96 protein-coding genes (2 of these 96 cut by a window edge) are annotated in these 115343 nt (G+C 70.2%); 62 read left to right on the top strand and 34 right to left on the bottom strand.

Annotation, left to right across the window (positions count from 1 at the left end; genetic code table 11):
* The 3 genes in view from OG456_RS10475 to OG456_RS10465 are tightly spaced (at most 10 nt apart) and all read left to right on the top strand, a layout consistent with a single transcriptional unit that may run on beyond the window.
* Window positions 1-50, top strand: partial view of an iron ABC transporter permease gene (locus tag OG456_RS10475; protein ID WP_266559512.1) — the 3' portion only. 1561 nt of this gene lie to the left of the window's left edge; only the last 50 of its 1611 coding nucleotides appear in the window; its start codon lies off the left edge, out of view; its stop codon occupies window positions 48-50.
* Window positions 50-1108 (top strand): ABC transporter ATP-binding protein, encoded by a 1059-nt coding sequence (locus OG456_RS10470; protein ID WP_266559510.1) that lies wholly within the window; start codon window positions 50-52, stop codon window positions 1106-1108. Before OG456_RS10475 ends, OG456_RS10470 begins: the two co-directional genes overlap by 1 nt.
* Before the next feature lie 10 nt (window positions 1109-1118).
* Window positions 1119-1940 carry a maleylpyruvate isomerase family mycothiol-dependent enzyme gene (locus OG456_RS10465; RefSeq protein WP_266559508.1) on the top strand — a complete coding sequence of 274 codons (822 nt, stop codon included), beginning with the start codon at window positions 1119-1121 and terminating at the stop codon, window positions 1938-1940.
* Between the two features lie 63 nt (window positions 1941-2003).
* Here the strand turns inward: OG456_RS10465 and OG456_RS10460 are convergent, their stop codons facing one another.
* The 6 genes from OG456_RS10460 to OG456_RS10435 all read right to left on the bottom strand — a co-directional run bounded on the left by OG456_RS10460 (window position 2004) and on the right by OG456_RS10435 (window position 7687).
* On the bottom strand, window positions 2004-3143 hold the full coding sequence (locus OG456_RS10460; protein WP_266559506.1) for an LOG family protein: 1140 nt from the start codon (window positions 3141-3143) through the stop codon (window positions 2004-2006).
* Between the two features lie 32 nt (window positions 3144-3175).
* Window positions 3176-3583, bottom strand: a complete 408-nt coding sequence (locus OG456_RS10455; protein ID WP_266559504.1) for a VOC family protein — start codon at window positions 3581-3583, stop codon at window positions 3176-3178.
* A gap of 153 nt (window positions 3584-3736) precedes the next feature.
* On the bottom strand, window positions 3737-4903 hold the full coding sequence (locus tag OG456_RS10450; protein WP_266559502.1) for a hypothetical protein: 1167 nt from the start codon (window positions 4901-4903) through the stop codon (window positions 3737-3739).
* A complete protein-coding gene (locus OG456_RS10445; RefSeq protein WP_266559501.1) occupies window positions 4885-5631 on the bottom strand; it encodes an ABC transporter ATP-binding protein in 747 nt (248 codons plus the stop codon). Before OG456_RS10445 ends, OG456_RS10450 begins: the two co-directional genes overlap by 19 nt.
* Before the next feature lie 194 nt (window positions 5632-5825).
* The gene (locus tag OG456_RS10440) at window positions 5826-7205 is read right to left on the bottom strand and encodes an aspartate aminotransferase family protein (protein ID WP_266559499.1); all 1380 of its coding nucleotides are present in this window, start codon (window positions 7203-7205) and stop codon (window positions 5826-5828) included.
* Complete coding sequence (locus OG456_RS10435; RefSeq protein WP_266559497.1) at window positions 7190-7687, bottom strand: Lrp/AsnC family transcriptional regulator; 498 nt, start codon at window positions 7685-7687, stop codon at window positions 7190-7192. Before OG456_RS10435 ends, OG456_RS10440 begins: the two co-directional genes overlap by 16 nt.
* 181 nt (window positions 7688-7868) lie before the next feature.
* Between OG456_RS10435 and OG456_RS10430 the strand changes: the two genes are divergently transcribed.
* Both OG456_RS10430 and OG456_RS10425 read left to right on the top strand, forming a co-directional pair.
* Complete coding sequence (locus OG456_RS10430; protein WP_100595095.1) at window positions 7869-9308, top strand: gamma-aminobutyraldehyde dehydrogenase; 1440 nt, start codon at window positions 7869-7871, stop codon at window positions 9306-9308.
* Between the two features lie 204 nt (window positions 9309-9512).
* On the top strand, window positions 9513-10706 hold the full coding sequence (locus OG456_RS10425; protein ID WP_266569139.1) for a spermidine/putrescine ABC transporter substrate-binding protein: 1194 nt from the start codon (window positions 9513-9515) through the stop codon (window positions 10704-10706).
* A 33-nt stretch (window positions 10707-10739) separates the two neighbouring features.
* On the opposite strand, the gene OG456_RS10420 is transcribed toward OG456_RS10425, so the two are convergent.
* From OG456_RS10420 to OG456_RS10410, 3 genes are all read right to left on the bottom strand, one after another.
* Entirely contained in the window at window positions 10740-11123 is a 384-nt protein-coding gene (locus tag OG456_RS10420; protein WP_266559494.1) for a hypothetical protein, read from the bottom strand.
* A gap of 246 nt (window positions 11124-11369) precedes the next feature.
* Window positions 11370-12050 (bottom strand): glycerophosphodiester phosphodiesterase, encoded by a 681-nt coding sequence (locus tag OG456_RS10415; RefSeq protein ID WP_266559492.1) that lies wholly within the window; start codon window positions 12048-12050, stop codon window positions 11370-11372.
* A 21-nt stretch (window positions 12051-12071) separates the two neighbouring features.
* Entirely contained in the window at window positions 12072-13106 is a 1035-nt protein-coding gene (locus OG456_RS10410; protein WP_266559490.1) for an adenosine deaminase, read from the bottom strand.
* Between the two features lie 135 nt (window positions 13107-13241).
* On the opposite strand from OG456_RS10410, the gene OG456_RS10405 reads away from it, so the two are divergent.
* Complete coding sequence (locus OG456_RS10405) at window positions 13242-14249, top strand: DUF4190 domain-containing protein (RefSeq protein WP_266559488.1); 1008 nt, start codon at window positions 13242-13244, stop codon at window positions 14247-14249.
* A gap of 115 nt (window positions 14250-14364) precedes the next feature.
* Here the strand turns inward: OG456_RS10405 and OG456_RS10400 are convergent, their stop codons facing one another.
* On the bottom strand, window positions 14365-14952 hold the full coding sequence (locus OG456_RS10400; protein ID WP_266559486.1) for an NADAR family protein: 588 nt from the start codon (window positions 14950-14952) through the stop codon (window positions 14365-14367).
* Between the two features lie 206 nt (window positions 14953-15158).
* Here OG456_RS10400 and OG456_RS10395 point away from each other — a divergent pair, with 206 nt between their 5' ends.
* From OG456_RS10395 to OG456_RS10365, 7 genes are all read left to right on the top strand, one after another.
* Entirely contained in the window at window positions 15159-16688 is a 1530-nt protein-coding gene (locus tag OG456_RS10395; protein ID WP_266559484.1) for a gamma-aminobutyraldehyde dehydrogenase, read from the top strand.
* 70 nt (window positions 16689-16758) lie between these two features.
* Entirely contained in the window at window positions 16759-18006 is a 1248-nt protein-coding gene (locus OG456_RS10390) for a spermidine/putrescine ABC transporter substrate-binding protein (RefSeq protein ID WP_266559482.1), read from the top strand.
* Window positions 18007-18054: 48 nt separating this feature from the next.
* A complete protein-coding gene (locus tag OG456_RS10385; RefSeq protein ID WP_266559480.1) occupies window positions 18055-19209 on the top strand; it encodes an ABC transporter ATP-binding protein in 1155 nt (384 codons plus the stop codon).
* The gene (locus OG456_RS10380; protein WP_266559478.1) at window positions 19206-20129 is read left to right on the top strand and encodes an ABC transporter permease; all 924 of its coding nucleotides are present in this window, start codon (window positions 19206-19208) and stop codon (window positions 20127-20129) included. The genes OG456_RS10385 and OG456_RS10380 overlap by 4 nt, the downstream gene beginning before the upstream one ends.
* Window positions 20129-20926, top strand: a complete 798-nt coding sequence (locus OG456_RS10375; RefSeq protein WP_266559476.1) for an ABC transporter permease — start codon at window positions 20129-20131, stop codon at window positions 20924-20926. The genes OG456_RS10380 and OG456_RS10375 overlap by 1 nt, the downstream gene beginning before the upstream one ends.
* Window positions 20927-20939: 13 nt before the next feature.
* A complete protein-coding gene (locus OG456_RS10370; protein WP_266559475.1) occupies window positions 20940-22367 on the top strand; it encodes an FAD-binding oxidoreductase in 1428 nt (475 codons plus the stop codon).
* A gap of 116 nt (window positions 22368-22483) precedes the next feature.
* Window positions 22484-22951 carry a hypothetical protein gene (locus OG456_RS10365; RefSeq protein WP_266559473.1) on the top strand — a complete coding sequence of 156 codons (468 nt, stop codon included), beginning with the start codon at window positions 22484-22486 and terminating at the stop codon, window positions 22949-22951.
* Between the two features lie 18 nt (window positions 22952-22969).
* Here the strand turns inward: OG456_RS10365 and OG456_RS10360 are convergent, their stop codons facing one another.
* The gene (locus OG456_RS10360) at window positions 22970-23650 is read right to left on the bottom strand and encodes a phosphatase PAP2 family protein (RefSeq protein WP_323136312.1); all 681 of its coding nucleotides are present in this window, start codon (window positions 23648-23650) and stop codon (window positions 22970-22972) included.
* A gap of 271 nt (window positions 23651-23921) precedes the next feature.
* On the bottom strand, window positions 23922-25256 hold the full coding sequence (gene gabT, locus OG456_RS10355; RefSeq protein WP_116509281.1) for a 4-aminobutyrate--2-oxoglutarate transaminase: 1335 nt from the start codon (window positions 25254-25256) through the stop codon (window positions 23922-23924).
* Between the two features lie 229 nt (window positions 25257-25485).
* Between gabT and OG456_RS10350 the strand changes: the two genes are divergently transcribed.
* The 18 genes from OG456_RS10350 to OG456_RS10265 all read left to right on the top strand — a co-directional run bounded on the left by OG456_RS10350 (window position 25486) and on the right by OG456_RS10265 (window position 49866).
* Window positions 25486-27702, top strand: coding sequence for an ATP-binding protein (locus tag OG456_RS10350; RefSeq protein WP_266559468.1), 2217 nt, complete (start codon window positions 25486-25488; stop codon window positions 27700-27702).
* Between the two features lie 136 nt (window positions 27703-27838).
* Window positions 27839-29536 (top strand): PucR family transcriptional regulator, encoded by a 1698-nt coding sequence (locus tag OG456_RS10345; protein ID WP_266559466.1) that lies wholly within the window; start codon window positions 27839-27841, stop codon window positions 29534-29536.
* Between the two features lie 170 nt (window positions 29537-29706).
* On the top strand, window positions 29707-31152 hold the full coding sequence (locus OG456_RS10340; protein WP_266559464.1) for an aldehyde dehydrogenase family protein: 1446 nt from the start codon (window positions 29707-29709) through the stop codon (window positions 31150-31152).
* Between the two features lie 266 nt (window positions 31153-31418).
* The gene (locus OG456_RS10335; protein ID WP_266559462.1) at window positions 31419-33359 is read left to right on the top strand and encodes an acyl-CoA dehydrogenase family protein; all 1941 of its coding nucleotides are present in this window, start codon (window positions 31419-31421) and stop codon (window positions 33357-33359) included.
* 66 nt (window positions 33360-33425) lie between these two features.
* Window positions 33426-33812: a hypothetical protein gene (locus OG456_RS10330; protein WP_266559460.1), complete on the top strand. Its 387-nt coding sequence runs from the start codon at window positions 33426-33428 to the stop codon at window positions 33810-33812.
* A gap of 103 nt (window positions 33813-33915) precedes the next feature.
* Entirely contained in the window at window positions 33916-36645 is a 2730-nt protein-coding gene (secA, locus tag OG456_RS10325) for a preprotein translocase subunit SecA (protein ID WP_266569138.1), read from the top strand.
* Window positions 36646-36703: 58 nt separating this feature from the next.
* Window positions 36704-37978 carry a 1-deoxy-D-xylulose-5-phosphate reductoisomerase gene (dxr, locus tag OG456_RS10320; protein ID WP_266559459.1) on the top strand — a complete coding sequence of 425 codons (1275 nt, stop codon included), beginning with the start codon at window positions 36704-36706 and terminating at the stop codon, window positions 37976-37978.
* Between the two features lie 8 nt (window positions 37979-37986).
* A complete protein-coding gene (locus OG456_RS10315; protein ID WP_266569137.1) occupies window positions 37987-39279 on the top strand; it encodes an RIP metalloprotease in 1293 nt (430 codons plus the stop codon).
* 189 nt (window positions 39280-39468) lie between these two features.
* Window positions 39469-40623, top strand: a complete 1155-nt coding sequence (gene ispG, locus OG456_RS10310; RefSeq protein ID WP_266559457.1) for a flavodoxin-dependent (E)-4-hydroxy-3-methylbut-2-enyl-diphosphate synthase — start codon at window positions 39469-39471, stop codon at window positions 40621-40623.
* 250 nt (window positions 40624-40873) lie between these two features.
* Window positions 40874-41722, top strand: a complete 849-nt coding sequence (locus OG456_RS10305; RefSeq protein WP_266559455.1) for a GNAT family N-acetyltransferase — start codon at window positions 40874-40876, stop codon at window positions 41720-41722.
* Window positions 41723-41883: 161 nt separating this feature from the next.
* Window positions 41884-42606 (top strand): DUF1684 domain-containing protein, encoded by a 723-nt coding sequence (locus OG456_RS10300; RefSeq protein WP_266559453.1) that lies wholly within the window; start codon window positions 41884-41886, stop codon window positions 42604-42606.
* A gap of 44 nt (window positions 42607-42650) precedes the next feature.
* Window positions 42651-44171, top strand: a complete 1521-nt coding sequence (locus OG456_RS10295) for an ABC transporter substrate-binding protein (protein WP_266559451.1) — start codon at window positions 42651-42653, stop codon at window positions 44169-44171.
* On the top strand, window positions 44171-45136 hold the full coding sequence (locus tag OG456_RS10290) for an ABC transporter permease (protein ID WP_266559449.1): 966 nt from the start codon (window positions 44171-44173) through the stop codon (window positions 45134-45136). The genes OG456_RS10295 and OG456_RS10290 overlap by 1 nt, the downstream gene beginning before the upstream one ends.
* A complete protein-coding gene (locus OG456_RS10285; RefSeq protein WP_266559447.1) occupies window positions 45133-45951 on the top strand; it encodes an ABC transporter permease in 819 nt (272 codons plus the stop codon). The genes OG456_RS10290 and OG456_RS10285 overlap by 4 nt, the downstream gene beginning before the upstream one ends.
* Window positions 45948-46748 (top strand): ABC transporter ATP-binding protein, encoded by an 801-nt coding sequence (locus OG456_RS10280; RefSeq protein WP_266559445.1) that lies wholly within the window; start codon window positions 45948-45950, stop codon window positions 46746-46748. The genes OG456_RS10285 and OG456_RS10280 overlap by 4 nt, the downstream gene beginning before the upstream one ends.
* The gene (locus OG456_RS10275) at window positions 46745-47509 is read left to right on the top strand and encodes an ABC transporter ATP-binding protein (protein ID WP_266559443.1); all 765 of its coding nucleotides are present in this window, start codon (window positions 46745-46747) and stop codon (window positions 47507-47509) included. Before OG456_RS10280 ends, OG456_RS10275 begins: the two co-directional genes overlap by 4 nt.
* 40 nt (window positions 47510-47549) lie before the next feature.
* Window positions 47550-48092: a GNAT family N-acetyltransferase gene (locus OG456_RS10270; protein WP_266559441.1), complete on the top strand. Its 543-nt coding sequence runs from the start codon at window positions 47550-47552 to the stop codon at window positions 48090-48092.
* A gap of 79 nt (window positions 48093-48171) precedes the next feature.
* On the top strand, window positions 48172-49866 hold the full coding sequence (locus tag OG456_RS10265; protein ID WP_266559439.1) for a proline--tRNA ligase: 1695 nt from the start codon (window positions 48172-48174) through the stop codon (window positions 49864-49866).
* An 86-nt stretch (window positions 49867-49952) separates the two neighbouring features.
* Here the strand turns inward: OG456_RS10265 and OG456_RS10260 are convergent, their stop codons facing one another.
* From OG456_RS10260 to OG456_RS10250, 3 genes are all read right to left on the bottom strand, one after another.
* Window positions 49953-50846, bottom strand: coding sequence for an aminoglycoside phosphotransferase family protein (locus OG456_RS10260; RefSeq protein WP_266559437.1), 894 nt, complete (start codon window positions 50844-50846; stop codon window positions 49953-49955).
* Between the two features lie 65 nt (window positions 50847-50911).
* A complete protein-coding gene (locus OG456_RS10255) occupies window positions 50912-51394 on the bottom strand; it encodes a ferritin-like domain-containing protein (protein ID WP_266559435.1) in 483 nt (160 codons plus the stop codon).
* Window position 51395: 1 nt separating this feature from the next.
* Window positions 51396-51896 (bottom strand): hypothetical protein, encoded by a 501-nt coding sequence (locus tag OG456_RS10250; protein WP_266559433.1) that lies wholly within the window; start codon window positions 51894-51896, stop codon window positions 51396-51398.
* 183 nt (window positions 51897-52079) lie between these two features.
* Between OG456_RS10250 and rimP the strand changes: the two genes are divergently transcribed.
* The 9 genes from rimP to OG456_RS10205 all read left to right on the top strand — a co-directional run bounded on the left by rimP (window position 52080) and on the right by OG456_RS10205 (window position 63812).
* Window positions 52080-52592, top strand: a complete 513-nt coding sequence (gene rimP / locus OG456_RS10245) for a ribosome maturation factor RimP (RefSeq protein ID WP_266559431.1) — start codon at window positions 52080-52082, stop codon at window positions 52590-52592.
* Window positions 52593-52594: 2 nt separating this feature from the next.
* A complete protein-coding gene (gene nusA / locus OG456_RS10240) occupies window positions 52595-53584 on the top strand; it encodes a transcription termination factor NusA (protein WP_266559429.1) in 990 nt (329 codons plus the stop codon).
* Window positions 53585-53663: 79 nt separating this feature from the next.
* Window positions 53664-53942, top strand: a complete 279-nt coding sequence (locus OG456_RS10235; RefSeq protein WP_266559427.1) for a YlxR family protein — start codon at window positions 53664-53666, stop codon at window positions 53940-53942.
* 146 nt (window positions 53943-54088) lie between these two features.
* Entirely contained in the window at window positions 54089-57211 is a 3123-nt protein-coding gene (gene infB / locus OG456_RS10230) for a translation initiation factor IF-2 (RefSeq protein WP_266559425.1), read from the top strand.
* 141 nt (window positions 57212-57352) lie between these two features.
* Complete coding sequence (locus tag OG456_RS10225; RefSeq protein ID WP_266559423.1) at window positions 57353-57646, top strand: DUF503 domain-containing protein; 294 nt, start codon at window positions 57353-57355, stop codon at window positions 57644-57646.
* A gap of 33 nt (window positions 57647-57679) precedes the next feature.
* Window positions 57680-58141, top strand: coding sequence for a 30S ribosome-binding factor RbfA (rbfA, locus tag OG456_RS10220; RefSeq protein ID WP_266559421.1), 462 nt, complete (start codon window positions 57680-57682; stop codon window positions 58139-58141).
* Window positions 58138-59046 (top strand): tRNA pseudouridine(55) synthase TruB, encoded by a 909-nt coding sequence (truB, locus tag OG456_RS10215; protein ID WP_227297573.1) that lies wholly within the window; start codon window positions 58138-58140, stop codon window positions 59044-59046. Before rbfA ends, truB begins: the two co-directional genes overlap by 4 nt.
* Window positions 59047-59273: 227 nt before the next feature.
* Window positions 59274-62735: a serine protease gene (locus OG456_RS10210; protein ID WP_266559418.1), complete on the top strand. Its 3462-nt coding sequence runs from the start codon at window positions 59274-59276 to the stop codon at window positions 62733-62735.
* 123 nt (window positions 62736-62858) lie between these two features.
* Window positions 62859-63812 (top strand): bifunctional riboflavin kinase/FAD synthetase, encoded by a 954-nt coding sequence (locus OG456_RS10205; RefSeq protein WP_266559416.1) that lies wholly within the window; start codon window positions 62859-62861, stop codon window positions 63810-63812.
* Window positions 63813-63861: 49 nt separating this feature from the next.
* On the opposite strand, the gene OG456_RS10200 is transcribed toward OG456_RS10205, so the two are convergent.
* From OG456_RS10200 to eccE, 8 genes are all read right to left on the bottom strand, one after another.
* Entirely contained in the window at window positions 63862-64860 is a 999-nt protein-coding gene (locus OG456_RS10200; protein ID WP_266559414.1) for an ABC transporter ATP-binding protein, read from the bottom strand.
* Window positions 64857-65858, bottom strand: coding sequence for an ABC transporter ATP-binding protein (locus tag OG456_RS10195; RefSeq protein WP_266559412.1), 1002 nt, complete (start codon window positions 65856-65858; stop codon window positions 64857-64859). Before OG456_RS10195 ends, OG456_RS10200 begins: the two co-directional genes overlap by 4 nt.
* Window positions 65855-66802: an ABC transporter permease gene (locus tag OG456_RS10190; protein ID WP_266559410.1), complete on the bottom strand. Its 948-nt coding sequence runs from the start codon at window positions 66800-66802 to the stop codon at window positions 65855-65857. Before OG456_RS10190 ends, OG456_RS10195 begins: the two co-directional genes overlap by 4 nt.
* Window positions 66799-67875: an ABC transporter permease gene (locus OG456_RS10185; protein WP_266559408.1), complete on the bottom strand. Its 1077-nt coding sequence runs from the start codon at window positions 67873-67875 to the stop codon at window positions 66799-66801. Before OG456_RS10185 ends, OG456_RS10190 begins: the two co-directional genes overlap by 4 nt.
* A 77-nt stretch (window positions 67876-67952) precedes the next feature.
* The gene (locus tag OG456_RS10180; RefSeq protein WP_266559406.1) at window positions 67953-69857 is read right to left on the bottom strand and encodes an ABC transporter substrate-binding protein; all 1905 of its coding nucleotides are present in this window, start codon (window positions 69855-69857) and stop codon (window positions 67953-67955) included.
* Window positions 69858-70188: 331 nt separating this feature from the next.
* A complete protein-coding gene (locus OG456_RS10175) occupies window positions 70189-73164 on the bottom strand; it encodes an SCO5717 family growth-regulating ATPase (RefSeq protein ID WP_266559404.1) in 2976 nt (991 codons plus the stop codon).
* Window positions 73165-73501: 337 nt separating this feature from the next.
* Window positions 73502-74320, bottom strand: coding sequence for a hypothetical protein (locus tag OG456_RS10170; protein WP_266559402.1), 819 nt, complete (start codon window positions 74318-74320; stop codon window positions 73502-73504).
* Entirely contained in the window at window positions 74320-75684 is a 1365-nt protein-coding gene (gene eccE, locus OG456_RS10165) for a type VII secretion protein EccE (RefSeq protein ID WP_266559400.1), read from the bottom strand. The genes OG456_RS10170 and eccE overlap by 1 nt, the downstream gene beginning before the upstream one ends.
* Before the next feature lie 179 nt (window positions 75685-75863).
* Between eccE and eccB the strand changes: the two genes are divergently transcribed.
* From eccB to OG456_RS10150, 3 genes are read left to right on the top strand one after another with little or no spacing between them, the layout of a single operon-like run.
* Window positions 75864-77399 (top strand): type VII secretion protein EccB, encoded by a 1536-nt coding sequence (gene eccB, locus OG456_RS10160; RefSeq protein WP_266559398.1) that lies wholly within the window; start codon window positions 75864-75866, stop codon window positions 77397-77399.
* A gap of 33 nt (window positions 77400-77432) precedes the next feature.
* Window positions 77433-78689 (top strand): type VII secretion-associated serine protease mycosin, encoded by a 1257-nt coding sequence (gene mycP, locus OG456_RS10155; protein WP_266559396.1) that lies wholly within the window; start codon window positions 77433-77435, stop codon window positions 78687-78689.
* Window positions 78686-79288: a hypothetical protein gene (locus tag OG456_RS10150; protein WP_266559394.1), complete on the top strand. Its 603-nt coding sequence runs from the start codon at window positions 78686-78688 to the stop codon at window positions 79286-79288. The genes mycP and OG456_RS10150 overlap by 4 nt, the downstream gene beginning before the upstream one ends.
* A gap of 3 nt (window positions 79289-79291) precedes the next feature.
* On the opposite strand, the gene OG456_RS10145 is transcribed toward OG456_RS10150, so the two are convergent.
* The 4 genes from OG456_RS10145 to OG456_RS10130 all read right to left on the bottom strand — a co-directional run bounded on the left by OG456_RS10145 (window position 79292) and on the right by OG456_RS10130 (window position 83527).
* A complete protein-coding gene (locus tag OG456_RS10145; protein WP_266559392.1) occupies window positions 79292-79690 on the bottom strand; it encodes a hypothetical protein in 399 nt (132 codons plus the stop codon).
* 182 nt (window positions 79691-79872) lie between these two features.
* The gene (locus tag OG456_RS10140; protein WP_266559390.1) at window positions 79873-82134 is read right to left on the bottom strand and encodes a hypothetical protein; all 2262 of its coding nucleotides are present in this window, start codon (window positions 82132-82134) and stop codon (window positions 79873-79875) included.
* Window positions 82134-82643, bottom strand: coding sequence for a hypothetical protein (locus OG456_RS10135; RefSeq protein WP_266559388.1), 510 nt, complete (start codon window positions 82641-82643; stop codon window positions 82134-82136). Before OG456_RS10135 ends, OG456_RS10140 begins: the two co-directional genes overlap by 1 nt.
* Window positions 82644-82810: 167 nt before the next feature.
* On the bottom strand, window positions 82811-83527 hold the full coding sequence (locus tag OG456_RS10130) for a hypothetical protein (RefSeq protein ID WP_266559386.1): 717 nt from the start codon (window positions 83525-83527) through the stop codon (window positions 82811-82813).
* Window positions 83528-83787: 260 nt separating this feature from the next.
* Between OG456_RS10130 and OG456_RS10125 the strand changes: the two genes are divergently transcribed.
* From OG456_RS10125 to OG456_RS10080, 10 genes are all read left to right on the top strand, one after another.
* Window positions 83788-84138, top strand: a complete 351-nt coding sequence (locus OG456_RS10125; RefSeq protein ID WP_266559384.1) for a DUF4333 domain-containing protein — start codon at window positions 83788-83790, stop codon at window positions 84136-84138.
* Between the two features lie 259 nt (window positions 84139-84397).
* The gene (locus OG456_RS10120) at window positions 84398-84868 is read left to right on the top strand and encodes a hypothetical protein (protein ID WP_266559382.1); all 471 of its coding nucleotides are present in this window, start codon (window positions 84398-84400) and stop codon (window positions 84866-84868) included.
* Window positions 84868-86607, top strand: coding sequence for a hypothetical protein (locus tag OG456_RS10115; RefSeq protein ID WP_266559380.1), 1740 nt, complete (start codon window positions 84868-84870; stop codon window positions 86605-86607). Before OG456_RS10120 ends, OG456_RS10115 begins: the two co-directional genes overlap by 1 nt.
* A gap of 17 nt (window positions 86608-86624) precedes the next feature.
* Window positions 86625-87899 (top strand): S8 family serine peptidase, encoded by a 1275-nt coding sequence (locus OG456_RS10110; protein ID WP_266559378.1) that lies wholly within the window; start codon window positions 86625-86627, stop codon window positions 87897-87899.
* A gap of 113 nt (window positions 87900-88012) precedes the next feature.
* On the top strand, window positions 88013-88351 hold the full coding sequence (locus OG456_RS10105; RefSeq protein WP_266559376.1) for a WXG100 family type VII secretion target: 339 nt from the start codon (window positions 88013-88015) through the stop codon (window positions 88349-88351).
* Between the two features lie 52 nt (window positions 88352-88403).
* Window positions 88404-88703, top strand: a complete 300-nt coding sequence (locus OG456_RS10100; RefSeq protein WP_266559374.1) for a WXG100 family type VII secretion target — start codon at window positions 88404-88406, stop codon at window positions 88701-88703.
* A gap of 195 nt (window positions 88704-88898) precedes the next feature.
* On the top strand, window positions 88899-90350 hold the full coding sequence (locus OG456_RS10095) for a PQQ-binding-like beta-propeller repeat protein (protein ID WP_266559372.1): 1452 nt from the start codon (window positions 88899-88901) through the stop codon (window positions 90348-90350).
* A gap of 220 nt (window positions 90351-90570) precedes the next feature.
* Window positions 90571-91545: a serine/threonine protein kinase gene (locus OG456_RS10090; RefSeq protein WP_266559371.1), complete on the top strand. Its 975-nt coding sequence runs from the start codon at window positions 90571-90573 to the stop codon at window positions 91543-91545.
* A 6-nt stretch (window positions 91546-91551) separates the two neighbouring features.
* A complete protein-coding gene (locus OG456_RS10085) occupies window positions 91552-93744 on the top strand; it encodes a protein kinase (RefSeq protein ID WP_266559369.1) in 2193 nt (730 codons plus the stop codon).
* 28 nt (window positions 93745-93772) lie between these two features.
* Window positions 93773-95881, top strand: coding sequence for a serine/threonine-protein kinase (locus tag OG456_RS10080; RefSeq protein WP_266559367.1), 2109 nt, complete (start codon window positions 93773-93775; stop codon window positions 95879-95881).
* A gap of 69 nt (window positions 95882-95950) precedes the next feature.
* On the opposite strand, the gene OG456_RS10075 is transcribed toward OG456_RS10080, so the two are convergent.
* The 5 genes from OG456_RS10075 to eccCa all read right to left on the bottom strand — a co-directional run bounded on the left by OG456_RS10075 (window position 95951) and on the right by eccCa (window position 103597).
* Window positions 95951-96289, bottom strand: coding sequence for a DUF397 domain-containing protein (locus OG456_RS10075; protein WP_266559365.1), 339 nt, complete (start codon window positions 96287-96289; stop codon window positions 95951-95953).
* 134 nt (window positions 96290-96423) lie between these two features.
* Complete coding sequence (locus OG456_RS10070) at window positions 96424-96963, bottom strand: hypothetical protein (RefSeq protein ID WP_266559363.1); 540 nt, start codon at window positions 96961-96963, stop codon at window positions 96424-96426.
* On the bottom strand, window positions 96960-99029 hold the full coding sequence (locus OG456_RS10065; protein WP_266559361.1) for a hypothetical protein: 2070 nt from the start codon (window positions 99027-99029) through the stop codon (window positions 96960-96962). Before OG456_RS10065 ends, OG456_RS10070 begins: the two co-directional genes overlap by 4 nt.
* The gene (locus OG456_RS50460; RefSeq protein WP_323136311.1) at window positions 99029-99202 is read right to left on the bottom strand and encodes a hypothetical protein; all 174 of its coding nucleotides are present in this window, start codon (window positions 99200-99202) and stop codon (window positions 99029-99031) included. The genes OG456_RS10065 and OG456_RS50460 overlap by 1 nt, the downstream gene beginning before the upstream one ends.
* Window positions 99203-99628: 426 nt before the next feature.
* Window positions 99629-103597, bottom strand: a complete 3969-nt coding sequence (eccCa, locus tag OG456_RS10055) for a type VII secretion protein EccCa (protein WP_266559359.1) — start codon at window positions 103595-103597, stop codon at window positions 99629-99631.
* A 315-nt stretch (window positions 103598-103912) separates the two neighbouring features.
* Here eccCa and eccD point away from each other — a divergent pair, with 315 nt between their 5' ends.
* The 6 genes from eccD (at window position 103913) to OG456_RS10025 (ending at window position 111149) form a co-directional block, all read left to right on the top strand.
* The gene (gene eccD / locus OG456_RS10050) at window positions 103913-105427 is read left to right on the top strand and encodes a type VII secretion integral membrane protein EccD (protein WP_266559357.1); all 1515 of its coding nucleotides are present in this window, start codon (window positions 103913-103915) and stop codon (window positions 105425-105427) included.
* Between the two features lie 224 nt (window positions 105428-105651).
* A complete protein-coding gene (gene rpsO / locus OG456_RS10045) occupies window positions 105652-105939 on the top strand; it encodes a 30S ribosomal protein S15 (RefSeq protein WP_116509164.1) in 288 nt (95 codons plus the stop codon).
* Between the two features lie 364 nt (window positions 105940-106303).
* Window positions 106304-108520 (top strand): polyribonucleotide nucleotidyltransferase, encoded by a 2217-nt coding sequence (locus OG456_RS10040; protein ID WP_266559354.1) that lies wholly within the window; start codon window positions 106304-106306, stop codon window positions 108518-108520.
* The gene (locus OG456_RS10035; RefSeq protein ID WP_266559352.1) at window positions 108517-109896 is read left to right on the top strand and encodes a pitrilysin family protein; all 1380 of its coding nucleotides are present in this window, start codon (window positions 108517-108519) and stop codon (window positions 109894-109896) included. Before OG456_RS10040 ends, OG456_RS10035 begins: the two co-directional genes overlap by 4 nt.
* Window positions 109897-109932: 36 nt before the next feature.
* A complete protein-coding gene (gene dapB / locus OG456_RS10030) occupies window positions 109933-110688 on the top strand; it encodes a 4-hydroxy-tetrahydrodipicolinate reductase (RefSeq protein WP_266559350.1) in 756 nt (251 codons plus the stop codon).
* An 8-nt stretch (window positions 110689-110696) separates the two neighbouring features.
* On the top strand, window positions 110697-111149 hold the full coding sequence (locus OG456_RS10025; RefSeq protein WP_266559348.1) for a hypothetical protein: 453 nt from the start codon (window positions 110697-110699) through the stop codon (window positions 111147-111149).
* Window positions 111150-111221: 72 nt separating this feature from the next.
* On the opposite strand, the gene OG456_RS10020 is transcribed toward OG456_RS10025, so the two are convergent.
* Both OG456_RS10020 and OG456_RS10015 read right to left on the bottom strand, forming a co-directional pair.
* A complete protein-coding gene (locus OG456_RS10020; protein ID WP_266559346.1) occupies window positions 111222-111782 on the bottom strand; it encodes a PH domain-containing protein in 561 nt (186 codons plus the stop codon).
* A 104-nt stretch (window positions 111783-111886) separates the two neighbouring features.
* Window positions 111887-112126: a hypothetical protein gene (locus tag OG456_RS10015; protein ID WP_266559344.1), complete on the bottom strand. Its 240-nt coding sequence runs from the start codon at window positions 112124-112126 to the stop codon at window positions 111887-111889.
* A 256-nt stretch (window positions 112127-112382) separates the two neighbouring features.
* On the opposite strand from OG456_RS10015, the gene thyX reads away from it, so the two are divergent.
* The 3 genes from thyX to OG456_RS10000 form a co-directional block, all read left to right on the top strand.
* Entirely contained in the window at window positions 112383-113123 is a 741-nt protein-coding gene (gene thyX, locus OG456_RS10010; RefSeq protein WP_266559342.1) for an FAD-dependent thymidylate synthase, read from the top strand.
* 208 nt (window positions 113124-113331) lie between these two features.
* Window positions 113332-114231: a 4-hydroxy-tetrahydrodipicolinate synthase gene (gene dapA / locus OG456_RS10005; protein WP_266559340.1), complete on the top strand. Its 900-nt coding sequence runs from the start codon at window positions 113332-113334 to the stop codon at window positions 114229-114231.
* A gap of 135 nt (window positions 114232-114366) precedes the next feature.
* A protein-coding gene (locus tag OG456_RS10000) for a ribonuclease J (RefSeq protein WP_266559338.1) crosses the window boundary here: on the top strand, window positions 114367-115343 show its 5' portion. Its footprint extends 709 nt past the window's final position; only the first 977 of its 1686 coding nucleotides appear in the window; its start codon is at window positions 114367-114369; its stop codon lies beyond the right edge, outside the window.

Here is a 115343-nt window from a genome sequence, read left to right as displayed (position 1 = left end):
TGCTGCTGCTCGAACGCATCCGCACGGACCGTACGACGGGGGAGTTCTGATGGCCCTGCTGACCCTGGACGACGCGACCGTGCGGTTCGGCGGTCCGTCCAGAACGGCGCATGCTGCGCTCGACCGGGTCGATCTGGAGGTCGCCGAGCACGAGATCGTGTGCGTGCTCGGCCCCAGCGGCAGCGGCAAGTCGACGCTGCTGCGGGTCGTGGCCGGGCTCCAGGGGCTCGACGGGGGCCGCGTGTTCCTCGACGGCCGTGACCAGTCGGGCGTACCCGCGCACCGGCGGGGCGTCGGCCTCATGTTCCAGGACCACCAGCTGTTCCCGCAGCGCGACGTGGGCGGCAATGTCGCCTTCGGGCTGCGGATGCACGGCGCCGTACGCTCCGAACAGCAGGACCGCGTACGGGAGTTGCTGGCACTCGTCGGGCTGCCCGGAGCTGATGGGCGCGCCGTGGCCTCGCTGTCCGGCGGCGAGCAGCAGCGCGTCGCCCTCGCCAGGGCGCTCGCCCCGCGACCCCGTCTGCTCATGCTCGACGAGCCGCTCGGCCAGCTCGACCGCTCGCTGCGGGAGCGTCTGGTCGTCGAACTCAGGGAACTCTTCGGCGCGTTGGGTACGACCGTGCTTGCCGTGACGCACGACCAGGGCGAGGCCTTCGCGCTCGCCGACCGCGTCGTGGTGATGCGCGACGGACGGATCGCCCAGTCCGGTACGCCACTTGAGGTCTGGCAGCACCCGGCCGACGAGTTCGTGGCGCGCTTCCTCGGCTTCGACAACGTGGCCGACGCCACGATCGTCGGGGAGGCGGCCGACACGCCTTGGGGAAAGGTGCCCGTGCCCGCGGGGTCCCCGCAGGGCCGCGGCGCCAAGATCCTGGTGAGGCCCGCGGGCGTACGCCTCGTGCCCGCCGCCGAGGCCCGGTCGACGTGCACGGTCACCGCGCGCACCTTCCGTGGCACGCATGTCGCCGTGCACCTCCAGGCCACGGGAGCGCCCCGCCTCGAAGCGGCCTGCGCGCTGCGGGACGCGCCGGAGCCGGGGGACGAGGTCGGGGTGGCGTTCGACGCGGGCGAAATCGTGGTGCTGGACGGTGCTGCTCCCGCATAGGGTCCGGCACATGACCGACACCGCTGCACTCGCGCCCTCACCTGCCCCAGGACTCCTGACGCATGACCGCTACTGCGACGAAATCATCGCCCAGACCGCCCTGTTGACGGACCATCTGGCGGGCGCCGACCTTTCGGTGACGGTGCCGACGTGTCCTGACTGGACCCTGCGCGACCTCGCCCTCCATGTGGGCCGAGCCCACCGCTGGGTCGAGACGATCGTTCGGACCAGGACCACCGGTCCGGTCTCGGAGGAGCAGGTGCCGCACTTCACCGGCGGCGACGACCCGGCCGCCCTCGCCGACTGGCTCACGGAGGGGGCCGCGCTGACCGCCGGCGCGCTGCGCGCCGCGGGTCCGGACACAGCCGTATGGACCTGGGCCTGGGAGCACTCCACCGGATTCTGGGCCCGCCGCATGACCCATGAGACCGTCATCCACCGCGCGGACGCGGCGCTCGCGGCGAAGACCGACTACGACGTGGTGCCCGAGATCGCGGCCGACGCGGTCGACGAATGGCTGCAGATCGTCCAGTACACCCAGGGGGCGGACCCGTCGGACAACGCGGCGGAGCTGCGCGGCGGCGGGCGCAGTCTGCACCTCCACGCCACCGACGCACCGGCGGAGCTGAACGCCGAATGGCTGGTCGAGCTGGGCGAGGACGGGTTCACCTGGCGCCGCGGCCACGAGAAGGCGACCGTCGCCCTGCGGGGGCCGCTGACGGATGTGCTGCTCGCGTTCTATCGGCGCGCGCCCCTCGACGGCGGACGCGTGGAGGTCCTGGGGGAGCGGGAGCTGCTGGACTTCTGGCTGGAACGGGCGACGTTCGGGTAGCCCGGGCCCGGCTTCCGGACCGTCCGCCAAAGAGTCCGGCCCGAGTTCAGCCCGCCGAAGAGCTCAGCCCAGCTTCGCGAGCGCGCCCGCCGCTTCCTCCACCGTGTCCACCAGCGCGATCCGCGCGTCCATCGAGCGTTCGCGGGCCAGGGCGGTGAGCAGCGGCCAGGCCGGCAGGCGCTCCGTCCAGTGGGCGCGGCCGACGAGGACCATAGGGGTGGGCGCGCCCCGGGACTCGTAGTAGTTCGGCGTCGCGTTGTCGAATATCTCCTGGACGGTGCCGGCCGCGCCCGGCAGGAAGACCACGCCCGCGTTCGAGCGGGCCAGGAGGCCGTCCTCGCGGGTGGCGTTCGCGAAGTACTTCGCGATGTGCCCGGCGAAGGCGTTCGGCGGCTCGTGCCCGTAGAACCAGGTGGGGATGCCGACCGAGTCGCCGCCGTCCGGCCACCGGGAGCGCACCTCGAAGGCGGCCGAGGCCCACGCCGTGACGGACGGGGTGAACGAGGGGGCGGCGGACAGGAGCCGGAGCGCCTCGGTCAGCATCCCGTCGTCGAACCGTGCCGCGTACGCGCCCAGGTTCGCCGCCTCCATCGCGCCCGGACCGCCGCCCGTGGCGACGGTGACCCCGGACCGCGCGAGCGTCCTGCCGAGCCGCGCCGCGCCCGCGTACCCGTCCGTGCCACGCGCCATCGCGTGACCGCCCATGACCCCCACCACCCTTGTGCCGACGAGGAGTTCGTCGAGGGCGTCGGAGACGGAGTCGTCGTGCACGGCCCGCAGCATCGACGCGAAGACGTCGTGGTCGGCCTTGGTCTGCTGGAACCAGTCGTACGCGCGGGCGTCCGGCGTCGACTCGTATCCGCCCTCCGCGAGACCCGCGAACAACTCGTCGGAGGAGTAGAGACGGCCCCGGTACGGGTCGAAGGGGAGGCCGGGGACCGGCGGGAAGACCAGGGCGCCGGTGGCCCGGATCCGGGCCGCGGCGTCGGGCCCCATCGGACAGCCGAGGAAGACGGCGCCCTCGGCGTCCAGGGTGAGCAGCTCGTCCGTACGCTCCGTCAGGTCGACGGCCTGCACGCGGCGTCCGGCGAGTGAGCCGTGCGCGGCCACGACCTCGTCGAACTCGTCGAGCGTCTCGATCTCACGGCCGGCGTCCGTGTGCGGGATCGCGGGCCTGCGCGGGGCGGGTTCAGGGGTCTGCACCCGCCCATGCTAGGGCGCGGCACTCCTGAAGATCAGCCCTGGACGGCCGCCGGGTCCATCCACATGATCTCCCAGGTGTGGCCGTCCGGGTCGTCGAAGGCGCGGCCGTACATGAAGCCGTGGTCCTGCTTCTCGCCGGTCTCGGTGCCGCCCGCGGCGATCGCCTTGTCGACGAGCTCGTCGACCTTCTCGCGGCTCTCGGCGCTCAGACACAGGAGCACCTCGGTGTTCTTGGTCGAGTCGACGATCGTCTTCTTCGTGAAGGCGGCGTACTTCTCCTTGGTGAGCAGCATGACCACGATGTGCTCGCTGACCACGATGGAGGCGCAGGTCTCGTCGGAGAACTGCGGGTTGATCGAGTACCCGAGCTCGGTGAAGAACTTCTTCGACGCGTCGAGGTCGTTCACGGCGAGGTTCGGGAAGATCATCTGCTGGTACATGGTGGGGCCGTCTCTTTCGCTCGCTGGTCTCGGTGTTGCGTCGCTGTGCCGTACGCAGGGTTAGACGTGCCGCTCGCCCGTAACTCATCGCTCGCCGCGAACTTTCTTCCGACCCTTTTTTCGGGGGCCCGCGACGAGGGGGTGCGGGCCCGCTCAGGCCGCGAGTGGGAGCGCCGCCAGTTCCGCGACCGTCCACGTCAGCAGGCCGAACACGGCGAGCAGTGCCGCCGCGCGCAGCCCGGCCGCGCCCCGGAGGAGACTCGTGGGGGCGCCGAGACGGAGCAGGGCGGCCGTGGTGTCGGAGCGGGCGTGCTTGGCCTCGATCGCGGCCGTCAGGAGCGTGGCGACCGTGCAGCCCATGACGAGGACGGCGCCGAGCGCGGACAGCGGGCCGAGGTCGGGCTGACGTCCCGACCAGAGGGTGAGCCCCGCGTACGCGCCGGAGGCCACCGCGCAGACCACGCCCAGGGGGCGGCCGATACGACGGGCCTCCTCCTGGAGTACCCGGCCCGCCAGGAGCCGCGCCGCCCCGGGCCGCACCGACTGAAGGGCCCGGCCGCACTGGTAGGTGAGTCCGGGACCCGCGAGCGCGAGGCCGAGGGCCGTCAGCGTCCAGCCGGCCAACACACCCGCCGGGCTGCCGCCGAGACCGCCCGGCATGGGGAACCCCGCAGTGCCTTGCGCGCGGGAGGCGTATGTCTCCACGGCGAGGCCCATGGCCAGCAACGCCACGCCCCAGGGCAGGCCGGTCGGCGCGGGCACCGGGGCGGCGGGATCGCGTGGGTCCGGCTGGGGCTCGCCGGCCTTGGCGGCGCGCGGGCGCAGCACGAGGGCGGAGGCGCCGGACGCGGTGAGCGGGACCAGGGCGAGCAGGGTCAGGGTGGCGGCCAGGGGCAGGGGCCGGTCGGCGGCCAGGAGACCGCGTGCCGCCCCGTCGAAGGGCAGCCCGGAGAGGTCTCCGCGCAGGTGCAGGAAGACCAGCAGCGCCAGCATCGAGCCGAGCGTGCAGGCGACCGCGGTGGAGATCGCCGAGATGAGCGTGAGGCGTGCCGGGCCGAGGCCGACCGCGGACAGGCCGGGACGTGGCCTGGTGCCCGGATCGGTGCGGGCGACGGCGACGGCGAGGTGGACGGTCGCTGCGATCGGCACCACGCACCAGGCCAGGCGCAGTACGGATCCGGTGGAGGCGTCGGGGTGGCCCATCGCGTAGCCGAGCGTGCACAGCAGGAGGAATCCGGTGCCGGCGGAGGCGGCCGCGACCAGGAGCCTGCGCAGCTGGACGGCGGGATGGCCCCCGCGGGCTAGACGGAGAGCGAGCACGCGGCCCGGCCTTCCGCGTCGGTGGCGCCGGGTACCCCGGGCAGATGGACGGTGTTCACGCGGCGCCCGTCGAGGAGCGACATCGTGCGGTCGGCCAGGGCGGCCACCTCGGTGTCGTGCGTGGCGAGGACGACGGTGATGCCGTGCGAGCGGGACGCGGCCATCAGGGTGCGCAGGACGTGGGCACGGTCGGCGCGGTGCAGGGGCGCGGTGGGCTCGTCGGCGAAGAGCACCGAGGGCGCGGTGACCAGGGCGCGGGCGATGGCGACGCGCTGGCGTTCCGACTGGATCAGGGCGTGCGGGCGCTTGCGGGCGCACATGCCGATGTCGAGGCGCTCCAGCCATTCCAGGGCACTGGCCTTGGCGGCGCGGCGGCTGCCGCCGCGCATCATCAGGGCGAGTGCCGTGTTCTCCCAGGCGTTCAGCTCGGGCACGAGGTGGGGCTCGGGGTCGATCCAGGCGAAGCGGTCGCGGCGCAGGCGTTCCCTGACGAGCGGGCGCATGGTGTGCACGGGGGTGCTGTTGAACCAGACCTCGCCCTGCTGTGGCAGAAGCTGGCCGGAGAGGCACTGCAGGAGCGTCGTCTTGCCGCTGCCACGCGGCCCTGTGACGGCGAGGATCTCGCCCTCGCGGACACCGAGCGAGACGCCGGTGAGCGCGGGCGAGCCGTTGTGGGAGAAGTGCAGGGCGCGTGCCCAGAGCACGTCGTTGTCCGGTGGGGCCACCATGGCGAACACCTCGTTCAGAGACTGCAGATCAGAAATGCCGTAAGACGAGCGGTCCCCCTTACGGGGGAACGAAGGCAGGGCCGATCGGTCACTGGGCACGCTAGGTATTCGCCGGCGCGGGTCGGGAAATGACGCGGCCCGGCCGCCCCCATCTCACTCGGATGGGCGCAGCCGGGCCGCGGGAGCCGTCAGGCTCAGATCTTGCTCCAGGCCTCCGTGAGGACCTGGCGGATGATGCCCTCGATCTCGTCGAAGGTGGACTGGTCCGAGATCAGCGGCGGCGACAGCTGGATGACCGGGTCACCACGGTCGTCGGCGCGGCAGTACAGGCCGTACTCGTAGAGCTTCTTGGACACGAAGCCGTAGAGCACGCGCTCCGACTCCTCGTCCGTGAAGGACTCCTTGGTGTCCTTGTCCTTGACGAGCTCGATGCCGTAGAAGAAGCCGTTGCCGCGGACGTCGCCGACGATCGGCAGGTCGTGCAGCTTCTGCAGCGTCTTGAGGAAGCTGGCCTCGTTGTCGAGCACGTGCTGGTTGAGACCCTCGCGCTCGAACAGGTCGAGGTTGGCGAGCGCCACGGCCGAGGAGACCGGGTGGCCACCGAAGGTGTAGCCGTGCAGGAAGGTGTTGTCACCCTTGTAGAACGGCGCCGCGATCCGGTCGGAGACGATGGTCGCACCGATCGGGGAGTAGCCCGATGTCATGCCCTTGGCGCAGGTGATGATGTCCGGGATGTAGCCGAACTTGTCACAGGCGAACATCGTGCCGAGGCGGCCGAAGGCGCAGATGACCTCGTCCGAGACGAGCAGTACGTCGTACTTGTCGCAGATCTCGCGCACACGCTCGAAGTAGCCGGGCGGCGGCGGGAAGCAGCCACCGGCGTTCTGCACCGGCTCGAGGAAGACCGCGGCGACGGTCTCGGGACCCTCGAAGAGGATCTCCTGCTCGATCTGGTCGGCGGCCCAGCGGCCGAAGGCCACCGGGTCGTCGCCGTGGATCGGGGCGCGGTAGATGTTGGTGTTCGGCACCTTGTGCGCGCCGGGGACCAGCGGCTCGAAGGGGGCCTTCAGGGCCGGCAGGCCGGTGATCGACAGGGCGCCCTGCGGGGTGCCGTGGTAGGCGACCGCGCGGGAGATGACCTTGTACTTGGTGTGGTTGCCGTTGAGCTTGTGGTACTGCTTCGCAAGCTTCCAGGCGGTCTCGACGGCCTCGCCACCACCGGTGGAGAAGAAGACCTTGTTGAGGTCACCCGGGGCGTAGTGGGCGAGGCGCTCGGCCAGCTCCACAGCCTTCGGGTGGGCGTACGACCACACGGGGAAGAAGGCCAGCTCGGTCGCCTGCTTGGCGGCGACCTCGGCAAGCTCCCGGCGTCCGTGGCCGGCCTGCACCACGAACAGGCCGGAGAGCCCGTCGAGGTACTTCTTGCCCTGGTCGTCGTAGATGTAGGTGCCCTCGCCACGCACGATGGTGGGAACGGGCGCGTTCTCGTAGGACGACATGCGGGTGAAGTGCATCCACAGGTGGTCGTACGCGGTTCGGCTGAGGTCCTTGCTCACGGCTATCGGGTTCCCCACATATAGGTCTGCTTCTTGAGCTTGAGGTAGACGAAGCTCTCGGTGGAGCGCACGCCGGGAAGGGTCCGGATGCGTTTGTTGATGACGTCCAGGAGTTGGTCGTCGTCCTCACACACGACCTCCGCGAGGAGGTCGAACGAGCCCGCGGTCATGACCACGTACTCGACTTCCGGCATGGCCGTCAGCGCTTCGGCGACGGGATCGAGGTCACCCTCCGCGTTGATGCCGACCATCGCCTGGCGTCGGAAGCCCACGGTGAGTGGGTCCGTGACGGCGACGATCTGCATCACGCCCTGGTCGAGCAGCTTCTGGACGCGCTGTCGCACGGCCGCTTCGGAGAGGCCCACGGCCTTGCCGATAGCTGCGTACGGCCTACGGCCGTCTTCCTGGAGCTGTTCGATGATGGCGAGGGAAACGGCGTCGAGCGGCGGGGTGCCGTTGCCGTTCCTCGATCCCTTTGGGTCTGCGCTGCGACTGGCCACGTCCCCCACCATGCACGAGGAGTCGACAGTTCCGCAAGCCCGGATCGATGAAATTCGTTGTTTGAGGGCTCGAAGTTCACGGATTTCGCAGATCTGGCGGGTCGGGGGGTGTTGAAAGCGTGGGACTACCGATTAGGGTGGTATCTCATCCAATGGACATCCGACCAGGAGGGCCGCCTCAGTGACCAGCGAGCTGCGTCGTCTGCGCAATTACATCGACGGTGAGTTCCGGGACGCCGCCGACGGACGGACCACCGAGGTGGTCAACCCGGCCAACGGTGAGGCGTACGCGACCGCCCCCCTGTCCGGCGACGCCGACGTGGACGCCGCCATGGCCGCCGCCGCGGCCGCGTTCCCGGCCTGGCGCGACCTCACCCCCAGTGAGCGCCAGAAGGCCCTCCTCAAGATCGCGGACGCGTTCGAGGAGCGGGCCGAGGAGCTCATCGCCGCCGAGGTCGAGAACACCGGCAAGCCGACCGGCCTGACCCGGTCCGAGGAAATCCCGCCCATGGTCGACCAGATCCGCTTCTTCGCGGGTGCGGCGCGCATGCTCGAGGGCCGCTCGGCCGGCGAGTACATGGAGGGCCTGACCTCGATCATCCGCCGCGAGCCCATCGGCGTCTGCGCCCAGGTCGCGCCGTGGAACTACCCGATGATGATGGCCGTATGGAAGTTCGCCCCGGCGCTCGCCGCGGGCAACACGGTCGTCCTGAAGCCGTCGGACACCACCCCGGCCTCCACGGTTCTGATCGCCGAGATCATCGGCTCCATCGTCCCCAAGGGCGTCTTCAACGTCATCTGCGGTGACCGCGAGACCGGCCGCGCGATGGTCGAGCACAAGACCCCGGCGATGGCCTCCATCACCGGCTCCGTGCGCGCCGGCATCTCGGTGGCCGAGTCCGCCGCCAAGGACGTCAAGCGCGTCCACCTGGAGCTCGGCGGCAAGGCCCCGGTCGTCGTCTTCGAGGACACCGACATCGCCAAGGCCGTCGAGGACATCTCGGTGGCGGGCTTCTTCAACGCGGGCCAGGACTGCACCGCTGCCACGCGCGTCCTCGTCCACGAGTCCATCCACGACGAGTTCGTCCAGGCCCTCGCCAAGGCGGCGGCCGACACGAAGACCGGCCAGCCGGACGACGAGGACGTGCTCTACGGGCCCCTCAACAACCCGAACCAGCTCGCCCAGGTCACCGGCTTCATCGAGCGCCTGCCCGCGCACGCCAAGGTCGAGGCCGGCGGCCACCGTGTCGGCGACAAGGGCTACTTCTACGCCCCGACCGTCGTCTCGGGCGTCAAGCAGGACGACGAGATCATCCAGAACGAGGTCTTCGGCCCGGTCATCACCGTCCAGTCCTTCGCGGACGAGGCACAGGCCGTCGAGTGGGCGAACGGTGTCGAGTACGCGCTGGCCTCCTCGGTCTGGACGAAGGACCACGCGCGCGCGATGCGCATGTCCAAGATCCTCGACTTCGGCTGTGTGTGGATCAACACCCACATCCCGCTGGTCGCCGAGATGCCCCACGGCGGCTTCAAGAAGTCCGGCTACGGCAAGGACCTGTCGGCGTACGGTTTCGACGACTACACGCGCATCAAGCACGTCATGACGTCGATCGAGGGCTGAGCACCAGCACCAGTACCGACCCGCTCCACCCGCCCCCACGTGGCTCCGGCCGCGCGGGGGCGGTCGCGTGTCCGGGGCAGTTGGGTGCGCGGCGGGGTGCCGGGTGATCGACAGTGTGTCGGCTCTCACCCCGTCGGCTTGACGCAGCGTCCATTGTCCGGCCCCGCTGGTCGCGGGCATCCTGCACAGGTGCGAGCGACCCCGATGAACCCCAAGCCGTCCCTGTCCCGCCGTTCCCTGATGCGTGCCCTGGGCGGAGGTGCCACGGCCGCGGCGGTCGGCGCGCTCGCCTCGGGATGCGGTGTGCCCGCCGCCTACGTCGCGCCGGGGGACCGCGCCGCGACCGACCGCTCCGGCAGCGACAAGCGGCTCGTCTTCGCCAACTGGCCGCTCTACATCGATGTCGACGACGACGATCCGTCGAAGCGGCCCACGCTCGACGCCTTCCGGAAGCAGACCGGGATCGACGTCAAGTACATCGAAGAGATCAACGACAACGACGAGTTCTTCGGCAAGATCAGCCCGTCCCTGATGAACCATCAGAAGACCGGCCGGGACCTCATCGTCATCAGCGACTGGATGTGCGCCAAGTTCGTGACGCTCGGCTGGGTCCAGGAGATGGACCGCGCCCGGCAGCCGCACGTCGCCAAGTACCTCGACCCCCTGCTGCGTTCACCGCACTTCGACCCGGGCCGCAAGTACACCGTGCCGTGGCAGTCGGGCATCACCGGCATCGCGTACAACAAGCGCAGGGTCGGGCGCGAGATCAAGCACGTGTCCGACCTGTGGGCGGCCGACCTCAAGGGCAAGGTCACGCTGCTGTCCGGGCTCGACGAGTCGTTCGCGCTGCTCATGCAGGGCAACGGCGTCGACATCACCCGGTGGACCCCGGACGACTTCCACCGTGTGTGCGACCAGGTCGAGAAGCTCGTCAAGAGCCATCACATCCGCCGCTTCACCGGAAACGACTACATCAAGGACCTCTCCAGCGGCGACGTCCTCGCCTGCCAGGCCTACAGCGGTGACGTCATCCAGCTCAAGGCCGACGACCCGGACATCGAGTTCGTCGTGCCCGAGGAGGGCGGCGAGCTGTGGGCCGAGTCGCTGATGATCCCCAATCTCGCCGACCACAAGCGCAACGCCGAGACCCTCATCGACTACTACTACCGGCCGGAGGTCGCCGCAAAGCTGGCCACCTGGGTCAACTACGTGAGCCCCGTGCCGGCCGCCCGCGAGATCCTCGCCGATTCGAAGGACAAGGACACGGCGGCACTCGCCGAGGACCCACTGATCTTCCCCGACGACGCGATGCGCCGACGGCTCGCGATCGCGCGCGACATCACGTCCAAGGAGCGCCCGGAACTCGCCAAGCGGTGGAACACGATCGCCGGGTTGTGAGGTCGCAGGGTGCGGCCGGCTGGTTCCGGCCGGTCAGTTCCACAGTGGAGTGGTCATGACCTGCTGGAACGCGTCCGGGTGGCCGTTCGGGTAGGTGAGCGTGATGCGGGAGTAGTGCTGGGTGTCCTGGTGCTTGGTCCAGGACTGCGGGCGGTCGAGACGGACCGTGACGCGGTACGAGCGGAACTTGCCCGCGGCGCAGTACGGCTTGCAGTCGTTCACCCAGCTCGTGCCCGTGGCCACCGCCTTGCTCGGGCCCCACTGCGACCAGTGGAGCGAGGCGAGGCGGCTGTTGCCGTCCCCGCACGCGAGCAGGAAGTCCGTGGGTCGCACCTGTGGCTGCCAGGTGCAGCTGACGATCACGGGGGCGCCGGTCCGATGCTGCGGCTTCGGCGCCGCGGCGGAGGCCGGTGCCATGGCTGCTGCGAGGGATGCGGCTGCACAGAGTGCGAGCGCTGCCTTCAGTGAGTTGCTCCGCAAAATATGCTCCCGGCCGATCGGGGGGCCCTGGGCCCCGTTGTGCTCGTTCCGACGCTAAGGCCGCGGCGTGAGATGCGCCACTCGAACGGGCTAAGGTCGCGCGGACGGGTGCATGCGGGCTGGTCAGCGCTTGATTGTTGCCTTGTTGATGCCCCCCCGCGACAGGTCGCGGGGGCCGGTTGATCAGCCGTCGCGCAGCCCGCGCAGGACGTCGATGCGGTTCGTCGTGATCGAGTCGACGCCGAGGCCGAGGAGGCGCCGCATCGCCGACTTCGTGTCCGGGGTCCACGCGGCGACCAGCAGGCCCTGGCGGTGCACATGGGCCGTCAGCTCCCGACTGACCAGCGGGAAACGGTAGTTGAGCCAGGTGGGCCTGATCGCTTCGAGCACGCCGGGCCGCGGCGGGGCCAGCGTCGTCCAGGTCAGCGCGATCTCGGCGGCCGGGTCCGCGCGCCGCACCGTCAGCATCGTCTCCGCGCCCGCGCAGTAGTAGGCGCGCTCGCCGGCGCCGCAGTCACGGATGACGCCGATGACGGTACGGACCGTGCGCACGTCCGCGCCCGGCAGGTCCACCATCACCCGCCGCTCGGCCAGTACCTCAAGGGCCTGTTCGAGGGTGGGCACGCCGCCCGCGGTGACGCCGCGCACCTCGTCGTACGAGAGCGCGGCGAGCGGGCGGTCGTGGTCCCACAGCCGCTTGAGCGTGGAGTCGTGCAGCAGTACGGGCACGCCGTCGCGGGTCAGACGGACGTCGACCTCGACCGCGTCCGCGCCCCGCTCCAGCGCGGAGCGCAGGGAGGCGAGGGTGTTCTCACGGACGCGGTAGGGGTCGCCCCGGTGGGCCACGGCAGTCACGGTATGCATGGCCCCATTGTGGTCAGCCGGTCACGCGCGGGCGAGCCACGTGTCCGTGTAGGTGTCGATCTCCGCGGCGATACGGGCCTTGCCCGGCTCGTCGAGGAACGACGCGTCCACCGCGTTCCTGGCGAGCGCGGCCACGCCCCGCTCGTCGAGGTCGAGGAGGCGGGCGGCGACGGCGTACTCGGTGTTGAGGTCCGTGCCGAACATCGGCGGGTCGTCGGAGTTGACGGTGACGACGACCCCGGCGTCGACGAACTGTTTGACGGGGTGCTCCTCGATTGTCTTCACGGCGCGCGTCGCGATGTTCGACGTCGGGCAGACCTCGAGCGGGATGCGGTGCTCGGCGAGGTGGGCGAGGAGCTTCGGGTCCTGGGCGGAAGTAGTGCCGTGGCCGATGCGTTCGGCGCCGAGGTGGACCAGCGCGTCCCAGACCGTCCCGGGGCCCGTCGTCTCGCCGGCGTGCGGTACGGAGTGCAGGCCCGCGGCGATCGCGCGGTCGAAGTACGGCTTGAACTGGGGTCGCGGCACGCCGATTTCGGGACCGCCGAGCCCGAAGGAGACCAGGCCCTCCGGGCGGATCGTGTCGGTGGTCGCAAGCCGCACGGTCTCCTCGGCGGACTCGAGCCCCGCCTCGCCGGGGATGTCGAAGCACCAGCGCAGCACGGTGCCGAACTCGGCCTCGGCCGCCTTGCGGGCGTCCTCGATCGCCTCCATGAAGCCGTACTCGTCGATCCCGCGGCGGACGGAGGAGTACGGGGTGATGGTCAGCTCTGCGTAGCGCACGTTCTGCCGGGCCATGTCCCGCGCGACCTCGAACGTGAGGAGGCGGACGTCCTCAGGAGTGCGCACGAGGTCGACGACCGAGAGGTATACGTCGATGAAGTGCGCGAAGTCCGTGAACGTGAAGTAGTCGGCCAGCGCCTCGGGGTCCGTGGGGACCTTGGAGTCAGGGTGGCGGGCCGCGAGCGTGGAGACGATCCGGGGGGACGCCGAGCCGACGTGGTGCACATGCAGCTCTGCCTTTGGCAGTCCGGCGATAAAGGCATGCAGATCGGTCACGGATTCCTCCCCAGGAACTTGGTTGATCGGCTGATCGGTGGGTCGCAGTCATCGTAGGCGTGCCCCGGCCACGCCCCGGCGGCGGCCGTAGCATGACGGGACGTCTGGGTGGGAGAAGAAGGGGACGAGCGAGCGATGTCCGAGGACACAGAGGGCAGAGAGGGCGCCGAGGGCGCCGACGGTCCGGCCACTTCGCCGGAGCGGGGTACGGGGACAGGGCCGGGGGACCGGGGTGCGGGGGACCCGCCTGAGGGCAGGGTGTCCCTGGGGAAACGGGAACCGGACCCGTGGGCGGCCCCGGCGGACCCGAGCCCGCGGGACGCGGCGCCGCAGAACGCCGCCGGGCCGGCTGCTCCGGCGCCCGCGCATCCGTTCGCCCCGCCGTCGCAGGGGGAGACGCAGGTGGACCCGTTCACTCCGCCGTCCCACGCCGAGACGCAGGTGGACGCCTTCGCCGCGCCTTCGCCCCCGTCCTCGCCCACTCCGCCCGGCGAGCCGTACAACCCGTTCGCCCCGCCGTCCCCGGGCGCCGCGCCGGCCACCGGCCGCTGGTCACAACAGCCGCAGCACCAGCACCAGCACCCGCACGGCCAGCCGCCGGGTGCCCCCTACGCGATGCCTCCCGGTTACCCGGCGACGCAGGCCGGGGCCCCCTGGGCGCCGGGGGCCAACCCCTTCGCGCCGCCCGGAGAGCCCGTGCCCCCGCCGCCCGTCTCGCCCGACGGGCCCGGGCAGATGCACTACGGCTACCCGGCCGCCGCGTACGGCTACGGACACCACGCGGCGACCGGCCCGGCCCCGATGCCCTACGGAGGTCCCGGCTACGGCTGGCCCGGGATGCAGCCGCGCCCCGCGAACGGCATGGGCGTCGCCGCCCTGACGCTCGGGATCATCTCGGCCGTCGGCTTCATCCTGTGGCCGATCGCGATCGTGGTCGGGATCCTCGCCATCATCTTCGGCGCCATCGGCCGCGCGAAGGCGACCCGGGGCGAGGCCACGAACCGGGGCCAGGCGCTGGCCGGACTGATCTGCGGCATCGGCGGACTGGTGCTCGCGCTGGTCCTGATGATCTTCGTCATCGCCGACAGCGGCTCGTCGAGCGGCAGCAGCGACGACGGCGGCGGCTACTCCGCCGCCCGGTAGGACGAAGGCACGTAGGACAAAGACACGTAGGACACCGGCACGTAAGACATCGACACGTAGGACACCGGCAAGCGGAACACCGGCAACGGGGGGCCGGTCCGTCAGGCCCGGTCCGTCAGGCCCGGTCCCTCAGCCGCTCACGCGCCGCCATCAGCGCGAACCCGAGCAGATTGGGCCCACGCCACCGTCTCGGGTCGCCGGCGGCCTCCGCGTCCGCCGCGAGTCCGATGCCCCACACGCGGTCGAGCGGGCTGGCCTCGACCAGGACGCGCTCGCCCGTCCCGAGCAGGAACTCCCGCAGATCCGCGTGCGCCGCGAACTTGTGCACGCTGCCCTCGACGACGATCCCGAACCGCTCCCGCGCCCAGGTGTCCTCGTCGAAGCCGCGCACGAGGCGCCCCGCCTTCTTGGCCTGCGAGGGATGTGCCGCCCCGACGGCTCTGCGCTCGGCCTCCGCGTCCCCGAACAGCCGGGCCTTCGCGGCCATCATCCAGTGCTCGGCCGTCGCGTACTCGACCCCGTCCACCGTGAACGGCGCGACCCACCACTGACTGAGGCAACTCGCCCCGACCGCGCCGTCCGCCCGCGGTGTATGCCCCCAGAAGTGCAGGTACTTGACCCGTACACCCGCTTCCACCGCCCTGACCAGCGAGTCCCGATCGTGGACGGCCGCGTTCCCCTCAAGCCTGTCGGTCTTCCCCATGCACGCGAGTCTGGCACGCACCACGGACAATCCGTCCTTGGTTCTTCAGGGGGACTCGACACCTGGTCGACAGATTCCGTCGCGTAACCAAAAGGCAACAACGGAATCACTTGTTGCAGTACATCGCCTCTGCCAGGATCGGCACTCAAATCGAGCTGGAGCTACGCCGGCCCCGCGGGACGGGGCTTCGGCGGAGGAGAGCGATAATGCACAACCCTGGCAACAGCACCCGCTTCCAGGCCCAGGACCGGTTCGCCGAAGGCGCCCAGTACATCGCGGGCCGTCTCACCAAGGGCACATCCGGCCGCACCCACGCAGTCGTCGACCCGGCCACGGGCCAGGACGTCTACACGTACGAGCTGGCCGGCACCGAGGACGTCGACGCCGCCGTGGCCGCGGCCCGCGAGGCCTTCCCCGGCTGGGCCGGCGCCACGCCGGGCGAGCGTTCCGACGCGATGCACCGCTTCGCGGGCGTCCTGGCCGAGCGCGCCGAGGACCTCGCACAGGCCGAGTCCCTGCAGTGCGGCAAGCCCCTCAAGCTGAGCCGTGAGTTCGATGTCCCCGGGACCGTCGACAACACCGCGTTCTTCGCGGGCGCCGCCCGGCACCTCCAGGGCCAGTCCGCCGGCGAGTACAGCGGCGACCACACCTCGTACGTGCGGCGCGAGCCCATCGGGGTCGTCGGGTCCATCGCTCCCTGGAACTACCCGCTCCAGATGGCCGCCTGGAAGGTCCTTCCGGCGATCGCGGCGGGCAACACCATCGTGCTCAAGCCCGCCGAGCTGACCCCGCTCACCTCCCTCCTGTTCGCGCAGGCCGCGACCGAGGCGGGCATCCCCGACGGTGTCGTCAACATCGTCACGGGCGCGGGCAGGGACGCCGGCGAGCACCTCGTCGGACACCCCGACGTCGCCATGACCTCCTTCACCGGGTCGACGGGCGTCGGCAAGCGCGTCGCCGAGATCGCCACCTCCACCGTGAAGCGGCTGCATCTGGAGCTCGGCGGCAAGGCGCCGTTCGTCGTGTTCGACGACGCCGACCTGGAGGCAGCCGTGCACGGCGCGGTCGCCGGTGCCCTCATCAACACGGGCCAGGACTGCACCGCCGCCACGCGCGCGTACGTGCAGCGCCCCCTCTACGACGCCTTCGTGCAGGGCGTGGCCGACCTCATGGAGGGCATCCGGGTCGGCGACCCGTTCGCCCCGGACACCGACCTCGGCCCGTTGATCTCGCACGCCCAGCGCGACCGCGTCGCCGGATTCGTCGACCGGGCCCGCTCCTACGCGCGCGTGGTCGCCGGCGGCGTCATCCCCCAGGGCGACCTCAAGCAGGGCGCGTACTACCGGCCGACCCTCGTCGCGGACGCCGCCCAGGACAGTGAGATCGTCCAGGCCGAGATCTTCGGCCCGGTGCTCGTCGTACTGCCCTTCGACAGCGACGACGAGGGCATCCGCCTCGCCAACGACACCCCCTACGGCCTGGCCGCCTCGGCCTGGACCAGGGACGTGTTCCGGGCGAACCGTGCCACCCGCGACATCAAGGCCGGCTGCGTCTGGGTCAACGACCACATCCCGATCCTCAGCGAGATGCCGCACGGCGGCTACAAGGCGTCCGGCTTCGGCAAGGACATGTCTGCCTACTCCTTCGAGGAGTACACGCAGATCAAGCACGTCATGTTCGACAACACCGCGGTCGCCCGGAAGGACTGGCACCGCACGATTTTCGGGGACCGATAGTCATCAGGCCGCCCACAGGGCGGCCGCACACCCTCCCGCAAGGGACCCTCCCGAAAGGGCATCCAAGCGCATGGAGCAGTACGAGCCCGACAGCCTGTCCCCGGTACAACTCGCCGCCATGCGGCGCAGTTTCCAGAGCGGCAGGGCGGCCATGACCCGCCGTTCCCTGCTGCGCGCCTCCGCGGGCGGCGCGCTCGCCGTCGGCGGGATCGGGTCGCTGAGCGCCTGCGGCATCCCCGCGGCGAGCAAGAGCCAGGGCGGCGTCTCGTCCGAGGACCACTCGGCCAAGGAGAAGGTGGTCAACTTCTCCAACTGGACCGAGTACATCGACCTGAGCGACGACGAGAAGCACCGGCCCACCCTGGACGCGTTCACCAAGCGCACCGGGATCCAGGTCAAGTACACCGAGGACATCAACGACAACGTCGAGTTCTTCGGCAAGATCAAGCCGCAGCTCGCGGCGGGCCAGGACACCGGCCGGGACCTCATCGTCCTGACCGACTGGCTGGCCGCGCGGCTGATCCGCTTCGGCTGGGTCCAGAAGCTCGACCCCGCCAACCTGCCCCACGCGTACGCGAACCTGTCCCCGCAGTTCCGCAGCCCCGACTGGGACCCGGGCCGCGCCTACTCGTACCCGTGGCAGGGCATTGCCGTGGTGATCGCGTACAACACCAAGGCCACGAACGGCAGGGAGGTCACCTCGGTCTCGCAGCTGCTCGACGACCCCAAGCTGAAGGGCAAGGTCGGCCTGCTCTCCGAGATGCGCGACACCGTCGGGATGACGCTGCTCGACATGGGCAAGGACCCGGGCAGCTTCACGTCCGACGACTTCGACGCGGCGATAGCCCGGATGCAGAAGGCCGTCGACAGCAAGCAGGTCCGCCGCTTCACCGGCAACGACTACATCTCCGACCTGAGCAAGGGCGACCTCGCGGCCTGTCTCGCCTGGTCGGGCGACATCGTGCAGCTCCAGGTGGACAACCCCGACATCAAGTTCCACATCCCCGACAGCGGGTTCATGTACGGGACGGACAACATGCTGATCCCCAACAGGGCCCGTCACAAGACGAACGCCGAAAGGCTCATCGACTACTACTACGAGCCTCCGGTCGCCGCCGAGCTGGCCGCCTGGATCAACTACGTCACCCCCGTCGACGGCGTGAAGCCCGAACTCGCCAAGATCGACAAGAAGATCGCGAACGACCCGCTGATCGTTCCCGACAAGACCATGAGTGCCAGGGCGCACGGCTTCCGCTCGCTCACGTCCAAGGAAGACAAGGCGTTCGAGGAGAAGTTCGCCCAGCTCACCGGCGCGTGAGAACCGCAGCACCGAGCCCCCTGACCCCACGACTCCCTGGACTGCACCATGACGACAGAAAACGGCGGCGACGTCCGCCTTGCCGGGATCAGCAAGACCTACGGCTCCTTCACCGCCGTCAAGCCGCTGGACCTGACCGTGCCGCAGGGCTCCTTCTTCGCCCTCCTCGGCGCCTCGGGCTGCGGCAAGACCACGACCCTGCGGATGATCGCGGGGCTCGAGGAGCCCAGCTCCGGCACGGTCATGCTCGGCGACCAGGACGTCACCGCGCTGCCCCCTTACAAGCGCCCGGTGAACACCGTCTTCCAGTCGTACGCGCTCTTCCCACACCTCGACATCTTCGAGAACGTCGCCTTCGGGCTGCGCCGACGCGGCATCAAGTCCGTGAAGAAGCAGGTCGGGGAGATGCTCGACCTGGTCCAGCTCGGCGAGCAGGCCCGCAAGAAGCCGCACCAGCTCTCCGGCGGCCAGCAGCAGCGCGTCGCCGTGGCGCGCGCCCTGATCAACCACCCCAAGGTGCTGCTCCTCGACGAGCCGCTGGGCGCCCTCGACCTCAAGCTGCGACGCCAGATGCAGCTCGAACTCAAGCGCATCCAGACCGAGGTGGGCATCACGTTCGTCCATGTCACGCACGACCAGGAGGAGGCCATGACCATGGCCGACACCGTCGCCGTGATGAACGCGGGCCGCGTCGAACAGCTGGGCGCCCCGGCCGACCTGTACGAGAACCCGGGTTCCACGTTCGTCGCCAACTTCCTCGGCACGTCGAACTTCATCGAGGCCGAGGTGGCCGGCCGCAGCGGCGAGGACCTCACCCTGAAGGCCGGCGACGGCAAGCTCGTACTGCCCGCCGCCCGCTGTACGGCCGCCACCGCCATCGGCGGGAAGGTCCTCGTCGGTGTGCGCCCCGAGAAGATCTCCCTCACCCACGCCGACGACGCGGGCTCCATACCCGACGGCCGTAACCGCATCACCGGCCGCGTCGTGGACAGCAGCTTCATCGGCGTCTCCACGCAGTACGTCATCGACAGCCCGCTCTGCGACGCCTTCGAGGTCTACTCCCAGAACATCGAGCGCGACAGCCGGCTCGCCCCCGGCGCCGAGGTCGTCCTGCACTGGAACCCCGCGCACACCTTCGGCCTCGACGCCGCCCAGGACATCGAGGCGGGCGCCGCGAAGGTCGAGGAGGACGCCGCCGCATGACGACCGTCACCGACATCCCCGCGGCTCCGGCCGTCAAGACCGCGCGCCCGCCGCGCAAGCGCGGCCGCCTCGTCCCGTACTGGCTGCTGCTGCCCGGCCTCCTGTGGCTGGTCGTCTTCTTCGCCCTGCCGATGGTCTACCAGGCGTCCACGTCGATCCAGACGGGCTCCCTGGAGGACGGCTTCAAGGTCACCTGGCACTTCGCGACCTACTGGGACGCGCTCGGCGACTACTGGCCGCAGTTCCTGCGCTCGGTGCTGTACGCGGGCGCCGCCACGATCCTGTGCCTGGCGCTCGGCTACCCGCTGGCCTACCTCATCGCCTTTCGCGCGGGACGCTGGCGCAACGTCGTCCTCATCCTCGTCATCGCGCCGTTCTTCACCAGCTTCCTGATCCGCACGCTGGCCTGGAAGACGATCCTGTCCGACAGCGGCCCGGTCGTCAGCACGCTGAACACGCTGCACATCCTGGACGTCACGAGCTGGATCGGCATGACCGACGGCGACCGCGTCCTCGCGACCCCGCTCGCCGTGATCTGCGGACTCACGTACAACTTCCTGCCGTTCATGATCCTGCCGCTCTACACCTCGCTGGAGCGCATCGACGGCCGGCTGCACGAGGCCGCGGGCGACCTGTACGCCACGCCCGCCACCACCTTCCGCAAGGTGACGTTCCCGCTCTCCATGCCGGGCGTCGTCTCCGGCACACTGCTCACCTTCATCCCCGCCGCCGGTGACTACGTCAACGCGGACCTGCTCGGCTCCACCGACACCCGCATGGTCGGCAACGTCATCCAGACGCAGTTCCTGCGCATCCTGGACTACCCGACGGCGGCGGCGCTCTCCTTCATCCTGATGGCCGCGATCCTGATCATGGTCACCGTCTATATCCGCCGGTCCGGAACGGAGGACTTGGTCTGATGCCCTTCGTACGCTGGCTGCGCCGCAATCTCGTCGTCATCGCGGGTCTGGTCACCCTCGGCTATCTGCTCCTGCCCAACGTCGTCGTGACGGTGTTCTCCTTCAACAAGCCGAAGGGGCGCTTCAACTACGAGTGGCAGCAGTTCTCGCTCGACGCGTGGACGAACCCCTGCGGTGTCGCCGACATGTGCGGCTCACTGTCGCTGAGCCTCCAGATCGCCCTGTGGGCGACCATCGGCGCCACCGTCCTCGGCACGATGATCGCCTTCGCCCTGGTCCGCTACCGCTTCCGCGCCCGCGGCGCCGTGAACTCGCTGATCTTCCTGCCGATGGCGATGCCCGAGGTCGTCATGGCCGCCTCGCTGCTCACGCTCTTCCTCAACATGGGTGCGCAGCTCGGCTTCTGGACGATCCTCATCGCCCACATCATGTTCTGCCTCAGCTTCGTCGTGACGGCCGTCAAGGCGCGCGTCATGTCGATGGACCCGCGCCTCGAACAGGCGGCCCAGGACCTCTACGCCGGTCCCGTCCAGACCTTCGTACGGGTCACCCTGCCGATCGCCGCGCCGGGCATCGCCGCAGGCGCGCTGCTCGCCTTCGCGCTCTCCTTCGACGACTTCATCATCACCAACTTCAACGCGGGCTCGACCGTGACCTTCCCCATGTTCGTCTGGGGATCGGCGCAGCGCGGTACGCCCGTTCAGATCAATGTCATCGGTACGGCGATGTTCATCGTCGCCGTGCTGCTCGTCCTTGCCGCGATGCTGGTCGGCAAGCGTAAGAACAAGGCAGTTTGAGGGAGTTGAAATCATGGCCGCACGTGCCATGAACCGTGGTACCGACTGGATCAAGTCACTGGCGGACGCCAAGCCGCTGTCCTACTGGCTGGACGAACCCGGCAAGCCCGAGGCCCGGCCGGCGCTCACCGGTGACGAACGCTGCGACCTGCTGGTCGTCGGCGGTGGCTACAGCGGCCTGTGGACCGCGCTCCTCGCCAAGGAGCGCGACCCCGGGCGCGATGTGGTCCTGCTCGAAGGGCAGGAGGTGGGCTGGGCGGCGTCCGGCCGCAACGGAGGCTTCTGTGCCGCCTCCCTCACGCACGGCGCCGCGAACGGACTGGCCCGCTGGCCCGGCGAGATCGGGAAGCTGGAGGAGCTCGGCAACCGCAACCTCGACGCGATCGAGGAGGCGGTCGCCCGCTACTCCATCGACTGCGACTTCGAGCGCACCGGCGAGCTGGACGTGGCCACCGAGCCGCACCAGGTAACCGAACTCCAGGAGTTCCACCAGGAACTGACCGAGGCCGGGCTCGCCGGCGGCACCGAGCTGCTCGACGCCGACGCGACCCGCGAACAGGTCGACTCGCCGACCTTCCTCGGCGCCCTGTACGACCGGCGCGGCGTCGCGATGCTGCACCCCGCCAAGCTCGCCTGGGGCCTCAAGCAGGCCTGCCTCGACCTCGGCGTGCGCATCCACGAGCACACCCCCGCGCTCGAACTCTCCTCGTCCGGCGCCGGTACCGCGGTCCGCACCCCCTACGGGCGCGTCTTCGCCCAGCACGTCGCGCTCGGCACGAACGTGTTCCCGTCCCTGGTCAAGCGCGTGCGCTCGTACACCGTCCCGGTCTACGACTACGCGCTGATGACCGAGCCCCTGACCGACGACCAGCTGGCCTCCATCGGCTGGAAGAACCGCCAGGGCCTCGGTGACTCGGCCAACCAGTTCCACTACTTCCGGCTGTCCGCGGACAACCGGATCCTGTGGGGCGGCTACGACGCGATCTATCCCTACGGCGGCCGGGTGCGCGCCGAGTACGACCACAGGCCCGAGACGTACGCGAAGCTCGCCGGCCAGTTCTTCACCTGCTTCCCGCAGCTGGAAGGGGTGCGCTTCAGTCACGCGTGGGGCGGCGCCATCGACACGTGCTCCCGCTTCTCGGCGTTCTTCGGTACGGCCCACAAGGGCCGCGTCGCGTACGCCGCCGGGTACACGGGCCTCGGCGTGGGCGCGACCCGCTTCGGCGCGGACGTGATGCTCGACCTGCTCTCCGGCGAGCGCACGGAGCGTACGGAACTGGAGATGGTCCGCACGAAGCCGCTGCCCTTCCCGCCCGAGCCGTTCGCCTACACCGGGATCGCGCTCACCAAGTGGTCCCTGGCGCGCGCCGACGACAACGGCGGCCGGCGCAACCTGTGGCTGAAGGCGATGGACAAGGCGGGCCTCGGCTTCGACAGCTGACCCGGGTCCGCGAGAACTCGTGGGCAGAACCCGCGTAATGCTCGCGCCCCGGCCTCCTCTCCCTGGTGACACGCACAGCTTTCGGCAACTGCGTACCAGGAAGAGGAGGTCCCGCCATGACTGGCTCGGGGGCGAAGTCGGCGGTCGAGTGGCTGGCGTCCGTGGCGCCTGACCCGGACGCCTGCCGCTGGGATTGGGAGGGCAACCCCCTCGGGGTCGCGCTCCTTCCCGCGGGCAGGCTCTGGGACGTACTGATCCTCCCCGGCGAGCTGGGGTATCCGACGCTGGACGTGCTCACTCGCGTCATAGACCGGCCGGGCCCCGTGCTCGCCGACTTCGGTGACGCCCGCATGGGCTTCTTCGTGCCCTCCGGCACGGTCACCCGCTGGCTCGGCACGGGGGTGCGGGGCGCCGGCCGCGGCACCTGGATCGTCGTGCCGCATCCCCTTCCGGGCCGCGCCGCCGGCGGGGTCCGCTGGCTGATCCCGCCCGACGGCTCGGGCACGCTCACCGACCCGACCGTCCTGGAACTGGCGATGCACGAGGCGGCGGGGCAGCTCGCGCGGGACGACACGCACGAGTAGCCCGATGGGCCGGCCGGGTCAGCCGCGCGGCGCCCGGCCCGCCCACACCGCGCACATCACGTACAGCAGGACCACCGAGAGGCACCAGCCGCCGACGACGTCCAGCGGCCAGTGGTAGCCGCGCCGCACCAGACCGAGGCCCACGGCCGCGTTCAGGACGGTGTAGCCGATGACGAGTTCGCGGCGTACATAGGCGCCGCGTACGTACGGCAGCAGGAGGAGCAGGCAGGCGCCGTACGCGACCGCCGCCGTCGTCGCGTGTCCCGACGGGTAGAAGCCGGTGCCCGGGCCCATCACGGCCGGGCCCGTCCGGGCGACGGTCTCCTTGATCGGGACGACCAGGAGCGGGACGGCGGTCATCGTGAGCGCGGCGGTGACGGGGCGCGTCCACCAGCGGGGCACGCCGTCGCGGCGGGCGCGCCAGGCGGCGTAGCCGAGGACGGCGGCGAGGACCGGGAGAGCGACGGTGATGTTGCCGAGGTCGGCGAGCAGCTCGGCGGCCCACTGCGGCAGGCGGCTGGTTCCGATCGCGTCACCGAGGCGTTCGTCCCCGCGGCGCAGCGCACCGCCGGCGGCGATCTGCCAGGTGAGGAAGAGGAAGAGCAGGGCGCTCAGAACGGCGGCCCACCGGAAAATGGCCGGCCGCCCCGGAACAGGGGGGGTAGTTCCGAGGCGGCCGATCTGACCGGTTTGCCGCACGCCCCGGGGGGTTTGGGGCGGGCGGCCATCCGATCGGTGAGGAGTTCCGGAGCCGGAAGCTCCGGGTGTGTGCGCGAGGGCACGACCAGGGCGGGGCTGGGGAGGCTCCGTCCCGGTTTCGCCCACAGTCCCCTGTGGGCGGGGTGTTTCTCTCATCTGCAGAAACCGTACGGCAGGGCGTGGGCGTCCGACAGCCGGAACGGCAACCCGTCATCGGCCCCGCACACGTTCTTCACACGCCCTGACCCTTGCCTGAAGTCGCCGGAGCGGCTCAGACGCCCGCGAACGCGGTCTCGATGATGTCCAGTCCCTCGTTGAGCAGGTCGTCACCGATGACGAGCGGGGGAAGGAAGCGCAGCACGTTGCCGTAGGTGCCACAGGTGAGGACCAGCAGACCCTCGGCGTGGCAGGCCTTGGCGAGCGCGGCGGCGGCCGCCGGGTGCGGCTCCTTGGTGCCCTTGTCCTTGACGAGCTCGATGGCGATCATCGCGCCACGGCCACGGATGTCGCCGATGATGTCGAACTTCTCGGCCATGGTGGCGAGGCGGGCCTTCATGATGGCCTCGATGTTCTTCGCCTTGGCGTTGAGGTCGAGCTCCTTCATGGTCTCGATGGCGCCGAGCGCACCGGCGCAGGCCACCGGGTTGCCGCCGTAGGTGCCGCCGAGGCCGCCCGCGTGCGCGGCGTCCATGATCTCGGCGCGGCCCGTCACGGCGGCGAGCGGCAGGCCGCCCGCGATGCCCTTGGCGGTCGTGATCAGGTCGGGGACGATGCCCTCGTCCTCGCACGCGAACCACTGGCCGGTGCGGCAGAAGCCGGACTGGATCTCGTCCGCGACGAAGACGATGCCGTTGTCCGCGGCGAACTGGCGGATCGCGGGCAGGAAGCCCTTCGCCGGCTCGATGAAGCCGCCCTCGCCGAGGACCGGCTCGATGATGATCGCGGCGACGTTGTCGGCGCCGATCTGCTTGGTGATCTGGTCGATCGCCTGGGCGGAGGCCTCGGCGCCCGCGTTCTCCGCGCCGGTCAGCCAGCGGTAGCCGTAGGCCACCGGCACGCGGTAGACCTCGGGCGCGAACGGGCCGAAGCCGTTCTTGTACGGCATGTTCTTGCTGGTCAGCGCCATCGTCAGGTTCGTACGGCCGTGGTAGCCGTGGTCGAAGACGACGACGGCCTGGCGCTTGGTGTACGCACGGGCGATCTTGACGGCGTTCTCGACGGCCTCGGCGCCCGAGTTGAACAGCGCGGACTTCTTGGCGTGGTCACCCGGCGTGAGCTCGGCCAGCGCCTCGGCGACGGCCACGTAGCCCTCGTACGGCGTGACCATGAAACAGGTGTGGGTGAAGTCCTGCAGCTGGGCGGAGGCGCGGCGCACGACGGCCTCGGCGGAGGCGCCGACCGAGGTCACGGCGATGCCGGAACCGAAGTCGATCAGGCGGTTGCCGTCGACGTCCTCGATGATGCCGCCGCCGGCGCGGGCGGTGAAGACCGGCAGCGTGGAGCCCACGCCGGCCGCGACCACGGCGGTACGTCGGGCCTGCAGCTCCTGCGACTTCGGACCGGGGATGGCGGTGACGACGCGGCGCTCCTGCGGGACTGCGCTCATGCGGGGCTCCTGGGGGTGTTTCGGGTGCTTTCTTCGCAGGTTAGGGGCGAGGGGCGGGGTGGGGCATGCTCCATCCGGGCGCGGTTCGCGGATTGCGTTGTCCGCCGTGGACATAGGGCGGCGTCGCCGGGATCGCCCCAGGTCCGGGCGCGTAACCGGTGAACTCCCCATGAGGGGGCACTAGATTGACCCGCGGACACACAGACCGGCAGGTCAGGGGGCAAGGGCAATGGACACCGACGGCACGCAGGGCGCTGGCGGCACGCACGACGCTCGTGGCACACACGCCACACCGGTGCCGCGCCCCGCGGGGCCGCCGACGCCTCCGGCGGTGTCGGCCAATGGGGGAACCGGCGGGGGAGCGGGCATCGGTTCGCCGGCGCGCCCCAGCGCCCCGCCGCCCCGTCCCACGCACGCCCCCGGCGCCGCCGGAGCGTCCGACGGGGCCGTCGGGGCCGCCTTCCTCGGGTGGCTGAGAGCCCCGCGGCCCGCCGCGGAACCGGGCATCTGGCGGTTCGCGCACCGGCCCCGGCCCGCGCAGGAGCCCGAGGTGATCCCGGCCCGGCAGCTCCTCAGCGGAGCGGTGATCGCGTTTCTCGTGGGGTGGCTCGTCTGGTCGCTGCTCTGGAACGGCTACCTCGGCGGCTGGTGGCTGCTCCCGCTGTACGCGATGGTCCCCGACTCCTGGGCCCAGCCGCACTCCGTCGGCTCGGTCGTCGTGGTCTACCTGTACTACGCCGTGTTCGCCGTCGGCATCATGATCGCCGTCGGCCGGCTCGGCCGCTGGGGTGAGGTGTGGCGCCGTTACGGCCTGCCGGCCTGGCGCAAGGCCGTCCCTGTCGCCCAGGAGCGCCCGCCCGCGCCCGAGGAGGACCCGGCACGCTGGCCCCAGCTCCGGGCCGCCGGCGCCGCCGACGCAGCCGACCGGCTCGCCGCCGACGCCCGCGCCGGGTTGATGCGCGACGTCGACCAGGCCCGGATCGCCCGCGCCTGGCAGGGCGTGCGCCGGGGCAGCCACCCCCTCGCCTCGTTCAGCGCGGCCGTCGTGAAGGACGGCGCCGCCGCCTGCCTGCACCCCTCCGGCGCGCGCGATCTGCCCGCCCGCGCCGCTCGCCACGACCTCGCCACCGCCCAGGTCAGGATCGGCACGACCGCCGACGACCCGCGCAACCCCTACGCCTACCGCGGGACGGGCCTCGCGTTCGGGCCCGACCTGCTCGGCACCTCGCTGCTCGCCGTCGGCCCCGCGGGCGCCGGCAAGACCGGCAGCGTCGTCTGGCCGCTCGCCGAGTCCCTGTGCCTGGGCGCCCTGGCCGGCCGCGCCGCCGTCGTGGTCGTCGGCCCTGCGGGGGCCGGCCTCGGCGCCGCCGACGGCTACGACGTCGTCATCCGCATCGGCCACCCCGAGTCCGTCCACGACCTGGACCTGTACGGCGGCACGAGCGACCCCGACGAGGCCGCGGCGGTGCTCGCCGAGGCCCTCGTGGGGGACCTCGCCGACCCGCATCCCGGCGGCGACAGCCGCCGCTCCACCACCGTCATCGCCCAGCTCATCGGGCCGTACCACGCCGTCCACGGCCGCTTCCCCTCCGTGCCCGAGCTGCGCCGCCTCCTCGACGGCGCCCCGGAGCCGCTCGCCGCGCTGCGGCAGGCGCTCACCGACGCGGGTCACGAGGCGATGATCCGCGAACTCGACGCGCGCGAGCGACAGCTGGGGCACCCGGGGGACGTGGGCGCGGTGCTCGCCGACCGGGTGGCGCTCCTGGACCGGCCCGCGTTCGCCTCGTTCTTCGACACGACGGGCCGGGGCAGGCCGTTCTCGCTGCGCGCCCTCGACCACCCCGTACGCGTCCGCATCGACCTGCCCGAACGCGGGCACGCCGACGCGTCGCGGATCCTCGCGCGCCTCGTGCTCGCCCAGTTCGTCGCCAGCGCGTCCGTCCGCGACGACCGCTCGCTCTTCGCCTGCCTGATCCTGGACGACGCGACCGGCGCCGTGACCCCGCAGGCCGTGCGCGGCATCCAGCGGCTGCGGTCCGCGAACGCGGGCGCCGTCCTGACCCTGCGCACCCTCGACGACGTGCCGCGGCCCCTGCGCGGCCCGCTCCTCGGCGCCGTCGGCTGCCGCATGGCGCTGTCCGGCCTCACCCCGTGGGACGGCCAGGACTTCGCCGAGGTGTGGGGCAAGGAGTGGACCGAGACCCGGGACGTCACCGACCGGCAGATCATCGCGGAGACCCCCCTCGGCAAGACGGTCCACATGCTGCGCCGCGTCATCACCGGCAACGCGCCGACCGCACGGGCCGTCACCGTCCGCCAGGTCGAGCGCGAGCGCTGGTCCGCCTCCGAACTGGCGCACGCCGTGCCGCCCGGCCACGCCGTCCTGTCCCTGACGACGGTGCGGGGCGAGCACGCGCCCCCGCTCCTGGTGGACCTGCGCGACTGAGGCGGCCCGCTGAGTGGGGGCCGCAGACGTACGTACGGTGAGGCAGAATCGACACCGGTCGTTCATACGTACCGGCCAAAAGATCCACAGGATCCACCCCCACCCGAGCACCACCTGTCGCACACCTGAAGGCCTCATGCCGCCCACGCTCGCCTCCCTCGTCCACCACTCCGCGCTCAAGCTGACCGTGCGCGCCGGGGAGGAACGGCTGGACACCGCCGTGCGCTGGGCCCACGTCAGTGAGCTCGCCGACCCCGTGCCGTACATGGAGGGCGGCGAGCTGCTCCTGTTCACCGCGCTCAAGTTGGACGCGGAGGACCCGGAGGCGATGCGCCGCTACGTGAAGCGGCTCGCGGGCGCCGGGGTCGTCGGGCTCGGCTTCGCCGTCGGCGTCAACTACGACGCGGTGCCGCAGGCCCTCGTCGACGCGGCGCGCGAGGAGGAGTTCCCGCTCCTCGAAGTGCCGCGCCGCACCCCCTTCATCGCCATCAGCAAGGCCGTCTCCGCCGCCATCGCCGCCGACCAGTACCGCGCCGTCACCGCCGGGTTCGCCGCCCAGCGCGAGCTGACCAAGCAGGCGCTGAGCGGCGGCCCCGAGGGGCTGCTCGGCGCGCTCGCCGGCCAGGTCGACGGCTGGGCCGCGCTGTACGACGCCTCGGGCGCCGTGGTCGCCGCCGCGCCGGAGTGGGCCGGGCGCCGGGCGGCCCGGCTCGTCGCCGACGTCGAGCGGCTGCGCGAGCGGCCCGCCCCCGCCAGCGCCGTGGTGGGCGGCAGCGAACAGCACGGCGGCGGCGACGAGGACCGCGTGGAACTGCACTCGCTCGGCACCGGACGCAGGCCCCGCGCCGCGCTCGCCGTGGGCACCGCCGCGGCCCTAGGCACCGCCGAGCGCTACGCGCTGCACTCCGCCATCGCCCTGCTCACCCTCACCACAGAGCGCTCCCGCTCGCTGCACTCCGCCGAGCAGCGCATCGGCGCCGCGGTCCTGCGGATGCTCCTCGCCGGGGAGCCCGAGCACGCCAGGACCGTCGCGGGGGACCTGTACGGAGGGCTGCTCGACGCGCCCTTCCGGATGATCGTCGCCGAGGTCGCGTCCGCGTCGGCGGGCCGTGCGCACGCCGACGGGCACGCGCGCGTGGCCCTCGACAAGCCGGAGCGGCCCGCGCCGGGCACGGGGGCGGCGGCCGTCGCCGCCCCCGGCGACCCGCTCACCGGACTCGCCGACGTCGTGGAGGCCGCCGCGGCCCGCTCCGGCGAGGCCGTCCTCGTGGTGCCGGACGGGGACCGGCTCGTCCTGCTCGCCGCCGACGGCGGCGCGTCCACGGGCGCCTGCACCCAGTACGCCGAGGCTCTGGAGACCGCCCGCCTGACCCAGCGCGAGCAGGGCGGCGCGGGCGAGGACGACGAACTCGTGGTGGGCCTGTCCGCACCGGCCGGGCCGATCGCCGCCGCGACCGCGTACAAGCAGGCCGAACAGGCCCTGTCGGTCGCCCGGCGGCGCGGGCGCGCCCTCGTCGAGCACGAGGAGGTCGCGGCGGGCTCCGTCGTGCCGCTGCTCGCCGACGACGCGGTACGCGCCTTCGCCGACGGCCTCCTGCGGGCCCTGAAGGACCACGACGCGACCGGCCGCGGCGACCTCGTGGCGTCGCTGCGCGCCTGGCTGTCGCGGCACGGTCAGTGGGACGCGGCCGCCGCCGACCTCGGCGTGCACCGCCACACCCTGCGCTACCGGATGCGGCGCGTCGAGGAGATCCTCGGCCGCTCGCTCGACGACCCGGACGTGCGCATGGAGCTGTGGCTGGCCCTCAAGGTGACGAGCGCGGGCGGCGAATAGACCCACCCGGCCCGCCCTTCAGGACGGAACCCGCACCCGCCTCTGCCAAAGAGGCGCGCCGAACTCGCGGACTCCGACACGTCGGACAAACACGGCTCCGGCCGGGCCCGCCTACCGTTGGTCCGGAAAGACCCCAGTACACACCCACTGCGGAAGGGCCGGGACCGACTATGACCGCCACTCACGCCTTCTGGCTCGCGGGCCGCGAGGCCACCGGTGACGCCACCTTCGACGTCACCAACTCCTACGACGGTCGGCTGGTCGGCAAGGTCAGCGTGCCCACTGACGCGCAGGTCGAGGAAGCCGTCGCCACCGCGTACGCCGTCCGCGACGAGTTCGCCGCCACCCCCGCCCACGTACGGGCCAAGGCCCTCAACCACGTGGCCGACCGGCTGACCGAGCGCACCGAGGAGATCGCCCAGCTGATCTCCGCCGAGAACGGCAAGCCCATCAAGTGGGCGCGCGGTGAGGTCGGCCGTGCCGTCTCCGTCTTCCGCTTCGCCGCCGAAGAGGCCCGCCGCTTCAACGGCGGCGAGGCCCAGCGCCTCGACACCGACGCGGGCGGCACCGGCCGGCTCGCCCTGACCCGTCGCATTCCGCACGGCGTGGTCCTCGGCATCGCCCCGTTCAACTTCCCGCTGAACCTCAGCGCCCACAAGGTCGCCCCGGCCATCGCCGTCGGCGCCCCGATCATCCTCAAGCCGGCCCCGGCCACGCCGATCTCCTCGCTGATCCTCGGCGAGCTGCTCGCCGAGACGGACCTCCCGGCCGGCTCCTGGTCCGTCCTCACGGTCCCGAACGACCGCATGCCCGCCCTGGTCCAGGACGAGCGCCTGCCGGTCATCTCCTTCACCGGCTCGGGCCCGGTCGGCTACGCGATCATGGACAGCGTGCCGCGCAAGCACTGCACGCTGGAGCTCGGCGGCAACGGCGCGGCCGTCGTCCTCGGCGACTGGGCCTCCGAAGAGGACCTGGACTGGGCGGCGACCCGCATCGCCACCTTCTCCAACTACCAGGGCGGCCAGTCCTGCATCTCCGTGCAGCGCGTCATCGCCGACGCCTCCGTGTACGAGCGGCTCCTGCCGAAGATCGTCGCGGCCGTCGAGGCGCAGGTCACCGGTGACCCCGCGGACGACGCCACCGACGTCGGCCCGCTGGTCAGCGAGGACGCCGCCAAGCGTGTGGAGTCCTGGGTCGACGAGGCCGTCTCCGCGGGCGCCTCGCTACTCGCGGGCGGCAAGCGCGAGGGCGCCACGTACGCCCCGACCGTCCTCGCCGACGTGCCGGCCGACGTGACGATCTCCTGCGAGGAGGTCTTCGGACCGGTCCTCACGGTCAAGAAGGTCGACGGCGAGGCCGAGGCCTTCGCCGCGGTCAACGACTCCAAGTACGGCCTCCAGGCGGGCGTATTCACGCACGACCTGCAGACCGCGTTCCGCGCCCACCGCGCCCTCGAGGTCGGCGGTGTGGTCATCGGCGACGTCCCGTCCTACCGCGCGGACCAGATGCCGTACGGCGGCGCCAAGCAGTCCGGCGTGGGCCGCGAGGGCGTGCGCTACGCGATGGACGACTACACGTACGAGCGTGTGCTCGTCCTGACGGGCCTCGCCCTGTAGGACCCGGCAAGACCCCGGCGTACGCCTGATCCGTACGCCGGCCATGGACGGCCGGAGCCCACTGTGCGGGGGCTCCGGCCGTCCGCGTTCCCGGGCCTTCGTTTGACGAAAGGCCCGTCGGACCCATGTCCCCCGGATGCCACTTCCGATGACCCGATCGGTGCGCGAGGGGTGGTCGGGTTGCCGGTTTTCGGGTACATACGACCGAGTAGCACCCGTCGGTAGTCGATGCCGAACGGCCCCTACTCGCGGCGAGGTGAGCCCACATGGCGGCCCCAACTTCCCAGCAGCCCTCCGTGACGGAACGTGAGGCCCGGCAGGTCGCCGAGGCCGCGCGCGAACAGGGCTGGCGCAAGCCGAGCTTCGCCAAGGAGCTCTTCCTCGGGCGTTTCAGGCTGGACCTGATCCATCCCCATCCACAGCCGGCGGGCGAGGACGTCCGGCGCGGCGAGGAGTTCCTCGCCAAGCTGCGCGACTTCTGCGAGACACGCATCGACTCGGCCCGTATCGAGCGCGAGGCGCGGATCCCCGACGAGGTGATCAACGGGCTCAAGGAGCTCGGCGCCCTCGGCATGAAGATCGACATCAAGTACGGCGGCCTCGGCCTCACGCAGGTCTACTACAACAGGGCCCTCGCCCTGGTCGGCTCCGTGAACCCCGCGATCGGCGCCCTCCTGTCGGCCCACCAGTCCATCGGTGTGCCGCAGCCGCTGAAGATCTTCGGGACGCAGGAGCAGAAGGACACCTTCCTGCCGCGCTGCGCCCGCACCGACATCACCGCGTTCCTGCTGACCGAGCCCGACGTCGGCTCGGACCCGGCGCGCCTCGCGACGACCGCGGTGCCCGACGGGGACTCGTACGTCCTCGACGGAGTGAAGCTGTGGACGACGAACGGCGTCGTCGCCGACCTGCTCGTCGTCATGGCGCGGGTGCCGAAGGCGGAAGGGCGCAAGGGCGGCATCACGGCCTTCGTCGTCGAGGCCGACTCCGAAGGGATCACGGTCGAGAACCGCAATGCCTTCATGGGTCTGCGCGGCCTCGAGAACGGCGTGACCCGCTTCCACCGGGTCAGGGTCCCGGCCGCGAACCGCATCGGCCCCGAGGGTGCCGGCCTCAAGATCGCCCTCACCACCCTCAACACGGGCCGCCTCTCGCTGCCCGCGATGTGCGTGGGCGCGGGCAAGTGGTGCCTGAAGATCGCCCGCGAGTGGTCGGCCGCCCGTGAGCAGTGGGGCAAGCCGGTCGCGTTCCACGAGGCGGTCGGCCAGAAGATCTCGTTCATCGCCGCCACGACCTTCGCGCTCGAAGCCGTCGTCGACCTGTCCTCGCAGATGGCCGACGAAAACCGCAACGACATCCGCATCGAGGCCGCCCTCGCCAAGCTCTACGGCTCAGAGATGGGCTGTCTGATGGCCGACGAGCTGGTCCAGATCCGCGGCGGCCGCGGCTTCGAGACCGCCGAGTCCCTCGCCGCGCGCGGCGAACGCGCCGTCCCCGCCGAGCAGCTCCTGCGCGACCTGCGGATCAACCGCATCTTCGAGGGCTCGACGGAGATCATGCACCTCCTCATCGCCCGCGAGGCCGTGGACGCGCACCTGTCGGTCGCAGGTGACCTGATCGACCCCGAGAAGTCCCTGTCCGACAAGGCGAAGGCGGGCGCGAAGGCGGGCGGCTTCTACGCACGCTGGCTGCCGAAGCTCGTCGCGGGTCCCGGCCAACTCCCCAACTCCTACGGCGAGTTCAACCCCGACGGCCACGTCGACCTCTCCGGCCATCTGCGCTACGTGGAGCGCTCGGCGCGCAAGCTGGCCCGCTCCACCTTCTACGCCATGTCCCGCTGGCAGGGAAAGATGGAGACCAAGCAGGGCTTCCTCGGCCGGATCGTCGACATCGGCGCCGAACTCTTCGCGATGAGCGCGGCCTGCGTGCGGGCCGAGCACCTGCGCGCCACCGGCGAACACGGCCGCGAGGCCTACCAGCTCGCCGACGTGTTCTGCAGCCAGTCCCGCGTCCGCGTCGACGAACTCTTCGGGCGCCTGTGGCACAACACCGACGAACTGGACCGCAAGGTCACCAAGGGCGTCCTCGGCGGGTCCTACACCTGGCTGGAGGAGGGCATCGTCGACCCTAGCGGCGACGGCGCGTGGATCGCGGACGCGACCCCCGGCCCCTCGAAGCGGGAGAACGTCCACCGCCCCATCCGCTGAACCGCGCCCCGGGGCCCGCGGGTATCTTGCTCACCGCAAGGCCCACAGGCCCCGGGGGAGATGGCAATGCGTGACGAGCGCACGTACCGCAACGACCTGGAACGACGGTTCCTCGACAACGCGCTGAAGACGCGCACCCGCGGCTTCTGGCTCCTCGTCGTCGCCGCGCTCCTGTGGCTGTACGTCCTGGCCCGGCTCCTGCTGCCGCCGGGCTTCCTCCTCGCGTCCGGCGGTGAACACGGCGCCGGCTGCGACGATCCGCTCCTCTTCGAGGAGATCCGCAGCGGCTACGACGGCAGCATCTCCAACGTCTGTGTCCTCGAACCCTGGCCGATGATCTTCGCCGTCCTCGCGCTCTCCCTCCCCATCGGGATGGCCGGCGCGATCCTGTACGTGCGCGGTGTCCTGGGCGCCAACCTCAGTCACTACGTCCGGTCCATGACCGGGCGGTGAACGGTCCCGCCTCCTTGCCTCAAAGGGCGACGAGGCGGACATTGGGTACAGGGGAGGAGTTCCTGTGCCGGGTACCGGATTCGACCACATCACCTCCAAGATCATGCGCGCGGGCGAAGGCAGGATCCTGCGCAAGCTCCAGCGCGTCGCCGACCAGGTCAACTCGGTCGAGGAGGAATTCCGCGCGCTCACCGACGCCGAGCTCCAGGCCCTCACCGCGGAGTTCAGGCAGCGCCACACCGACGGCGAGAGCCTGGACGACCTCATGCCCGAGGCCTTCGCCGCCATCCGCGAGGCCGCGCGCCGCACGCTCGGCATGCGCCACTTCGACGTACAGCTCATGGGTGGGGCCGCGCTCCACCTGGGCAACATCGCCGAGATGCAGACCGGCGAGGGCAAGACCCTGGCCGCGACCCTGCCCGTCTACCTCAACGCGCTGGCCGGGAATGGCGTCCACCTCGTCACCGTCAACGACTACCTCGCCGAGCGCGACGCCGCCTGGATGGGCCGGGCCTACCGGTTCATGGGCCTCACCGTCGGCGTCGTCAGGAACGACATGGACCCGGCCGACCGGCGCGCCGCGTACGCCTGCGACATCACGTACGGCACCAACACCGAGTTCGGCTTCGACTACCTGCGCGACAACATGGCCTGGTCGAAGGACGAACTGGTGCAGCGCGGCCACCACTTCGCGATCGTCGACGAGGCGGACTCGATCCTCATCGACGAGGCCCGCACGCCGCTGATCATCTCCGGCCCGGCCGACCAGCCCACCCACTGGTACGGCGTCTTCGCGGCACTGGTCCTCGACATGAAGGGCGTCTCGGTCCAGGACGAGCACTTCACCAGCCAGGCCGACAAGGACCGGCTCGCCGAACTGCGGGCCACGCACGACTACGAGTACGACCCGAAGAAGCGGACCGTGGCGATCCTGGACCGCGGGGTCTCCTACCTGGAGGACCAGCTCGGCATCGAGAACTTCTACGAGGCGGCCCACACCCCGCTCATCGGGCACCTGAACAACGCGCTCAAGGCCAAGGAGCACTTCAAGAACGACAAGGACTACGTCGTCATCGACGGCGAGGTCCTCATCGTCGACGAGCACACCGGCCGCCTGCTGTTGGGCCGCCGCTACAACGAGGGCCTGCACCAGGCCATCGAGGCCAAGGAAGGGGTGGACATCAAGGACGAGAACCAGACGCTCGCCACGATCACCCTGCAGAACTTCTTCCGCCTCTACGCCAAGCTCGGCGGCATGACCGGCACCGCCATGACCGAGGCCGCCGAGTTCCACCAGATCTACAAGCTGCACGTCGTGCCCATCCCCACCAACCGGCCGATGGTCCGCCGCGACGACCCCGACCTGATCTACCGCACCGAGCGTGCCAAGCTCGATGCGATCGTGGAGGACATCGCCGAGAGGCACGCCGCCGGCCAGCCCGTCCTCGTCGGCACCACCTCCGTCGAGAAGTCCGAGCTCCTGTCCGAGCAGCTCAGCAGGCACGGCATCCGGCACGAGGTCCTCAACGCCAAGAACCACCGCGGCGAGGCCCAGATCGTCGCGCAGGCCGGCCGTAAGGGCGCCGTCACCGTCGCCACGAACATGGCGGGCCGCGGCACCGACATCATGCTCGGTGGCAACCCGGAGGCGATGGCCGCCGCCGCACTCGACGAACGCGGCGCCACCGAGGACGACGACCCCGAGCGGCGTCGCGCCGTCGAGGAGAGCGTCGCCGCGTCCGCCGCCGCAGAGCACGACGAGGTGAAGGAGCTCGGCGGGCTCTACGTCCTCGGCACCGAACGGCACGAGTCCCGGCGCATCGACAACCAGCTGCGCGGCCGCTCGGGACGCCAGGGCGACCCCGGGGCGTCCCGCTTCTACCTGTCCCTGGAGGACGACCTGATGCGCCTGTTCCGCGCCCAGCTCGTCGACCGGGTCATGGCGATGGCGGACGTCCCCGCGTCCGTGCCCATCGAGAACAAGATGGTCACCCGCGCCATCGCCTCCGCCCAGTCCCAGGTCGAGCAGCAGCACTTCGAGTCCCGTAAGGACGTCCTCAAGTTCGACGAGGTCCTCAACCGGCAGCGCACCCTCATCTACCGCGAGCGGCGCCGCGTCCTGGAGGGCGAGGACCTGCGCGCCCAGATCCTCCTCTTCATGGACGACACCATCGAGGCGTACATCACCCACGAGACCGCCGAGGGCTACCCGGAGGAGTGGGACCTCGACGCGCTCTGGGCCGCCTTCCACGAGCTCTACCCGTGCGGCATCACCCCCGAAGAGCTCGACGACCAGGCGGGCGGGCGTGCCGGTCTGACCGCCGGCCTTCTCGTCGAAGCCGTCACCGGCGACATCCACGCGCGCTTCGAGGAGCGCGAGAACGAGCTCGGCGCCGACGCCCTGCGCGATCTGGAACGCGTCGTGGTCCTCGCCGTCCTGGACCGCAAGTGGCGCGAACACCTCTACGAGATGGACTACCTCCGCGACGGCATCGGCCTGCGCTACACGCTGGGCCGCGAGCCGATCTTCGAGTACGAACGCGAGGGGTTCGACCTGTTCACGGCCATGATGGACGCCATCAAGGAGGAGTCCGTCGGCTACGTCTTCAACCTCGACACCACCGCCGACGCACCCCCCTCCGAGGCCCTCGACGCGGCCCGGCGCCCCGACCGTCTCCACTTCAGCGCGCCCACCCTGGACACCGCCGGAGGCCTGCAGGAAGGCGACCTCAATACCGCCCCCGCCGAGGTCACACCGGGCGACGCGGAGCCGTCCGCAGGCTCCCTTCGGCCGCCCGGCCGGCCGAAGGGCCGCCGACGGCCCAGCCCATGACGAACCGCCGGGGGACGCGCTGTCCAGGAGGACCGGAGGCCACGCCACAATGGGGGGTATGAGCGACAGCGCATCCCCCCTCGCGGACCCGCACCTCGTCTTCGACCCCGCCGGCTCGGACGGCCCGCGGGACGTCGTCATCCTCGGCTCCACGGGCTCGATCGGCACCCAGGCCATCGACCTGGTGCTGCGCAACCCCGACCGGTTCACGGTCACGGCGCTGTCCGCCGCGGGCGGCCGGGTCGGCCTGCTCGCCGAACAGGCCAGGCAACTGCGTGTACGGACCGTCGCGGTCGCCCGCGAGGACGTCGTGCCCGCCCTGCGCGAGGCCCTGAGGGCGCAGTACGCCGACGGCGAGCCGCTCCCCGAGATCCTGGCGGGCCCCGACGCGGCCACCCAGGTCGCCGCCTCTCCCTGCCACACGGTGCTCAACGGCATCACCGGATCCATCGGCCTCGCCCCGACACTCGCCGCCCTGGAGGCCGGACGCACCCTCGCCCTCGCCAACAAGGAGTCGCTCATCGTCGGCGGCCCCCTGGTCAAGGCGCTCGCGAAGCCGGGCCAGATCATCCCGGTCGACTCCGAGCACGCCGCGCTCTTCCAGGGCCTCGCGGCCGGCAAGCGCTCGGACGTCCGCAAGCTCGTCGTCACCGCGTCCGGCGGCCCCTTCCGGGGACGGACCAAGGCGGACCTCGCACACGTCACGCCCGAGGACGCGCTCGCGCACCCGACCTGGGCGATGGGCCCGGTCATCACCGTCAACTCGGCGACTCTCGTCAACAAGGGCCTGGAGGTGATCGAGGCGCACCTCCTCTACGACATCCCGTTCGAGCGGATCGAGGTGGTCGTGCACCCGCAGTCGTACGTGCATTCCATGGTCGAGTTCACGGACGGCTCCACCCTCGCCCAGGCCACGCCGCCCGACATGCGCGGACCCATCGCCATCGGCCTCGGCTGGCCCGAGCGGATCCCCGACGCGGCGCCCGCGTTCGACTGGACGAAGGCGTCGAGCTGGGAGTTCTTCCCTCTCGACACCGAGGCCTTCCCCTCGGTCGGGCTCGCCCGGCACGTCGGCGAGCTCGCGGGCACGGCCCCGGCAGTGTTCAATGCCGCAAACGAGGAGTGCGTGGACGCGTTCCTGAACGGCGCGCTGCCGTTCAACGGCATCATGGACACCGTCACGAAGGTCGTCGAGGAACACGGCGTACCTTCGACCACGACGTCGGGAACTTCCCTGACCGTCGCGGACGTCCTCGAAGCGGAGACCTGGGCACGCGCCCGGGCCCGCGAACTGACGGCACAGGCGACATCGACCGCGGAGGCTCGTGCATGACGACCCTGATGATGATCCTCGGCATAGTCGTCTTCGCGATCGGACTCCTCGTCTCGATCGCCTGGCACGAGCTGGGGCATCTGTCGACCGCGAAGCTCTTCAAGATCCGCGTGCCGCAGTACATGGTCGGCTTCGGCCCGACCATCTGGTCGCGCAAGAAGGGCGACACGGAGTACGGCGTCAAGGCGATCCCGCTGGGCGGCTACATCCGCATGATCGGCATGTTCCCGCCCGGCCCGGACGGGAAGATCCAGGCCCGCTCCACCTCGCCGTTCCGCGGCATGGTCGAGGACGCGCGGGCGGCGGCCTTCGAGGAGCTCCAGCCGGGCGACGAGACGCGGCTCTTCTACACGCGCAAGCCGTGGAAGAGAGTCATCGTGATGTTCGCGGGCCCCTTCATGAACCTGATCCTCGCGGTCGGCCTCTTCTTCACCGTCCTGATGGGCTTCGGCATCACGCAGCAGACCACCACGGTCAGCTCGGTCCAGCAGTGCGTGGTCAAGCAGAGCGAGAACCGCGACACATGCAAGAAGTCCGACCCCGCGTCCCCGGCCGCCGCGGCCGGACTGCGGGCCAAGGACAAGATCGTCTCGTTCAACGGTGTGAAGACCGACCAGTGGAACACCCTGTCCGACGAGATCCGCGCCAACCCCGGCAGGACCGTCGACATCGTCGTCCAGCGCGACGGCCAGGAGAAGGTCCTGCACGCCAAGATCGCCACCAACCAGGTGGCGAAGAAGGACAGCAGCGGCCAGATCGTCCAGGACGAGTACATCAACGCCGGATTCCTCGGCTTCAGCGCCTCGACCGGTGTCGTGCGCCAGAACTTCGGCGACTCCGTGACGTGGATGGGCGACCGGGTCGGCGACGCCGTCAACTCGCTCGCCGCCCTGCCCGGCAAGATCCCGGCCCTGTGGGACGCGGCCTTCGGCGACGGCCCGCGTGAGCCGGACTCGCCGATGGGCGTGGTCGGCGCCGCCCGCGTCGGCGGGGAGATCTTCAACCTGGACATCCCGGCGACCCAGCAGCTCGGCATGGCCCTGATGCTCGTCGCGGGCTTCAACCTGTCGCTGTTCCTCTTCAACATGCTGCCGCTGCTCCCCCTGGACGGCGGGCACATCGCCGGCGCCCTGTGGGAGTCCCTGCGACGGAACCTGGCGAAGGTCTTCAAGCGGCCCGACCCCGGCCCGTTCGATGTGGCGAAGCTGATGCCCGTCGCCTACGTCGTGGCCGGAGTCTTCGTCTGCTTCACCGTCCTGGTACTGATCGCGGACGTCGTCAACCCGGTCAAAATCACGTAGTTACCGACTGTTCATGGTGGCCGGGCATGCTCTGTGCCCGGCCACCTACCTTTGGGTGGACTTCCGGACGTGATGTGCTCGCTGCCAGGCCGGTGCCGTAATCTCGAAGCCTGGAGCCCGCTCACCACGGGACCCCGATCCGTGTCTTCTTCTCGGGTCTCGATTCCACACCTTGGGGTTGCACAGCAGATGACTGCGATTTCTCTCGGCATGCCGTCCGTTCCGACCAAGCTCGCCGAGCGCCGCAGGAGCCGGCAGATCCAGGTCGGCACCGTGGCGGTCGGCGGAGACGCACCGGTGTCGGTGCAGTCCATGACGACGACCCGTACATCCGACATCGGCGCCACGCTCCAGCAGATCGCCGAGCTCACCGCGTCCGGCTGCCAGATCGTCCGTGTGGCCTGCCCCACACAGGACGACGCCGACGCGCTGTCCGTCATCGCGAAGAAGTCGCAGATCCCCGTGATCGCGGACATCCACTTCCAGCCGAAGTACGTCTTCGCCGCCATCGAGGCGGGCTGCGCCGCGGTCCGGGTGAACCCGGGCAACATCAAGCAGTTCGACGACAAGGTCAAGGAGATCGCGCAGGCGGCCAAGGACCACGGCACCCCGATCCGCATCGGCGTGAACGCGGGCTCGCTCGACGCCCGGCTCCTGAAGAAGTACGGCAAGGCCACCCCCGAGGCGCTCGTCGAGTCCGCCCTGTGGGAGGCGTCCCTCTTCGAGGAGCACGGCTTCCGCGACATCAAGATCTCGGTCAAGCACAACGACCCGGTCGTGATGGTGAACGCCTACCGCCAGCTCGCCGCAGCCTGTGACTACCCGCTGCACCTCGGCGTCACCGAGGCGGGCCCGGCCTTCCAGGGCACCATCAAGTCCGCCGTCGCGTTCGGCGCGCTGCTCTCCGAGGGCATCGGAGACACCATCCGCGTCTCCCTGTCGGCCCCGCCGGTCGAGGAGATCAAGGTGGGCAACCAGATCCTGGAGTCGCTCAACCTCAAGCCGCGCCGCCTGGAGATCGTCTCCTGTCCGTCCTGCGGACGCGCCCAGGTCGACGTCTACAAGCTCGCCGAAGAGGTCACCGCGGGCCTCGACGGCATGGAGGTTCCGCTGCGCGTCGCCGTCATGGGCTGCGTCGTGAACGGACCGGGCGAGGCCCGCGAGGCCGACCTCGGCGTCGCCTCCGGCAACGGCAAGGGCCAGATCTTCGTGAAGGGCGAGGTCATCAAGACCGTCCCCGAGTCGAAGATCGTCGAGACCCTCATCGAAGAGGCGCTGAAGATCGCCGAGCAGATGGAACGGGACGGCGTCATGAGCGGTGAGCCCGAGGTCTCCGTCAGCTGACGCACAACGTGGCGCAAGGGACCCGGGTGCCCCTCCTGAGGTGGCGCTCGGGTTCTTTGCGCGCGGTGTGCTGCTCAGTCTCTCCGGCTAAAGTACGGAGATCAGCAGACCGTGTGACTCCGCCCCGAGGGGCTTCTCGCCGCGACGCGACGGTCAAGCCCTGACCGATGCTCGCGAGCAAGCGCACGGCGACGCTAGCAGGGTGTTCGACGGGTTGTCGTTGCCCGCAAGGAGTGATGGAGCCGTCCCGTTGTTGACTCAGACCACCACCCGGGTCCTCGAACCGAGTGACCTCGACGCCGCGCTCGCCGTGCTGGACCGCGAGCCGGTTGCCAATGCCTTCGTGGCGTCCCGCGTCCAGGTGGCGGGCCTCGACCCGTGGCGTCTTGGCGGCGAGATGTGGGGCTGGTACGAGGACGGGATGCTCGAGTCCCTGTGCTACGCGGGCGCGAACCTGGTCCCGATCTGCGCCACCCCGAGGGCCGTGCGCGGGTTCGCCGACCGGGCCCGCAGGGCCGGGCGCCGCTGCTCCTCCATCGTCGGCCCCGCCGAGCCCACCGCCCAGCTGTGGCGCCTGCTCGAACCGAACTGGGGCCCCGCCAGGGACGTACGCGCCCAGCAGCCCCTCATGGTCACCGACCGGCTCCCCGACGACATCGCCCCGGATCCGTACGTCCGTCGCGTCCGGAAGGACGAGATGGAGACGATCATGCCGGCGTGCGTGGCGATGTTCACGGAGGAGGTCGGCGTCTCGCCGCTCGCCGGTGACGGGGGCCTGCTGTACCAGGCGAGGGTGGCCGAGCTGGTCGGCTCGGGGCGTTCGTTCGCCCGGCTCGACGAGCGCGGCAAGGTGATCTTCAAGGCCGAGATCGGTGCCACGACGACGAGCGCCTGCCAGATCCAGGGCGTGTGGATCGCCCCCGAACACCGCGGCCGCGGCCTCGCCGCCCCGGGCATGGCGGCGGTCCTGCGCTATGCGCTCGCGGATTTCGCGCCGCTGGTCAGCCTGTACGTGAACGACTTCAACACCCCGGCGCGGGCCGCGTACCGCCGGGTCGGATTCGAGGAAGTCGGCGCCTTCATGAGCGTCCTGTTCTGACGCGTCGGCGGGCTCCCTGTGGTACCTGTCTCACATTTCTGGCGCCATTTGACATTAGCGCACCTTATGGAAGATAAAGAAGCTCCTTTGGTTCAAGCTTCACCCAGTGTGAACAACCTCCGTGTGCACACCGGCGTGGATGCTGACGAGTTTCTACGCGAATGAGTGCCGCCATGCCCGACCGTGCCAGTGACCCCTCCCGAGCCTGGGAGGAGTGGCGTGCCGAGCGGCACCGCTCCGTCACCGGTCCCACCGGGAACCTCGCCCTCGTCGAGACCCGCTGGCTGCCCGCGGGCGAGCGCCCCGACCTCACGGCGGCCCGCGCCGGGCAGCGCGACAGCGTGACCGTCACCACCGTCGAGCGCACCGACATGGTGACCGGCGAGCCTGAGTACGCGCTGCGGTTCTGGGACGCCGAGTCCCCCGCGATCCAGAACTTCGAGCGCACCGACGCGTTCCCGTTCGACCCGGCCTGGGTCCTGGACGCCACGTACACCCCCGTCGAGGACGGCCGCCGCGTCGCCTTCGAGCACATCCGGGACAACGGCGGCACTCGCGACCTCGCGGTCCCCGGCGACATCGCCCTCACCGTCGACGGCACCGACTACACGCTCAGCGCCTTCGACGACGACGGCACGCTGCTGCTCGTCTTCGGCGACCCGACCAACGGGACGGCCACCTACGGCGCGGGCCGGTTCCTCTTCGTCGAGCACACGGGAGAGGGGCGGGTGCGGCTCGACTTCAACCGCGCGTTCGTCCCGCCGTGCGGCTTCTCCGATCAGTACAACTGTCCGATGCCGCCGCGGCAGAACCGCTTCCAGCTGCCCGTGGAAGCGGGCGAGAAGCTCCCCGTCTTCCGCGACGGCTTCGCCGACCAGCACTGATCCCCGCGCTCCCCCTCCCCGCGCCCCGCACGAAGGCAGCCTCCATGAACCTCCCCAAGAAGCCCCTGTCCGCCGGTGTGCTCACCGTCGCCCTCGCCGTGACCCTCGCCGCGTGCGGCGGCTCCGGCGACAACAACAGCAACGGCGCCAGTGGCTCGTACGACAAGAACGCCACGGTCAACATCGGCTCCCTGTACGAGCCGCAGAACCTGGACAACACCGGAGGCGGCGGCCAGGGTGTCACCGAGGCGCTCAACGGCAATGTCTACGAGGGCCTGTTCAAGCTCACCGACGACGGCAAGGTCGACAACCTCCTCGCCAAGGACTACAAGGTCTCCGGCGACGGGCTCACCTACACCTTCGCCCTGCGCGACGGCGTGAAGTTCCACAGCGGCAAGGCGCTGACCAGCAAGGACGTCAAGTACAGCCTGGAGAAGGTGCTCGCGCCGGACTCGCAGTCCGCGCGCAAGAGCAACCTCGAGGTCATCAAGGCGGTCGACACCCCCGACGCGAAGACCGTGAAGGTCACGCTGAAGCAGAAGTCGATCTCCTTCGTCTACAACCTCTCCTACGTCTGGATCATCAACGACCAGGCGAAGAACCTGAAGACGACCGAGGACGGCACGGGCCCGTACAAGCTGGGCAAGTGGACGCGCGGCTCCGCGCTCAGCCTCGACCGCTTCCCCGCCTACTGGGGCACCGCCGCCACGAACAAGCAGGTCGTCCTCCACTACTACAAGGACGCGACCGCGCTGAACAACGCGCTTCTGACGAACGCCGTGGACGTCGTCACCAGCGAGCAGTCGCCCGACGCCCTCGACCAGTTCAAGTCCAACCAGAGCTACAAGGTCAACGACGGCAACTCGACGACCAAGCTCCTGCTCGCCTTCAACGACAAGGCCAAGCCCTTCACGGACGTCAAGGTCCGCAAGGCCGTCTCGTCCGCGATCGACGACAAGAAGCTCCTCGAGTCCGTCTGGGGCGGATACGGCAAGGAGATCGGGTCGATGGTGCCGCCCACCGACCCCTGGTACGAGGACCTGACCAAGGTCAACGCGTACGACCCGGCCGAGGCCAAGAAGCTGCTCAAGGAAGCCGGTTACGCGAAGGGCTTCAGCTTCACGCTGGACACCCCGAACTACGACCCGCACCCGACGGCCGCCACCTTCATCAAGTCGCAGCTCGCCAAGGTCGGCATCACCGTCAAGATCAACACGATCACGCCCGACGAGTGGTACACGAAGGTCTACAAGAACCACGACTTCTCGGCCACGCTCCAGGAGCACGTCAACGACCGTGACGTCGTCTGGTACGGCAACCCCGACTTCTACTGGGGCTACGACAACAAGCAGGTCGTCAAGTGGGTCGAGGACGCCGAGAAGGCGTCGTCGACCCGGCAGCAGACCGACATCCTCAAGAAGGTCAACCGCAAGACCGCCGAGGACGCCGCCAGCGACTGGCTGTACCTGTACCCGCAGATCGTCGTCGCCAACAGCAAGCTGTCCGGCTACCCGCTCAACGGCCTGAACTCGCAGTTCTTCGCGTACGACATAAAGAAGGGCTGATGACCGGCTATCTCCTGCGCCGCCTCGCCTTCCTCGTCGTCTCCCTGGTCCTCGCGAGCATCGTCCTGTTCGTGCTCCTGAGGATGCTGCCCGGCGACCCGGCGAACGCCCTCACCTCCGTGGGCGCCTCACCGGAGCAGATAGCGGCGGCACGGCACGCCATCGGATCCGACAAACCGCTGCCCGAGCAGTTCACCCACTGGATACGGCAGCTCGCGACCGGCGACCTCGGCACGTCCTTCGTCAGCTCGCTGCCCGTCGGACCCGAGGTCGTCCAGCGCCTGAGCGTGACCGTGCCGCTGACCCTGTCCGCGTTCGTGCTCGCCGTGCTGATCGCGGTCCCGGCCGGCTTCGTCGCCGCGTACAAGCGCCGGACCTGGTACGGCGCCCTGCTCAGCGGGGTGTCCCAACTGGGCATCGCCGTACCGGTGTTCTGGCTCGGCATGATCCTCATCGTCGTGTTCTCGCTGAACGCGGGCTGGTTGCCGTCCGGCGGCTTCCCGCAGGACGGCTGGTCCGACCCCGCGCAGGCGATCCGCTCACTTGTCCTGCCCGTCGTCACCATCGCCCTGGTCATGTCGGCGTCCCTGATCCGCTACGTCAGATCGGCGACGCTCGACGTCCTCGACAGCGACTTCCTGCGCACCTCGCGCGCCCTCGGCTCGTCCTTCGGACAGGCCATGTGGCGCCACGGACTGCGCAACGCCTCCGTGCCGGTCATCTCGATCCTCGGCATCGAACTGGCGTCGACCCTGCTCGGTGCGGTCGTCGTCGAGTCCGTGTTCGCGCTGCCGGGGCTCGGCTCCCTGCTCGCCACCGGCATCGCCCAGCACGACTACCCCGTCATCCAGGGCGTCCTGTTCGTCTCCACCCTCGCCGTGCTGCTCATCGGCTTCGCCGCCGACCTCGTGCAGCGGATCATCGACCCACGGCTGCGCGACCGGCTCTCGGGAGGCGCCCGATGAAGCGTTCCGCAACGCTGTGGACGGGGTGCGTCCTCGCCGGACTCATCGCGCTCATCGCCCTCATCTCCCTCTTCTGGCTGCCGTACGACCCCTCCGACACCTCCGGCGGACGGCTCGCCGGGCCGGGCGACGGACACCTGATCGGCACCGACAAGCTCGGCCGCGACCTGCTGACGCAGCTCATGACCGGGTCCAGGATCGCGATCGCGGCCGGGCTCGGGTCCGTCCTGATCGCGGCCGTCGTCGGCATCACGCTCGGCCTCGTAGCGGCGTTCGCGCAGGGCTGGTTCGACGACACGGTCTCGGCCCTGCTCGACATCCTCATCGCGTTCCCGACACTGCTGCTCGCCATGCTGATCGTCTCCGCCCGCTCGGCGACCCTCACCTCGGCGATCATCGCGATCGGCCTCGCCCAGAGCGCGATCGTCGCGCGCCTCACCCGGATCCTGGCCAAACGCGTCCTCGCGCAGGACTACATCACCGCCTCACGCACCTCCGGCACGTCCTGGCCGCGGATCGTCGGCGAGCACGTGCTGCCCAACGTCTGGCCGACGCTCTCGGTCAACCTGGCGCTCCAGTTCGGACTCGCCGTCCTCGCCGAGGCGAGCCTGTCCTACCTCGGCCTCGGCGCCCCGCCGCCCAACGCCTCGTGGGGGCGCATGCTCCAGGAGGCCCAGGCGACGTTCACGACCGCGCCGGCGGGCGCCCTCGCGCCCGGCATCCTCCTCGTCCTGCTCGTCATCGGCGTCAACCTCGTCGCCGACGGCCTGCGCGACACCTTCGACCCGGCCCGGCGCAGGAGGACAGCGGCATGAGCCTGCTCGACGTACGCGACCTCACCATCCGCACCGGCGACGGCCGCGACCTCGTCTCCGGCCTCAGTTTCTCCGTCGGCCGGGGCGAACGGCTCGGCCTCATCGGCGAGTCCGGGTCCGGCAAGTCACTCACCACCCTCGCCGTGCTCGGCCTGCTCCCCGACGGGATGACCGCCACGGGCAGCGTCGAACTCGACGGCACCCAGATCGTCGGCGCGAGCGAGAAGCGGCTCGTCGACGTACGCGGCCGCGCCGCCGCGATCGTCTTCCAGGAGCCGCTGACCGCGCTCGACCCGCTCATGCGCGTGGGCCGGCAGCTCGCCGAACCGCTGCGCCGCCGCCGCGGCCTCAAGGGCGACGCGCTCCGCAAGGCCGTCGCCGAAGCCCTCGAACAGGTCAGGCTGCCCGAACCCGGGCGCATCGCCCGCGCGTTCCCGCACGAGATCTCCGGCGGCCAGCGCCAGCGCGTGGCCCTCGCCATGGCGCTCGCCTGCGACCCCGGCCTGCTCATCGCCGACGAGCCGACCACCGCGCTCGACGTCACCGTGCAGTCCGAGATGCTCGTCCTGCTCGACACCCTCGTCGGCGAGCGCGGCATGGCCGTCCTCTTCGTCAGCCACGACCTGGCCGTCGTCTCGCGGGTCACCGACCGCGTCCTCGTGATGAAGGACGGGCGCGCCGTCGAGGACGGGACGGTACGCGACCTGGTGCGCGCGCCCCGGCAGGCGTACACGAAGGCGCTTGTCGACAGCGCGCGGAAGCTCGAATCCGCCCTCGACCTGGGAGAGCCCCGATGACCGCGGTACTGGAACTCGACTCGGTCGGACACACCTACCGGGGGAGCGCGGCGCCCGTCGTCGAGGACGTCTCCCTCAAGGTCGACGCGGGCCACAGCCTCGCGCTCGTCGGCGAGTCGGGGGCCGGCAAGACGACCCTGCTCCGGCTGCTGCTCGGCCTCGCGGGCCCCGGCACCGGCACGGTCCGCTTCGACGGGGACCCGCTGCGGCTCGGCGACCGCGAGCAGATGCGTCGCTTCCGGAGCGCCGTGCAGTGCGTCTTCCAGGACCCGTACGCCTCCCTCGACCCGCGCCAGCGCGTCAGCCGCATCGTCGCCGAGCCGCTGCGCTCGCTCGGCGTGGCCACCGGCGCCGCCGCGCACGCGAAGGTCGCCGAGGCCCTCGAACAGGTCGGGCTCCCGGCGGACGCGGCGTCGCGCTACCCGCACGAGTTCTCCGGCGGCCAGCGCCAGCGCATCGCCATCGCCCGGGCCACCGTGTGCGACCCGCGCGTCCTGCTCGCCGACGAACCCGTCAGCGCGCTCGACGTCACCACCCGCGTCAAGGTCGTCGACCTGCTCGGCGAGCTCAAGCGGGAGCGGGGCCTGACCATCGTCATGGTCTCCCACGACCTGTCCGTGGTGGCCGCCCTGTGCGAACGGACCGCCGTACTCGAACGCGGACGCGTCGTCGAGCAGGGCGAGACCCGTGACGTGCTCGGATCGCCCGAACACCCCTACACGCGGAGGCTGCTCGACAGCGTTCCCCGGCTGCCTGTCTGATCAGATGAGGGCCGCCGGACGGCCCTGTAGTCTCCCCGTCATGACCCAGGACGACGTCGTCACCATCGGGCCTCTCGACCTCGCGGAACACGTGGACGAGGCACTGGCCGTGCAGGCGTACGCCTTCGGCCTGAGCGACGACGAGATCGCCGTGCGCCGGCAGATCGTGCTGCGGCACCTCACCTACCCCGGAGCACGCGCCCTCGGCGCCCACACCGAGGGAGGCCGACTCGTCGGCTTCGTCTACGGCATGCCGAACGACCGCGCCCACTGGTGGTCCACCGTGGTGGAGCCCTATCTGCGCTCGCGCTCGCTGGACGGATGGCTCGACGACTCCTTCGTGATCACCGAGCTGCACGTCCACCCCCGCTACCAGAACCGCGGGATCGGCCGGTCCCTCATCACGACCATCACGGACAGCGCCGACGAGCCCAGGTCGATCCTCTCGGCCATCGACTTCGACAGCCCGGCCCGCGGCCTGTACCACTCGCTCGGCTACGAGGACCTCGCCCGGCAGGTCGTCTTCCCCAGCGCTCCCCGGCCCTACGCGGTCATGGGCGCACCGCTCCCGCTGCGTCGCTGAAGGCAGCCGATTTCCGGGCGCGGGACGGACCCGGCTAACCTCCTGCACATCCCTACCTTTCGCAGCAGGAGTCAAAATCATGGCCCAGGTCCAGCGCATGTCCCGGTTGATGGTCAAGACACTGCGTGACGACCCGGCCGACGCCGAGACGCTCAACCACAAGCTGCTCGTCCGGGCCGGGTACGTGCGCCGCACGGCCGCCGGCATCTGGTCCTGGCTGCCGCTGGGCAAGAAGGTCCTCGAGAACGTCGCCCGCGTGGTCCGCGAGGAGATGGACGACATGGGCGGCCAGGAGGTCCTGCTCCCCGCCCTGCTGCCCAAGGAGCCCTACGAGGCGACGGGACGCTGGGAGGAGTACGGCCCCGAGCTGTTCCGCCTCAAGGACCGCAAGGGCGCGGAGTACCTCCTCGGCCCGACCCACGAGGAGATCTTCACGCAGCTGGTCAAGGACCAGTGCTCGTCCTACAAGGACCTGCCCGTGATCCTCTACCAGATCCAGGCGAAGTACCGCGACGAGGCCCGCCCGCGCGCCGGCATCCTGCGCGGCCGCGAGTTCCTCATGAAGGACTCGTACTCCTTCGACACCACCGACGAGGGCCTGGCCGAGTCGTACGCCCTGCACCGCGAGGCGTACATCAAGATCTTCGAGCGCCTCGGCCTCGACCACCGCATCGTCTCCGCCGTCTCCGGCGCGATGGGCGGCTCGGCCTCCGAGGAGTTCCTCGCCCCGGCCCCGGCCGGCGAGGACACCTTCGTCGACTGCCCGGCCTGCGACTACGCCGCCAACACCGAGGCCGTCACCTTCGCCGCGCCGGTCCCCGCGAGCGCCGAGCACCCGGCCGTCGAGGAGCTCGACACCCCCGACACCCCGACCATCGAGACCCTCGCCGCCCACCTCGGCGTCCAGGCCTCGGAGACCCTGAAGAACCTCCTGGTCAAGGTCGACGGCGAGATCGTCGCCGTGGGCGTGCCCGGCGACCGCGAGGTGGACCTCGGCAAGCTCGGCGAGCACCTCTCCCCGGCCGTCGTCGAGCTCGTCACGGCCGAGGACTTCGAGGGCCGCGACGACCTCGTACGCGGCTACGTGGGCCCGCAGGGCCTGGAGAAGGTCCGCTACATCGCCGACCCGCGCATCGCCGCCGGCACGGCCTGGATCACCGGCGCCAACAAGCCCGGCAAGCACGCGAAGAACGTCGTCGCGGGCCGCGACTTCGAGGTCGACGACTACCTCGACGTCGTCGTGGTCGAGGCGGGCGACCCCTGCCCCAAGTGCGGCACCGGCCTGCGCCTGGACCGCGCCATCGAGATCGGCCACATCTTCCAGCTCGGCCGCAAGTACGCCGACGCCTTCCAGCTGGACGTCCTCGGCAACCAGGGCAAGCCGGTCCGCGTGACCATGGGCTCGTACGGCATCGGCGTCTCCCGCGCGGTGGCCGCCCTCGCCGAGCAGACCGCGGACGACAAGGGCCTGTGCTGGCCCAAGGAGATCGCCCCGGCCGACGTCCACGTGGTCGCCGCCGGCAAGGCCCTCCAGACGGAGCTGGCGCTCGACGTCTCCCAGAAGCTGGGCGCCGCCGGAGTCCGCGTCCTGGTCGACGACCGCGCCGGTGTCTCGCCGGGCGTGAAGTTCACCGACGCCGAACTGATCGGTGTCCCGCAGATCCTCGTCGCCGGCCGCCGCTCGGCCGAGGGCATCGTGGAACTGAAGGACCGCAAGACCGGCGAGCGCGAGGAAGTGACGGTCGAAGAGGCCATCGCGCGCCTCACGGCCTGATACGCGAGCACTGAGGGCCGGGACGTGATGTCCCGGCCCTCAGTCATGTTCCGCGACGAGCCCGTCCGGCCCGCACGCGACAACCGTCAGAGCCAGCCCGCGAACTCCAGCAACAACTCCGCGTCCCGCCCACGCCCCACGCGCAGGGCCCGTACACCGGACTCCACCGCACGGAACAGCGTCCAGCCGCGCAGCCGCTCCTGGTCCACGTCGAGGGACTCCGCGAGCCGCTTCACGCGCCGCCGCGTCGTCGCCGCACCGGACGGCGACGCGATCAGGTCCTCCACCCGGTCCCTGACGAGCCGCGCGAGATCGAAGGCGCACTCGCCGACGACCGGGTCGGGCCCGACCGCGAGCCACGGCGTCCGCTCCCCGGCCAGCACCTTGCTCTGCCGGAACGTCCCGTGCAGCAGCCGCACCTCCGGCGGAGCCACGAGCAGCTCGTCCCGCGCCGTGAGCGCCGCGTCGACCAGGGGCACGACATCCGGCTCCGCGGCGGCGGTGGCCCGCATCGCCTCGGCCTGACGGCCCGTCCGGTCGGCGACCGTCTCGCAGGAACGCCAGGAAGGCGGCTCCACCCACAGCCTGCGCAGCGTGCCTGCCGCCTCCAACAGCGCCTTCGCCTCGGGCAGCGAGCGCACCGACACCTCGGGATGCAGCCGCTCCAGGAGCAGACCGTCCCCGTCGCCGAGCACCTGCACCGCCCCGAAGCCGTTCCAGTGGGTGAGAGCCGCGTGCTCGGCCTCCGGGCGGAAGCGCTCCGGCGCCAGTTTGAGGACGGCGGGCGACCCGTCGGCCCGCCGCACCAGGACGACGAGGCTGCTGCGCCCGCCCGGCACATGCACCCGCTCGACCGTCAACTCAAGCCGTTCCACGGCCCCTTGAAGGATCTCCGGCAGCCTCGCCAGCCACGCGGACGCCCCGTCGTCCCGCACCTCGCCGAGCGCGTTGACCAGCCGCTTCGGCGGTTCGAAAGACATGCGCGAGTAACTCCCTTCCCCGTGACCGTCCCCGTGACCGCGGACCGTACGTGTGACCGTGCCGGCTACGCCTGCGGTGTCGCGGACGCTTCGGGCGCCGCGGACCGCTCGGCGAGACCAGGGAAGGCTACGCTGCCGCCCCGCCACCGCACCGCCCGCACCGCCGCCTCGCGCAGCGCGTCCGCCGCCCTACTGCGCCGTGCGCCCTCGGAGGCCCGCACCAGGTCCGAGTAGACCCCGGCGACGCGGTCCTCGATGTCCGCCGCGAGCCGCGCGGCCGCCGCCGGGTCCGGTACGGGGAAGGGCAGCGCGTAGGCGCCCGCGGACGGCTCGGGCTCGCCGCCGAGGTCGCGGACCGTGCGCCGCAGATCGTCGCGGCGCGCACGGTGGGAGTCGTACGCGGTGCGCGCCTCGGGCCTGCGGGCCTCGCTGATCCGGCCGCCCACGACGCCGTAGCCGTACACGGCCGCGTGCTCGGCGGCCAGCGCGGCCTGGACCGCGGTGAGGAGCTGCTTGTCGCTGTCGTCCTTGTCGCGCATGTCGGCCATGTCAGTCCTTCGTCAGCAGATACGCGTGGCCGGCGCCCGCGGCGGCCACCGAGGCCAGCAGGCGCGCCAGTTCGGCGGGGGCCTCGACCAGGGCGGCCGCACGGCGGTCGGCGAGTTCCCGCTCGGCCTTCGCCAGTGCGCTCACCGCGTCCTTCTCGGAGGCCGGCGAGGCGGACGGCGAGGGAGAGGCGGGCGCGGCCGGGCGAGCCGGCGCACCGAAGGTCTTCGCGTGCCGGGCCACCTCGTCGCGCAACGGGCCGAGCCGCGCGGCCAGGGCCGGATGGGCCGCGAGCGCGGCCTCGTAACGGTCGAGCAGGTCGCCGCTGTCGCGGGCGGCGCGCGCCTTGATCCGCTGTGTGGCGGAGGCGCTGCGGGCGCCCCTGGCACCGTCCGACGCGGGGTCCTCGTCGTCGGAACAGCCCGTCAGGAGCGCGGCCCCGGCCACCGAGGCCAGCAGGCTCCTTCTACGCGGCCCCGCGGGGGCCCCAGTGGTCAACGGCACGGCAGACGTCCTCGGCAGGAAGGATGGCAGGAAGGTTTCAGCAGGAGCGGCGGGCGGCAGGCCCGGTGATCACCGTACCTTCGGCCCCTGCCTGGTGGACGGCAACACCCCCCCGGACCGGATACCCTTTGACCTGACGCACGACGAGACCACAACAGCACACGCGGCCGAGGAGTCACCCGGATGAGCACCACCCAGAGCGAGAGGCTGCGGTCACTACTCGAACCGCTCGTGAGCTCCCAGGGCCTCGATCTCGAAGAGATCGAAGTGGCATCGGTCGGACGTAAGCGAGTGCTGCGAGTCGTCGTCGACTCCGATTCCGGAGCGGATCTGGACCAGGTCGCCGATGTGAGCCGTGCGCTCTCGGCGAAGCTGGACGAGACGGACGCCATGGGCGAGGGCGAGTACGACCTCGAGGTCGGCACCCCGGGCGCCGAGCGGCCGCTGACCGAGCACCGGCACTACCTGCGTGCGGTCGACCGCCTGGTGAAGTTCCAGCTGGCCGACGGCGCCGACACCGAGCTCGTCGCGCGGATCCTGAAGGTCGACGACGAGGGCCTGGACCTCGAGGTGCCCGGCGTGAAGGGGCGCAAGCCCACCGCCCGCAGGCTCACCTTCGACGACATCGCCAAGGCGCGTGTCCAGGTCGAGTTCAACCGTAAGAACAAGAACGAAGAGAATGCAGAGGAGGCGTAGCCGTGGACATCGACATGAGTGCCCTGCGGGGTCTGGTGCGAGAGAAGGAGATCTCCTTCGACCTGCTGGTCGAAGCGATCGAGTCGGCCCTCCTCATCGCCTACCACCGCACCGAGGGAAGCCGTCGCCACGCGCGCGTGCGCCTCGACCGTGAGAGCGGACATGTGACGGTGTGGGCGAAGGAGGACCCGGCGGACCTCGAAGAGGGCCAGGAGGCCCGGGAGTTCGACGACACCCCGTCCGACTTCGGCCGTATCGCCGCGACGACCGCGAAGCAGGTCATCCTGCAGCGGCTGCGCGACGCCGAGGACGACGCGACGCTCGGCGAGTACGCCGGCCGCGAGGGCGACATCGTGACGGGTGTGGTCCAGCAGGGCCGCGACCCGAAGAACGTGCTCGTCGACATCGGCAAGCTCGAGGCCATCCTGCCGGTGCAGGAGCAGGTCCCGGGCGAGGACTACCAGCACGGCATTCGCCTTCGCTCGTACGTGGTGCGCGTGGCGAAGGGTGTGCGCGGTCCTTCCGTGACCCTGTCGCGCACGCACCCGAACCTGGTGAAGAAGCTGTTCGCGCTCGAGGTCCCCGAGATCGCCGACGGTTCCGTGGAGATCTGCGCCATCGCGCGCGAGGCCGGGCACCGCACGAAGATCGCGGTCCGCTCGACCCGCTCCGGCCTGAACGCCAAGGGCGCCTGCATCGGCCCGATGGGCGGCCGTGTGCGCAATGTCATGGCCGAGCTCAACGGCGAGAAGATCGACATCGTCGACTGGTCCGACGACCCGGCCGACATGGTGGCCAACGCCCTGTCCCCGGCGCGCGTGTCCAAGGTCGAGGTCGTGGACATGGCCGCCCGCTCGGCACGGGTGATCGTGCCGGACTACCAGCTGTCGCTCGCCATCGGCAAGGAGGGCCAGAACGCCCGCCTCGCCGCGCGGCTCACGGGCTGGCGGATCGACATCCGTCCGGACACCGAGCAGCAGCCGGCGGAGTAGCGACCACAAAGATCACGACAACAACCGTTCGATTTTTGCCCCAAAGGGGTGAGGTCGGTGCGGGGAGGTAGACTTAAGCGTGTCTGGCCGGACGCATGCCGGTGCATGCCCAGAGCGCACGTGTGTGGGATGCCGGGAGCGAACGGCCAAGAGCGATCTGCTGCGCATCGTGGTGATCGAGGGTGAATGTGTCCCCGATCAGCGCGGTACGCTGCCCGGCCGGGGTGCGTACGTGCACCCCGCCCTGGTCTGTCTCGACCTGGCGGTCCGCCGCCGGGCGTTCCAGAGGGCGTTCAAAGCCCCTGGACCGTTCGATACGGAGGCACTGCGCCACCGCGTCGAGCAGGTAACACCGTAGAACGTGCCGTACGGGACCCCGTGCGGTCCTGGTACCCCCGCGAGTTGGAAGTAGGTCGAGATTGCGATGAGCACTCGATGAGCACGCGATGAGTACGCCCATGAAGTAGCGACGGTCCGGCGTAACCCGGACCTAAAAGGAGCGAAGTGGCTAAGGTCCGGGTATACGAACTCGCCAAGGAGTTCGGGGTGGAGAGCAAGGTCGTCATGGCCAAGCTCCAAGAACTCGGTGAATTTGTCCGTTCGGCGTCCTCGACGATCGAGGCGCCTGTAGTACGCAAGCTGACTGACGCCCTCCAGCAGGGCAGTGGCGGCGGCAAGCCCGCCGCCCGCAAGGCCGCGCCCGCGAAGCCCTCGCCGGCCCGTCCGACCCCGTCTCCGGCGCAGGCCGCAAAGCCTGCTGCTCCGCGCCCGCCGGCTCCTAAGCCTGCCGTCGCGGAGAAGCCCGCTGCCGCCGCCCCGGTGACCCCGGCCGCCGGTCAGCGTCCGACGCCCGGCCCGAAGCCGGCTCCGCGTCCCGCGGCTCCGGCCCCGGCCGCGCCCGAGTTCACGGCGCCGCCCGCGGCTCCGGCCGCTCCCGCTGCCCAGGCCCCCGCGGCCTCCCCGGCAGCCGGTCCGCGTCCGGGTGCCCGTCCCGGTGCCCCCAAGCCCGGTGGCGCCCGCCCGGCCGGTCCCGGCCAGGGTGCTCAGGGTCAGGGTCGTGGCGACCGCGGTGACCGCGGTGACCGCGGTGACCGTCAGGGTGCCCCGCGCCCCGGCGGCCAGGGTCAGGGCCAGCGTCCCGGCGGTCGTCCCGCCGGCCCGCGTCCCGGTAACAACCCGTTCACCTCTGGTGGCTCCACCGGCATGGCGCGCCCCCAGGCGCCCCGTCCCGGCGGTGCCCCGCGTCCCGGCGGCGGCCAGGGTGGCCCCGGCGGCCCGCGCCCGCAGGGTGGCCCCGGTGGCGCCCCGCGTCCGCAGGGTCAGGGCGGTGCCCGTCCGACTCCGGGCGGCATGCCCCGTCCGCAGGCCGGCGCTCCGCGTCCGGGTGGTGCCCCCGGTGGTAACCGTCCGAACCCGGGCATGATGCCGCAGCGTCCCGCTGCCGGCAGCCCGCGTCCCGGTGGTGGCCCCGGCGGTGGCCGTGGTCCCGGCGGCGGCGGTCGCCCGGGTGGCGGCGGCGGTCGTCCCGGTGGCGGCGGCGGCTTCGCCGGCCGTCCGGCCGGTCCCGGTGGCGGCGGTGGCGGTTTCGCCGGTCGTCCCGGTGGCGGCGGTGGCGGTTTCGCCGGTCGTCCCGGTGGCGGTGGCGGCTTCGCCGGTCGTCCCGGTGGCGGTCGTCCCGGTGGTCCCGGTGCCCGTGGTGGCACGCAGGGTGCGTTCGGCCGTCCCGGCGGGCCCGCCCGTCGTGGCCGTAAGTCGAAGCGGCAGAGGCGCCAGGAGTACGAGGCCATGCAGGCCCCGTCGGTCGGCGGCGTCATGCTGCCTCGCGGCAACGGACAGTCCGTCCGTCTGTCGCGCGGTGCCTCCCTCACCGACTTCGCGGAGAAGATCAACGCCAACCCGGCGTCGCTCGTCGCCGTGATGATGAACCTCGGCGAGATGGTCACTGCCACGCAGTCCGTCTCCGACGAGACGCTGAAGCTCCTCGCGGATGAGATGAACTACATCCTCGAGATCGTCAGCCCCGAGGAGGAGGACCGCGAGCTGCTCGAGTCCTTCGACATCGAGTTCGGCGAGGACGAGGGTGGCGAGGAGTTCCTCGTCGCGCGTCCGCCGGTCGTGACCGTCATGGGTCACGTCGACCACGGTAAGACCCGACTGCTCGACACCATCCGCAAGACGAACGTCGTCGCGGGCGAGGCCGGCGGTATCACGCAGCACATCGGTGCGTACCAGGTCTCCACCGAGGTCAACGACGAAGAGCGCCGCATCACCTTCATCGACACCCCGGGTCACGAGGCGTTCACCGCCATGCGTGCCCGTGGTGCGAAGTCGACGGACATCGCGATCCTCGTGGTCGCGGCGAACGACGGCGTGATGCCGCAGACGATCGAGGCGCTCAACCACGCGAAGGCGGCCGGCGTGCCGATCGTCGTGGCGGTCAACAAGATCGACGTCGAGGGTGCCGACCCGACCAAGGTGCGCGGTCAGCTCACCGAGTTCGGTCTGGTGGCCGAGGAGTACGGCGGCGACACGATGTTCGTCGACATCTCCGCCAAGCAGGGTCTGAACATCGACTCCCTGCTCGAGGCCGTGGTCCTGACCGCGGATGCCTCGCTCGACCTGCGGGCCAACCCGGAGCAGGACGCGCAGGGTATTGCGATCGAGTCCCACCTCGACCGTGGCCGCGGTGCCGTTTCGACCGTCCTGGTCCAGCGCGGCACGCTGCGCATCGGCGACACGATGGTGGTCGGCGACGCGTACGGCCGTGTCCGCGCGATGCTCGACGACAACGGGAACAACGTCGAGGAAGCGGGTCCCTCGACCCCCGTCCTCGTCCTTGGTCTCACCAACGTCCCGGGTGCCGGCGACAACTTCCTGGTGGTCGACGAGGACCGTACGGCCCGTCAGATCGCCGAGAAGCGTGCCGCTCGCGAGCGCAACGCCAACTTCGCGCGGCGCGGTGTCCGGTTCTCCCTGGAGAACCTGGACGAGGCCCTCAAGGCCGGTCTGGTGCAGGAACTCAACCTCATCATCAAGGGCGACGCGTCCGGTTCGGTGGAGGCTCTCGAGTCCTCGCTGCTCCAGCTCGACGTCGGTGAAGAGGTCGACATCCGCGTCCTGCACCGCGGCGTGGGTGCGGTCACCGAGTCGGACATCGACCTGGCGACCGGTTCCGACGCGATCGTCATCGGCTTCAACGTCCGCGCTGCGGGCCGCGCGGCCCAGATGGCGGACCGCGAGGGCGTCGACGTCCGCTACTACTCGGTGATCTACCAGGCCATCGAGGAGATCGAGGCGGCCCTCAAGGGCATGCTCAAGCCGGAGTACGAAGAGGTCGAGCTCGGCACGGCGGAGATCCGCGAGATCTTCCGCTCGTCCAAGCTGGGCAACATCGCCGGTGTGCTCGTCCGGTCCGGCGAGGTCAAGCGCAACACCAAGGCGCGCCTGCTGCGCGATGGCAAGGTCATCGCGGAGAACCTCAACATCTCCGGGCTGCGTCGTTTCAAGGACGACGTCACCGAGATCCGCGAAGGCTTCGAGGGCGGTATCAACCTCGGAAACTTCAACGACATCAAGATCGACGACGTCATCGCGACGTACGAGATGCGCGAGAAGCCGCGCGCCTGATCCGCGCACGGTGAAGGTCGGGGCCGGTCGGCGGGACGAAATCCCGTCGATCGGCCCCGGCCGTTCCGTGTACGGTTCTGGTGTCCCCGCCAAGTGGTTGGTGGGGCCACGAACCCGAACCGGCGGGACATCCGGACACACATGTATGTGGGGACTCTGTCCTTTGATCTGCTCCTCGGCGACGTTCGCTCGCTGAAGGAGAAACGCTCCGTGGTCCGCCCGATCGTCGCCGAACTTCAGCGCAAGTACGCGGTGAGTGCGGCGGAGACCGGGAACCAGGAACTTCACCGCAGGGCCGAGATCGGCCTGGCGATGGTCTCCGGGGACACGGGGCACCTCACCGACGTACTGGACCGGTGCGAGCGTCTTATCGCCGCCCGTCCCGAGGTGGAGCTGCTCTCCGTTCGACGCAGGCTCCACGGCGACGAAGACTGACTTTAAGAGCAAGGCGAAGAAGGAGACGGCGCAGTGGCCGACAACGCGCGGGCGAAAAGGCTGGCGGACCTCATCCGAGAGGTGGTGGCCAAGAAGCTCCAGCGGGGGATCAAGGACCCGCGGCTCGGTACGCATGTGACCATCACGGACACCCGGGTGACGGGTGACCTGCGGGAGGCGACCGTCTTCTACACGGTCTACGGCGACGACGAGGAGCGTGCCGCTGCCGCGGCCGGCTTCGAGAGCGCCAAGGGCGTACTCCGTTCGGCGGTGGGCCAGGCGGCCGGTGTGAAGTTCACGCCGACCCTGGCCTTCGTGGCGGACGCGCTGCCGGACAACGCCAAGGCCATCGACGACCTCCTCGACAAGGCCCGGATCTCGGACGAGAAGGTCCGGGAGGCGTCTGCCGGTGCCGAGTTCGCCGGGGGCGCGGACGCGTACCGCAAGCCCGAGGACGAGGACGGCGCGGACGAGGACGGCGAAGCCTCGGAATGACGCAGAAGAACACCCCGACGCCCGACGGTCTTGTCATTGTCGACAAGCCGTCGGGCTTCACTTCGCACGACGTGGTGGCCAAGATGCGCGGGATCGCGAAGACCCGCCGCGTCGGCCACGCGGGCACGCTCGACCCCATGGCGACCGGAGTCCTGGTCCTCGGCGTGGAACGGGCGACCAAGCTGCTCGGCCATCTCGCGCTGACCGAGAAGGAGTACCTCGGCACGATCCGGCTCGGCCAGAACACGCTGACCGACGACGCCGAGGGCGACCTCACCTCGTCCACCGACGCGTCCGGCGTGCGCCGCGACGCGATCGACGCCGGGGTCGCCAAGCTGACCGGCGCCATCATGCAGGTGCCGTCCAAGGTCAGCGCCATCAAGATCAACGGCGTACGTTCCTACAAGCGGGCCCGTGAGGGCGAGGAGTTCGAGATCCCGGCGCGGCCGGTCACCGTCTCGTCCTTCACCGTCTACGACATCAGGGACGCGGTCGCCGAGGACGGCACCCCGGTCCTCGATCTGGTCGTCTCGGTGGTCTGCTCGTCCGGGACGTACATCCGGGCCCTCGCCAGGGACCTGGGCGCGGACCTGGGCGTCGGCGGTCACCTCACGGCGCTGCGGCGCACGCGGGTCGGCCCCTACAAGCTGGACTCCGCGCGTACCCTCGACCAGCTCCAGGAGGAGCTGACGGTGATGCCCGTGGCGGACGCCGCCACCGCCGCGTTCCCCCGCTGGGACGTGGATGCCAAGCGCGCCAAGCTGCTGCTCAACGGGGTCCGTCTGGAGGTGCCCGGCGAGTACGCGGGCGCCGGGCCAGTCGCCGTGTTCGACCCCGAGGGTGTGTTCCTCGCGCTCGTGGAGGAGTCGAAGGGCAAGGCGAAGAGCCTCGCCGTCTTCGGCTGATCTCTTCGCCGCCCCCCGCCGTGGAGCGGCGCGCGCAGTCAGCCGCGTGCCGCTCCACGAACCCCCCCTCCAAGGGTCTATCCATCACCCCCGATCTGTTCACCCCTTCGGGCGGGCGCTCGGAGTGAACCGAGGGAGTGGAAGGGGGCGCGTTCGCTCTGGCGCCTGTTCCGCTGATCACCACGCGCCTACCGTCGGTCCTACGGGGCGTGGCGGGAGGTTCGACGATGGCGGGACGTGGCCCCCGGGCCGGCGACGGGGACGCGACGGATCCCGGGACCGGGCCGCCCCTCGTCCATGTCTTCGATCTGGCCGGACGCCCGCGCGGCGCCGGCTTCGTCGCCGACGACCACGGCACCGTCGTCACCAGCCATGAAGTGGTCGACGGACTCGGCCGCGTCGTGCTGCGCGCGCCCGGCGGGATCACCTGTGTCGTGGGCGCCGCCGACGTCGTCCCGCTCCCCGAATCGGCCCTCGCGCTCATCCGCACCGACGCGACGGAGGGCCTCGGGATGCGTCCGCTGCCGGTGGCCGTCCGGGGCCCGGCCGGAGCGGGGGCCTATGTGCGGATCGCCGCCGGGGGCTGGCGCGAGGCGCGCGTCCTCGGTCGTGCCGACGTCACGTACACCGCGACCGACCGCTTCCATATCGTTCCCGGGGTCATGGAGCTGGCCATCGGCACGGACGGCCGTGACGCGCTGCGGCTCGGGGGAGGGGCGGCCGGGGGACCCGTCGTCGACGCGGCTTCGGGCGCCGTCCTCGCCGTTCTCGGCACGGCGCTCGAAGCCGGGCATGGGGCCGCCGCCGGATTTGCGGTGCCGCTGAGGGAGGCCGCTGCCGCCGACCCGGAGGGGCCTCTCGCCGCGCTCCTGGCGCGGAACGCGGCCACCGTGCCGGTGTACGGGGACGACCTCAATCCGGCGGGCGCGCTCCAGCTGACGGCCACGTCGGTCGGGTCCGACGGGCCGGGTGGGATCCTCGACCCGGAGCCGGTCGAACGGCCCGAAGTGGCAAGGGAGTTCGCCGCGTTCGAGGCGTCCGCCGCGGCGGTCCTGGCCCTCGTGGGAGCGCCGGGCAGCGGCCGTACGACGGAGCTCGCCGCCTGTGCCGCGCGACGCGGCCGCGGGGCCCATCCCGCTCCCACCCTCTGGCTGCGCGGCGCGGACCTGCACGGCGACGACCGGAGCGTGGCCGACGCCGCGAGGCGGACGCTGGTCAGGGCCGGGCGCATCGTCGCGGCGTCACTGCCCGGGGCCGTCCCCGGAGAGACCGGCGAGCCCGGGGGCGCGGAGCCCGGCGGTGTCGGTGTCGGCGATGTGTCACCGGAGCGGATCGCGGCGCTCGCATGCGCCGCCGGCCGGCCCCTCGTCCTGCTGCTCGACGGGCCCGAGGAGATGCCGCCCGTCCTGGCGCACCGGCTGACGGAGTGGACCGAGGGCACGGCGCGCTGGCTGCGGGAGACCGGCGTGCGGCTCGTCGTGGCGTGCCGGGGCGAGTACTGGGAGCGCGCGGGCGAGCTGTTCCCGCCTGGTGTGCTGTACGGACGGACCGGGCGGCTGCCCGCCTGTGTCCCGCTGGGGGAGCTGACCGGCGACCAGGCCCGCGTGGCGCGGGAGCGGTACGGGCTGCCCGAGGACGCGCTCGCCGGCCGGGACGCACGCCATCCGCTCGCGCTGCGGCTCCTCGCCGAGGTGCGGGCCGCGCTGCCCGGGCCCGTGCCGGGCAGCGCCGACCGGGACGCCGTCTTCGCCGCGTATCTCGACCTCATGTGCCTGCGGGTGGCGGTGCGCCTCGCCGCTGTGAACGGGTTGCGCGGCACGGCCGTGCGCAGGCTCGCCGCCCGGGTGTCCGGTCAGGTCCACGAGGCGGCGCGGCGCTGTCTGGGGCCGGGGCAGGGCGAGTTGGACCGGGAGGCGTTCGAGGAGGTGTTCCCCTGGGGCGCGCTGCCGGGGCGGCGCGGCGGGGGCGTCACGGCGTGGGCCCCGGCCGTCCTCACCGAAGGCGTACTCGTCCCTGCGGGGCGCGGCTACCGGTTCGCGCACGAGGAGGTCGCCGACTGGATCCAGGGCATGCACCTGGACCTGGACGAGGCGCTGCGGGCGCTCGTCCACCGCGACCGGGACGGCGGCCGGGCCGCGCCCGCGGTGCCCGTGCCCCGGCACCGCGCGGGCCCCGTCGTCCAGGCCCTCCTCCTCGTCGAACGCCAGCAGGGGCCGGCCCAACTCGGCGCACACCTGGCCGAGTTGGCGCTCAGGTCCCTCACGCCCGGCGACGCCGACGCGTCCTGGTGGGCGGCCCACCTCGTCGAGGAGGCGCTCCTGCGCGTGCCCGACGCCACTCCCTATCTCGGGGTGCTCGAACCGCTCGCCGACCGCGGACGCCTCGACCCCTCGTTCTGGCGCCGGATTCCCGTCACGGACGCCGACCGCCTCGGTCTCCTGCGCCGCCTCGTCGTGCACGATCCCCCGCCGGGGAGCCACGACCGCCACCTGGACACCGTCGCCGACCTGCTCACCGCGGACCCGGCCGGCGTCCAGGTCCACCTCACGCGCTGGTTCGACGACGCGCGGCCGCTGCCCGCCCTGCCCGACGCGACCGTCGCCACCGCGGCCCAGGCGCTCCTGCACACCCACCGGCACCGCGCCGTCGACGACCTCACCGAGGCCCTCGCCGACTGCGCGCACCCGCACGCCGACGAACTCCTCGCCGTACTCGCCGACGAGGAGCCGTCCGCGCTGTGCCGCGCCGTCGACCGCTGGGCCCGCGACGAGCGCCCCGCCCGCCGCTCGTCCGCCGTCACCTACGCGCTGCGGGTCGCCCCGCACGTCACCACCGACGCCGATCACGGCCTGCTGCGCTACGCCGCGCTCGCCCTGCTCGCCCGCACCACCGACAGCGCCCGGCACGGCGCCGCGCTCGCCCTCCTCGTGCGTGACCCGCAGACCCGCGACACCTATCTGGCGCGCGCCCTGGAGCGGTTCGCGGAGGGCGATGCCCAGTTGCCCGTGAGCGCGCTCGCCGCCGCGCTCGCCACGCACCCGGAGCCGGTTCTCCGCGCCTTCCGGGCCCGTGTGCGGGAGCCGGGCGGTGCGGCCGACGTGCTGGGGGCACTCGCCGGCGTGACCGCGCCCGCGCTCGCGCGGCGGGCGGCCGCCCTCGTCGAGGACCTCTCGGCGGACCGGCCCGACACCGCTGAGGACGTCGCCGCGTACGTCGACCGGTGCCTGGAGCACGGGCCGGCCGGGCGGGCGGTGCTCTTTCCCCTCGTCACAGGGCTGCTCCGGACCTGTCCGGCCCCCGGGCGCGCCGCGCTCGCGCCCGTCCTCGCCGCACCCGGCACCGGCGCCTCACGCGCCCTGCGCGGCGAGCTCCTCGACGTACTGCTCACCCACGAGGACGACCCGGACGTGCTCGACGCCGTACTGCGGACCGCCGCTCGCAGCGCCGGGGGCGCCGGAGTGACCCGCACCCGAGACCTTGTGCGGCGCACCGGACAACGGCTCGTCCGCACTCCGGAGGGAGCCGCCCGCTTCGACCGCGCGCTCGTCGAGTTCGCCGACTCGGTGCCCGGGTTCGCCGCCCTACTCGTCCAGTGGCTGGCGGGGGCGCCGCGCGAGTGGGCCGCCCTCGTCGGGCCGAGCGCCCGCCGCGTGATCGGGGATCTGGCCGGGGTACGCGTACCCGCCTGACCTGCCCCGGCCGGTACGGCGCCTCCCGATGCGGGGCGTGGGCGCTCGGCATGGCACTCTTAGACCTGCGTATTCGGCAAAGAGACGTAACAGTCGTACACAGGTTCGCGAGGAGCAATCACCGTGCAGCGCTGGCGTGGCTTGGAGGACATCCCCCAGGACTGGGGGCGCAGCGTCGTCACCATCGGCTCCTACGACGGAGTGCACCGCGGCCATCAGTTGATCATCGGCCGGGCCGTCGAACGGGCCCGTGAGCTCGGTGTGCCCGCGGTCGTCGTCACCTTCGACCCGCACCCCAGCGAGGTCGTGCGCCCCGGCAGCCACCCTCCGCTGCTCGCTCCGCACCACCGGCGCGCGGAACTGATGGCCGAGCTCGGCGTCGACGCCCTGCTGATCCTGCCGTTCACCACCGAGTTCTCAAAGCTGTCGCCGGCCGAGTTCGTCGCGAAGGTCCTGGTCGACAAGCTGCACGCGCGCCTCGTCGTCGAGGGGCCGAACTTCCGCTTCGGTCACCGCGCCGCGGGAGATGTCGCGTTCCTCGCCGAGCAGGGCACGACGTACGACTTCGAGGTCGAGGTCGTCGATCTGTACGTGAGCGGCTCGGCGGGCGGCGGCGAGCCCTTCTCGTCCACGCTGACCCGTCGGCTCGTCGCCGAAGGTGACATGGAGGGCGCGCGCGAGATCCTCGGCCGCCCGCACCGCGTCGAGGGCGTGGTCGTGCGCGGCGCCCAGCGCGGCCGTGAGCTGGGCTTCCCGACCGCCAACGTCGAGACGCTCCCGCACACCGCGATCCCGGCGGACGGCGTCTACGCGGGCTGGCTGCACGTCGGGGACGAGGCGATGCCCGCCGCGATCTCGGTGGGTACCAACCCGCAGTTCGACGGCACCGAGCGCACGGTCGAGGCCTACGCCATCGACCGCGTGGACCTCGATCTGTACGGGCTGCACGTCGCCGTCGACTTCCTCGCCTACGTGCGCGGCATGGCGAAGTTCGACTCGGTCGAGGCGCTCCTGGTCGCCATCGCGGACGACGTGAAGCGGTCCCGGGAACTGCTCGAGGCGTACGAGGGGGAGTAGGCGGGACCGGCCGAGGTCGCGAGGGCTCTGCCCCCGCGACCCCCGAACCTCACATGCCGGACCGGTCGGCCTGGGCCGACGCCCAGTGGCAGGCCACCTGGGTCGTGCTCGCGCCCGACAGCACCGGCAGGTCCTCCCGGCGACAGCGCTCCGCCACGCCCGAGCGTTCCGCCTCGCCCGACGCCAGGATCTGGCAGCGGGCGTGGAAGCGGCACCCGGACGGGATGCGCGACGGGTCCGGCGGCTCGCCCGTGAGGACGACCGGATCACCCGGCGCCTCCGGCAGGACCGACAACAGGGCCTGTGTATACGGGTGTTGAGGTGCCGTCAGGACCTCCTCCACCGTTCCTGTCTCCACGATCCGGCCCAGGTACATCACCGCGACCCGGTCCGCGATGTTCCAGGCGAGACCCAGGTCGTGCGTCACCACGAGGGCGGACAGGCCCAGTTCGTCGCGCAGCCTGAGCAGCAGCGCGAGGATCTCGCCGCGCACCGACGCGTCGAGGGACGCCACGGGCTCGTCCGCGACGATCAGTTCGGGGTCGAGGACGAGCGCGCCCGCGATCACCACGCGCTGCCGCTGGCCGCCCGACAGCTCGTGCGGGTAGCGCAGGAAGAAGCGGTCCGGCGGGCGAAGTCCCGCTCGTGACAAGGCGTTCGCCACCGCCTCGCGCTCGTCGCCCGCGTACCCGTGGATGCGCAGGCCCTCGGCCACCGCGTCGTACACCGTGTGCCGCGGGTTCAGCGAACCGCTGGGGTCCTGGAGGACCAGCTGCACGCGCTTGCGGTACGCCTTGAGGGCGCGCGAGGAGTAGTCGAGGGGCTTCCCGTCGAACGTGACGCGGCCGGACGTCGGCGGTACCAGGCCGAGCAGGGAGCGGGCGAGCGTCGTCTTGCCGCAGCCCGACTCGCCCACCAGTGCCACGATCTCGCCGGGCGCGATGTCGAGGTCGACGCCGTCCACGGCGCGCGCGGGGTCCGCGCCACGGCGGCCGGGGAAGGTGACGTGCAGCGCGCCGGCCGTGAGCAGGGGGGACGTACTGGTCATGCTGTGGTGCTCCTTGCCTCGGCGCCGGCGGCGTCGTCCGGATCGGTGGCGCCGCCCACGTGCACACAGGCCGCCCGCCGGTCCGTGGCCGCGGCCCGTAGTGCCGGGTCCTCGGTGATGCAGCTGTCGAGGGCCACCGGGCAGCGCGGGTGGAACGTGCAGCCCGTGGGCAGCGCCGACGGGTCGGGCGGGTCGCCGGGCAGACCGCGCGGCGCGAACCGGGACGCGGGATCGCCGATCCGCGGGAACGCCGCCGACAGGGCCTTCCCGTACGGATGTTGCGCGTTCTCGTAGACCTCGGAGGCGGGGCCCTCCTCGACGACGCGGCCCGCGTACATCACGGCGAGCCGGTCGCAGGTGTCCGAGAGGACCGCCAGGTCGTGGCTGATCATGATGAGGCCGAGGTCCTGATCGGACACGAGCTGCTCGATCAGGCGCAGGATCTGCGCCTGGATCATCACGTCGAGTGCCGTCGTCGGCTCGTCCGCGATGATCAGGCCCGGGTCGCAGGCGAGCGCCATCGCGATCATCACGCGCTGGCGCTGGCCGCCGGACAGCTCGTGCGGATACGCGTCCGCGCGCGCGGCGGGCAGGCCGACGTGCTCCAGGAGCTCCGCGACCTTCTTCTTCGCGCCCGCGGGCGTCGCCTTCTTGTGCAGCAGGATCGGCTCGGCGATCTGGTCGCCGATGCGGTGCACCGCGTTGAGCGAGTGCATCGCGCCCTGGAACACGATCGAGGCGCCGGCCCAGCGCACGGCCCTGACCTGGCCCCACTTCATCGTGAGGATGTCCTCGCCGTTCAGCAGGATCTCGCCGGAGACCTTCGTGCCGGCCGGCAGAAGACGCAGCAGCGCGAGCGCGAGCGTGGACTTGCCGCAGCCGGACTCGCCGGCGATGCCGAGCTTCTGGCCCGCGTCGACGCTGAGGTTCACGCCGCGGACGGCCCGTGCCCCGCCCGCGTACGTCACTTCGAGGTTTCTGACGTCGAGAAGGCTCACCTGGCCACCCCCAGCTTCGGATTGAGGACGGCTTCGATGGCGCGGCCGCACAGCGTGAACGCGAGCGCGACCAGCGCGATGGCGAGTCCGGGAGGCGCGAGATACCACCAGTCGCCCGCGCTGACCGCGCCCGCCTCGCGCGCGTCCTGGAGCATGCCGCCCCATGACGTGATCGTCGGGTCGCCGAGGCCGAGGAAGGCGAGCGTGGCCTCGGTGAGGATCGCCCCGGAGATCACGAGCGTGGTCTGCGCGAGGACGAGCGGCATCACGTTCGGCAGGACGTGGCGGAGCATGATGTGCCCGTGCCCGCCGCCGAGCGCGCGGGCCCGCTCGATGTACGGCCGCGACTCCACGGCGAGCGTCTGGGCGCGGACCAGGCGGGCCGTCGTCGGCCACGTCGTCACGCCGATCGCCAGGATGACCGTCCAGATGGAGCGGGACATCACGGTGGCGAGCGCGATCGCGAGGACCAGCGTCGGCATCACCAGGAACCAGTCGGTGACCCGCATCAGGACCGTCGAGTACCAGCCACGGAAGTGGCCTGCGACGATGCCGACGACCGTGCCGATCGCCACGCACAGGAACGCGGCCAGCAGCCCCACGGTGAGGGACACGCGCGCGCCCCACACGAGCAGGGCGAGCACGCTGCGGCCGAACTGGTCCGTGCCGAGCGGGAATTCACCGCTGGGCGCCTCGAGGGCGCCGCCGGGCGCGTCGGTGACGCTCTGCGAGTCCGTGCCGACGAGCAGGGGCGCGCAGAGCGCGATGAGGGCGATCAGGATCAGCCCTGCGAGACCCCACAGCCCGCTCCGGTGGGTGCGGTACTCGCGCCAGAAGCGGGCGACGGAGCGGCGCTTGCGGGCGCGTGCCAAGGCCCGCGCGCTCTTCTCGGCCGGCGGCGGGAGCTGCGCGGTGTCGAGGTCGGTGTTCGTGTCGGCAGTCATCGGCCCACCCGGGGATCGAGCAGCGGATACAGCACGTCGGCGAGGGTGTTCGCCAGGATCACCGCGGTGGCGAAGACGAAGAACAGCCCTTGGACGAGCGGCAGGTCGGGCACGCTGAGTGCCGAGTAGAACAGGCCACCGAGACCGGGCCAGGAGAAGACCGTCTCGACGAGGATCTGACCGGCCACGACGTGCCCGAGGTTCACGAACATCAGCGTGAACGTGGGCAGCATCGCGTTCGGGACGGCGTGCTTGCGGCGTACGACGTCGTCACGCAGACCCTTCGCGCGCGCCGTCGTCAGATAGTCGCTGCCCATCTCGTCGAGCAGCGAGGAGCGCATCACGAGGAGCGTCTGCGCGTAGCCGACCGCCACCAGCGTGACCACCGGCAGGACCAGATGGTGCGCGACGTCCATGACGTACGCGAACCCGCTCTCCCCGCCCGACTCCAGACCGCCCGTCGGGAACAGGCCCGGGATCGGGCCCAGCCCGACCGAGAAGACGATGATGAGCAGCAGACCGAGCCAGAACGACGGGATCGAGTAGAGCGTGAGGGCGAACGCGGTGTTGAAGCGGTCGCTGCGCGATCCGTTGCGCCAGGCGGTGCGCGTGCCCAGCCAGATGCCCAGCGCGGTGTAGAGGACGTACGCCGTGCCGGTCAGGAGCAGCGTCGCCGGGAGCGCCTCGGTGATCTTGTCGATGACCGGGGTGTGGAACTGGTACGACGTGCCGAAGTCGCCGGTCAGCGCGTCACCGATGTAGTTGGTGAACTGCTGCCACATCGGCAGGTCGAGGCCGAACTGGTGGCGGAGCGCTTCGAGCTGCTGCGCCGAGACACGGCGTCCGCCGGTCATCTGTTTCACCGGATCGCTGGGGATCAGGCGGAACAGGAAGAAGCTGGTGACCAGGACCGCGAAGAGCGACACGATCGCCCCGGCGATCTTGCCCGCCACGTACTGGAGATAGGCCTTGGTGTTGCGCGCACGTGGACCGCGGGCCGCCGACGGCCCGGCTTGCGCCGGGCCGTCGGTGTCCGCACTCTGCACGAGCGCCGGAGTGCTCTCTGCTGTCATGTGGAACTCTCGTTACTCGTGCGGTACTTGCGACGCCTGCGGACGGACGTGACGCGTTCTCTCCTGACCGGGTGCTGCTACTCGCGGTCGTCCGCCGAGGTGCGGCGGCGCCGCGTGAGGAACAGCCCGCCGCCGCCCAGGACGACGACGGCCGCGACGATACCGATGATCACGCCGGTCGAGCCGGAACCGCCGCCGCCACCGCCCTTCGAGTCGCTCTTGCCGTCCGCCGGAACGGCCGACCACCAGCTCCAGTACCCGTCCTGGCCGTAGATGTTGCCGGCCGCGGTGGGCATGGTCTGGATCGACTTGATCTGGTCGGTGCGGTAGGCCTCGACGGCGTTCGGGTATGCGATGACGTTCATGTACCCGGAGTCGTACAGCCAGGACTCCATCTGCTTGACGATGTCCGCGCGCTTGGCCGGGTCGTACTCGGCGAGCTGCTTCTTGTACAGGTCGTCGTACGTCTTGTCGCAGATGAAGTTGTCCGTCTGGGCGCTCTCCTTGGCCTTGGCGGGCAGCGCGGCGCAGGTGTGGATGCCGAGGACGAAGTCCGGGTCGGGGTTGACCGACCAGCCGTCGAACGCGAGGTCGTACTCACCTGCGTACCAGGGCACCGAGACGTCGTCGAGGCAGTCGACCTTCAGGCCGATGCCGAGCTTGCCCCACCACTCCTTGAGGTACTTGCCGATCGCCTTGTCGTTCGGGTCCGTGGCGTGGCACAGGATGCGGAGGTTCAGCGGCTTGCCGTCCTTGCCGACGCGCTCGCTGCCCTTCATCTTGTAACCGGCCTCGTCGAGCAGCTTGCCCGCCTTGTCGGGGTCGTACCCGAGGGCCTGGCTGCCGGACGGCTTCCAGAAGTAGTCGCCGAAGCGCGGCGGGATGTAGCCCTCGCCCTCGACGGCGTGGCCCTGGAAGACCTTGTCGACGATCGTCTTGCGGTCGATCGACAGGAACAGCGCCTGACGCACCTTCTGGTCGAGAAGGGCCTTGTTGCCGTTGCCGAACTTCTTGCGGTCCTTGGTCTGCGCGCCCGGGTTCGTGGCGAGCGCGAAGAAGCGGCGGCCGGGGCCCTCGTTGACCTTGATGTTCTGCTCGCCCTTGAGCGACGCCGCCTGAGCGGGCGTCAGGGCGGGGGAGCCGGCCACGAAGGAGACCTCGCCCTTGCGCAGGGCGGCGACCGCGGCGTCCTGGTCCTTGTACGTCTTGAAGACGACCTCGTCGAACTTGGGCGCGCCGCGCCAGAAGTCCTTGTTGGCCTTCAGCTTCACGTACTGGTCGACCTTGTAGTCGGTCAGCACGAACGGGCCGTTGCCGACGACCGGGAAGGTCTTGTCGTTGTTGAACTTCGAGAAGTCCTTGACGTTCTTCCAGATGTGCTCGGGCACGATCGGGACGTCGAGCGCGGCCATCGTGGCCTGCGGCTTCTTCAGCTCGATGACCAGCTTGGTGGCGCTGGGAGCGGTGACCTTCTTGAAGTTGGAGACGAAGCTGCCGTTCGCGGTCGCGGCGCCCTCGTCCGTCATGATCTTGTTGAAGGTGAAGGCGGCGTCGGCGGCGGTGGCCTGCTTGCCGTCGGACCACTTCGAGTCGGACCTGATGGTGTAGGTCCAGGTGAGCTTGTCCGCGGACGGCTTCCATTCGGTGGCGAAGCCCGGGACGGCGTGGTTGTCCTTGGGGTCGTAGTTGGTCAGGTACTCGTACATCATCCGGTGGATGCTCGTACTGACCAGTCGCTGGGCGAGGAACGGGCTCAGCGAGTCGACGCTCTGGGCGAGGGCGACGGTGAGGACCTTCTTGCCGCCGTCGGCCGCCTTGGCCTCTTGGGGTGCGGGGTTGAGCGGCGTGGCGAGGCCGGCCGTCAGGGTGAACGCCGCGGCGCCGGCCGCCAGGAGGACCCGCAGGGTCCGGCGGGGCGCGCGCCGTGGGGAACGGGAGAAGAGCGGGGCGTGTGCTCTCTTGGGCTGATCTTTTGTGTCCATGGGTCGGTGACCTCGCGTCGTTGCTCGCGCAGGAGTGGCAGGTTGATCATGGGACGCCAGCTGGTTGATGTGTGTGTCTATCAGCGGCAGTCTGCGCACGTCAACGGCACATGAACCCCATGTGGCCTGCGGAAATAACGAGTTGACCTGCATTTCACGCACATTGGTCGAGACCTCTGACGCTTTGCAGGCCAGGGCGTGATGCCCGTTGCGCTGAACAATGGGTGCCTGGTGGCTGTTTGACGGAGTTTCGGCAGGCACGGAAAAGGCCCGCACCGTGGTGTTGGTGCGGGCCTTTCGAGTGACCCAGGGGGCCGGGATATCAGCGTTGTTACTGCTGAGGCGGCTGGGGCTGTGCTGTGTACGGGGGGAGAGGCTGGCCGGGCTGACCGGGCGCGGGCTGGCCCGGAGCGGGGGGCTGCTGCTGCCACATCTGCGGGGGGCCGGGCTGGCTCGGCTGACCCGGCTGTGGGGGCTGCTGGGGCTGGCCGGGGGCGCCGGCCTGGGCCTGGCCGGGCTGCTGCGGATACGGCTGGCCGGGGTAGGGCTGACCCGGGAACTGCTGCCCCGGTGCGGGCTGTTGACCCGGCGCGGGCGGCTGGGGCGCGCCCGGCTGCCCCGGATACGGCTGGCCCGGGTAGGGCTGGTGCGCGGGGTACGGCTGCTGCTGGTGACCCGGCACCGGCGGAGCCATGGTGGGCGGCGGGTTGCCGTCCGACGTCCACAGGCCCTGCTGCTGCTGGGCCCGCGGGAAGTCTTCCGCGACCATCGCCGAGAGGTTGAAGTACGCCTCGCGCACCTTGGGCCGCATCATGTCGAGGTCCACCTCGGCGCCGGCCGCGAGGTGCTCGTCGAACGGCACCACCACGACGCCGCGGCACCGCGTCTCGAAGTGCGACACGATGTCGTCGACCTTGATCATCTTGCCGGTCTCGCGGACCCCGGAGATGACCGTGATGGAACGCGACACCAGGTCCGCGTACCCGTGCGCCGACAGCCAGTCGAGCGTCGTGCTTGCGCTGCTCGCGCCGTCCACGGACGGCGTCGAGATGATGATCAACTGGTCGGCGAGGTCGAGGACTCCGCGCATGGCGGAGTACAGCAGACCGGTGCCGGAGTCGGTCAGGATGATCGGGTACTGCTTGCCGAGCACGTCGATCGCACTGCGGTAGTCCGTGTCGTTGAACGTCGTCGAGACCGCCGGGTCCACGTCGTTCGCGATGATCTCCAGGCCGGAGGGCGCCTGCGAGGTGAACCGCCGGATGTCCATGTACGAGTTGAGGTGCGGGATCGCCTGCACCAGGTCTCGGATGGTCGCCCCGGTCTCACGGCGCACGCGGCGGCCGAGCGTGCCGGCGTCTGGGTTGGCATCGATCGCGAGGATCTTGTCCTGGCGCTCCGTGGCGAGCGTCGAACCGAGCGCCGTCGTCGTGGTCGTCTTGCCCACGCCGCCCTTGAGGCTGATGACGGCGATCCGGTAGCAGGACAGGACCGGCGTGCGGATCAGGTCCAGCTTCCGCTGCCGCTCGACCTCCTCCTTCTTGCCGCCGAGTTTGAAGCGCGAGTTGCCGCCGCCGGGGCGGGTGCTCTTCGCCTTCTGCTTCTTGTTGTTGAGCAGCCGGTCGGCCGACAGCTCCACGGCCGCCGTGTAGCCGAGCGGCGCGCCGCCGACGTTCGTGGGCGTGCGCTGGTCGTGCTGAATGGGCTGCGGCCAGGCGCCGCCTGCACGCGGGTCGGCAGGGGGCACCTGTCCGGGGAAGGGCTGACCGGGCTGGCCCTGGAACTGGCCGGGCTGACCCTGGACCTGCTGATCGGGCTGGCCGGGGTGGGGGGCCGGGGCCTGCGGCGCGGGCGGCTGCTGGTGCGGCTGCGGCTGCTGTGCGACCGGGGGCTGGGGGCCGGGCTGCTGTGTGCGCGGTGCCGGCGGCTGCTGGGGGTTCTGCTGCGCCGGGAGGTGCGGGGCGGGCGGGACCGGGGTGTTGGGCCCGGCCGGGTGTCCCTGAGCGGGGGCTCCGGGCTGCGGCTGCGGGAACCCGTAGCCCGTGCCGGGCTGGGGCTGCTGCTGCGGGAACCCGTAACCGCCTTGCGGGGCGGGCGGGTTGGGTGTGCCGGGCTGGGGCTGTTGCGGGAAGCCGTAACCGCCCTCCGGGGCAGGCTGGTTGGGTGTGCCCGGGTGGGGCTGTTGCGGGAACCCGTAACCGCCTTGCGGGGCGGGCTGGTTCGGTGCGGCGGGTGCGGGCGGCGTCGGTTGCGGGAAACCGTAGCCCTGCTGCTGCGGCGGTGCCGGAGGTGCGGGCTGCTGCGGGTCGCCGGGGGCCGACTGCTGCGGGAAGCCGTAACCACCCTGCGGCGCGGGCGGGGTGTTCTGCGTGGGCCAGGCCGGCGGCGCGGCCTGGGCCGGAACCGGCGCGCCGGGCTGCGGCTGCTGCTGCGCGGGCCACTGCGGGGCGGACGTGGGGGCGGCGGGCTGGAACGCCGGGGGGAGCGGCGGGATACCGTCCTGCGGCACGGGCGGCGGGGCCCAGGCAGCGGGGGCGTCCTGTGCGTCCGGGGTTGCGGGCGTGTTGGTGTCGGCGGGGGTACCGGTGTCAGCGCCCGCGTCGGCCGATGCCTCCGTGGTAGCGGCTTCGGCGGCGTCGGAGCCGCTGTCGTCCGAGCCCTCCGAGCCCTGCGACTGGGACGCGCCGTCAGAGGCGGTCTCGGAGTCGGTGCTGTCGGACGCGGCCTGAGTGGTGTCGGTGTCTCCGTCTTCCGCGGAGTCCGCGGAGGCGCTCGCACCCTCGTCGCCCCCGGCGGACCTCGCTGCGGCGACCACAGCGAAGTCACCTGAGTCACCCGAGTCGGAGCTGTCGGACGCGGCGTCCCCGCCCTGCTCCTCGGCCGTCGGCTCGGCCTTCTGCTCGCCCTGCGCGGCCAGCTCGGCGAACTCCCGCTTCAGCGCGGCCGCGGAGAACCGCATCGTCGCGCCGCTCTCCAGGTCCCCGTTCCCGGAACCCGCGTCCGGCTCGGGGGCCGAAGCGGCGGGCGTGTACGGCGTGTACGGCGTGTAGGGGGCGGGCGGCGCCGGGGGCGTCACGGGAGCGGGCGAGGGCGCGGGCGCAGGGACCGGAGGCGCCGGCGGCGGAGGCGTGGCCGGTGTGGCCGAGGGGGTCTCGCCCGTGCCGGACGACGCGTTCTGCGTGTACCAGGCCGGTGGGGCGTAGTCGATGGTGAACTCGCCCGTCGTCTCAGTGGCGGACTCCGCGTCGGAGTGATCATCGACGGGTGTGTCCCAGCCCCCGCGGATCTCGTCCCGATCGCTGTTCACAATGCCTCCTGGTGTGGTCGAGCACCCTCGTGCCGTGGTGGGGGGCGACCGTTCCTGTCGTCCGATCCGCCGCGCTCTTCCCCTGGGACGCGTACGAGCCGTCGGTGGGTTCTCGCGCGCGTCCTTGTCCCAGCCTAATCACCAAAACCACGAGCACGGCAGGCCCGTCCGTCCCGCCGACGCCGTCCGGGAGGTCACACCCGGCCAACAAGTGATGTCCAAGCGATACGGAAGTGACGAACACCCCTCAGTCCGTCACGCGCAAACTGCCCGAATAAGCCGCAAAGAGGACCGAGTTCGATCGCTGGAACGCTCCGCGGCGGACTCAAGGCCGGTCTCAGTCCATCCGGCGTGCGTTACCCAACAATCCGGTCTCGGCGTCCGTCGCCCGGGTCATCACGTACTGCCGGTCGCGGTCGGTGCACCACAGGGTGACGCCGTCCGCGAGCGTCGGCAGGGACTCCCACTCGCCGCGCGGCAGTCCGATGACACGGCCGATCTCCGCCGCCTCGTCCGGCGAAACCCGCTGGACGCCGACGAGCCGCGCCTGGCGCATCAACCGGGGCGCCACCGGGCTCAGATAGGGCAGCAGCGTCAGAACGGACTGCCACGGCGCGGAGGCCACCCGCCCGCGTGGCGGCCGCATCCCGCAGTCCCGCACCACGAGCACCGGGCCACCGGCGGACGCGCCCTGCGGCGGCACCCGCCCGACGTCGTGCACCGTCATCCCGGACTGGCCGCCACCGACCGCCTGTACCAACTGCGCCCAGGCCTGTGCCCGCCCGGTCTCCACCGCGACCCGCGCGCCCGTCGCAGCGGCCCGCAGCGCGAGCACCTGAGCCGTCCACAGGCCGCCGATGAGCACCATGTCGTAGGGCGTCGGCCGGTTCACCCCGAGCACGGCGGGCTGGCCGTCGGCATCGACGCCGACGACGACACCGTCGTCCCCGATGGGCAGCGCGAGCGAGTCCAACTGCTCTACGGAGAGGGTGTGGCGCTGGTGCCGCGGCCCGAAGAGTCCGAACCCGGTACGGGGCCGGTCACCGGCGGCGGGCGCGGGAGCCGCGCCCGCATGGCCGTTTCCGTTCCCATTGCCGTTCCACGAGTTTCCGTCCCAGGATCCTGCCCCGGCCGGGGGAGATGACGTCATGGCCATCAGCGCGCACCTCCGAGGGGCAACGTGGCGAGAACTCCGGGCAGTTGTTCGCGGTCGAGCCGGACGAGGCCCGTCTTGGCCTGCCGGGCGGCGGTCTCCAGGGACCGCCGGGCCGTGGTCAGCTCGCTCTCGCTGCGTCCCGTGATCCGCATGTGCCCGCAGAGCTGGATGTCCCGCTGGTCACCGCGGGCCAGCGTCAGGCTGAACGTCGTGGCCAGCGCGGGCACCGTGGTCAAGAGTGCGACCAACTGGTGCAGGGCGGGCCCGGATCCGCCGAGTTGCGGCCAGCGCCGCACCCAGTACGTGGTGTGTCTGCGGTTGTCGCAGCGCCAGCTGCGGCCGGACTCCTCGGTCCTGCGCTGCGGCAGCTCGCTCCGCCCGGCCTGCGCCGTCACCATGGGGTTGGCGCACGCCGACGTGGCGACGGCGGCCGTGAGCTCCTCCTCCGTCAGCACGCTGGCGCGGAAGCCCGCGCCGGTCAGCCGGCTCGCCAGATGCTGGGCCGCGCGGGCCACGCACTTCTGCGCTCCCGCGGTGCCGCCACCGCGCGCGGCCACGGCCTCCGGGCACAGCTCAGGGTCGAGCTTCAGGGCGATCCATGTGATGCGGACGGCGGGGGAGCCGGTCTGGGCCTGCAGCGGCGCGTAGTTGCTCACCGCCACCGACTGCTGCGGCAGGTGCAGCGCGGGCGCGGGCTGCGTGTGCAGCACGATCTGCGCCGATTCGAGCTGGATGCCGTCGACATCGAGGGCGTCCCGCACGATCCCTATCGGCAGCGGCCGTCGGGAGCGCTCGGCCCGCAGGGCGGTGGCGTCCGATTCGACCTGCAGCACGGCGGTCAGGAAGCCGCCGTCGCCGACCATGCCGATGGGCCGCTGGTCGCGGTCGTCGCCGCGGCTGTAGCTGTACGTCCGCAGCGAGGGGTCGCACTCGACGGCGGGAGCGAGGCCCGGCTCCGTGCCGGGCGGGACCGGTGTGCTCGCCGCACGGCGCTTGCGCGCGCGCAGCGCCAGGACGGTGCCGAGCCACTCCGGCAGCGACCGTCCCCTGCGGCGTACGAGGGCGAACAGGACGAGGATCACGGCGACTACGCCCGCGGGCACCATTGCCAACTTGTCGACGACCGCGGCGCCGACGACCAGCGCGGCGGCGACCTCGATCATCACCATCTGCTGGAGCCGGAACGACCCGGCCCGTCCGGAACGCGACTTCAGATGAGGCGAGACCGGAACGGCGGGCGCCGCCGGAGCGCCGGCAGGACCTCCGGACCGGGCCGCCGGTGCACCGTCTCCAGGCCCCGGCCCGGCATCCCGCCGCCGCGACCGGGATTGCGACCGCGACCGGGTCCGCGTTGCGGAAGCCATCACTCCAAATCCCCCGAACTCTCCCGAAAATCCCTGACGCACAGGGTCTTTGAAGGCCCCAGCACCCTACCCGTCCCACACGCACAACCACGCAACAGGCATAGTAGGGGCCGGGTCTGACAACGGAGGGCGGGGGACGCAGGTACCCCCGAGTGCTGCACGGGGAGAAGCGGTCACAGATGGCATCACGGCGGGACGAACTCAACGCCTACACCTTCGCGAAGCGTCGTACGCTCGCGTCCTTCCTCCAGCCCTCACCCTCCGGTTCGGAGGAGGGGGCCCCGAAACCGCTGCGTGCGGTGCTGCCGGGCGTCATCGTCGGCATCGTCGTCCTCGCGGTCTTCGGGGCGTGGGGGATGTTCAAGCCGACGGCGCCGCCCAACTGGGACGATCTCCACAAGAACGTGATCGTCGCGAGCAAGTCGACGACGCGGTACGTGGTCCTGAAGACCAAGGGCAAGGTCCAGCTCCACCCCGTCCTCAACATGGCGTCTGCCAAGCTCCTAGTGGACCCGAGCGACAACCCCCCGGTGACGGTGTCCGAGGACGTGCTCGACAGCGGCAAGATCCCGCACGGCGTCACGATCGGCATCCCGTACGCCCCCGACCGCCTCCCGGCGGCCTCCGAAGCCGGATCCGCCAAGCGCTGGGCAGTCTGCGAGCGTCCGGGCGCGGGCGGCCGAGCCATCCAGAAGGCGGCGTTCGTCCTCGCGAAGCGCGACCTGGCGAAGACCGAGGGCCGCGACAAGCTGCGCGGCGGTGACCTGATGTACGTCGTCGGTCCGGACACGGCCAAGACGGAGTACGTCGTCGACGCGAGCGGCACGGCCTACCGCATCGCCAAGCAGACCACGAAGGAAAACCAGCAGAAACTCCTGACCGCCCTCGACATCGCCGCCGGGAACCAGGAGCCGCAGCGCGTCTCCAGGGACTGGCTCGACACCCTCCACAAGGGCATGCCGATCACCTTCCCGACGCTGGAGGGCCACCCCGGTGACTCCGCCAACGCGAACAGCACGCTCGACGACTCCGCGAACCGGGTCGGCATGGTCCTCAAGACGCCGGACCAGTATTACGTCGTCCTGCCGGGCAAGGTCGCCCCTGTCAGTGACTTCACCGCGCACCTGCTCCTGGGCAGCCCTGATCTGGTGGGTCTGGGGCAGGCCGGCGAAGCGACCAAGGTGAGCCCCGGCGCCGTGGTCGCCAGCCAGAGCTTCGGACCCGCGAACTGGCCGACGTACACGCCGAAGACGGTCAACGAGGCCTCCACCGCGGCCGGCAGCCGGAACACCGTGTGCAACGTCCTGAACAAGGTCAACAGCGACAACGGCCGCACCACCCTCAGCACCTGGGCCGGCAAGAACTTCCCCGCCCCCCTACCCGTCGGCTCCTCCAGCGCCTACGTCACCGCCGGATCGGGCCAGCTCTACCGCCAGTTCACGGGCACCGAGACCAAGGTCGGCCCCGTCTTCCTCGTCACGGACACGGGCCTTCGGTACGCGATGCAGTCCAACAGCGACAGCGGCGCCGACGACTCGGGCATCGGCACCACGCCCAAGGAGCGCAAGGCGCAGCGCGAAGCGGCCGGGCAGGCCGTGACCCGCCTCGGCTACGAGAACGTGGACCAGGCGCCGATCCCGCTCGCCTGGTCGCAGTTCCTGCCCACGGGCCCGCGCCTGTCCACGACGGCGGCCCGCCAGCCGCAGGGCTCCTAGGGCCGGGGGGTCACGATGGCGTACGCATCAGGGATGTCCGCGGCGACGTGGACCCGTAGGGCGGCACTCGTCGGGGCGCTGGCCGTGACGGTGACCACCACCGCGCTCGTTCCGGCGACCCCCGCGGCGGCCGACGGCGAACAGTGCACGTTCGGTCCCAAGAACCCGAAGTACGAGGGCCGTCCCTGGTCGCTGCAGCGCGTCCTCCTGGACGACCTGTGGAGCGAGACCAAGGGCAAGGGAGTCAAGGTCGCCGTCATCGACACGGGCGTCGACGTCAAGAACCCGCAGCTCACGCGAGCCGTCGACAAGTCGCTCGGCAAGAACGAGATGCTCCCGAACCTCAAGGACGCCGACGGCAACAAGATCAAACGCGGCAACGAGAACGGCACCACCGACACCGTGGGCCACGGCACGCGCGTCGCGGGCATCATCGCCGCCCGCCCGGCCTCGAAAACCGGCTTCGTCGGCCTGGCCCCCGAGGCCACGATCATCCCGATCCAGCAGAACGACGCGGAGGGCCACGGCACGGCCGAGACCCTCGCGAAGTCCATCGAGTACGCGAAGTCGGCCGGCGCCCAGGTGATCAACATCTCCCAGGACACCGCGAACGCGGTCAGGCCCGCTCCGGTGCTGGAGAACGCGGTCAACTCGGCCCTGGCCGCCAAGATCGTGGTCGTCGCCTCGGCAGGCAACGACGGCCTGGACGGCAAGGTCCAGACGACGTACCCGGCGTCGTTCCGCGGCGTCCTGGCGGTCGCGGCCTCGGACCGCAACAACGAACGCGCCTCGTTCTCCCAGTCGGGAGAGTTCGTGGGCGTGGCGGCGCCGGGCGTGGACATGGTCTCCACGGTCCCGGGCGCCGGCCACTGCTCGGACAACGGCACCAGCTTCTCCGCCCCGTACGTGGCCGGGGTCGCGGCCCTGATCAAGGCGAAGCACCCCGACTGGACGGCGGCCGAGGTCGTCGCCCAGATCGAACAGACCGCGGAACGCTCGACCTCCGGCCACGACCGCCTGGTCGGCTGGGGCGTCGTCGACCCCGTCCGCGCGGTCACGGAGGACCCGGATCACCCGATCGAGTCCCCCTCCCCCGACGAGGGGATCACCCGCGCGGAGGCTCCTACGGCGGCGAAACTCCACTTCGGCGAGACGGCGGAACAGCGCGACACCCGCCTGGCCACGTACACGGTCGTCGGAGCCGCCGTACTCGTGGCGGGACTGGGCGGCGCGGCCGTTGCGGTACGGGACGCACGGAGGCGGGGCCGGAGGGCGTCGGGCGGGGCATGAGCTCGATGATCGGGCTCAGCTTCGGCATCGCAGCCCTGCTCTTGCTGATGGCCTGCGTCAAGGCGGACCGTGTACGCGGCTGGCGCCACAGCCTCAACCCGTCGGCACCCGAGGTCCCCGATGCGGCCTTCGCTGTAGCCCGCGTGATCTTCCTCGTCCTGGCCGGCGTCATGGTCTTCGAGGGATTCAACCTGCTGCGGGTCTCCGCCGACGCGGGCTGGAGCGACGACGAACTGACCAGCGCCGTACGCCAGGCCACGGACGACCTGGACGGCTGGACGTACCGCGACGACGGACTCACCACGGACTCCGCCTACTTCGACGACTACGCGTCGCTGATCGAGGACAAGGTGATCCGCTACGGCGGCGGGGGCGCGCCGCATTCAGGTGTCGGCGCCTCCCCGTCCGCTACGAACACCGACACCGACGCGTACTTCACGGTGCAGGCGGACGGCGCGGACGCGGCCTTCTGCACCCATATCGAACGCACCCGACGCCCGAAGGACGACTACACGCCACCGGGCATCAACGGGGACGAGGGAACGGTCACGGAGCGCGCGTACGGGCTGGCGGTGACGACGAAGAAGGGCGAGTGCTGACCGTCAGCGCTTGCCGCAATCCCCGCCCTTGCCAACGGAGTCGGCATACTCCTTGACGACCTTGAGCGTGTCGGCGGCAGTGGCCGGGTGCGTACTCCGCACCGTCACCCACAACGAACTGTCAGCCCGCGCGGAACCCCCACACTCCACCCGCCCGACCGCCCCGGTCTTCGAGTAGACGAACCGCCCATCACCGGTATGGGCATCGGTGGGCTCAACACCGAGGGCGGACGCGGCCACGTCCCCCGCCGGCGTCCCGGGCGCCCGCTTCTCCACACTCCCGGAGAACACGACATTCCCGTCGACGAGCAGCCGGCACCGCTTGGTACCGACCGCTGACGTGGGCTGAGCCGAGATCTTCTTCCCCGGAGGCAGCAGAGGCTCAAGCGCCTTGGCGGACACCTTCGCCCCACACAGATCCCCGGGCGTCGCGTACTCCCGCCCGGGGGCCGCTGAACACGCGGCCACGGAAGCGACCAAAAGGGCCGCACCGCACACGACGAGTCGGGTCAGAGGCGCCCGACGAAACCCGGTGTGCGCGTGTTCTTGCATGTCGTCTTCCAGTGGCTCGGGTGAACGGATCATCAGTCGGGGATCTCGGTGTCGAGGTCCTTGGCCATCGCGTGGATGTCGGTGTCGGCGTCGTTGAAGCCCGTCGCGGTGCCTTCGCTCACCCAGGTGTCGATCTTGTCCGCGTACGGAGAGTGGTGGGCCTTGGCCGCTTCGCTGGCCGCCGCGTAGTTGACGTTCGTGGTGGTGTCCTTGATCGTTTCCCACCGGGCCGCGATCTCATGACCGGCCTCCGCGCGGTACTGGCCTGAGTCGTCCTTGAAGAACGCCTCCATCACCACCGATGTCACGGTGCCGGCGGCGCCACCCGCGGCCGCCCCGACGACGGGGGAGGCGATGAAGCTCGTACCGATGCCGACGCCTGTGCCGACGATGCCCGAGATGACGTTCTTCTTCTGGCTGACGGCGTAGTCGAAGTCGCCGTCCTTCGCGTTGGCCGGGCCGAGTACCGCCTCCTGCCGCCCCTGGGCGAGCAGACCGCTGAACTCCCCGGACTTGCGCGACAGGCTCGTGATCGTCTCCTGGGCGTCGTGCGGGTAACGCTGGCCCTCGGGGAGATCCGGGTTCAGGTGGTAGTCCATCAGGTTGGTGGTGTACGCCTTCTCGCCGACGCTCAGCGCGCTGTACGCCTCCGGGTTCTGGCTCGCGGTGACCAGGAAGCGCGACACGGCGCTGTGGTCGAGCTTCGCGTCCGCGCCGTCGTTCGGGTACAGCAGGTTCCAGCCGGACTTGTCGCCGGCGCCGACCGTCGGTCCGTCGGCCATGGCCCGGTGGATGTCGGGCAGGTACTCCGACCCGATCTGCCCGATGCTGTCCGACATGTAGGAGTGGTCCTTGAGGCGCCCCGGGTCCTCCGAGATGGAGTTGACGAGGTCACGCATCAGCGACGCCTGCTCGGGGGTGTGCGCGGGAGTGTCCGCCGTGGGCAGCTCGCCCGCCGGGTGGCCGGTGGTGCCGGCCTCGAGCGCGAGCGCGAGGTTGTTGCGGCCACTGTTGTCCTCGTCGCCATGGGAGTTCGTCTCCTGCGGCCACTCGCGGTCCTCGAAGAGGTACTTGAAGTTGCTGGCCGCGGCCTTGTCGCCGTCCTTCGGCGTGTACTCCTCGTTGAAGAACGAGGTCGCGGCGTCCGGGCTGTTCGACAGGCCCTTCAGGTAGCCCGTGAGCGGGTCGGAACCGCTGTCGTCGCCCATCCGGTTCAGCCACGGGTCCATGCCCATGTGCTGCCACCCGAGGTTGCGGTGCTCGCCGTCGCCCGTGAGCTTGCGCTCGGTCTCCATGAGCTTCGTGCCGTAGTCCTCCAGGAACCGGTCGTCGTAGTCGCCGGTGCGCATGAGGTTGCTCATGACCTGGAAGCCCATCGGGCCGCCGTGATCGCCGTACAGCGGCTTGTCGCCGATGTCGATCATGTTGCGCTTCCACTCGTACATCGCGGTCGAGTCGCTCTGCGTCGCGCGGGCCAGCGTCAGGCCGAGGCTGCTCTGCAGGTCGTCGAACTGGTCGAGCCGCTCGTGCCCCAGCTTCCAGTTGCCGCGCGCCGGGTCGTTGATCCCCGTCCAGAACTCCAGCAGCTTCTGCGGGCCGATGTCCGTGGCGAACCGCTCGGAGAAGAGCTCGTCGTTGGCGTACTTCTTGAGCCCGGCGTTGAGTCGGTCGAACTCCTCGACCGTCAGGTCCTTCGGGTTCTTCTTGGCGAGCTTCGCCAGCTCGTCGGCCTCCTTGACGGCGGCGGCCGCGGAATCACGGTCCCCGTAGTCGGCGTCGGAGAAGCCCATGGTGGTCTGGTTGACGAGCATCGTCAGCACGGTGTTGGCGGAGTTGTCGCTCTCGCTCGCTCCGTCGATGATCTTCTGGATCTCGTTGCGTACCCCGGTGATGTCACCGTCGGTCGGCTTGGGGTCCTTGGCGTCGTCCTTGGCGCGGACGGTGAAACCGCCGTCGCCGGACGCCGTGACGCTGATGTCCCGGTTGCTCGCGTTGTCTATCGCCGTCTTGAGATTGCCGTGGTACGTCCTGAGTTCGCCCGCGGTGTCCCGGACAATTTCGTAGATCGACTTCGCCTGGGTGTGGGCGTCGTCGAATTCGCCGACCGTCTTGCCGATGAAATCTTTCGAGACGGTGGCATTCGCGCCGGCCCAGACGGCTTTGGCTGCGGAAGCCTTCATACCGTCACGGGCTTCCTTCGCCAGCGCGTCAAGATTCTTGACCATCGTGGACCAGTCCTCGACGGCGTCGTCGAGGAGCTTGAAATTGGCGTGGAGGAGCGCCTCGAAATGCATCAGTCGTCCTTCTTGTCTTTCGGGGCGCCGTACACTGAATTCTTCTTGCCGGGCTCGCCCACGCGCTCGTCGAAGCCGGCGTCCAGCGTGTCGATGCTGCTCATCAGGCGCTCGATATAGCCGTCGTCACCCGCGTGGAGCTTCCTCGTGACGTGCATGTGGTTGGAGATCTGCGCGGTGGCGTCCATGAGCGACTTGAGCTGCTCCTCCCACCGGTTGGAGACCGTCTGCAGGCCCGCGCCCAGCGCGAAGCCCTGCTTCGTGAGGTCCGTGGCAGCGGAGTCAGTGGTCGGAACGGCCACCCGGGCCTTGTCCCACATCTGGCTGTACAGCTTGTGGGCGTCCGAACCCACCTTCTCGAGGTCGCTGTGCCCGACCGCGAGGTCTCCGTACTGGGAGGGGGTGGCATTGCCGCCGCCCTCGTCGTCCGGAAGCCGATTCAGCTGCATGTGCGTCGACTGACGCCCCGCAGCCTCGGTCTTCAGTTGCTCCCACTCGTCCCACGCCATGAGTGAGCTCCTTCCCCCGTGTACGCATCAGACGGCGCCGATGGACGGCAGCCGTCCGGTTAAGTTAGCAACTCGGCCGCAGGGAGCCGCCACTCGGACCGGCGTCGAATCGCGCACGGACGTGAAGATGTTGTGGACTTTGCGGGACCAGAGGCCCCCGTGCCAACTCAGGCGGACGCCCACGCATTCTCGGGAATCCGGTCGAGTACGTCGCACAGGTAGTTCAACCGGTCCTCGATGTTCCGCGGCGTCAAGATGCCGGTGTACCAGGTGAACAGTTCGTCGTCGCGTACGCGGAGCGGGTTCTTCTCGCCGCGTGGATCCGAGAGCAGAAAGGCCCGTACGTCGTCGGTCAGGATGTTCCGGACGAAATCCTCGTCACGCCTGTCGACTCGGAACTTTTCGTCGAACTCCGGAACGTCGATCAGCTTCCTGGGTCCCCGCCCGAGCATCCGGTCGAACTTGCCCGGCCGCCCGATATGCAGGTACGCCCCCGAGCCGGGCGCCGAGACGAGAAACACCGACTCGTATGTGAGCTTCCTGTTTCCGCCCTCGGTGGTGGCGTCCAGGGGATTCGTGTAGCGGTACTCGAAGCACTTGAAGGAGCGACCCCGGAACTCCCCCGTGGTGTAGTGCCACGCGGTCAGGTTCGAGCCCTTGCCCGGCATCGGGCCCACGCCGCAGTACTCGGTGGCGCGGCCGGGCGCACGACGCTCATAGGTCCAGTCGCGCGCGGGGGCGGCCTCGATGAAGTCCGCCCAGTCTCTCCGGAGCCGCTCGTCCTCTCGGGCGCTGCGGCTGATCGACTTGAAGGCGAACTTGATGACTCCCGCGATGAGCGCGGCCAGCAAGACGTTGACCAAGATCTCAATCAGCATTTCCATGGGCCGCGATTATTGCGGTCTCTGTGTGCACCCGAGAACCGAGGCAGGCCTCGCGACCACCATCTGCGATAGCAATCGTGAAGATCGTTTGCTGGTGAGGAGGGGGATTCGTGCAGCGCTCCGATTGGCCCGGATTTCGGAGAAATGCGCCAAGTATGCGTCACCTGTGCGCCATATGCTGGGCGCGCCGAGGGGGCGGCCAGGCCTTCCGGCTTTCTGTGACCAGCTTCTCGGACCAGACCACCGGAACGGATCCCCCCGTGATCAAGCCCCGCCTCTCCGCCGCAACGTGGGCTCTGTCGGCCGTAGCTGCCGGAGTGCTGCTCGTCGGTTGCTCGGGGTCGGTGAGCGTGGGGAAGTCCGACCCGAAGCTGTCAAAGGCCAAGCTGGCCGACACGGTCGCCGAAAGGCTCGCCGCCACGACGGGCCGGCCGAAGCCGGACGTCACCTGCCAGGAGGACCTCGTCGGAAAGGTCGGCAACACCGGCCGCTGCACGCTGACGGCGAGCGACGGCAGCAAGCTGGGCGTGACGGTCAAGGTTTCCTCAGTCGAGGCCGACAGCATCAACTTCGACATCAAGGCCGACGACGCCGCGTCCCCCGCGAGCTGACCCAGGCCGGCCGAGCGGCCCCGCCCGCCCCATCGACGCGCCTGACGCTGCAGGGGGGAGGGGCTGGGATGAGAAGTTTGCACCTGTAAGCCCCGTACGAGGAGCACATTTCGTAACTGACCTAGCACATAGGCCGGTTGGTTCCGTTGTACGGCGTGACTAGAGTGGTAAAGGCGCGGTGAGGGACCCTCGCGCCACCGCGCTCCGGGCGCGGGCTGATCGACTTACGGGGAACGGGGAACGGGGAAGGGGACACGTCATGCTTCCTGCGGACATGGCGATGGGTGGTGTCTCGGCGGCGGCCGCAGCTGACCTCAAGGTCGGCGCGGGAGTACTCCAGACGTTCAAGCAGCGCGTGGACAAGCTGCTGGCGGAGTTCGAGGGGTCCGCCGGCAGCGCGGCCAAGGTGGGCGGGCATCAGATTCCCCGGACTGCGCTGAGCGGGGTGGGCGAGTTCCACGAAGCCGACGGCCTGCACACCCAGTACGACCAGGTACACAGGCAGATCACCCACCTCTCCAAGATGCTGAGTCTGCAGATAGAGGCCATGGGCATCGCGGCGCACGGCGCGGAGATCGGCTTCGACAACCTCGAAGAGGACCAGAGGCGCCGTTACTGGGCGATCCAGGTCAGGATCGACCGGGAGCACGACGCGGCGGAGCAGAAGAAGTCCGGTGAGCCCGCCCCGGAGCGCAGCGACGCGAAGAAGTCCACGAAGGGGTTCCAGTAATGGCTGGGGACGACAAGAAGCCGCAGCCTCTGACCGACCAGCAGCAGGTGGACGCTCAGGTCGGAGCCACCGACGTGACGTCGCGCATGTCGGAACTGATGCATGACGCCTTCGGATTCAGTCGTGTTCGGTTCTTCCAGTTCGGGGATCCCACGGACTTCGAAGGACACAAGCTCAACGACATGATCGACCTCATCGCGGACGCGAAGCCGGCCGACCTCGAGAATGCCGGTGACGCGCTGTGGAAGGCCAGCGATGCGATCAACGCAGCCGCGGCCGAGCTCAGAGGGCATCTCAAGCCTGCCGAGGACGACTTTCAGGGTGAGGCCGGCCGGGCCTTTCAGAAGTGGGGCCTGAAGCTCGCCGAGCACACCGAGGCGCTCGCCACCTACGCGGACCAGGCGGGGGTGCAGATCACCGCAGCCGCAACCGGCCTCGCATCCGTGCGGAGCTCGATGCCGCCCCGGGACACCCGGCTGGACCCGAAAACGGTCGACGATATCCCTGTGGTCGCACGGGTCGACGGCAACAAGGACTACGCGGCAGCGGTCAAGACCGAGGGCCACCGTCAAGAGGCGATCAACCAGATGAACCGGTTGGCGTCGTTCTACTCGGTGTCCGGCAAGGAACTGCAGGGGCTGACGCCGCCTACGTTCGAGGCGATGCCCAACGTGGGTGTGCCGAATCCCAGGTCCGAAATTGGATCCCAGCCCCCGCAGCACAGCGTCACCGAACCGACCGCCGCCCTGCACAGGTCGGAAGTGGAGACCGCGGGGCGCGAGCAGCCAGTCACAGCGCATGCACGCACCGATGACAGCACTGTGCCTCCGAAGATGATCGATGATGCGATTACCGTTCCTGACCGGACTGTCGGTACGGAGATCGACACCGTCGGCACGCTTCCTCCGCAGACGCACACAGCGAACCCGGTCACGGTGACGCCACCGTCCCCTACGGGACCTCCGGGGCCTGTGGTGGGAGCGCCTCCGCCGTTCACGAGTACCGGTTATGGGAACAATCCCCTGGCCAAAAGCCCCGTGGGCCGAGGCCTCACGGCACAGGGGCGCCCCAGTACGACCGGAACGGGAAAAACTGGAATCGGTCGGGGCGTGGGGCAGGGGACCCCGAACCCGATGGGGCGCGCCACCGCGACGGGCCAGGCCGGAAGTAAGGGCGGCATGCCAGGGGGCAGGCCGACAACCACGGGCCGCGGCGTCACCGGAGGAATGCCGCGGACCGGTGGTCCGGCAGGACGTTCGGGCGGCCCCGGCACCACAGGAGCAGCCCAGGGGAAGGGCGTTGTAGGAGGCCGGCCGACGAACACCGGCGGCACGGCGTCCGGCAAGGCCGGGCCCAGGGTGCCACGGGGCACGGTCATCGGTGGTGAGGGCGCCGCGGGGGCGCGTAACTCGAGCGGAAAGATCGGGCAGCGTGGGGTGATCGGCGCGCCCGGAGCCACGAACGCGACCGGCGGGGGGCAGACGATGGGGCGCCCCTCCGCGGCCAACCCGAATGGCGTGACCGGCACTCCCGCGAGCCGCAACTCCGCGGCTCGAACGGGTAGGAGCGGCTTCACCAGCGGCGGATCGGGTCTCGTACGCAGTCCTGCCGGCAACGGTAGTCCCGGCCAGGAAGGTGGGGAGGGCACACAGCGGCCCGACTACCTGGTGGAGGACGAGCAGACGCATTTGTCCGACAAGCCGCGGCGTGACGTGCCCCCGGTGATCGACCAAGCATGAGCGAGGACGTACGAAGTATGAAGTCTGGGACCAGCCGACGCGGCGGAAGCACGGCGCGGTTCGCGGGGCGTGCCAGGGGACGAGTCGCCACCGTAACCGCGGCACTCGGTGCTCTTGCCGCCGTCTCGGCCGGGCTGGCCCCGAGCGCGGTTGCCGACGACGTGCAGTCGAAGCAGTGGTACTTGGACGCGATGGGCGCCAAGGACCTGTGGAAGGTCAGCACGGGCAAGGGCATCTCGGTCGCCGTCATCGACTCAGGGGTCAGCTCCGCGTCAAAATCCTTGAGCGGCAAGCTACTCCAGGGAGTCGATGTCACCGGTAGCGCAGGCGGCGCGACGGACGACTACGACGGTCACGGCACGACGATCGCAGAGCTCGTCGCGGGTAGCGGGGCGGCGGGTGGGATCAAGGGTGTGGCACCCGACGCCAAAATCATCCCGATTCGCACGCGGCTGTCGACGATGAAGGACGAGTCGGCGAAGGAAAAGGGCGACACCACGGCCAAGGCCATCCGAGCTGCCGCCGACAGTGATGCCCAGATCATCAACATGTCGTTCGGATCCGACTTCCCGAGCGACGGAGGGCTGGAAGCCGTCAAGTACGCCGAGAGCAAGGGCAAGCTCCTCTTCGCTGCGGTCGGCAACGAAGCCGAGGAGGGGAACTACATCGGCTATCCCGCGAAGTACCCAGGGGTGGTCGGCGTATCGGCTGTGGACAGGAGTGGCCAGGCCGGCAAGTTCTCGGAGAGCGGCAACTACGTGCAGTTGGCCGCTCCCGGTCTGGACATCCCAGCGTGGTGCAACAACGATTTCAAGTCGTACTGCACGGCGAAGGGCACCAGTCTCGCGTCCGCCATCACTTCCGGCGCGGCTGCCCTCATCTGGTCCAAGCACCCCACGTGGACCGCCAACCAGGTACTGCGGGTCCTGATCGACACGGCGGGGCGTGACTGGCCGAAGGACAAGCCCAGCAGGTACCTCGGTTACGGACTGATCCGTCCGGCACGCAACCTGCTCCACGGCGAGGGAAGCCCGGGTGCGGGCAACGTCGACCCGATCACCAACGAGAAGACCACCGCCGCTTCTACCAGCGGCGCTACCCCGTCCGCTTCCGTACCAGCCTCGTCACAGCCCTCGAAATCCACTTCAGGTGGCGAGACCTCGGCGGCAGGATCGAGTGCGAAGTCCTCGGACAGCAATGACCAGTTGTGGATTGTCCTCGGAGTTGCTGCCGCGGTGGTGGTGATCGGGGGCGGGGCGTTCGCGGTGCTTCGGTCGCGACGTAGTGGCTGACTATCGCTCTCCGGGTTCAGCGCATCGCACTGAGCCCAGGCCAGGTTCTGAGTTTTTCCTGGCGAGTCGCAACCCAGTGAGTTCCAGAAACAATTGAGGAAGGAAGTCCGGTAATGGCACAGGGCCAGCGGATTACAGACAGCGATCTGATCAAGCTCGAGAAGCACCTGGCGGAGAAGTTCGAGTCGATCAAGGGGCAGCTCGGGCGACTTCAGGGCACCATCGACTCCCTCGAGGGGCACTGGAAGGGTATTGGTGCCCACGCATTCGACACGAAGCAGACCGAGATCAATGAGCGCATGGTCAAGATCGGAAACCTTCTGGTCTGGTTCATGGACTCGATGAACAAGACCCGGCACATCAAGAACGAAACCGAGGACCAGGTCCGCGCGTCCGTGCAGAGCATCGATGTGGACCTGGGTGGTTCGCACTCGGCTCTGAACAGCTACTGAGCGACGTCTCCTCGTCCCATCGAACTGACCAATACCGAAGAGAGGAACAATCATGGGAATGAACCATGACGAGCTCGTAGTCAAGTACGGCGGACTGGACGCGACGGCCACTGAACTCGGCACCCAGGCCAAGCGACTTGAGGCGGACCTCGCGGAGATCAAGCAGGCAGTGGCCAATGTGGCCGGCCTCTGGGAGGGCGAGGCCCACGAGGCGTACGCCCGCAAGCAGGCGGAGTGGGACCGCGAAGCGCGGGGCATCCACGCGGCGCTCGAGTCGATCGGCCACAAGGTTCACCAGGCCGGCGGTGACTACATGGGCGGCGACAAGAAGGCCGCGAGCTACTTCGAGTGATCGGCGTCAGCCGATAGATGCATTGGGGTGGGCGCGCGCGGGAGGCGCCCACCCCATCGCTGTGCCGGAACCGGTACTGACCAATGCCAGCAATTAACTTCCGATGAGGAGCACCTCATGCTGCCTTGTCATTGAGAGGGATGTTTACCAGTGACCTTCGGGCCCCCGCCATCGCCCTTCACCCAGTCGCAACGCGTGGCCGTTGAGCGCCGGCGGCGGCGTACGAAGGTGTGGGTTTCCGTAGTCGCCGGGTTGGCTGTGGTGGCCTGTGCAGGTGCCTGGTTCACGTGGGGAGGGCTGCCCGGTGACGACAAGGACGACGCGGTGGGCGGTCAAGCGGCTCCCCGGCAGGCACCGGATGAGGTCAGAGAGACGGTGGAGCAGCCTCCCAAGGACCGCTCCGGGCATCTTGGAACCTCCCTGATCGACGCTTTGCCGCCCGGAAAGAACCTCGCGATGCCGGGTACGTGGGCGACCAGCAAGGTTCTCGTCAAGGGGATGAACTCCACGCTTGAAGGAATCAAGGCCGGAACGGATGAGGAGGCCTGGCACTACAGGTTGCCCGGCCTGATCTGCGGCACGACGCGGCACGTGACTACGGACGGTCGCACCGCAATCCTTTTCAGGAGCAGCAAAGGCGAGGACGCGCCTTGTGACCGGTTGGCGCTTTTTTCGCTGAACAGGGGAGAGAAGCTCTGGCAGGTGACTGTTCCCATGCCGAAATCCGGACACAGTTTCAGTGACCCCAATGTGACCCTGGCGCGGGGTGTCGTTGCAACCGCATGGGGAGCGGGTTCGGCCGCGTATGACATGGCAGAGGGAAAGCGACTTTGGGTTCACAAGCGCACTGCCAAATGCAGGGACGGGGGGTTTGCGGGAGGCCGGGGGCTTCTCCTCAGGCGCGACTGCGTGAACGAGGCTGAAAAATGGGGGAACAGCCGATACCAAGTGCAGAAGATCGATCCGCAGACAGGTAGGTCCAAGTGGACTTACGATGTCGCCGATGGCGTCAACCTCGTGTATCTCGCGTCGTCCGAGCCGCCCGTAGTTGCTGTCGCGGCAGGTGATGCGGGCCTGACCGACCTGATCTCGCTGGACGGCAAGGGGAAGCACCGGGCGACAATTCGCCTTGAGGGCGGCAACTATGAGGTCGATTGCAGCGCTGATCTCGTTAACGAGAGCTCTGTCGAAGACTGTGCGCACGTAGTGGTCGGGCGCAAGCAGGCTTTCATTACGAGCGGTGAACACGTCGAGGGAATCAATCACACCTCGAACTGGATTGTTTCTTTCGACCTTGCCACCGGGAGGACGGACCTCAAGTTCGAGTCGGGGCAGGACCAGATGATCTACCCGATCCGAATGAGCGGCGATCAAGTTCTCGCGTTCAAGCGGAGCACGGACAACTTCGCACCCTCTTCGGTCGTGAGTCTCGACCCGAAAACAGGAGCCATCACTCCGTATTACTACTTCAACGTGCTGGCCGAGGCGAATTTCATGGATCCGAAGCTTGACGACATCGTCTTCGAAAATGGGCGGATCTACTTTGCGGCGAGGGAGCTACAAGGGGTGAGTAAGGACGGGAAAGCGGCGCGACTGTGGGGGGCCGTGGGTATCGAGAGCGTTGCTGTGCGACGTCCGTCGAGCTGAGGGAATTCCTCTCCCGCTCGGTGGGCGGCCAGAGCACCCCGTTCGCCTGGTCCCTGTGCGACACCATCGAAGTGGCGCGTGCGGCAGATGCTGTCGTGGTCCGACCGCTGGAGCCCTCTGGACCTGGCTCGGATCAGAATCGCGGAGGACTCTTCGGCCGTGCTGCGGGTCCGCAACAGCTAGTCCTTCAACCCCCGTCACCCCAGAGGGAATCCCCACCATGCCCACGCCAGACGCGGAATCCGGGGCCGGAGCCAGAGCGGCCCGGCGTATCGGTCCGTACACGGTCATCACCCGGCTCGACGGCCGGGCATCCCGTGCCGCCCCCGTCCCCGAGCACCGCTACATCGCCCGCACCCCCGACGGCGACCGCACCGTGCTCGTGAGCGTGCCGCTCACCGGCGCCGACCCCCAGCGCTACATGATCGAGGCCGACGCCTCCCGCTACCTCCTGGGGCCCTGGGCCTCCCCGGCCACCGAGCTCGCCGCCCCCGGCGATTCCCCCTGGCACGCCCGCCCCTACCTGCCCGCTCTCCCGCTCCCCACCGCCCTCGCCGTCCACGGCGGCCCCCTCCCCGAACACACGGTCCGCGCCCTCGGTGCCGCCCTCGCCGAGACACTCGTCGTCGCGCACGGGCAGAACCTCACCCACGCCGGTGTCTCCCCGGCCGCCGTGCTGCTCGCCCCCGACGGGCCCCGCCTCACCTGCTTCGGCGCGGTACGCGCCGCCGCCCCGGACGGGACCTCACGCTCCGGGCTGCCCGGGCTCGACCCCGGCAGCCTCCCGCCCGAGCAGGCGGCCGGCGGCAGGCCGAGGCCGCTGGGCGACGTCTACGCACTGGGCGCGACGCTCGCGTTCGCGGCCGCCGGACACACGGCGCCCGAGCGGGATGAACTGCCGTTGTCCGTACGCTCCCTCGTCGGACGGTGCCTTTCCAGGGACCCCGGGGCGCGCCCTCAACTCGCAGAGCTGATGGACGAGTTCGCCCCCGACGAAGCGTCGGCGCCCACGGGATTCCAGCCCGTGAGCCGCGCCTCCGCCCTGCTCACCCCCGGCTGGCTCCCCGCCCGCGTCATCGCGGCCGTCGCCCACCAGTCGGCCGCCGTCCTCGCCGCCGAGATCGCGCCGCCGGAGAACCCGCTGTGGGCGCCGCCCATCCCCGTATCCGCCCACCGCCAGGAACGCCAGGACTGACACCCCATGCCATCGCCCCTCACCCACGACGACCCTGTCGCGTTCGGCGCGTACCGGCTCATCGCCCGCCTCGGCAGTGGCGGAATGGGCACCGTGTACCTGGCCCGCTCGGCGGGAGGCCGCACCGTCGCCGTGAAGACGATGCACGCCCGGATCGCCTCCGACCCGGCCTTCAGGACGAGGTTCAGGCTGGAGGCCGACGCGGCCCGGGTCATCGGCGGACAGTTCGGCGCGGCAGTCGTGGACGCCGATCCGTTCGCCGAGACCCCATGGCTCGCGACCGAGTACGTGCTCGGACCGCCCCTCGACGAGGCGATCGAGCTCGCGGGTCCGCTGCCGGAGGCATCCGTACGGGTGCTGGGCGCGGCGCTCTGCACGGCGCTGGGGCAGCTGCACCGCTCCGACGTCGTTCACCGGGACCTCAAGCCGTCCAACATCATGGTCACCGCGTACGGGCCCAAGGTCATCGACTTCGGGATCGCCCGGGCCATCGGCGACGACCGGCTGACGAGTACGGGCGCCGCGGTCGGTACACCGGCGTTCATGTCGCCGGAACAGGCGACCGGTCAGGAACACACGCCTGCGGGGGACGTGTTCGCGCTCGCAGGGGTGCTCGTCTTCGCCGCCACCGGCCAGGGCCCGTTCGGCCACGGCCAGCCGGCCGATCTGCTCTACCGGGTGAGGTACGGCGAGCCGGACCTCACGAACGTACCGGGCGCGCTGGCGGAAATCTTGCGACGGTGTCTGGCCAAGGACCCTGGCCTGCGCCCCACCACATCCGAGCTGGCGGCTCAGTTGCACGACGGCGGGGGCGAGTTCGCGGAACACCTCCCGCACGACCTGCTCGCGGAGATCGGCCGCCGCGCGACCGAGGTCTGGCAGTTCGCCCCTTCGCGGCTGCCGGCCCCGCTGGGGGAGCAGCTTCAGTCGGCGACCACGCCTCCATCGTCCGGGCCTGCCCGACGCCGTCTCCTTGCGATCGGAGGCGCCGCGGCCGGCTTGGCCGCGCTCGGCGGCGGAGCATGGGCGTGGGGCGGCTGGGGCAAGCGGGACGATGACGGGAAGCCCGGTCCTGACTCGTCCGGCGAAGAGACAAAGAACTTGGACGACTTGTGGATGGGCACCTACTCGAGCACCGTCGACTTCATCCCGCTCGCTCCGTTCATGGTCGCGGACCTGACGCTGATCCCCTGGGGCAATACGGACGCCGTCGACCCGCGGACCGGAGAGCGTAAATGGCAGACGAGGGAGAGCGGAGCGACCTCTGGGATGGCCGTGGACGGGGACAAGGCATATCAGCTCCTCTCCGCACCCTGGGTCGATCACCAGGAGGGGCCCTGGCCTCTGCAGATCGCGTCCATCGACCTGGCCAAGGGCGACGTGAGCAAGCCGATCGTCCGCCTCTCGGACGTGAACGGAGCTCTGGCCGGGACGCAAGTCCTGTGCGCCGCGGACGGCGTGGTCTTCGTGGCCGGCGGCCAGGGAAAGTTTCTGTACGGCGGGTTCCGCGCAAGTCAGACCTGGGCGCTGCACGCCATTGATCTGGGCACCGGTAAGCGACTCTGGTCCAAGCCCTTGCCCTCACGGCCCGACAAGAGCACGCGGCTGCATTTCCTGACCGCACGGGTCGTCGGCAGCCACCTGGTAGCTCTGCAGGAGACCAATGCGGGCAAGGTGCGGGCTGTCGTCAGACACGCCCGAACCGGTGCGCTCACCTGGGACAGGCCCTTCGACGACGCTGTCGCCGACCTCGTGAGACTTCCCCTGGCCACGGACGACGAGCATCTCTACCTCGGGAGCGGGCCGTTGCAGGCCCTGCGCCTGTCGGACGGTAAGCAGCAATGGTCCTCGGAGTCCGACCGTCCGGGGAAGGCCTATGGCCCTCCGTCCGTCAAAGACGGGGTGCTCTACGCGGTGGAGGACCAGCGCGGCCTCGTCGCGGTCGACCCCCGGAACGGGAAGGAGCTGTGGGGCGAGAAGGGGGATCAGGGCGAGAGCGCGGATCTCGCCTGCCGACCCGTCATCGGCACCAAGTACGTCTACTACCGGAACGGGGTGCTGCTGCGGGCGATCGACGTCGCCTCGCACAGGGTGGCACTCACGTACGCGACGGTCGCCAAGCGCTTCTACGAACACGAACGCGCCAAGGTGATTGTTGCTTTCGGCGACAAGCAAGCGGAAGCCTTCCCTCTTCGATGACCCCGACCCGAGCAGAAAGCCCCCACCCATGACCCCCCTAGCCATCGGTGACCCCCTCCGCCTCGGCCCCTACCGACTACTCGGTGTCCTCGGTGAAGGCGGCATGGGCAAGGTGTACGTCGGGCAGGACAGCGCGGGCGCCATCGCCGCTGTCAAGGTGCTGCGGCCCGAACTCGCCCACGACACGAACCTCGCCCAGCGCTTCATTCGCGAGGCCCAGGCCGCACAAGCCGTACACAGCAAGGGAGTTGCCGCCGTCCTCGGCGCGCACACCGAAGGTGGCCGACCATGGATCGCCACCGAATTCCTCGCCGGACCGACACTCGACCAGGCTGTGGACGCGTACGGGCCTTTCGATGAAGCGACCGTTCGCGCCATCGCCGACTCCGTCGCGCGCACCCTTGCCGATATTCACGCCGCCGGGTTCATCCACCGTGACCTCAAGCCCCCGAACATCGTCCTGACGTCGAGCGGGCCGCGCGTCATCGACTTCGGTATCGCCCGCCCCGAGCACGGGCTCACCCTCACCACCACCGGGCAGACCCCGGTGACCCCGGGCTACGGCGCGCCCGAGCAGGTCCTGGGGCAGCGCGTCGCGCCGTCCGCCGACGTGTTCTCGCTGGGGGCGCTTCTGGTGTACGCGGCAAGCGGCCGGCGCGCCTTTGACGGTGCACATGTGGCAGCCGTGCAGTACGAGGTCGTACATGGTGAGCCCCAACTTGCAGATCTGGCAACGCAGTTGCAGGCCCTCATTGCTCCCTGCCTTGTCAAGGATCCGGCGCTGAGACCTGCCCCCGCACAGATCGTCACGGCGTTCGCGGCGCCCCGGGGCGCCGAGCGGGTCTGGCGGCGCGGTCCGGTGGCGGGCGCCATCAAGGAGCGCGAGGGCGAAGTCCGGCAGCTGACCACGCAGATCACGTCCGATGGCCGGCGTCCGGTGACACGGCGCCGCCTCATCACCGGCTTCGCGGCAGGGGGCGCGGTTCTCGCGGCGGGCGGCGGCACGACGGCCTGGTGGCTCGGGTCGCACCAGGGGAACGGGAAGGCGAAGGACGACCCCTTCGACATCCCTGTGGCGGTGCGGCCGCCCATCGCACAGCCGGTGTCGGTCAAGGTCGACAAGGACTTCCTGGGCCACGAACATCCGTCGAGTCTGTGGGAACTGGCCAACGTGGTCGACATCAGCTCCCCGACCCTGCTGCCCGTCCGGGACGTCATCGTCTTCGGAGCGATGAGCGGGGGCATCACGGCGTACGGCGTACGCCGGGGCGAAGAGCGCTGGACCGCACCGCACGCCCGGGCCAAGAGCGGCTATCTCTCGCTGTCGGACCGGCTGGTCGTGACTGCGGACGCCGACGGGAAGCTGCGTACGTATGTGCCTTCCACCGGACAGCCAAAGTGGACCGCCGACGCTGAGGCGGACAAACTGCTGTGTGCGGACGACGAGGCCGTGTACGTCTTGACGAAGGACGACCGGCTGCGCAGCATCGGCCGCTCCGACGCCAGGATCCGCTGGACCGCGCGCGTCTCGGCGGACTTCCGCAAGAAGATCGACTGGCCCAGCGCCGTCGGACACGGACGTCTCGTCCTGACGACGAGGGACGGCAACATCCTCGCGGTGAACACCGACAACGGCCGTCAGGCGTGGGCCCGGCTCGCGGGCGCGCCGAACACGCTCCGGCCGGTCGCCGACGGAGACACCGTGTACATCAACGGCAAGACGCTGAGCGCCAGCCGGATCACTGACGGCGAGGTGAAGTGGAAGGCCAAGAACACCGAATGGGACGACGGACCCAGCCTGTGGGGTCCGCCGTCGGTCACGGAGGACTCGGTCTACTCCGCGGAGGACGACACGCCCAACCGGTTCGACAAGCGGACCGGCGAGGTGTCCTGGTTCTCGCCCGACGTCGCGACCAACGCGAGCCCGTTGCTCCCCCAGGGCACCGGAGTGTGGGTGCTCTACACCGAGTCCAACGCCCCTTCGCCCCTTGTCGAAGTGCATGCCATGCGCCAGAGCGACGGCAAGGACATGTGGACCTACACGCTCCCGAACGCCGACTACCACCGGCTCGCGGCCGATGCCAACAGAGTGTTCGTCATGAACGACAGCACCCTGACGGTGCTCCCGGTTTTCTGACGCCCGCCACGGATCGCCGGATCGCCGGATCGCTGGGATAGCCGGATCGCCGGCGCGAACCGGAACCTACTACGCTCCAGAAGCCCCGTTGCCCGGCACATCCTCCAGGTCGAACTCCCCGTCCCGAGCCCCCAGCACGAACGCGGTCCACTCCGCCTCCGTGTACCGCAGCACCGTCTCGGGCTCCACCGACGACCGCATCGCGACGGCGCCCGCCGGCAGATATGCGATCTCGACGCGCTCCTCGTGGTCCTCGGTGCCGGGGGCGCTGTGCCATTCGGCGCCGGAGATGTCGAGCGCGTAGAGCTCGTTCTTCTCCCGCTCCTTGCGCGCCTTGACGTCCTCGGGGGACTCCCCGGCGGTACTGCTCTCCGCGCCCTGCGCGGCGCCCTGTGCTGCCTCGGCCATGATCCGGGGCCCCTTCCCGATCTACGTACCTGCCCTGCGCCAAGCCTACTTGGAGCAGCCGGAGGTGCGAGGCGCGTCACACGACTTGCGCCTCCGGAGTCCCCAGATATGCAGATTCAGATACAGATACAGCCTCAGCCGCAGCCCACGTCCTTCATCGCCGCGGGTAGGTACGCCTTCAGAAGTGAGCGGAGCGCATCGCGTCGCTTGGGCACGTCCTTGAGCGCCTGTTGCTTCAACTCGATGTTCGCGACGAACTGTTGCCGCTTCCCGCCGTACAGGCACGTGGCCACGGCCAGGGCTCCGCGGTCCGCGACGCGGGCGTCCTGACCGATGTCCGTGGCGGCAGGGTGGCCAAGGCCTCGCATGTCGCGCTCGTTCACCGCGATGACATCGGTGCCGGCCGGAACGACGTCGCCGGAGAAATACACGACGAGGTCCCCGTCGACCTTCAGCTGGCAACGCGGCTTCGTGGGGCCGAAGTCGTAGCTCCGTTCGGTCAGTTTCTTGCCGTCGGACAGGAGTGGGGACAGCAGACCGGAGCCCACCTGGACTCCGCATGCGGCCTCGGGTACCGCGTAGTCCTTCCCGGATGAACCGGTGCATGCCGCGGCAGTCAGCATCACCAGAACCGCGGCGACACCCAACGGCTTGGACAGTGCGCTCTGCCTCACTGATCGCCTGCCAGTCCTCGAGCCCGCGCGTTGCCGTCAAAGGCGGCCGCGTTGATCTCGTTGGTCAACGTGTAGGAATTGTTCTCGGTCTGGCCGGGGTTGGCCGTGGCCCAGATCTTCGCCAGGGATTCCAGCTGGCCTTCACGGCCCGTGAACGTCTTGCCGTTCTGCTGGTGGTTCTCGTCGTCGATGCGGCCCTGCTCGTCCTGCTGCCACTGGTAGGTCAGTGCGTCGACGCCGCGCTGTGCGGCGTCGCCGACCACCGGAATGAAGTTCACCGCGCCGCCGATGCCGTGGTAGGCCCACTTCGCCTTCCAGGACGGGTCTTCCTTGTCGGTGTCCAGCGCCTGATAACGCGCCTCCTCCAGAAACCCGACGGTCGCACCGGCCCGCTGCAGCGTCTCCTTGGGATCACTCGGGTGATCGGTGTTGATGTCGTGGACGATCTCGCGGTTCAGCCCGTCGTTCAGCAATCCGTAAGAGTCCTGGTCACGGGAGATCTGCTTGGTCACTTCGAGGAGCTGATGCCGGTCGAGCTGCCTGGGGTCGTCGGGATGGTCGGCCTGGGAACTCATCGTGTTGTGCGTTTCGTCCCCGTAGTTCACCAGGACCTTCGCCATGTCGTCGCGCATCTCGCGGGGGAAGTCGTCTCCGGTCCCGGACAGGTACTTGAGTGACCGGTCGAGGGCCTGGCGGTTCTCCGGAGTGTGCTCCACGTACGTGGCGGTGGGGTCGTTCGGATTCATGCCGCTCGTGGCCGCGAGGAGAGCCTTGCCGGTCGCGTCCCGTGACTGATTCCCGTCCCCGTCGTCGAGCGGGGTGTCGTCGAACGTGTGCCGCTCCTTCAGCACCCATTCCGCGTTGTCCTGCGGATGCGTCTCGTTGAAGAACGCGGTCGCGGCGTCCGGACTGTTGGAGAGACCGGTCATGAAGCCCGTCATCGGATCACGGCCGAAGTCCTCACCGATGAAGTTCATCTTCGGCATCGGCGGCCCGCCGGCCCCCTGCCAGTAGTGGTCGGGGAGCTTCATCTTCTTCTCGGTCGCGACCAGCGCGTTGCCGTACTTGTTCATGAAGTCGTCGTCGTAGTCACCGGTCCGCATGATGTTGCTCATCAGCTGGAACCCGTAGACGTTGCTGCCCCTCGTGTGGACCGTCTGGCCCCCGAGGTCGACCATGCGGTCCTTCCAGGACTGCATGTCGGCCGAGTCGGACTGCGTCGCGCCGGCGAGCGTCATGCCGAGATTCTTCTGGAAGTCGCCGAGCTGGTCACGTCGGGCCCGCTGCAGGTCACCGCCGTCCGAGGGGTCGGAGAGGTCGGCCCAGAAGTCGAGGGTGCCCTTGGGACCGAGGGTCTTGGCGAACTCTTCCTGGAACAGCGGGTCGTTCTTGTACCTGGCCATGGAGGCGTTGAGCCGGTCGAACTCCTCGGGGGACATGTCGTCCCCCTTGCTCTTCATCAGGTTGGCCAGGCCATCGGCTTCCTTGATGGCCTTCGCGGCCCCGTCCCGGTCGCTGTAGTCAGCGCCGGAGAAGCCGTACGTGGCCTGGTCCACGATCAGATTGAGGGCCTTGGCGGCAGTGTTGTCGCTCTCCGTCGCGCCACTCATGATCCGCTGCACCTCGTCGCGGAGGTCGGTGACGTCCTGCACGGTGTGCTCAGGAACCGACGTGCCTTTCGCGGCGCGGTCGGGATGGATGTTCATGGTGACGGTGAACCCGCCGTTCCCGGAGTCCACCACCGTGAGGTTCTTCTTCATCCCGCGGTCTATCGCGTCGTTCAGCTGCTGCCGGTAGTCGATCAGTTCGCTACGCGTGTCGCCGAGGATTTTGGCGATGGAGTTGGCCTGCGTATGCGCATCGGCGAACTCCCCTGCGGTCTTGTCCACGAACTCACGCGACACCGTGGCGTTGGCGCCGTGCCAGTTCGCCTTGTCGGCCTTGGCCTTGAGATCACGCTCGGCGTCGTCCTGGAGGGACTTGAGGTTGACGACCATTCCCTCCCAGTCCCCAACGGCCTCACCCAGGGCGGAAAAGTTGCCGTAACGGAGCGCATCGAGGTCCATCAGTTGCCTCGCTTCTCGTCAAAGCCCTTGTCCAGGGTGGAGATGCTGCTGATGACGCCGTAGATGTGCTCCTCGTCGCCCTTGTGCGCGCCCTTGGTGTAGTCGAGGTGGTTCGAGATGTGGGCGCAGGCGTCGAGGAGGGACTGCACCTGGTCCACCCAGCGCTCAGCCACATGGTCCAGGGCCTTGCCGACGGCGAACTCCGACTTGAGCCCCCCCCGGCGGCCTTCATCGAGGAGATCCGGGCGTGGTCGCTCTCCCGGTCCATGCGCGTGCGTAGCCGGAACGCCGCATCTCCGATTGCGGCCAGATCAGGGAAGTTGACCGTCAGGTCGCCCTGAGGATTCCCCCCACCGCCGCCGCCCGGGTCGGCAAGCTGGTTCAACTGCATCTTGGCGTTCCCCTTGTGCAGGGCTTCCGCCTTGAGCTGCTCCCACTCGTCCCAGGCCATCTACTGACGCCTTCCCCGTGTCGCTGATGTGCTCCCGTACCACCCGTCTCCCTCGTGGAGGGAGACGGGCGATTCACAGCACATCCAACTGACCAGAGTGACCTGGTCAGTTCAAGCGACCTTGCCTAACCATGACGATCTCAATACGTCACTGGTCGGACGGGACCAGTCCCGTCTGAACCAACGGCTTCCCCCGCTTGCGCGAGACGAACACGCCACGGCCCGCCGGCATCGGCCGTGGCCGCACGCCGCCGAGGAGGTCGCCCTCGCCGGGGTCGCCCGCGAGGACGAGGCCCTGGGCGCCGAGTTCCTTCATGCGCTGGATGAACGGCTCGTACGCGGCCCGGCCGCCGCCCGCCGAGGAGCGGGCGATGATGAAGCGGACGCCGACGTCCCGCGCGAACGGCAGCAGTTCGGTCAGGCCCGACAGCGGGTTGCCGCTCGACGTGGACACCAGGTCGTAGTCGTCGATGATCACGAAGACGTTCGGGCCGCGCCACCAGCTGCGGTCCCGCAGTTGCTGCGCCGTCACCTCTGCCGTCGGCGTACGCCGCTGCATCAGGTCGGCGAGCGCGTCCATGTGATGACCCATGGTGTTCGACATGGGGATGTACTCCGCCAGGTGCGAGGGCGGGGTCACGTCCAGAAGGCCGCGGCGGTTGTCGACCACGAAGAGCTTGCACGAGTCGCCGTCGTAGCGCTCGGTGAGGCGCTTGATGAGCAGGCGCAGCAGGTTCGACTTGCCGGACTCGCTCTCGCCGAAGATGAGGAAGAACGGGTCCTGTTCGAAGTCGAGGAACACCGGCTCCAGGTTGTCCTCGTCGAGCGCGAAGGACACACCGCGGTCCGGGAACAGGTTCCCCGGGGGCAGCCGGTCCGCCGCGAACTCGCGTGGGAGCAGCCGGACTTCGGGGGCGCCGGGTGCCGTCCAGTGCCGGGTCACCTCGGCGGTCAGCGCCGCCGTGGCCTCGGCCAGGTCCGTGTCCGACGTGAGGCCGTCGATCCGCGGGACCGCCGCCATGAAGTGCTGCTTCTGCGGCGACTGGCCGCGGCCGGGCACGCCCGTCGGCACGTTCGCCGCGACCTTGCGGTCGAACTCGGAGTCCATCGTGTCGCCGAGCCGCAGCTCGAGGCGGTTCATGAGGTGGTCCTTCATGTTCGCCCTGACCTCCATGGACCGCGAGGCCGTGAGCACCAGGTGGATGCCATAGCCCAGGCCGCGGGCCGCGATGTCGAGGACCGCCGGCTCCAGACCCTCGTAGTCCGTACGGAAGTTGCCCCAGCCGTCGATGACGAGGAACACGTCACCCCACGGCTGGTCGGTGACCGAGATGTCGCCGCGGGCCCTGCGGGCACGGAAGTCGCCGATGGAGGCGATGCCGGAGGAGCGGAAGTACTCCTCGCGGCGCATCATCACGCCGTAGACCTCGGCGACCGTGCGTCGCACCTTCTCGGGGTCGAGGCGCGAGGCCACCCCGCCGACGTGCGGCAGTCCGGCGACTGCCGACAGCCCGCCACCGCCGAAGTCGAGCCCGTAGAACTGCACTTCGTACGGGGTGTGCGTCAGCGCGAACGAGGCGATGAGCGAACGAAGCAGCGTCGACTTGCCGGACTGCGGGCCGCCCAGGATCTGCATATGGCCGGCCGCACCCGAGAAGTCGCACCACAGGGGGTCGCGCCGCTGCTCGTACGGCTTGTCGACGAGGCCCGCCGGGACGATGAGGCGTCCCGCGCCCTCGTAGCCGGGCTGTGTGAGGCCGCGGCCCTGCACGGCGGCGAGACCGGGAAGGAGACTGTCGAGCGACGGCGGGCTGTCCAGGGGCGGCAGCCACACCTGGTGGGCCGCCGGACCCTGGGCCTCGAGGCGGCGCACGATCACGTCGAGCACGGTGTCCGAGAGCGCGTCATCGGTCGTGGGCGCGGCCTCGGGGCGCTGCTGGGGCACGGCCACGTACTGCACCGGCACCTCGGCCGCCGTGAACAGCACCGGCCGCCGGTCCATCGGAAGCGGCCCGCCCGCCACCGCCGTCTGCGCGGAACCGGAGCGGTAGGTCCCGGACACGTACGCCGCCTTGAAGCGGACCATCTCGTCCGTGCCGTACTTCAGGAAGCCGGAACCCGGCACGTTCGGCAGCTCGTACGCGTCGGGCACGCCGAGCGCCGCGCGGGACTCGGCGGCGGAGAACGTCCGCAGACCGATCCGGTACGAGAGGTAGGTCTCCAGGCCGCGCAGCCGGCCCTCTTCGAGGCGCTGCGAGGCGAGAAGCAGATGCACGCCCAGCGAACGGCCGATGCGGCCGATCTGCACGAACATCTCGATGAAGTCGGGCTTGGCCGTCAACAGCTCGCTGAACTCGTCGATCACCAGGACGAGCGACGGGATCGGCTGGAGCGGGGCGCCGGCCGCGCGCGCCTTCTCGTAGTCGTGGATGTTCGCGTAGTTGCCCGCGTCGCGGAGCATCTCCTGGCGGCGGTTGAGTTCACCGCGGATGGAGTCACCCATGCGGTCGACAAGCGTCAGGTCGTCCGCGAGGTTCGTGATGACGGCCGCGACGTGCGGCATCTGGGCCATGCCCGCGAACGTCGCACCGCCCTTGAAGTCGGCGAGTACGAAGTTCAGCGTCTCGGAGGAGTGCGTGACCGCGAGGCCGAGGACGAGGGTGCGCAGGAGCTCCGACTTTCCGGAACCCGTCGCACCGACACACAGGCCGTGCGGGCCCATGCCCTCCTGGGCCGCTTCCTTGAGGTCGAGCATGACGGGCCGGCCGTCCTCGCCGACGCCGATCGGCACGCGCAGCCGCTCCGCCTGCGAGCGCGGGCGCCAGGTGCGCTTGGTGTCCACGGACGCGGCGTCGCCGAGGCTCAGCAGATCCGTGAAGTCCAGGTTCGCCAGCAGTGGTTCGTCGTCGTCGCCGCCCGAGGCCACGCGCAGCGGCGCCAACTGCCGCGCCAGCGCGTCCGCGGCCTCGTAGGAGAGCAGGTCGGGCGTGCCCTCGTAGACCACGCCGTGCGCCGACTCCAGCGTCAGGGAGCGGGGCTGCACGACGATCGAGAGGTCGCCGCGACCCGTCGTCAGCTCGCCGGGCACGACCTCGACGACGGACACACCCTGCAGGCCCTCGGGGCTGGCCAGCATCGACACCGGCGGCAGGGACACGCCGTCGAGCACGACGACGAGGTGCGGCTGCTCGGGGACGGGCGCCCCACCGGGGTGGAAGCGCGGACGGCCCTGGAGGCGCGTGGTCAGCATCGCCTCCAGCTCCATCGGGTCGGTGGTGATCAGACGGCGGCTGCCGGCGCCGTCCGTCTGGCCCGCGGCCTGGCTGTGCGGCAGCCACTTGGCCCACTCCCACTGCGGTGCGGCCTCCCGGCCCGTCGCCACGGCGATCACCAGGTCCTCGGGGGAGTGCAGCGACGCGAGCGAGGCGACGACGGCGCGGGCCGTGCCGCGCACCGTCTGCGGCTCACCGCTGACCGTCACGTGGTAGAAGGCCCGCAGCGAGACCGCCATCGGCAGGTCCTCGAGCGTGCCGTGCGCGGCGAGGAAGCGCTGCATGGCGCCCGCCGTCAGCGGCTCCAACTCGTCAACGGGCGCGGTCTGCGGGGGCACCAGCGGAGTGGCGAGGCCCTGCGGACCGAGTCCGACGCGCACTTGCCCGAAGTCCTCGTCGCCCGTGCGCCGCTCCCACACGCGGCTGCCCTCGGCGACGAGCGCCCACAGCTGCTCGGGGGAGGGGTGCAGGTAGTACTGCGCGTCGCGCTGCTTCCGCGCGGTCTTCGTGGCATCGCGTCGGGTTTGCGACAGATAACGCAGATAGTCGCGGCGCATGTCCGACATCTGGCCCTGCGAACCGCGCCGGTAGCGGACCAGCATCGAGATGCCCATGCCCAGGGTCGACGCGATCATCACCATGCCCATGATCTTCATGAACGGCTGCGCGCTGGGATTGAAGAAGAACACGACGGACCCGCCCATGCCGAGCATCGGCAGGAGCTGCATCATCGCGCCTTCCTGCTGCCCACGAGGCAGCTCGGGCGGAGGCTGCAGGACCACCTCTTCCGTGGGCACTTCGGACGGCAGCGCCCGAGGCGGGCGCTTCACGACGATGTGACTCACTTCGCACCAATTCCCTTGCCAGACCGAGGCGTTCCGTCCGCCGCCCCGTGTCAGGCGGACGTCGATCGTGATTTGCGATCCTACTGACGGTCACTGACAACGGTGGGCGGTAGGGTGCCGGAGGTGCAGTCGAGCACCGCGGATCCGCCCGGGGAAACAGGGCATTTCACGCGGTCGGGAGCGAGCGCGGCCGCGAACGCCGGTCCTGGAAGCCTCGTTGACAGGCGGCGGGGGCGCGCGCGAGCGACGTACACAACACCTCCACATCCGGCTGCATCACCGGACACACCAACCGAGGGGGAACAGCAGGTGAGCATGACGGCTTCCGCTTCCGCGACGGCCGGCGCGACCGGCGGAGCGGGCACCGGAGCCCCTTCGGGGGCCGGCACGGGCCTCGGCTTCTGCCGCGTCACCATCGTCGCGCCCGACAGCCGGATCGATGTCGCACTGCCCGACGACGTCCCGGTCGCCGACCTCAACCCGGAGATCCTGCGGCTCTCCCAGCAGAGCCCCGCCGAGGGCGCGCCGGTCGGCTACCACCTCGTACGCCGCGACGGCACCGTCCTCGACAGCGCCCGGTCCTTCGCCGCGCAGCGCATCCTCGACGGTGAGCTGCTCACCCTGCGCCCGTTCTCCGAGTCGCTGCCGCCGGCCGTCTTCGACGACGTCTCCGAAGCGGTCGCCTCGGCCGTCACCCGCGACCGCACCCTGTGGAACGGCGACCTGACCCGCGGCGCCGGACTCATCGGCGGCGGCGTCCTGCCCGCCCTCCTGGCCTTCGTCACGTGGACGGCCGAGCCGCACCACGACATGAACAGCCTCCAGGGCGTCCTCGCCGCGGTGGCCGGCCTCCTCCTCGTCGTCCTCGCCGGTGTGCGCGCCAGGGTCTACGACGACCGCGGCTCGGCCGTCGCCCTGGGCCTCGGCGCCCTGCCTAACGTGGCGGTGGCGGGCTCGGGGCTGCTGCCCCTCGCCGACCATCAGGGAATCGGCCGGCTCCAGTTCCTGCTGGCCTGCACGGCCGTACTGATCGCCTCCGTGGTCCTCACCCTGGTCTCGCCGGGCGGCGACGGCCCCTTCGTGGCCTTCGTCTTCGCGTCTGCCGTCGGGGTGCTCACGACGTTCATCGCCATCCTCACGGACCTCACGGCCGTGGAGACCGCCGGCCTGTGCGCGCCGCTCTCCGTAGGCGCCCTCGCCTTCCTGCCGGGCCTCTCCATGCGCTTCGCCCGTCTCCCCATCGGCTTCGAGCCCCCGAGCATGGCCCGCGGCGAGTACGGCAACGACCCCGCGAACCAGGAGCCCGTCGAGGCCGACCGCATCGCGGCCCAGGCCCGCCGCGGCCACGAGCTGCTCGTCGGCCTGGTCGGCGGCTGCGCCCTGGTGTCCGTCGGCGCCGCGGCCGTCCTCGGCTTCTCGCACGACGTGTGGGGCCAGCTCCTCGCCTTCGCCACCGGCGTCGCGATGCTGATGCGCGCCCAGCTCTTCCGCTACACCGCGCAGGTCGCCTCCCTCCTCGCCGCAGGCCTCGCCGCCCTCGTCCTGCTGGGCCTCGGCCTCTCCATCCACCCGCCGCTGGACTACCTGGACGACTTCTTCAAGAAGGGCGACAGCACCCCCCTCGACATCCGCACGGTCTGGCTCGTCGCGGTGATCGCGGTGGCCACGGCGCTGATCACGTCGATCGGACTGATCACGCCCCGCCGCGGAGTCAGCCCCTTCTGGGGACGCTTCATGGAGATCGCGGAGACGTTCGTCCTGCTCACGCTGGTACCGCTGACGCTCGCGGTCTTCGACGTGTACGCACAGGCCCGCGCGATGACCGGCTGACCGGAGTCCATCAAGGCGCCGTGGGCCCCGTCAGGCCCACGGTCGGGTGCACACGGAGCGGCTGGTACGCTGTGTGACGGCCGTTTGTGTACGCGCCCTCAGGTCTCCGGTTTCCGGAATCTGAAGACTGCGCCCAACGGACCTTGCCTCCCGAGTAACGGAAGCTCCCCTGAGATGTGGACCAGGGGCACTCGGTGGCCACGAAAAGACTACGAGGAGTACGCGTGTCGCTCGACGCCGCTACGAAGAAGCAGATCATCACCGAGTTCGGCCAGAAGGAGGGCGACACCGGCTCCCCCGAGGTCCAGGTCGCCATGCTGTCCCGCCGGATCTCGGACCTGACCGAGCACCTCAAGACGCACAAGCACGACCACCACTCCCGTCGTGGTCTGCTGATCCTGGTCGGCCAGCGTCGCCGCCTTCTGCAGTACCTGGCCAAGAAGGACATCCAGCGCTTCCGTACGCTGGTCGAGCGCCTCGGCATCCGCCGCGGTGCGGCCGGCGCCCGCTAAGACGCCGTGAAGGGAGCGGTTCCCACCGACAGGGGGCCGCTCCCTTTGCTGTACGTGCGAAGTGTCACAGACGCTTTGTAGTCTGGACGCACGACAAAAGCACCACCGCACGCATCACCACTGCATGCACCGCTTCGATGCACCGCACCCAGTTGCACCGCATCACGCGACGCATCGCCGCACGAGGAGAAGCGCACCCTCGCCGCCGCCGGTCCTCGGTAGTGGCCCCCGGGAGACGGATCCCGTCCACCCCGGGTGCTTCGATCGAAGACCGGCCCGCACACAAGGCGCGCTTCTCCGGCCCCGTCCCTCCGCCACACGGGCGGAACGGGACAAAAGACGAAAAGTAACGGAGAAAACGCTAGTGGAGAACGAGACCCACTACGCCGAGGCCGTCATTGACAACGGCACCTTCGGCACCCGCACCATCCGCTTCGAGACGGGCCGTCTGGCCCGTCAGGCCGCCGGCTCCGCCGTGGCGTACCTGGACGACGACACCATGGTGCTGTCGGCCACGAGCGCTTCCAAGAAGCCCAAGGACCAGCTCGACTTCTTCCCCCTCACGGTGGACGTCGAGGAGCGGATGTACTCGGCCGGCAAGATCCCCGGCTCCTTCTTCCGCCGTGAAGGCCGTCCCTCCGAGGACGCGGTCCTGACCTGCCGCCTCATCGACCGCCCGCTGCGTCCGTCCTTCAAGAAGGGCCTTCGCAACGAGATCCAGGTCGTCGAGACGGTCATGGCGCTCAACCCCGACCACCTGTACGACGTGGTCGCCATCAACGCCGCCTCCTGCTCCACGCAGCTGGCCGGCCTGCCCTTCTCCGGTCCGGTCGGCGGCACCCGTGTCGCGCTGATCAAGGGCCAGTGGGTCGCGTTCCCGACGCACACCGAGCTCGAGGACGCCGTCTTCGACATGGTCGTCGCCGGTCGCGTCCTCGAGGACGGCGACGTCGCGATCATGATGGTCGAGGCCGAGGCCACCGAGAAGACCATCGAGCTCGTCAAGGGCGGCGCCCAGGCGCCGACCGAAGAGGTCGTCGCCGCCGGTCTCGAGGCCGCGAAGCCCTTCATCAAGGTGCTCTGCAAGGCCCAGTCGGAGCTGGCCGCCAAGGCCGCCAAGCCGACCGGCGAGTTCCCGATCTTCCTCGACTTCGAGGACGACGTGCTCGAGGCCCTGACGGCCGCCGTCAAGACCGAGCTCGCCCAGGCGCTCACCATCGCCGGCAAGCAGGACCGCGAGGCCGAGCTGGACCGCGTCAAGGGTCTGGCCGCCGAGAAGCTGCTCCCGCAGTTCGAGGGCCGCGAGAAGGAGATCTCGGCTGCGTACCGCGCGCTGACGAAGTCCCTGGTCCGCGAGCGCGTCATCAAGGACAAGGTCCGCATCGACGGCCGTGGCGTCACGGACATCCGTACGCTCGCCGCCGAGGTCGAGGCCATCCCGCGCGTGCACGGCTCGGCGCTCTTCGAGCGTGGCGAGACCCAGATCCTGGGCGTCACCACCCTCAACATGCTCCGCATGGAGCAGCAGCTGGACACCCTTTCCCCGGTGACCCGTAAGCGCTACATGCACAACTACAACTTCCCGCCCTACTCGGTCGGCGAGACGGGCCGCGTCGGCGCCCCGAAGCGCCGCGAGATCGGCCATGGCGCGCTCGCCGAGCGCGCCATCGTGCCGGTCCTGCCGACGCGCGAGGAGTTCCCGTACGCGATCCGTCAGGTCTCCGAGGCCCTCGGTTCCAACGGCTCGACGTCCATGGGCTCGGTCTGCGCCTCCACCATGTCGCTGCTGAACGCCGGTGTGCCGCTGAAGGCTCCCGTCGCCGGTATCGCCATGGGCCTGATCTCCCAGGAGATCAAGGGCGAGACGCACTACGTCGCCCTCACCGACATCCTCGGTGCGGAGGACGCCTTCGGTGACATGGACTTCAAGGTCGCCGGCACCAAGGACTTCGTCACCGCTCTCCAGCTCGACACCAAGCTGGACGGCATTCCGGCCTCCGTCCTGGCCGCGGCCCTCAAGCAGGCCCGCGACGCCCGCCTCCACATCCTCGACGTGATGATGGAAGCGATCGACACGCCGGACGAGATGTCCCCGAACGCCCCGCGGATCATCACGGTCAAGATCCCCGTGGACAAGATCGGTGAGGTCATCGGCCCGAAGGGCAAGATGATCAACCAGATCCAGGAGGACACCGGCGCCGACATCACGATCGAGGACGACGGCACCATCTACATCGGTGCCCAGCAGGGCTCGCAGGCCGAGGCCGCGCGCGCCACGATCAACTCGATCGCCAACCCGACCATGCCGGAGGTCGGCGAGCGCTACCTGGGCACCGTCGTGAAGACGACGACCTTCGGTGCGTTCGTGTCCCTGCTCCCGGGCAAGGACGGCCTGCTGCACATCTCGCAGATCCGCAAGCTGGCCGGCGGCAAGCGCGTGGAGAACGTCGAGGACGTTCTCGGCGTGGGTGCCAAGGTCCAGGTCGAGATCGCCGAGATCGACTCCCGCGGCAAGCTCTCCCTCATTCCCGTCGTCGAGGGCGAAGAGGGCGACGAGACGAAGGACGACACCGACAAGTGACGTCCCGTAGCTCCAAGGCGACGGCCCGCACCTCCTCGGAGGCGCGGGCCGTCGCCCGTACCCAAACCCTGATCAAGGGCGAGAACGGCATCGGTACGGTCCGCAGGACCACCCTCCCCGGCGGCCTGCGGATCGTCACCGAGACGCTGCCCTCCGTACGCTCCGCGACCTTCGGGATCTGGGCGAACGTCGGCTCCCGCGACGAGACGCCCACGCTGAACGGCGCGACGCATTACCTCGAGCACCTCCTCTTCAAGGGCACCTCCCGCCGGAGCGCCCTCGACATCTCCTCGACGATCGACGCGGTCGGCGGCGAGATGAACGCCTTCACGGCGAAGGAGTACACGTGCTACTACGCGCGCGTGCTCGACACCGACCTCCCCCTCGCGATCGACGTCGTCTGCGACATGCTGACCGGCTCCCTCATCGAGGAGGCGGACGTCGACGCCGAGCGCGGCGTGATCCTCGAAGAGATCGCCATGACGGAGGACGACCCGGGCGACTGCGTGCACGACCTGTTCGCACACACCATGCTCGGCGACACCCCGCTCGGCCGCCCGGTCCTCGGCACGGTCGACACGATCAACGCGCTGAACCGCGGCCAGATCGCCCGCTTCTACAAGAAGCACTACGACCCGACGCACCTCGTCGTCGCGGCCGCGGGCAACGTCGACCACAACAAGGTCGTACGCCAGGTGCGTGCCGCCTTCGAGAAGGCCGGCGCCCTCACCCGCACCGACGCCGTACCCACGGCCCCGCGTGACGGCCGCAAGCCCGTGCGCGCGGCGGGCCGCATGGAGCTCCTCGGCCGCAAGACCGAGCAGGCCCACGTCATCCTCGGCATGCCGGGCCTCGCCCGCACCGACGAGCGCCGCTGGGCCATGGGCGTCCTCAACACCGCCCTGGGCGGTGGCATGTCGTCCCGCCTCTTCCAGGAGGTCAGGGAGAAGCGGGGCCTCGCCTACAGCGTGTACTCGTACACCTCGGGCTTCGCGGACTGCGGCCTCTTCGGGGTCTACGCGGGCTGCCGGCCGAGTCAGGTCCACGACGTGCTCAAGATCTGCCGCGACGAACTCGCCCACGTCGCGGAGCACGGTCTGTCCGACGACGAGATCGGCCGCGCCATCGGCCAGCTCTCCGGCTCCACGGTCCTCGGCCTCGAGGACACCGGCGCGCTCATGAACCGCATCGGCAAGAGCGAGCTCTGCTGGGGCGAGCAGATGTCCGTCAGCGACATGCTGGAGGAGATCGCCTCGGTCACCCCCGACGAGGTGCGCGCGGTGGCCCGCGACATCCTGGGGCAGCGCCCCTCGCTGTCGGTCATCGGCCCGCTCAAGGACAAGCAGGCGGCGCGCCTGCACGAAGCGGTGGCATAGCCCACCCGTTCGCAACTCGCGTAAGGAACGAAGAAGATGAGCAAGCTGCGCGTGGCGGTCCTCGGCGCCGGGGGCCGCATCGGCTCCGAGGCCGTACGGGCCGTCGAGGCCGCCGACGACATGGAACTGGTCGCGGCCCTCGGCCGGGGCGACAAGCTGGAGACCCTCGCCGAGTCCGGAGCCCAGGTCGCGGTCGAACTGACCACGCCCGACTCGGTGATGGACAACCTCGACTTCTGCGTACGCCACGGCATCCACGCCGTCGTCGGCACCACCGGCTGGACCGACGACCGCCTCGCCAAGCTCACCTCCTGGCTCGCGGAATCCCCGCGGACCGGTGTGCTCATCGCCCCGAACTTCTCCATCGGGGCCGTCCTCACCATGAAGTTCGCCGAGGCGGCGGCGCCGTACTTCGAGTCCGTCGAGGTCATCGAGCTGCACCACCCGAAGAAGGTGGACGCGCCCAGCGGCACGGCCGCCCGTACGGCGCAGCTCATCGCGGCGGCCCGCGAGAAGGCCGGCAGCGCCCCGCAGCCGGACGCCACGGCCACCGCTCTCGACGGCGCCCGCGGCGCGGACGTCGACGGCGTCCCGGTCCACTCCGTGCGCATGCGTGGCCTCCTCGCCCACCAGGAGGTCCTCCTGGGCGGCGAGGGCGAGACGCTGACCATCCGCCACGACTCGCTGCACCACAGCAGCTTCATGCCGGGCATCCTGCTCGGCGCCCGCCGCGTCGTGACCACTCCCGGCCTCACCTTCGGCCTGGAACACTTCCTCGACCTGAACGTCTGACGGACCTCATGCGCGCAAAGCTCACCTACCTCGTCACCGCCCTCGTCCTGGTCTTCTACTTCGTCCTGGTCGGCAGCCGCGGCCTGCTCCTCATCGAGCAGGGCACCCTGCTCACGGTCACGTTCGGCGTGGCCGTGCTGATCCTGCCGGCGATCGGCCTCTGGTTCCTCTGGGCCAACACCCAGTTCGTCCGCAAGGCGAACCGTCTCGCCGAGCTCCTGGAGGTCGAGGGCGGCCTGCCCGTGGACGAGCTGCGCCGTGACCAGTACGGCCGCATCGACCGCGACTCCGCCGACGAGGTCTTCGCCCGGCGCAAGGCGGAGACCGAGGACACACCGGGGGACTGGCGCTGCTGGTTCCGCCTTGCCGTGGCCTACCGCGACGCCCGGGACACCCCGCGCGCCCGCAAGGCGATGCAGCGCGCCATCGCCCTCCAGGAGGGCAGGACGGTCAGCGCCTGAGGACGTGTGCGTCCCGAGCACGCGTGAAGGGCCGCGCCGGTGATCCGGCGCGGCCCTTCACGTATGCCTGGCTCAGGCCTGGTGCGGCCGGTACTCCTCGGCCCACACCTCGATGGCGTCCGACGCCCGGTCGAAGGCCTCGGTCCGCGCGAGGAAGTCCGCACCGTGGCTGGTGACCAGGGCGGACCTCTCATCGGCCTTGTCCCGCCGTACGAGGAGCAGCGCCTGCCCCTGCACCGTGCGGGGGAGTCCGAGCCAGCGGACCGGCTGCTGGACGGTACGGACCGTCACGACCTGGGCCCACGGGACCGTCTGGGTATGGAAGAAGGCCACACGGCGCAGGCCGTGCGCGCTCACCCACGTACCCACCCGCAGCAGGCGCACGGCCGCCCCGATGATGAGCAGGGCGATGACGCCGCAGGCCGCGCCGCCGCCGAGACCACCCGTGAAGGCGATGATCACCGCGGCGAACATGACGTACGAGGCGAGCAGCAGGAGCAGCGCGGCGATTCCCACGCGCCACGGCCCCGGCCGGTAGGGACGCCGCCATTGGTCGCGATCGTCGAAAGGCAGCGCGACATCGTCGGCCACCTCGTCAAAAGCGCGGTCGTACGTCAGGAAGGGCAGGGGCACGACTGGTCCTCACTCAATCCACGCTGTATTCGGGCTGTGCCCGGTGAGGCTACCTAGGCGTGCGCCTGCCTTCCACCCTTGGGGGGCCGGACGGAGCAGAGGCGTCAGCGATGGTCGGACGCTTCGGACTGCTGCGTGTGCGCCGGTGCCTGACCGGACGACAGGGCGGGCATCCCCAGGAGCAGGGAGCCCACGAGCCCGGCGACGACGGTGAGACCGACGAGCGAGCGACCTGCGATCTGGCCGGCCGACGCGCGCTCGCGCGCGGGTGGAGTGATGTTACTGCGGAATTTGTCGGCTTCGGCGATGAAGGCGAACGGAACTGGCTCGCGCCGACGGAACATAGGTACTGCTTCTCCTCGTCAAGATCGAACGTTCAGGTCATCGAAGCGCTGAGAGCGCGGAGAGCGGCGAACGAACCGCCCCGTTACCCATACAGACGCACGGATGCACCAAAAGGTGCCCTGTTTCGCCGAATTCACTGAAGTTCGGCGATGTTCGGCTCGGAATGTCGCGAGGCACGACCGAATGCCCCGTTGTCAGTGCCTGCCCGTAGAGTGGGCGCCGCCCGAGCGAAGTGATGGAAGGACCCCTCGAACCGTGACCGAATCCCCTGCTGACGACCTCAAGCCGACCTTCCGCGGCGACGTGACGGTCGAGCTGGTCAAGCACACCGCGAGCGACACCGACGTGCTGTTCGCCGCCCGCGTCTCCACCGCGGGAGAGCAGTCCCTCGACGAGCTGACCAAGGACCCGGAGCGCTCCAAGGGCCTGATCAACTTCCTGATGCGGGACCGTCACGGCAGCCCCTTCGAGCACAACTCGATGACGTTCTTCATCAACGCCCCGATCTTCGTGTTCCGCGAGTTCATGCGTCACCGCGCGGGCTGGTCGTACAACGAGGAATCGGGCCGCTACAGGGAGCTCCAGCCGGTCTTCTACGTCCCGGAGGCATCCCGCAAGCTGGTGCAGCAGGGCCGCCCCGGCAAGTACCAGTTCGTCGAGGGCACGCAGGGCCAGCAGGAGCTCACCGGGCGCGTGATGGAGGACTCGTACCGCCAGGCGTACGAGGCGTACCAGGAGATGCTCGCCGCGGGCGTCGCCCGCGAGGTGGCCCGTTCAGTCCTCCCGGTAGGCCTCTTCTCCTCGATGTATGCGACGTGCAACGCGCGCTCCCTGATGCACTTCCTCGGCCTGCGCACCCAGCACGAGCTGGCCAAGGTCCCGTCCTTCCCGCAGCGGGAGATCGAGATGGTCGGCGAGAAGATGGAGGCGGAATGGGCCAAGCTCATGCCGCTCACCTACGCCGCGTTCAACGGGAACGGCCGCGTCGCTCCGTAGCCGGAGAAGCGTGGATGCGGCACAGATGTACGGTTCAGCCGTGTGAAGTGTCCGTATTGCGGCATTTCGGAAAGTTCATCTAGCCTGATCAAACGGACCCGGCACTGCTTGAACCCCCGAGCAGGCAGTGCCGGGATCCATCCCCGCCACACCTCCTGGCATCCCCCGAGGGGGGACCGCGCGCTGAGCAGCGAGTAGCGTATTACCCATGGCTCCGACCTCCACTCCGCAGACCCCCTTCGGGCGGGTCCTCACCGCTATGGTCACGCCGTTCACGGCGGACGGCGCACTTGACCTCGACGGCGCGCAGCGACTCGCCGCCCATCTGGTGGACGCAGGCAACGACGGACTCGTCGTCAACGGCACCACCGGCGAGTCCCCGACCACCAGCGACGCGGAGAAAACGGATCTCGTACGAGCCGTGCGACAGGCGGTCGGCGACCGCGCCCACGTCATTGCCGGCGTCGGCACGAACGACACCCACCACAGCATCGAGCTCGCCCGCGCCGCCGAAAAGGCCGGAGCGCACGGCCTGCTCACGGTGACGCCGTACTACAACAAGCCCCCGCAGGAAGGCCTCCTGCGGCACTTCACCGCGATCGCCGACGCCACCGAGCTGCCGGTGATGCTGTACGACATCCCGGGCCGCAGCGGCGTACCCATCAACACCGAGACGATCGTCCGTCTCGCCGAGCACCCGCGCATCGTCGCCAACAAGGACGCCAAGGGCGACCTCGGCCGCGCCAGCTGGGCCATCGCCCGCTCCGGCCTCGCCTGGTACTCCGGCGACGACATGCTCAACCTGCCGCTGCTCTCCGTGGGCGCGGTCGGCTTCGTCTCCGTCGTCGGCCACGTCGTCACCCCCGACCTGCGCGCCATGCTCGACGCGTTCGTCAGCGGCGACGTGCAGAAGGCCACCGAGATCCACCAGAAGCTGCTCCCGGTCTTCACCGGCATGTTCCGCACGCAGGGCGTCATCACGACCAAGGCGGCACTCGCCCTCCAGGGCCAGCCCGCCGGACCGCTGCGCCTGCCCCTCGTGGAGCTGACGCCCGACGAGACCGCCCAGCTCAAGATCGATCTCGCCGCCGGCGGGGTACAGCTCTAAACACAGACTTCACAACTGAATAGGCACGACCGCAGGACACAGTTCCTGCACCTACACAAGACAACTGCTACTGCACGAACGTCACGCGCGCCACGTGCCTTACAGGTACGTGGCGCGCGTGGTCAGGAGAGTCTTTTGAGTCATCCGCATCCTGAACTCGGCGCCCCGCCGAAGCTCCCGAAGGGTGGCCTGCGCGTCACCCCGCTCGGCGGCCTCGGCGAGATCGGCCGCAACATGACGGTCTTCGAGTACGACGGCCGTCTGCTCATCGTCGACTGCGGCGTCCTCTTCCCCGAGGAGGAGCAGCCCGGCATCGACCTGATCCTGCCGGACTTCACGTCCATCAGGGACCGCCTCGACGACATCGACGGCATCGTGCTCACGCACGGCCACGAGGACCACATCGGTGGCGTTCCGTACCTCCTGCGCGAGAAGCCGGACATCCCGCTGATCGGCTCCAAGCTGACGCTCGCCCTCATCGAGGCGAAGCTCCAGGAGCACCGCATCCGCCCGTACACGCTCGAGGTCGCCGAGGGCGACCGCGAACGCCTGGGCCCCTTCGACTGCCAGTTCGTGGCGGTCAACCACTCCATCCCTGACGCGCTCGCGGTAGCCATCCGCACGCCGGCCGGCATGGTGGTCCACACGGGCGACTTCAAGATGGACCAGCTCCCGCTGGACCGCCGCCTCACCGACCTCCCCACGTTCGCCAAGCTCGGCGAGGAAGGCATCGACCTTCTCCTCACCGACTCGACGAACGCCGAGGTCCCGGGCTTCGTCCCGCCCGAGCGCGACATCTCGAACGTGATCCGTGGCGTCTTCGCGGGCGCGCAGAAGCGCATCATCGTCGCCTCCTTCGCCAGCCATGTGCACCGCATCCAGCAGATCCTGGACGCCGCCCACGAGTACGGCCGCCGGGTCGCCTTCGTCGGCCGCTCGATGGTGCGAAACATGGGCATCGCCCGTGATCTCGGCTACCTGAAGGTCCCGCCGGGCCTGGTCGTGGACGTCAAGGCGCTCGACGACCTCCCGGACAACGAGATCGTCCTCGTCTGCACCGGCTCGCAGGGCGAGCCGATGGCCGCGCTGTCCCGCATGGCCAACCGCGACCA

This window comes from Streptomyces sp. NBC_01446 (genome assembly GCF_026340095.1).
Taxonomy (GTDB): Bacteria; Actinomycetota; Actinomycetes; order Streptomycetales; family Streptomycetaceae; genus Streptomyces; species Streptomyces aureus.
The sequence above is the reverse complement of the archived record's forward strand: the minus strand, read 5'-3'. Positions and strand labels throughout refer to the sequence as shown.

Bases quoted from the DNA above. Each gene is read 5' to 3' on its own strand.
- OG456_RS10395 (WP_266559484.1), top strand. From the start codon at position 15,159: ATGCACAACCCTGGCAACAGCACCCGCTTCCAGGCCCAGGACCGGTTC.
- OG456_RS10285 (WP_266559447.1), top strand. From the start codon at position 45,133: ATGAAGCGTTCCGCAACGCTGTGGACGGGGTGCGTCCTCGCCGGACTC.
- OG456_RS10110 (WP_266559378.1), top strand. From the start codon at position 86,625: ATGAAGTCTGGGACCAGCCGACGCGGCGGAAGCACGGCGCGGTTCGCG.
- OG456_RS10105 (WP_266559376.1), top strand. From the start codon at position 88,013: ATGGCACAGGGCCAGCGGATTACAGACAGCGATCTGATCAAGCTCGAG.
- OG456_RS10465 (WP_266559508.1), top strand. From the start codon at position 1,119: ATGACCGACACCGCTGCACTCGCGCCCTCACCTGCCCCAGGACTCCTG.
- OG456_RS10345 (WP_266559466.1), top strand. From the start codon at position 27,839: ATGCCGCCCACGCTCGCCTCCCTCGTCCACCACTCCGCGCTCAAGCTG.
- OG456_RS10290 (WP_266559449.1), top strand. From the start codon at position 44,171: ATGACCGGCTATCTCCTGCGCCGCCTCGCCTTCCTCGTCGTCTCCCTG.
- OG456_RS10365 (WP_266559473.1), top strand. From the start codon at position 22,484: ATGACTGGCTCGGGGGCGAAGTCGGCGGTCGAGTGGCTGGCGTCCGTG.
- OG456_RS10080 (WP_266559367.1), top strand. From the start codon at position 93,773: ATGACCCCCCTAGCCATCGGTGACCCCCTCCGCCTCGGCCCCTACCGA.
- OG456_RS10295 (WP_266559451.1), top strand. From the start codon at position 42,651: ATGAACCTCCCCAAGAAGCCCCTGTCCGCCGGTGTGCTCACCGTCGCC.
- gabT (WP_116509281.1), bottom strand. From the start codon at position 25,256: ATGAGCGCAGTCCCGCAGGAGCGCCGCGTCGTCACCGCCATCCCCGGT.
- OG456_RS10190 (WP_266559410.1), bottom strand. From the start codon at position 66,802: ATGACTGCCGACACGAACACCGACCTCGACACCGCGCAGCTCCCGCCG.
- OG456_RS10280 (WP_266559445.1), top strand. From the start codon at position 45,948: ATGAGCCTGCTCGACGTACGCGACCTCACCATCCGCACCGGCGACGGC.
- OG456_RS10085 (WP_266559369.1), top strand. From the start codon at position 91,552: ATGCCATCGCCCCTCACCCACGACGACCCTGTCGCGTTCGGCGCGTAC.
- OG456_RS10135 (WP_266559388.1), bottom strand. From the start codon at position 82,643: ATGGCGTGGGACGAGTGGGAGCAACTGAAGACCGAGGCTGCGGGGCGT.
- mycP (WP_266559396.1), top strand. From the start codon at position 77,433: ATGTCCGCGGCGACGTGGACCCGTAGGGCGGCACTCGTCGGGGCGCTG.
- truB (WP_227297573.1), top strand. From the start codon at position 58,138: ATGACGCAGAAGAACACCCCGACGCCCGACGGTCTTGTCATTGTCGAC.
- OG456_RS10380 (WP_266559478.1), top strand. From the start codon at position 19,206: ATGACGACCGTCACCGACATCCCCGCGGCTCCGGCCGTCAAGACCGCG.
- OG456_RS10330 (WP_266559460.1), top strand. From the start codon at position 33,426: ATGCGTGACGAGCGCACGTACCGCAACGACCTGGAACGACGGTTCCTC.
- OG456_RS10385 (WP_266559480.1), top strand. From the start codon at position 18,055: ATGACGACAGAAAACGGCGGCGACGTCCGCCTTGCCGGGATCAGCAAG.
- OG456_RS10200 (WP_266559414.1), bottom strand. From the start codon at position 64,860: ATGACCAGTACGTCCCCCCTGCTCACGGCCGGCGCGCTGCACGTCACC.
- OG456_RS10340 (WP_266559464.1), top strand. From the start codon at position 29,707: ATGACCGCCACTCACGCCTTCTGGCTCGCGGGCCGCGAGGCCACCGGT.
- OG456_RS10425 (WP_266569139.1), top strand. From the start codon at position 9,513: ATGAACCCCAAGCCGTCCCTGTCCCGCCGTTCCCTGATGCGTGCCCTG.
- OG456_RS10065 (WP_266559361.1), bottom strand. From the start codon at position 99,029: ATGGACCTCGATGCGCTCCGTTACGGCAACTTTTCCGCCCTGGGTGAG.
- dapA (WP_266559340.1), top strand. From the start codon at position 113,332: ATGGCTCCGACCTCCACTCCGCAGACCCCCTTCGGGCGGGTCCTCACC.
- OG456_RS10015 (WP_266559344.1), bottom strand. From the start codon at position 112,126: ATGTTCCGTCGGCGCGAGCCAGTTCCGTTCGCCTTCATCGCCGAAGCC.
- OG456_RS10225 (WP_266559423.1), top strand. From the start codon at position 57,353: ATGTATGTGGGGACTCTGTCCTTTGATCTGCTCCTCGGCGACGTTCGC.
- OG456_RS10140 (WP_266559390.1), bottom strand. From the start codon at position 82,134: ATGCATTTCGAGGCGCTCCTCCACGCCAATTTCAAGCTCCTCGACGAC.
- OG456_RS10260 (WP_266559437.1), bottom strand. From the start codon at position 50,846: ATGTCTTTCGAACCGCCGAAGCGGCTGGTCAACGCGCTCGGCGAGGTG.
- OG456_RS10375 (WP_266559476.1), top strand. From the start codon at position 20,129: ATGCCCTTCGTACGCTGGCTGCGCCGCAATCTCGTCGTCATCGCGGGT.
- OG456_RS10400 (WP_266559486.1), bottom strand. From the start codon at position 14,952: ATGGGGAAGACCGACAGGCTTGAGGGGAACGCGGCCGTCCACGATCGG.
- OG456_RS10300 (WP_266559453.1), top strand. From the start codon at position 41,884: ATGAGTGCCGCCATGCCCGACCGTGCCAGTGACCCCTCCCGAGCCTGG.
- OG456_RS10130 (WP_266559386.1), bottom strand. From the start codon at position 83,527: ATGGAAATGCTGATTGAGATCTTGGTCAACGTCTTGCTGGCCGCGCTC.
- OG456_RS10100 (WP_266559374.1), top strand. From the start codon at position 88,404: ATGGGAATGAACCATGACGAGCTCGTAGTCAAGTACGGCGGACTGGAC.
- OG456_RS10470 (WP_266559510.1), top strand. From the start codon at position 50: ATGGCCCTGCTGACCCTGGACGACGCGACCGTGCGGTTCGGCGGTCCG.
- OG456_RS10420 (WP_266559494.1), bottom strand. From the start codon at position 11,123: ATGGCACCGGCCTCCGCCGCGGCGCCGAAGCCGCAGCATCGGACCGGC.
- eccD (WP_266559357.1), top strand. From the start codon at position 103,913: ATGACGGCTTCCGCTTCCGCGACGGCCGGCGCGACCGGCGGAGCGGGC.
- ispG (WP_266559457.1), top strand. From the start codon at position 39,469: ATGACTGCGATTTCTCTCGGCATGCCGTCCGTTCCGACCAAGCTCGCC.
- OG456_RS10350 (WP_266559468.1), top strand. From the start codon at position 25,486: ATGGACACCGACGGCACGCAGGGCGCTGGCGGCACGCACGACGCTCGT.
- OG456_RS10255 (WP_266559435.1), bottom strand. From the start codon at position 51,394: ATGGCCGACATGCGCGACAAGGACGACAGCGACAAGCAGCTCCTCACC.
- dapB (WP_266559350.1), top strand. From the start codon at position 109,933: ATGAGCAAGCTGCGCGTGGCGGTCCTCGGCGCCGGGGGCCGCATCGGC.
- OG456_RS10025 (WP_266559348.1), top strand. From the start codon at position 110,697: ATGCGCGCAAAGCTCACCTACCTCGTCACCGCCCTCGTCCTGGTCTTC.
- OG456_RS10210 (WP_266559418.1), top strand. From the start codon at position 59,274: ATGGCGGGACGTGGCCCCCGGGCCGGCGACGGGGACGCGACGGATCCC.
- OG456_RS10370 (WP_266559475.1), top strand. From the start codon at position 20,940: ATGGCCGCACGTGCCATGAACCGTGGTACCGACTGGATCAAGTCACTG.
- OG456_RS10185 (WP_266559408.1), bottom strand. From the start codon at position 67,875: ATGACAGCAGAGAGCACTCCGGCGCTCGTGCAGAGTGCGGACACCGAC.
- OG456_RS10120 (WP_266559382.1), top strand. From the start codon at position 84,398: ATGCTTCCTGCGGACATGGCGATGGGTGGTGTCTCGGCGGCGGCCGCA.
- dxr (WP_266559459.1), top strand. From the start codon at position 36,704: ATGAGCGACAGCGCATCCCCCCTCGCGGACCCGCACCTCGTCTTCGAC.
- OG456_RS10170 (WP_266559402.1), bottom strand. From the start codon at position 74,320: ATGGCCATGACGTCATCTCCCCCGGCCGGGGCAGGATCCTGGGACGGA.
- OG456_RS10115 (WP_266559380.1), top strand. From the start codon at position 84,868: ATGGCTGGGGACGACAAGAAGCCGCAGCCTCTGACCGACCAGCAGCAG.
- OG456_RS10390 (WP_266559482.1), top strand. From the start codon at position 16,759: ATGGAGCAGTACGAGCCCGACAGCCTGTCCCCGGTACAACTCGCCGCC.
- OG456_RS10275 (WP_266559443.1), top strand. From the start codon at position 46,745: ATGACCGCGGTACTGGAACTCGACTCGGTCGGACACACCTACCGGGGG.
- OG456_RS10180 (WP_266559406.1), bottom strand. From the start codon at position 69,857: ATGGACACAAAAGATCAGCCCAAGAGAGCACACGCCCCGCTCTTCTCC.
- OG456_RS10150 (WP_266559394.1), top strand. From the start codon at position 78,686: ATGAGCTCGATGATCGGGCTCAGCTTCGGCATCGCAGCCCTGCTCTTG.
- OG456_RS10415 (WP_266559492.1), bottom strand. From the start codon at position 12,050: ATGCATACCGTGACTGCCGTGGCCCACCGGGGCGACCCCTACCGCGTC.
- OG456_RS10455 (WP_266559504.1), bottom strand. From the start codon at position 3,583: ATGTACCAGCAGATGATCTTCCCGAACCTCGCCGTGAACGACCTCGAC.
- eccB (WP_266559398.1), top strand. From the start codon at position 75,864: ATGGCATCACGGCGGGACGAACTCAACGCCTACACCTTCGCGAAGCGT.
- secA (WP_266569138.1), top strand. From the start codon at position 33,916: ATGCGCGCGGGCGAAGGCAGGATCCTGCGCAAGCTCCAGCGCGTCGCC.
- OG456_RS10335 (WP_266559462.1), top strand. From the start codon at position 31,419: ATGGCGGCCCCAACTTCCCAGCAGCCCTCCGTGACGGAACGTGAGGCC.
- eccE (WP_266559400.1), bottom strand. From the start codon at position 75,684: ATGGCTTCCGCAACGCGGACCCGGTCGCGGTCGCAATCCCGGTCGCGG.
- OG456_RS10270 (WP_266559441.1), top strand. From the start codon at position 47,550: ATGACCCAGGACGACGTCGTCACCATCGGGCCTCTCGACCTCGCGGAA.
- OG456_RS10090 (WP_266559371.1), top strand. From the start codon at position 90,571: ATGCCCACGCCAGACGCGGAATCCGGGGCCGGAGCCAGAGCGGCCCGG.
- OG456_RS10445 (WP_266559501.1), bottom strand. From the start codon at position 5,631: ATGGTGGCCCCACCGGACAACGACGTGCTCTGGGCACGCGCCCTGCAC.
- rimP (WP_266559431.1), top strand. From the start codon at position 52,080: ATGAGCACCACCCAGAGCGAGAGGCTGCGGTCACTACTCGAACCGCTC.
- OG456_RS10405 (WP_266559488.1), top strand. From the start codon at position 13,242: ATGTCCGAGGACACAGAGGGCAGAGAGGGCGCCGAGGGCGCCGACGGT.
- OG456_RS10315 (WP_266569137.1), top strand. From the start codon at position 37,987: ATGATGATCCTCGGCATAGTCGTCTTCGCGATCGGACTCCTCGTCTCG.
- OG456_RS10265 (WP_266559439.1), top strand. From the start codon at position 48,172: ATGGCCCAGGTCCAGCGCATGTCCCGGTTGATGGTCAAGACACTGCGT.
- OG456_RS10075 (WP_266559365.1), bottom strand. From the start codon at position 96,289: ATGGCCGAGGCAGCACAGGGCGCCGCGCAGGGCGCGGAGAGCAGTACC.